This window comes from Streptomyces sp. NPDC004610 (assembly GCF_040609715.1).
Lineage (GTDB): Bacteria > Actinomycetota > Actinomycetes > Streptomycetales > Streptomycetaceae > Streptomyces.
The window spans coordinates 267,486-375,122 of record NZ_JBEXLA010000003.1 but is presented as its reverse complement, the minus strand read 5'-3'; the positions used below and the strand labels follow the sequence as shown (position 1 = coordinate 375,122).

Genomic DNA, 107,637 nt, shown 5'->3' with positions numbered 1-107,637 from the left:
ACCCGCGAACCAGACACCACACCAAACCGACCCACCTGATCCACCGCCAGACTCAACGCCCCACCATGCGTCAACCCCACACCCTTCGGCACCCCAGACGACCCCGACGTATAAATCACATACGCCAGATCCGCACCCCCCAACACCACATCAGGCGCCACACCCGAGCACGCCTCAATCTCCTCCCGCACCTCGTCCCACACCACCACCTGAACGGCATCACCGACCCGGCCGGTGAGTTCCCCGCCCATCACCGCATCCGTCAGCACCACCGATACGCCGCTGTCCTCCACCATGAAGCCGACCCGCTCCACCGGCAACCGCACATCCATCGGCAAAAACGCCGCCCCCGCCCGCCACACACCCAACATCCCCACCAGCACATCCACACCCCGCGGCACACACAACCCCACCACCGAACCCACCCCGACACCACGACCCCGCAGGTAGTGCGCCAGGCGATTCGCCGCCGCATCCAGCTCACCCCGCGACACCACCACCCCATCCCCCACCACAACCACCGCACCCGCATCCACACCAACCCACCCATCGAACAACCCCAACACCGACGAACCAACACCAGAACCCGCACCCACCAACGAAGACCCACCCCACTCGACAAGTACGCGCTCGCGCTGCTGCTCGTCGAGGATCTTGATCTCGCGCAGGTCGGTGTCCGGGCCTCCGTCGAGGGTCGCGGCCAGGGCGGCGACGACGTTCTCGATGGCGGTGCACAGCATCAGGCCGACGGCACGCGGGTCGAGCACATCCAGTGTCTGGACGCTCAGGCTGAGGCCGGCCGCATCCTGGTCGTTGATGGAGACGACCAGCGGATAGTTGGTCCGCTCCTCCATGAAGACGGTCTGGATGCCCTGCACCGACTCGGGACGGTCCGGTGCGTCCTCGGTGGGGGGCCGGGTGGCACCGGCGGTGTGCCGGTAGTTGAAGAGGGAGGAGAAGAGCGGGGTGTTCCCCGCGATCCCGCTGGCCTGCTGCGCGACCGCCAGCGGCGCGTGCTCATGCTCCAGCAGGGCGGCGAGCTGGTCCCGCATGCCCTCCACGGCGGCCCGTACCCCGATCGGGCCGGTCTGTACGCGGACGGGCAGCGTGTTGATGAACGGGCCGAGCACCCGGTCGGCGCCCTCACCGGCGTTCATCCGCCCGAAGAGGACGGTCCCGAAGACCACGTCGTCCCGCCCTGCGAGCGACGCGAGCACCCGCGCCCACACCACATGCAGGACGGTCGCCGCACTGACCCCCAACTGCCTTGCTACCGAAAGCAGTTCACCGGCGACCTCATCGGCGACGGGCAGCATCTGGGCCCGCAGCCCACTGCCGTCACCCCGCACATCCAGCAGCCCGTACGGTGCCGTCGGCTCGGTCACATCGCCCAGCAGCCCGGCGAAGAACCGCTCGTGCTCGGCACGCGGCACCGACCGCGTCTGCGCGACGAAGTTGCGGAACGGCAGGGCGGGGGCGAGCCGGTCCACCTGGCCGTTCAGCACCGCCCGCATCTCCTGGAGCACCACGTCCATGCCCATGTGGTCCTCGATCATGTGGTGCATCCGCAGCAGTCCGAGCAGCCGGTCCTCGCCGACCGTGGCCACATGCAGATCCATCAGCGGGGCGCGGCGCAGATCCATCGCCGATCCGACGGCACGCACCAGTGCGTCCACCCGCTCCGCGGGGTCGGTGACCTCCGCGTCCAGGGCGTGCTCGACCACCGGCAGCACGACCCGCCGCCACACCACCTGGACCGGCTCGCGCAAGCCCTCCCACACCACACCCGTGCGGTAGACGTCATGCCGGTCCACGACCTGCTGCAAGGCCCCCGCGAACTCCTCCATCCGGGCCCGCGACTCGAACTCCACGACCCGCACGGTCACATAGGCGTCCTGGCCGCCACCTGCCATGAGGTGGTGGAAGAGCATGCCTTCCTGGAGCGGTGCCAGCGGGTACACATCGGCCACGTTCGCGGCGCCGCCGTCGACCGAGGCGACGACCTGGGCGATCTCGGCCTGGTCCAATTCCACCAGCGGGAGCATCTCGGGGGTGAGGTGCTGGGCATCGGCCGGGATCAGGTTCTCCGGCACCACCACCGCCTCGGCACCCGCCGCCCGCGCCAGCCCGGCCGGGGTCGGCGACTCGAACAGCGTCCGCACCGACACCGACACCCCGCGCGTACGCAGCTGCTCGACCAGTGACACGGCCAGCAGTGAGTGACCGCCGAGCTGGAAGAAGTTGTCCTCCACCCCGACCGACTCCAGCCCCAGCACCTCCGCGAACACCGCGCACAGGATCTCTTCCTGCACGGTCGCCGGGGCCCGGCCGGTACCGGTGGCGTACTCGGGCGCGGGCAGGGCCCTGCGGTCCAGCTTCCCGTTGGCGGTCAGCGGCAGCTCGTCCAGGGCCACGAAGGCGGACGGGACCATGTACTCCGGCACCCGGGCGGCGACCAGCTCCCGCAGGGCGTCCACGTCCTGGACCGAGGGCACGACATACGCCACCAGCACATCGTCTCGGGCCACCACAGCGGCCTGGGCGACATCGGCGTGCGTCAGCAGGACGGCCTCGATCTCACCGGGCTCGATCCGGAACCCACGCACCTTGACCTGCTGGTCGGCCCGCCCACCGAAGACCAGTTCCCCGTCCGCCGACCAGCGGGCCAGGTCGCCCGTGCGGTACATCCGCCGTCCGGCGTCGAAGGGGGACGCGACGAACCGCTCACCGGTCAGCCCGGGGCGATTGACATACCCGCGCGCCAGACCGGCACCGGCCACATACAGCTCACCCGTCACACCGACCGGCACCGGCTCCAGCGCGTCATCCAGCACATACACCTGCGTGTTGGCGATCGGCCGCCCGAACGGCACCGGCCCCGAGCGCTCACCATCCACCTCACTGATGGCCGCGATCACCGTGCTCTCGGTCGGCCCGTAGGCGTGCACCAGCCGGCGACCCACCGACCAGTCCCGCGCGACCGCCTCACTGATCGCCTCGGAACCCACCACCATCGGACCCACATGCGCGAGGTCTGCGGGCTCCAGCACCCCGAGCAGCGACGGCACCACACTCGCGGCCGTGACACCCTCCAGCTCCGCCAGCCGCTGCGGCTGCTCCCGCTGCTCATCGCTCGCGATCCACAACGCCGAACCCGACGACAGCGCCACAGCCACGTCCAGCACCGACGCGTCGAAGCTGAAGGACGCGAACTGCAACAAGCCCACACCCGGGCCCGCGCCCATCACCGGCCCGAACACCGACACCAGATTCGCCAGACCGGCATGCGAGACAGCAACGCCCTTCGGCGTCCCCGTCGAACCCGACGTGTAGATCACATACGCCAGATCACCGGCAACACCCGGAGCCTGCCCCGACTCCCCCGGCTGCTCCAGACCATCGGGGTCCAGGACAAGGGACACACCCGCGTCCGCGAGCATGAACTCCACCCGCTCAGCCGGAAGCTGCCCGTCGATCGGCAGATACGCCGCCCCCGCCTTCCACACACCCAGAATCCCGACAACCACCTCCGGCCCACGCGGCAACCTCAGCCCCACCACCGACTCCGGACCAACCCCCCGACCCCGCAGATAATGCGCCACCCGATTCGCCGCCGCATCCAAATCGGCGTACGACAGCTCCACACCCTCACTCACAACCGCCGGGGCCTCCGGAGTGGACGTGGCCCAGCGCTCGAACAGTTCCACCACCGACGCGTCCGGCACCTCCGTCACCGTGTCGTTCCAGTCCACGAGGACCCGTCGGCGCTCCTGCTCATCGAGGATGAGCACCTCGCGCAGGGCGGTGTCCGGGCCGTCGTCCAGGGCGATGGTGAGCGCGGTGACGGTGTTCTCGACGGCGGTGGCCAGCAGCCGGCCCACGGCCTGCGGGTCGAGGAGGTCCACTGTCTGCACACCCAGGCTCAGCCCGCCCGCGCCACGGTCGTTCACGGACACGACCAGCGGATAGTTGGTCCGCTCCTCCATGAAGACGGTCTGGATGCCGTGCACCGAGTCCGGACGGTCCTCGGTGTCGCCGGTCTGGTCGCGGGTCGTGGCGGTGTCGGTGATGTGCCGGTAGTTGAAGAGCGAGGTGAACAGGGGGGTGTTCCCGGCGATCCCGCTGGCCTGCTGGGCGACCGCCAGGGGGGCGTGCTCGTGCTCCAGCAGACCGGCGAGGTCGTCCCGCATCCGTTCCACGGCGGCCCGTACGCCGACCTCTCCGGTCCGTACCCGCACGGGCAGCGTGTTGATGAACGGGCCGAGCACCCGGTCGGCGCCCTCACCGGCGTTCATCCGCCCGAAGAGCACGGTGCCGAAGACCACGTCGTCGCGGCCCGCCAAGGTGCCGAGCACGCGCGCCCAGGCCACATGCAGCACCGTGGCGGTGCTGACTCCGAGCCGCCGCGACGCCTCCCGCAACCCCTCGACCACCTCACCGTCCATGGTCACCACACCCGACACCACACCACTGCCCTCACCGCGCACATCCAGCAGCCCGTACGGTGCCGTCGGCTCGGTCACATCGCCCAGCAGCCCGGCGAAGAACCGCTCGTGCTCGGCACGCGGAACCGACCGCGTCTGCGCGACGAAGTTCCGGAACGGAAGGGCGGGAGCGAGACGGTCGAGCTGCCCGTTCAGGACCGCGCGCAGTTCCTCCAGCACCACATCCATGCCCAGGTGGTCCTGGACCAGGTGATGCATCCGCACCAGCCCCAGCCAGCGACCGTCCGCCACCTCCGCGACATGCAGATCCATCAGCGGCGCCCGCCGCAGATCCATCACCGAACCACCGGCCCGGGTCAGCGCGTTCACCCACTCCGCGGGCTCGGTCGCCCCGACCTCCACATCGAGTACATGCTCGACCACCGGCAGCACGACCCGCCGCCACACCACCTGCACCGGCTCCCGCACACCCTCCCAGACCACACCGGTCCGATAGATGTCATGCCGGTCCACCACCTGCTGCAACGCACCCGCGAACTCATCCAGCCGCGCCCGCGACTCGAACTCCACCACCCGCACGGTGAGGTAGATATCGGCGCCATCGCCGGACATGAGGTGATGGAAGAGCATGCCTTCCTGGAGCGGGGCCAGCGGGTACACGTCCGCGATGTTCGCCGCGCCACCGTCGACGGTCCCGACCACCCGGTCGATCTCATCCTGCGCCAGCTCCACCAGCGGCAGCATCTCGGGCGTGATCCGCTCGGCGTCCGCCGGGATCAGATTCTCCGGCACCTCCACCGACCCGACCGCCGCCGCCCGCGCCAGCCCTGCCGGGGTCGGCGCCTCGAACAGCGCCCGCACCGACACCGACACACCCCGGCCGCGCAACCGCTCCACCAACGACACCGCGAGCAGCGAATGCCCGCCCAGCCGGAAGAAGTCGTCCTCGACACCGACCGACTCCAGGCCCAGTACCTCGGCGAACACCGCGCAGACAACTTCCTCCTGCACACTGACCGGAGCCCGGCCTGCCCCCATGCCGCCGTACTCCGGCTCCGGAAGCGCCCGCCGGTCCAGCTTCCCGTTCGCGGTCAGCGGCAACTCGTCCAGCGCCACGAAGGCGGCCGGGACCATGTACTCCGGCAGCCGCGACGCCAGCAGTTCCCGCAGTACGGCGGTGTCCGGGGCCGATGAGACGACGTACGCCACCAGGGCACCCTCACGGGCCACCACGGCGGCCTGGGCCACCTCCGGGTGCGACAGCAGCACGGTCTCGATCTCACCCGGCTCGATACGGAACCCACGCACCTTCACCTGATCGTCCGCACGACCACCGAACACCAACTGCCCATCGGCCGTCCAGCGCGCCAGGTCACCGGTCCGATACATCCGCTCGCCAGCCTCGAACGGCGACGCCACGAACCGCTCACCGGTCAGCCCGGGACGATTGACATACCCGCGCGCCAGACCCGCACCCGACACATACAACTCACCCATGACCCCGACCGGAACCGGCTCAAGCGCCTCATCCAGCACATACACCCGCGTATTGGCGATCGGCCGCCCGAACGGCACAGGACCCGGCCGCCCACCATCCACCTCCCCGACCGCCACAATCACCGTGCTCTCGGTCGGCCCATACGCATGCACCAGCCGCCGACCCACCGACCACGTCCGCGCCACCGCCTCAGTGACCGTCTCCGCACCCACCACAATCGGACCCACATGCGCCAGATCCGCCGGCTCCAGCACGCCCAGCAGCGACGGCACCACACTCGCCGCGCGGACCCCCTCCAACTCCGCCAAACGACGGGGCTCCTCCCGCTGCTCCTCACTCGCGATCCACAACGCCGAACCCGACGACAACGCCACACCCACATCCAGCACCGACGCATCGAAACTGAACGACGCGAACTGCAACACACCCACACCCGGGCCCGCACCCATCACAGGCCCGAACACCGACACCAGATTCGCCAGCGAGCCATGCGAGACCGCAACACCCTTCGGCATCCCCGTCGAACCCGACGTGTAGATCACATACGCCAAATCGCCAGCGACACCCGGCCTGACAGCCGACTTCCCCGGCTGATCCAGATCCCCCACACCGAGAACAACCCCCACCCCCGCATCCCCGAGCATGAACTCAACCCGCTCAGCCGGAAGCTGCCCATCAACCGGCAGATACGCCGCCCCCGCCTTCCACACACCCAAAATCCCCACAACCATCTCCGGACCACGCGGCAACCTCAACCCCACCACCGACTCCGGCCCAACCCCCCGACCCCGCAGATAGTGCGCCACCCGATTCGCCGCCGCATCCAAATCGGCGTACGACAGCTCCACACCCTCACTCACCACCGCAACCGCACCCGGAGCCGAAGCAACCCACCCCTCGAACAGCTCCACCACCGACGCCTCGTTCGCGGGAGCCTCGGTGTCGTTCCACCCCACCACCAACCGCTCCCGCTCCCCCGCCCCAAGGATCTCCACAGCCCCGACCCGCGTCTCCGGCCTCGCCGTGACCGCCGCCAGCACGCGCGCCCAGCGTTCCGCGATCACCTCGACCGACCCGGCGTCGAAGAGATCCGCCGATCCCAGCAGCGCGCCCTGCAACCCGGTCGGCCGGCCCTCGGCGTCGAACTGCTCGCCGACGACCACCTCAAGGTCGAACTTGGCCGGAACCAGCAAGGGCCCACTCAGCCCCGGCCGCTCCTCCTCACCCTGAGCCGCCCGCACCCCGGTCAGGCCCCCATGCCCGGCCTGCCCCGCCTGGCCCGTCTGCCCCGCCTGCTCGGCGTTCTGGAGTGTGAACATGACCTGGAACAGCGGATGCCGGGCCAGCGAGCGTCCCGGAGCCAGTTCCTCGACCAGGCGCTCGAAGGGCACGTCCTGGTGGGCCAGTGCCCCGAGGCTCGCCTCCCGTACCCGCCCCAGGACCTCACGGAACTCCGGATCCCCGGACAGATCCGTCCGGATGACGAGGGTGTTGACGAAGAACCCGACCAGATCGTCCAGCGCCTCATCCATCCGGCCCGCCACCGCCGAGCCGACCGGGACGTCGGTTCCGGCACCGAGCCGGGACAGGGTCACCGCGAGCGCGGCCTGCAACACCATGAACACCGTCACGCCTTCGGCGCGCGCCAGCTCCACGACTCCCTGGTGCAGTTCGGCCGGGGTCGTGATCGCCACCCGGTGTCCCAGGTGACCGGCGACCGCCGGTCGGGCGCGGTCCACGGGCAGCGTGAGTTCCTCCGGCGCCCCGGCGAGGGCGTCCCGCCAGTACTCGACCTGCGTGGACAGCAGACTCGCCGGGTCGGACTCCTCGCCCAGCACCTCCCGCTGCCACTGCGCGTAGTCGGCGTACTGCACCGGCAGCGGCTGCCAGTCGGGGGCGTGCCCGGCGAGTCGTGCCGCGTAGGCCGTGGAGAGGTCCCGGACCAGGGGGCCCAGGGACCAGCCGTCACCGGCGATGTGGTGCATGACCACGAGCAGGATCTGCTCGTCCGGGGATGACTCGAACAGCGAGGCCCGGAACGGCAGTTCCGACGCCAGATCGAAGGCGTACGCGGACGCGTCCGCCACGGCCCGGTCCAGATCACCGGCCGCGGCGACGACCTGAAGCTCCCAGTCCAGGTCACCGGGGGCGAGGACCCGCTGGTACGGCTCGCCCTGCACCGCCCCGAAGACCGTCCGCAGCGACTCGTGCCGCCCGATGACGTCCCGCAGCGCCTCGTCCAGTACGGCGGTGTCGGCACCGCTGAGCCGGATCGGGAGGGAGAGGTTGTAGGTGGGGCTGGGCCCCTCCAACTGGCCGAGGAACCACAGCCGTCGCTGGGCGAACGACAGCGGCACCCGCTCCGGCCGCTCCACCGCGGCGCGCAGTGCCGTACGGGCCCGGCCGCCGCCCTCGGCGAGAGCTGCCGCCAGCCCCGCCACCGTCGGTGCCTGGAACAGTGTCCGGACCTCGACCTCCACGTCCAGCACGGCACGGATCCGGGAGACCAGGCGGATCGCCAGCAGGGAGTGGCCGCCGAGCCGGAAGAAGCTGTCGTCGACCCCGACCGTCTCCAGTCCGAGCACCTCGGCGAAGACCGCGCACAGGATCTCCTCCTGCACGGTGACCGGGCGCCGCCCCTCCCCGGCCCGGTACTCCGGGGCGGGGAGCGCCTTGCGGTCCAGTTTGCCGTTGACCGTCAGCGGCAGTTCGTCCAGGGGCACGAAGGCGGACGGGACCATGTACTCGGGCAGCCTTGATGCCACCAGGTCCCGCAGCCGGTCGACCTCCTGCTCGGCCGGGACGACATACGCCACCAGGACGCCCTCACGGGCCACCACCGCGGCCTGGGTCACCTCGGGGTGGGACAGCAGTGCCGTCTCGATCTCACCGGGCTCGATACGGAAGCCGCGCACCTTGACCTGGTCGTCGGCACGGCCACCGAAGACGAGTCGACCCTCCGCCGTCCAGCGCGCGAGGTCGCCGGTGCGGTACATCCGCTGACCTGCCTCGAACGGGGACGCCACGAACCGTTCGCCGGTCAGCGCGGCACGGCTCACATAGCCTCGCGCCAGCCCCGCGCCCGATACATACAGCTCACCCGTCACACCGACCGGGACCGGCCGGAGTCCCTCGTCCAGGACGTACGCCCGCGTGTTGGCCATCGGGGCGCCGATGGTCGGTTCGTCGCCGGGGGCGAGTGGCTCGGACATGGAGGCACACACCGTCACCTCGGTCGGGCCGTACGCGTTCACCAGGCGGCGACCCGGTGCCCAGCGTTCCACCAGGCCCGCGTCCAGTGCCTCGCCGGCGGAGATCAGCGTCCTCACCGTTGCCAGGTCATCGGCGCCCAAGGCGCCCAGTACCGCCGGGGGCAGGGTCACATGGGTCACCCCATGACGGGCGACCACACCCGCGACACCCGCGCCCGAGTCCAGTTCCTCGGCCGAACCCGCGACCAGTACCCCGCCCGCGCACAGGGTCACCCACACCTCGGACACCGCCGCGTCGAAGCCCACCGACGCGAACTGGAGCACCCGGGCGGCCTCATCGACGGCGAACCGCTCGCCCTGGGCCGTCACCAGGTTCGCCAGTCCGGCGTGCGAGACCGCGACTCCCTTCGGGGTCCCCGTCGAGCCGGAGGTGTAGATCACATACGCCAGGTCGCCGGTGACGCCAGGAGCGTCCGGCGACTCACCGGGCTGGTGCAGATCCTCCACGCCGAGGACAACGGACACACCCGCGTCCGCGAGCATGAACTCCACCCGCTCGGCCGGAAGCTGCCCGTCGATCGGGAGATACGCCGCCCCCGCCTTCCACACGCCCAGCATCGCGGTGACCAGCTCCGGGCCACGCGGCAGCCGCAGGCCCACGACCGTCTCCGGGCCGACACCCTGGCCCCGCAGATGGTTGGCCAGTCGGTTCGCCGCCGCGTTCAGCTCGCCGTACGACAGTTCGGTGCCCTCGCCGGTCACCGCCACCGCGTCCGGGGCAGCCGTGGCCCGCCGCTCGAACAGGTCCACCACCGACGCGTCCGGCAGCTCCGTGGTGTTCCAGGTGCCGAGGATGCGGTCGCGTTCGGCGGGGGTGAGCAGGTCGACCGCGGTGAGGTGGGTCTCGGGGGTGGTGGTCGTGGTGTCCAGGACCCGGGTGAACCAGTCGGCGAACCGGGTGGCGGAGGGCTCGTCGAAGAGGTCCGCCGACACCGTCAGCATGCCGCGCAGGCCCGCCGGGCGGCCGTCCCGGTCGAAGAGTTCGCCGACCATCACATCGACGTCACCCTTGATGGAGGTGACGACGGCGGCCTCGGTCGCCGGGAGCGAGCCGGTGCGGACGCCGGGCAGGTCCAGTTCGGCGCGTTCGATGTTCTGGAGGGTGAGGACCACCTGGAAGAGGGGGTGGCGGGACATGGAGCGTTCGGGGGCGAGTTCCTCGACCAGGCGCTCGAAGGGGACGTCCTGGTGGGCGAACGCGCCGAGGCTGGCCTCCCTGACCCGGGCCAGTACCTGCCGGAACTCGGGGTCGCCGGACAGGTCGGTGCGGATGACGAGGGTGTTGACGAAGAAGCCGACCAGGTCGTCCAGGGCCTCGTCGGTGCGGCCCGCGACGCCGCAGCCGATGGGGACGTCGGTGCCCGCGCCCAGCCTCGACAGGGTGGTCGCCAGGGCGGCCTGGAGGACCATGAACGGGGTCGCGCCCTCGGCGCGGGCCAGCTCCACCAGCCGCCGGTGCACCTCGGCCGGGATCTGGAGGGGTACCCGGTATCCCAGATGACTGGCGACGGCGGGGCGGGGGCGGACCGTGGGGAGGGGGAGTTCCTCCGGGGCTCCGGCGAGTGCGTTCCGCCAGTACTCGACCTGGGTGGAGAGCAGGCTCGCCGGGTCGGAGTCCTCGCCCAGCAGGTCGCGCTGCCAGAGGGCGTAGTCCGCGTACTGGACCGGCAGCGGCTGGAAGACCGGGGCCCGGCCGCGCAGGCGTGCCGCGTAGGCGGTGGAGAGGTCGCGGCCCAGGGGGCCCATGGACCAGCCGTCACCGGCGATGTGGTGCATGACCACGAGCAGGATCTGCTCGTCCGGGGATGACTCGAACAGGCAGGCGCGGAGGGGGAGTTCGGCGGAGAGGTCGAAGGGGTGCCGGGACGCCCGGTCCACCGCTTCGGCCAGGTTCTCGCGCGCGACCTCGGTGACCTCCAGCCGCCAGTCCAGCTCGGCCATGCCCAGGACGCGCTGGTACGGCTCGCCGTCCACCGCCGCGAACACCGTCCGCAGCGACTCATGGCGTCCGATCACATCCCGCAGGGCCACGCCCAGCGCTCCCGCGTCGACCCCGCTCACCCGGACCGGCACGGCGATGTTGTAGGCGGCGCTGGGTCCCTCCATCTGGGCGAGGAACCAGAGCCGTCGCTGCGCGAAGGACAGGGGTACCCGCTCCGGGCGGGCGGTGGCGGCCCGCAGTGCCGTACGGGCCGGGCCGCCGCTCTCGGTGAGGCGGGCCGCGAGACCGGCGACCGTCGGCGCCTCGAACAGCGCCCGCACCTCGATCTCCACGCCGAGGACCACCCGGACCCGGGAGATCAGCCGGACGGCCAGCAGGGAGTGCCCGCCGAGCTGGAAGAAGCTGTCGTCGACGCCCACGGAGTCGACGCCGAGCACGTCGGCGAAGATCGCGCAGAGCATCTCTTCCTGGAGGGTGGCGGGGCCGCGCCCGCCGCCGGAGGTGTACTCGGGCGCGGGCAGGGCCCGGCGGTCCAGTTTGCCATTGGCGGTCAGCGGCAGTTCGGCGACGGTGACGACGGCCGCCGGGACCATGTAGCCCGGGACGCGTCCGGCGACGAAGGCCCGCAGGGCGTCGGGGTCGGCCAGGGGGCGGGCGGGGTCGGCGGGCACGACGTACGCCACCAGCCGTTTGTCGCCGGGGGTGTCCTCGCGGGCCAGGACGGCGGTGCGGGCCACGTCGGGGTGGGCGAGGAGGGCGGCCTCGATCTCGCCGGGTTCGATGCGGAAGCCGCGGATCTTGATCTGTTCGTCGGCGCGTCCGATGTAGAGGAGTTGCCCGTCGGGGGTCCACTTGGCGAGGTCGCCGGACCGGTACATGCGCGCGCCGGCCGATCCGAAGGGGCAGGCGACGAAGCGTTCGGCGGTCAGCTCGGGTCGGCCCACATAGCCGCGGGCGACCTGGTCACCGGCCACATACAGTTCGCCGATCACTCCGACCGGCGCCGGGTCGAGGGAGTCGTCCAGGACATAGGTCGACAGTCCGGGCAGCCCGCGGCCGACGACGCTGCCGGTCTCGTCGTCACCGGGGCCGAGCCGCCAGTGGGTGGCGTGGACGGTGGTCTCGGTGATCCCGTACATGTTGACAAGTCGGACGCGGGGGGCGTCGTCGTCGCGCGGCCACCAGCCGCGCAGCCGGGCGTGGTCGAGGGCCTCCCCGCCGAACACCATGAGCCGCAGGTCCCGGGGCCGGAACTCGTCCACGGCGAGGAGTTGGTAGAGCGCCGAGGGGGTCTGGCTGAGGACGGTGACCTGTTCGTCGGCCAGGAGCCGGGCGAACTGCTGCGGCGACCGCGACACATCGAAGGGGACGACGACCACGCGGGCCCCGTGGACGAGCGCTCCCCACAGTTCCCAGACGGAGAAGTCGAACGCGAAGGAGTGGAAGCAGCTCCAGACGTCGGACGGGCCGAGTTCGAAGAGCCCCTGGGTGGAGGCGAACATGCCGACGACATTGCGGTGGCTGACGGCGACGCCCTTGGGGCGGCCGGTCGAACCGGAGGTGTAGATCACATAGGCGCGGTTGTCGGGGGTGACCGACCGGGCGAGCGGTGCCGCGTCCAGCGCGGCGAGCCGGGCCCGAGTCTCCGGGTCGTCCAGGACGGTGAGGTGGACGGTGGGCGGTACGTAGTCCGCGAGCTGCGGGAGGCATGCCGTGGAGGTGACGACGGCCACCGCTCCGGCGTCGGCCAGGACATAGCTCACCCGTTCCGCCGGGTGGCGCGGGTCGACGGGGAGGTAGGCGGCACCGGTCTTGAGGACGCCGAGCAGCGCGACGACGGTCTCCGCGCCCCGGTCCAGCATGACGGCGACCGTGGATTCCGTACCGGCGCCGAGTCCGCGCAGATGGCGGGCGAGGCGGTTGGCACGGGCGTCCAGCTCGGCGTAGGTGAGCCGGGTCCCGCCGGCCACCACGGCGACGGCGTCCGGGACCGCCGCGACCTGGCGTTCGACGAGGTCGGCGAGGGTGGCGTCGACGGCCGGCGGAACCTGGTCGTTCCAGGCGTGCAGCAGCCGGGCCCGCTCCTCGCCGCCGAGGACGTCGATGGCCCGCAGATCGGTGTCCGGGCCGTCGTCCAGGGCGACGGTGAGTGCGGTGACGGTGTTCTCGACGGCGATGGCCAGCAGCCGGCCCACGGCCTGCGGGTCGAGCACGTCGACGGTCTGCACACCCAGGCTCAGCCCGCCCGCGCCACGGTCGTTGACCGACACCACCAGCGGATAGTTGGTCCGCTCCTCGGCGAAGACCGTACGGATCCCCTCGACCGGCCGCTCCTCGCCGCCCTCCCCGGCGTCCGGGGTGCGGCCACCGCTGCCGGTGACATGCCGGTAGTTGAACAGCGAGGTGAACAGCGGCATATCGGCCGCGACCCCGCTGACCTGCTGCGCGACCGCCAGCGGAGCGTGCTCGTGCTCCAGCAGTGCGGCGAGCTGATCCCGCATGCCCTCCACGGCGGCCCGCACCCCGACCGGGCCGGTCCGGACGCGGACGGGGAGCGTGTTGATGAACGGGCCCAGCACCCGGTCGGCGCCCTCACCGGCGTTCATCCGCCCGAACAGCACGGTGCCGAAGACCACGTCGTCCCGCCCGGACAGCACCGCCAGCACCCTCGACCACACCACATGCAGCACCGTCGCCGGACTGACCCCCAGCCGCCGCGACACCTCCCGCAGCCCGGCGACCACCTCGTCCGTCACGGACACCACACCCGACACCACACCACTGCCGTCACCGCGCACATCCAGCAGCCCGTACGGTGCCGTCGGCTCGGTCACATCGCCCAGCAGCCCGGCGAAGAACCGCTCGTGCTCGGCACGCGGCACTGCCCGCGTCTGCGCGACGAAGTTCCGGAACGGCAGCGCGGGAGCGAGCCGCTCCACCTGTCCCGTCAGAACCGCCCGCAGCTCCTGGAGCACCACATCCATGCCCAGGTGGTCCTGGACCAGGTGATGCATCCGCACCAGCCCCAGCCACCGACCGTCCACCACCTCCGCCACATGCAGATCCATCAGCGGAGCCCGCCGCAGATCCATCACCGAACCACCGGCGGCCACGAGGGCGTCCGCCCACCGCGCGGGCTCGGTGGACGGGACATCGAGGACGTGCTCGACGACGGGCAGCACGACCCGCCGCCACACCACCTGCACCGGCTCCCGCAGACCCTCCCAGACCACACCGGTCCGGTAGATGTCATGCCGGTCCACCACCTGCTGCAACGCACCCGCGAACTCATCCAGCCGCGCCCGCGACTCGAACTCCACCAGCCGTACCGTCACATAGGCGTCGGCTCCGCCCCCGGCCATCAGATGGTGGAAGAACAGTCCCTCCTGGAGGGGCGCCAGCGGATACACGTCCGCGATGTTCGCCGCGCCGCCGTCGACCGCAGCGGCGACCCGGTCGATCTCGTCCTGGTCCAGCTCCACCAGCGGCAGCATCTCGGGCGTGATGTGCTCGGCGTCCGCCGGGATCAGGTTCTCCGGCACCTCCACCGACCCGACCGCCGCCGCCCGCGCCAGCCCCGCCGGACTCGGCGACTCGAACAGCGCCCGCACCGACACCGACACACCCCGGCCGCGCAACCGCTCCACCAACGACACGGCGAGCAGGGAATGCCCGCCGAGCTGGAAGAAGTTGTCCTCCACCCCGACCGACTCCAGGCCCAGCACCTCGGCGAAGACCGCGCACACGATCTCTTCCCGCACGGTGGCCGGGCCCCGGCCCACACCGGTGGCGTACTCGGGCGCGGGCAGGACGTTGCGGTCCAGCTTGCCGTTGACCGTCAGCGGCAGCTCGTCCAGGGGCATGAAGGCCGCCGGGACCATGTACTCGGGCAGTCGCGACGCGACCAGCTCCCGCAGCCGGTCGACCTCCTGCTCGGCCGGGACGACATAGGCCACCAAGGCACCCTCACGGGCGACCACGGCGGCCTGGGTCACCTCCGGGTGCGACAGCAGCACGGTCTCGATCTCACCCGGCTCGATCCGGAACCCGCGCACCTTCACCTGGTCATCCGCACGGCCGCCGAACACCAACTGCCCATCGGCCGTCCAGCGCGCCAGGTCACCGGTCCGATACATCCGCCGTCCGGCGTCGAAGGGGGACGCCACGAATCGCTCACCGGTCAGCCCGGGGCGATTGACATACCCGCGCGCCAGCCCCGCACCCGACACATACAACTCACCCGTCACACCCACCGGCACCGGCTCAAGCGCCTCATCCAGCACATAGAGACGGGTGTTGGCGATCGGCCGCCCGAAGGGGACGGGCCCGGAGCGCTCGCCGTCCACCTCCCCGATCGCCACGATGACCGTGCTCTCGGTCGGCCCATACGCATGCACCAGTCGACGACCCACAGACCAGGTCCGCGCCACCGCCTCGGTGACCGTCTCCGCGCCCACCACGATCGGACCCACATGCGCGAGAGCGGCAGGCTCCAGCACACCGAGCAGCGACGGCACGACGCTGGCCGCCCGCACGCCCTCCAGCTCCGCCAGCCGCTGCGGCTGCTCGCGCTGCTCATCGCTGGCGATCCACAGCGCCGAGCCGGATGAGAGCGCCACGGCCACATCCAGCACCGACGCGTCGAAACTGAAGGAAGCGAACTGCAACAGACCCACACCCGGGCCCGCGCCCATCACGGGCCCGAACACCGACACCAGGTTCGTCAGTGAGCCATGGGAAACGGCCACGCCCTTCGGCGTCCCCGTCGAACCTGACGTGTAGATCACATACGCCAAGTCGCCGGCGATACCCGGCGTGACGTCCGACTCCCCCGGCTGGTCCAGATCCTCCACACCGAGGACGACTGAGACACCCGCGTCCCCGAGCATGAACTCGACTCGCTCAGGGGGGAGTTGGGCATCGATGGGCAGATAGGCCGCCCCCGCCTTCCACACACCCAGGATCCCGATGAGCGTCTCCGGGCCGCGCGGCAGCCGCAGCCCCACCACCGACTCCGGACCCACACCTCGGCCTCGCAGATGATGCGCGAGCCGGTTCGCCGCCGCGTCCAGGTCGCCGTACGACAGCTCGGTGCCCTCGCTGACCACCGCGATCGCGTCCGGGGTCGACGCGGCCCAGTGCTCGAACGACTCGACCACCGACGCGCCCAGTGCGCCCGGTGCGTCCGGCGCGTCCGGGGTCGTCGTGTCGTTCCACTCCACCAGGAGGCGGTCCCGTTCGCCCGTGTCGAGGACGTCCACGGCGCCGAGCCGTATGTCGGGGCGGGCGGTGACGGCCGTCAGGACGCGCGCCCAGCGTTGCGCGATCCTCTCCACGGAGGCGGCGTCGAAGAGGTCCGCGGACGCGGTCAGGGAGCCGCGCAGTCCGGCGGGGCGGCCCTGGGCGTCGAACTGCTCGCCGACGACGATCTCCAGGTCGAACTTGGCCGGTACGATCACCGGCGCGCCCAGGGTCTGGCCGCCGCGCGCGGCCCGTACGTCGGCCAGGTCCAGGGACGAGCGGCGGGTGTTCTGGACGGTGAGCATGACCTGGAACAGCGGGTTGCGGCTCAGGGAGCGGGAGGGGGCGAGTTCCTCGACCAGGCGCTCGAAGGGGACGTCCTGGTAGTCAAGGGCGTCCAGGCTGGCGTCCCGCACCCGGCGCAGGGCCTGCCGGAACTCGGGGTCGCCGGACAGGTCGGTGCGGATGACGAGGGTGTTGACGAAGAAGCCGACCAGGTCGTTGAGGGCCTCGTCGGTGCGGCCCGCGACGGCCGAGCCGATGGGGATGTCGGTGCCCGCGCCGAGCCGGGAGAGCAGGACCGCGAGGGCGGCCTGGACGACCATGAAGAGGGTGGCGCCCTCTTCGCGGGCCAGGTCGGTCAGGCGCTGGTGGACATCGGCGGGAACGTGCAGGGGGACGCGGTGGCCCCGGTGACCGGGGGCGGCCGGGCGGGGCCGGTCCACGGGCAGGGGCAGTTCCTCGGGTGCACCCGCCAGGGTCCGCCGCCAGTAGTCGACCTGCCCGGCGAGCAGGCTGTCCGGGTTGTCGCCGTCGCCGAGCAGTTCGCGCTGCCAGAGGGTGTAGTCGGCGTACTGCACCGGCAGCGGCTCCCAGCCGGGGGCCTCGCCGCGCAGCCGGGCCGCGTAGGCCGTCGACACATCTCGGGCCAGGGGTGCCATCGACCAGCCGTCGCCGGCGATGTGATGGACCGAGAGGACGAGCAGACCGCCGCCCTCCGTGTCCGGTGCGGCCTCGGCGTCGGTGGTGTCCGTGAGCAGGAGCCAGGCGCGGATGGGGATCTCGGTCGACAGGTCGAAGCCGGTCCAGGCCACCTCTTCGGCCGCCGACGCCAGTTCGGCGGGGGCGACCCGGCGCACCTGAAGGTCCCAGTCCAGGTCGTCCGGGGCCAGGATGTGCTGGTAGGGCTCACCGCCGTCGGCGACCTTGAAGAGGGTGCGCAGCGATTCATGGCGGACGATCACGTCCCGCAGCGCGGCGTCGAGTGCCTCGACGTCCAGGTCCCCGGTGAGGGTGACGACCAGCGGGAGGTTGTAGGTGGGAGTCGGGCCTTCCAGCCGGCTCAGGAACCACAGCCGCCGCTGCGCATACGACAACGGAATCATCGCTCGTTCTCCTTACGCATGGGACGCAATGCCGGCCGAGCCGACTTCTGGGTGCCCAACTTCGCCGCCAGCGCCGCCGGGGTCGGCGCCTCGAAGAGGGTTCGGATCTTCACGTCCACGCCCAGCCTGGCGCGGATGCGGGACAGCAGCCGGATGGCGAGCAGGGAGTGTCCGCCGAGGTCGAAGAAGCTGTCGTCGACCCCGACCGAGTCCTGTTCGAGGACTTCGGCGAACACTTCGCTGAGGACCGCTTCCTTCTCGTTGGCGGGCTCGCGTCGGGTCGGGCCGGTCGCCGCCGAGTGGTGGCCGGGGGCGGGGAGCGCCTTGCGGTCGAGCTTTCCGCTGGCCGTCAGGGGGAGTTCGGGCAGCGGGACGATGGCCGCGGGGATCATGTGGTCGGGCAGGAGGCGGGTGAGGTGGCGGCGGAGGGCGGCGATGGCCTGGTCGGTGCCGGGTGGGGTGACTTGGTCGGTGCCGGGTGCGGTGACCTGGTCGGTGCCGGGTGCGGTGCCGATCGCGGTGCCGGGGGCGGCGCCCTGGTCGGTGCCGGGTGCGGTGCCGATCGCGGTGCCGGGTGCGGTGCCCTGGTCGGTGCCGGGTGCGGTGCCGATCGCGGTGCCGGGTGCGGTGCCCTGGTCGGTGCCGGGTGCTGGGGGTGTGGGTGTGGCCGCTTCAGCGGGCGGCTGGGGTTCGCCGGGGGCGGCGGTGTGCTGCTCCGGGGCCTCGGGTCCCTCGGGGGTTTCCGGTGTCTCGGGGACGACGTAGGCGATCAGGCGGGTGTCTCCGGGGGTGTCGGTGCGGGCGATCACCGCGGCGTGGGCGACCGCGAAGTGGCTGAGCAGGGCGGCCTCGACCTCGGCGGGTTCGATGCGGAAGCCGCGGACCTTCACCTGGGTGTCGGCGCGTCCGGCGAACACCAGCCGCCCGTCCGAGGTGCGCTTGGCCAGGTCCCCGGTGCGGTACATCCGCGCTCCGGCGGAGCCGTACGGGCTGGCCACGAACCGTTCGCCGGTCGCGGCGGGGCTGCCGACATAGCCGCGGGCCAACTGGCCGCCCGCCGCGTACAGCTCGCCGACCGCGCCGATCGGGACCGGGGCGAGGGCGTCGTCCAGGACGTAGAGGTGGTTGCCGTCGAGCGGGGTGCCGATGGGTACCACGCCCGCGTCGGCCGTGTCGGCGGTCAGGGGGGTGGTGGTGATGCCGATGGTGGTCTCGGTCGGCCCGTAGTGGTTGTGGATCGGGCGGCCTCCGGCCTCTCGTACGAGTTCACCGACCCAGGCGGCCGGGGCGGCTTCGCCGCCGAGGACCAGGGAGCGGGCGGGCAGGATCCGCTGGACGCCGGTCGCGGCGGAGAGCGCGGTCAGATGGGAAGGCACCGCCTTGAGGTGGTCGATACGGTGTTCGCTCAGATAGCGGGCGACGGCTTCGGCGTCCATGACCATGGCTTCGTCCAGGATGTGGAGTTCGCCGCCGCTGATGAGGCTGAGGAACAGGACGGTGTTGCCGAGGTCGGTGAACTGCGGCTGGAGCAGCGCGTACCGTGCTCCGGGCGCCGTCCAGTCGAGGCGGGCCGACGCGGCTGCCGTGTAGTCGGCCAGTCCGCCCTGGGTGACGGCGACGCCCTTGGGGGTGCCGGTCGATCCCGAGGTGTAGATGACATAGGCGAGCTGGGCGGGGGCGGAGGTGGGGGCGGAGGCAGCGGTCCGGGGGGCCGTGGGCCGGTCGTCCGGGGTACCGGCCGCCGGGTCGAGGGACATCACCGGTACGCCGCCCAGGGTGTCCGCGCGCTCACCCGTTTCCGGGGTGAGGACCAGCCGGGCGCCGCTGTCGGCCAGCATGAAGGCGATCCGGTCGGGTGGGAGATGGGGGTCGATCGGCAGATAGGCGGCCCCGGCCTTCCAGGTCGCGAGGATCGCGGTGATCGTCGGCAGACCGCGCGGCAGGCACAGGCCCACCACGTGCTCCGGGCCGATCCCCTGGCCGCGCAGTCGCCCGGCGAGCCGGTCGGCCGCCGCGTCCAGGCCGGCGTAGGACACCCGGGTGCCGTCCGCGACCAGGGCGAGGGCGTCGGGGTCGGCCGCGGCCCGCTCCTGGAACCGTTCGAGGACGGTCGGCCGGTGCGTCGGTGCCAGCGGGGTGCCGCCCCCGGCGAGGAGCAGTTCGCGTTCCTGGTCGCCGAGGATGTCGACCTCGTGGAGCCGCAGGTCGGGGGTGGTGGTGACGGCGTCCAGGACGCGCAGGAACCGCCCGGCCATCCGGTCCGCGGCCGGGGCGTCGAACAGGTCGGCGGTGACGGTCACGGCGCCGCGCAGTCCGGCGGGACGGCCGTCGGCGTCGAAGGTCTCGCCGACGGACACGAAGAAGTCGTAGCGGCCCGGCGCCATCGCGGCGGCGTCGGGGGCGGCGGGAGCGGCGGAGGCGGCGGGGGTGTCGGAGGCGGCGGGGGCGGCCCCTTCGCCGCCGCTGCGCGCCCCGGTCAGGGTGAGTGCCGCGCGCTCGTTGTTCTGGAGGGTCAGCATCACCTGGAACAGCGGGTGGCGTCCCAGGGCCCTGGAGGGGGCCAGTTCCTCGACCAGCCGCTCGAAGGGGACGTCCTGGTGGGCGAGCGCGCCGAGGCTCGCTTCCCGGACCCGGCCGAGGAGCTGCCGGAAGTGCGGGTCGCCGGTCAGGTCGGTGCGGATGACGAGGGTGTTGAGGAAGAAGCCGACCAGGTCGTCAAGGGCCTCGTCGGTGCGGCCGGCGATCGGGGAGCCGATGGGGATGTCGTGGCCCGCTCCGAGACGGGACAGGGTCACCGCCAGGGTGGCCTGGAGGACCATGAAGGGGGTGACCCCTTCGGCGCGGGCGAGTGCGACGAGCCGCTGGTGGACGGTGTCCGGCACCTCCAGGGGTACCCGGTGGGCCTGCCGGCTCGCCACGGCGGGGCGGGGGCGGTCGATGGGGAGGGTGAGTTCCTCGGGTGCCCCGGCCAGGGTGCGGCGCCAGTAGTCGACCTGGGCGGCGAGCAGGCTGTCCGGGTCGGACTCGTCGCCGAGCAGGTTCCGCTGCCAGAGGGTGTAGTCGGCGTACTGCACCGGCAGGGGCTCCCAGCCGGGGGCCTCGCCGCGCAGCCGGGCGGCGTAGGCGGTGGAGAGGTCGCGGCCCATGGGGCCCATGGACCAGCCGTCGGTGGCGATGTGGTGCACGACGACCATGAGGAGGTGGGTGGTGATACCGGTGTCGGTGCCGGTGCCGGTATCCGTACGGGGGCCGGGGCCGGGGTCGCCCTCGCCCTCGTCCTCGTCCTCGGCGTGGAACAGCCAGGCGCGGATGGGGAGTTCGGCCGCGAGGTCGAAGGTGTGTCCGGCGGCTCGGGCGACCTCGGCGGCGAGGTCGCCGGGCCCGGTCCGGGTCACCTGTAGCTCCCAGTCCAGGTCGTCGGGGTCGATGATGTGCTGGTAGGGCTCGCCTTCGACGGCCGGGAAGACGGTGCGCAGCGACTCGTGGCGGGCGATGACATCGCGCAGGGCCGCCGCCAGCGCCGGGATGTCGATGTCACCGCTGAGCCGGACGGGGACCGGGATGTTGTAGGTGGGTCCGGCTCCTTCGAGCTGGTCGAGGAACCACAGGCGGCGCTGCGCGAACGACAGCGGCACCCGCTCGGGGCGTTCGGCCGCCGCCCGCAGGGGCGTACGGGCCTGGGTGTCACCCTGGTCCGCGAGACGCGCGGCGAGCGCGGCGACGGTCGGTGCCTCGAACAGGGTCCGCAGCGGCACCTCGACGCCGAGGACGGCCCGGATCCGGGACAGCAGGCGGACGGCGAGGAGGGAGTGGCCGCCGAGCTGGAAGAAGTCGTCGTCGACTCCGGTCGAGTCCAGGCCGAGCACCTGGGCGAAGGCCGTGCACAGCAGTTCCTCCTGGACGGTGGCCGGTGCCCGGCCGGTGCCGGTGCCGGTGGCGTACTCGGGCGCGGGGAGCGCCCTGCGGTCGAGTTTGCCGTTGACGGTCAGCGGCAGCTCGGGGAGCGTGACGAACGCGGCGGGCACCATGTAATCCGGCAGCCGGGAGGCCACCAGGTCCCGCAACCCGGTCGGGTCCCCGCCCGCCGTGGGCACGACATAGGCGACCAGGGTGTCGTCACGGGCGATCACGGCGGCCTGGTCGATGTCCGGGTGGGTGACCAGCACGGCCTGGATCTCGCCGGGCTCGACCCGGAAGCCGCGCACCTTGACCTGGTCGTCGGCGCGTCCGACGAAGAGCAACTGCCCGTCGTACGTCCATTTCGCCAGGTCGCCGGTGCGGTACATCCGCTGCCCCGGGCCGCTGTGGGGGCCGGCCACGAAACGCTCGCCGGTGAGTGCCGGGCGGTTGGCGTAGCCGCGCGCCAACTGAGCGCCCGCCAGGTAGAGTTCGCCGGTCACTCCGGGGGCCACCGGCTCCAGATGGTCGTCCAGGACGTACACCTGGGTGCGGGCGACGGGGGCGCCGATGGGGACCTGGCCGTCGTCCCGGTCCGGGTCGCAGGCCCAGGCGGTGACATCGACGGCGGCCTCGGTGGGACCGTACAGATTGTGCAGGGCGACCCCGGTGAACGCGGTGTGGAAGCGGGCCTGGGTCTCCGGGGAGAGTGCCTCGCCGCTGCACACCACATGCCGCAGGCTGGGCAGCCGGGCGGCGCTCTCCCCGGAGTGCAGCAGGAAGGCGTCCAGCATGGACGGCACGAAGTGCAGCACGGTGATCCGCCGGTCGCGGATGAGGTCGGCGACATATCCCGGGTCGCGGTGTCCGCCGGGGCGGGCCAGGACCAGGGTCGCGCCGGAGATCAGCGGGCAGAACAGCTCCCACACCGATACGTCGAAGACGACGGGCGTCTTCTGCATCACCCGGTCACCGGCGCCGATGCGGTAGTGGTCGCGCATCCACACCAGCCGGTTGACGATGCTGTCGTGCGCGATCAGCGCGCCCTTGGGGCGGCCGGTCGATCCGGAGGTGTAGAGCAGGTAGGCCGGGTGGCGGGGGTCGAGGGGGGTGGAGGCGGAGGCGGAGCCCGCATGCAGGTGAGGGAGGTCATCGCCCGGGTCGGGGAGGGCATCGCCCGGGTCAGGGAGGTCATCCCCCGTCGACAGCCGCGCGATCGTCTCCGCGTCGTCGAGGACGGCGACCGGTGCCCCGTCCTCCAGGAGCAGGGCGACGCGCTCGGCCGGGTACGACGGGTCGACCGGCAGATAGGCGGCACCCGACTTCAGTACGCCCCACAGCGCGACCATCAGCTCGATGCCGCGCTCCAGGACGACCGCGACCACCGTCTCCGGCCCCGCGCCCAGCGCCCGCAGCCGACGGGCGACGCGCTCCGCGCGGCGGTCCAGTTCCGCGTACGTCAGCTCGGTGTCCTCGAACACCACGGCGACCGCGTCCGGGGTCAGACGGGCCTGGGCCTCGAAGAGTTCGGGCAGGGTCGCCGACGGCATGGGCACGTCCGTGTCGTTCCAGTCGGCGAGAACGCGCTGCCGCTCGGGGGCGTCGAGGATCTCGACGGCGTGCAGCCGGACCTCCGGCGCGGCGGTCAGCCGGTCCAGCATCCGCAGGAGCAGGGCGGCCATCCTGGTGACGGTCGGCGGCGCGAACAGGTCCGTCGAGCCGGTGACGAAGCCGTGCACCCCGGCCGGACGCCCCTGGGCGTCGAAGACCTCGGACAGCGCGATGTCCAGATCGAACCTCGCGGCGGTGGCCGAGACGGACCCCGCCGGTTCCTGCGGATCGTCGCCCTGCCCGGTGGAGGCGGCCAGCGGGGAGGCGGTCCCCTCGGTGTTCTGGAGCGTCAGCATGACCTGGAAGAGCGGATGCCGGGCGAGGGAGCGCTCGGGGGCCAGCTCCTCCACCAGCCGCTCGAAGGGCACGTCCTGATGCGCCAGCGCCCCGAGACTCGCCTCCCGCACCCGCCCCAGGACCTCACGGAACTCCGGGTCGCCGGACAGGTCAGTGCGAATGACGAGGGTGTTGACGAAGAAGCCGACCAGATCGTCCAGCGCCTCATCCGTACGGCCCGCGATCGGCGACCCGATCGAGATGTCGGTACCCGCCCCGAGCCGGGACATCAGCATCGCCAGGGCGGCCTGCACGACCATGAACACCGTGACGCCCTCGGACCGGGCGACCTCCGCCAGCCGCTGATGCACCTCCGCCGGGACCCGTACCGGCACCCGGTGGCCGCGATGGCTGCTGACCGCCGGACGCGGCCGGTCCGTCGGCAGGTCCAGCTCCTCCGGTGCACCGGCCAGCGTGTGCCGCCAGTACTCCACCTGCGTGTGGAGCAGGCTGTCCGGGTCGGACTCCTCCCCCAGCAGCTCCCGCTGCCACAGCGCGTAGTCGGCGTACTGCACCGGCAGCGGCTCCCAACCGGGGGCCTCGCCGCGCAGCCGGGCCGCGTACGCGGTCGCCAGATCCCGGCTCAGCGGACCGCGCGACCAGCCGTCGGTGGCGATGTGATGGACGACGACCACCAGCACCCGCACATCCGGGGCGGCCTCGAACAGCCAAGCACGGATGGGCAGTTCAGCGGAGAGATCGAAGGCGTACGCGGATGCCTCGGCCACGGCCCGGTCCAAATCATCGGCCCCGGCCGGGGCCACGACCTGAAGCTCCCAGTCCAGGTGACCGGGGCCGAGGACCCGCTGATACGGCTCCCCCTCAACCTCCGGGAACACCGTCCGCAGCGACTCGTGCCGCCCGATCACATCTCGCAGCGCGGTGTTCAGTACGGCGGCGTCGACATCCTCGCTCAGCCGGATCACCGTCGGCAGGTTGTAGGTGGGACTCGGCCCTTCGAGCTGGGCGAGGAACCACAGCCGCCGCTGCGCGAACGACAACGGCACCCGCTCCGGCCGCTCCACCGCCGCCCGCAGCGGCGTACGGGCCCGGGTGTCACCCTGGTCCGCCAAGCGTGCCGCGAGCGCGGCCACGGTCGGTGCCTCGAACAGGGTCCGCAGCGATACCTCGACACCGAGGACAGCCCGGATCCGGGACACCAGCCGCACCGCGAGCAGTGAGTGCCCGCCCAGCTCGAAGAACCCTTCGTCGGCCCCGACCGAGTCCAGCCCCAGTACATGGGCGAAGGCGGAGCTGAGGAGTTCCTCGGTCACACCACCCCCGCTGCGCGCAGCGCTGGTGCCGGTGCCGTAGTCGGGGGCGGGCAGGGCCTTGCGGTCGAGCTTGCCGTTGGGGGTGAGCGGGAGGGCGGGGAGGGTGATGACGGCGGCGGGGATCAGGTGGGTGGGCAGCCGCGCTGCCACGAAGTCCCGCACCCCGGCCGTGTCGGCATCGGCGACGATGTAGGCGACGAGGCGTTTGTCGCCGGGGGTGTCCTCGCGGGCGATCACGGCGGCCTGCTGGATTTCCGGGTGCGTGAGCAGGACGGTCTCGATCTCGCCGGGTTCGATGCGGAAGCCCCGGATCTTGACCTGCGCGTCCGCCCGGCCCAGGTAGACGAGCTGGCCCTCGGTCGTCCACTTGACCAGGTCGCCGGTGCGGTACATCCGCCGGCCGGTGTCGAACGGGGAGGCCACGAAGCGTTCACCGGTCAGCGCCGGGCGGGCGATGTACCCGCGGGCCAGTGCGGCGCCGGAGACGTACAGCTCGCCGGTGACACCGACCGGGACGGGGCTCAGCAGGTCGTCCAGGACGTAGAAGCGGGTGTTGGCGATCGGCGCACCGATCGGGACCGCGCTCATGCCCGGTGTCAGTTCGGCGGTGGCGACACCGATGGTCGTCTCGGTGGGGCCGTAGTGGTTGAAGACCCGGCGGCCCTCGGCAGCGGCGGACGTCACCAGCTCCCGCACCCAGCCCGCCGAGGCGGCCTCACCGCCGAGTACCACCGACCGGGCCGGGAGGAGCCGCTCGATGCCCGCCGCGCCGGTCAGCGCGGCCAGGTGCGACGGCACCACCTTGTACGAGTCCACCGACTGCTCCGCCAGGTAGCCCGCGACCGCCTCGGGATCAGTGGCCGCCTCCGCGTCCAGCACATGCAGTTGACCACCGGAGACGAGGCTCGCGAAGACGACCGTGTTGCCGAGGTCGGTCACCTGCGCCTGGAGCAGCCCGTACCGGGCACCCGGCTCCGACCACCCCAACCGGGCAGAAGCCGATGCCACGTAGTTCGCCAGCGACCCCTGCGTAACTCCGACGCCCTTCGGCGTCCCGGTCGAACCCGACGTGTAGATCACATACGCCAGGTCCAGCGGACCCGCCGCAGGCGCGGGCACAGGTCGTCCCTCCGGCAACTCGTCCAGCCACAGCACCGGAACACCGAAGGTGCCCTCCACCTCACGGTCCAGTACGACCACCCGCGCGCCACTGTCCGCGAGCATGAAGGAGAGGCGTTCGGTGGGCATCGCCGGGTCGATCGGCAGATAGGCGGCCCCCGCCCGCCACACACCCAGGATCGCCGCGATCATCCGCGCACCCCGGGGCAGGCACAGCCCCACCACCGACTCACGGCCCACGCCCGCCGCCAGCAGACCCGCCGCCACCCGGTCCACCTCCGCCGCGAGCTGGGCGTAGGTCAGCTCCACGCCCTCGGCGACCAGCGCCACCGCGTCCGGGCACTCCACTGCCCGCCGCAGGAACCGATCCAGGACACCGACATCCGTCCCGGTCGTCTCCGTGGCGTTCCACCGGTGGAGGACCAGGTCCCGTTCCTGGTCCTCAAGGACCTCGACCGCGCTCAGTGCGGTGTCGGGGGCTGCGGTCAGTGTCTCGACCACCGTGGTGAACCACTCCGCGATCCGCGTGGCGCTCGACGGGTCGAACAGATCCGCCGCCACCGTCAGCGACCCCCGGAACCCGGCCGGACCGCCGTCCGCGTCGAACTCCTCCGACACCGACAGCCCGAGGTCGAACCGTGCCGACGCCGTCCCCGCGCCGCCCGCCGACGCGCTACCGGCGGCGCTGGCGGCGGCGTCGGTGAGGTCCAGCGCTCCCCGGTCGGTGTTCTGGACGGTGAGCATGACCTGGAAGAGGGGGTGCCGGGCGAGGGAGCGCTCGGGGGCGAGTTCCTCCACGAGGCGTTCGAAGGGCACGTCCTGGTGGGCCAGTGCCCCGAGGCTCGCCTCCCGTACCCGGCCGAGCACCTCGCGGAACTCCGGGTCGCCGGACAGGTCGGTGCGGATGACGAGGGTGTTGACGAAGAAGCCGACCAGATCGTCCAGGGCCTCATCCGTACGGCCCGCGATCGGCGACCCGATGGGAATGTCCCGGCCGCCGCCGATCCGCGACAGCGTGACCGCGAGGGCGGCCTGCAACACCATGAACGCGGTCACGCCCTCCGACCGGGCCAGGTCCGCGAGCCGGTGATGTGCGGCGGCCGAGACCCGTAGCGGTACGACATGGCCGCGGTGACTACTGACGGCTGGACGCGGGCGGTCCGTCGGCAACGCGAGCTCCTCCGGCACTCCGGCCAGGGTCCGCCGCCAGTACTCCACATGGGCCGACAGCAGGCTCTCCGGGTCGGACTCCTCGCCCAGCAGGTCGCGCTGCCAGAGGGCGTAGTCGGCGTACTGCACCGGCAGGGGCTGCCAGTCGGGGGCCTCGCCGCGCAGCCGGGCCGCGTACGCGGTGGAGAGGTCGCGGCTCAGAGGCGCCATCGACCAGCCGTCGCTCGCGATGTGATGCATCAGCACCAGCAGCAGATGCTCGTCCGGCCCCGCCGGGAACAGCCACGCCCTGATCGGCAGCTCCGCCGAGAGTTCGAAGGCGTACCGCGAGGCCCGGTCCACGGCTTCGGCGAGTTCGGCGGGTTCCAGTGGGGTGACCTGGAGTTCCCAGTCCAGGTCGGCGGGGTCGAGGATCCGCTGATACGGCTCCCCGTCGACGGCCGGAAACACCGTCCGCAGCGACTCGTGCCGCCCGATCACATCCCGCAGCGCAGTGTTCAGCACGGCGGTGTCGACACCGGTCAGCCGGATCGGCACGGGGAGGTTGTAGGTGGGACTCGGCCCTTCGAGCTGGCCCAGGAACCACAGGCGCCGCTGAGCGAATGAGAGGGGGATGCGCTCGGGTCGCTCCGCAGCCGCCCGCAGGGCTGTACGGGCCTGGTCGGTACTGCCTAGCGCGATGCGGGCCGCCAGCCCGGCGACCGTCGGCGCCTCGAACAACGCCCGGACCTCGACCTCTACGCCCAGCACCGCCCGGATCCGCGAGATCAGACGAACCGCGAGCAGAGAGTGACCACCGAGCTGGAAGAAGCTGTCGTGCACGCCGACAGCCTCGACTCCGAGCACCTCGGCGAACAGCGTGGAGAGGATCTCCTCGTGGACGGTCGCCGGGGCGCGGCCACCGCCCGTCGCGTACTCGGGTGCGGGGAGGGCTTGGCGGTTCAGCTTTCCGTTGGCGGTGAGGGGCAGTTCGTCCAGTCCGATGAAGGCGGCCGGGACCATGTACTCCGGCAGGCGGGATGCCACGAGGTCGCGTAGTCCGTCCACGTCCGCGACGGACGGGACGATGTAGGCCACGAGGGCTTCGTCTCGGGCGATCACGGCGGCCTGGTCAATGTCCGGGTGGGTCAGCAGGACGGTCTCGATTTCGCCGGGCTCGATCCGGAAACCGCGCACCTTGACCTGCTGGTCAGCGCGCCCGGCGAACACCAGCTGACCGTCCGGAGTCCAGCGGGCCAGGTCACCCGTGCGGTACATCCGCCGGCCAGCGTCGAAGGGCGACGCCACGAAACGCTCACCGGTCAGCGCCGGACGATTCACATACCCACGCGCCAGCCCTGCACCCGAAACGTACAGCTCACCAGCGACACCGGCCGGGACCGGCTCAAGAGCATCGTCCAGGACATACAGCCGGGTGTTCGCGATCGGGCGGCCAAAGGGCACGGGGCCCGGACGGTCGGCGTCCACCGTCTCCGCCGCGACCATCACCGTCGCCTCGGTCGGACCGTACGTGTTCACCAGCCGCCGACCGGCAGACCACTCCCGCGCCACCGCCTCACTGATCGCCTCAGCACCCACGAGAAGGGTCTCTACGCGTTCGAGATCCCCCGGCTCCAACACCCCCAGCAACGACGGCACCACACTCGCCGCCCGCACACCCTCCAACTCCGCGAGCCTCTGCGGGTGCTCCCGCTGCTCATCGCTGGCGATCCACAACGCCGAGCCGGACGACAACGCCACGGCCACATCCAGCACCGAGGCGTCGAAGCTGAACGAGGCAAATTGCAGGATGCCTACGCCGGGACCAGCACCCATGACCGGCCCGAACACCGACACCAGATTCGCCAGCGAGCCATGCGAGACCGCAACACCCTTCGGCGTCCCCGTCGAACCGGAGGTGTAGATCACATACGCCAGATCGCCAGTGACACCGGGAGCCTGCTCCGGCTGACCCGGCTGGTCCAGATCCTCCGGAGCAAGGACAAGGGCAACCCCCGCGTCCGCGAGCATGAACTCAACGCGCTCAGTCGGCAGTTGCACATCGATGGGCAGATACGTCGCCCCCGCCTTCCACACACCCAGGATCCCGGTGATCATCTCCGGGCCGCGCGGCAACCGCAGCCCCACCACCGACTCCGGCCCAACCCCCCGACCCCGCAAGTAGTGCGCGAGGCGGTTGGCCGCCGCGTCGAGGTCGCCGTACGACGTCTCGACGCCCTCGCTCACCACCGCGACCGCACCCGGAGCCGAGGCCGCCCACCCCTCGAACTGCTCGACCACCGTCAGGTCGGGACGCTCGGCGGCCGTGTCGTTCCACTCCAGCAGCAACCGGTCCCGCTCACCCGCGTCCAGGACCGGCACGCGGTCGAGGGGCAGCGCGGAGTCGTTGTTCAGGGCGTCGAGCAGATTGCGGGTCGTCGTCGCGAGCAGCCGTCCGACCACCTTCGCGTCGATCGGGGCCACGGCCTCCACGGTGAAGCTGATGATGTCCGGGCCGAGGTCGTTGACCGCGATGGTCAGTGGGTAGTTGGTGCCGTCCCGGCGGGAGACCTGCTGGATGCCGGGGAGTGATTCCTGTTGGGCGCCGGCTGTGGCGTGGTCGGCGTGACGGTAGTTGAAGAGGGCGGTGAAGAGCGGGGTGTTGCCCGCGATGCCGCTGGCCTGCTGGGCGACGGCCAGTGGAGCGTGCTCGTGCTCCAGCAGGCCGGCGAGGTCGTCCCGCATCCGCTCCACGGCGGCCCGTACGCCGACCCGGCTGGTCCGGGCCCGTACCGGCAGGGTGTTGATGAACGGGCCGAGTACTCGGTCGGCGCCCTCACCGGCGTTCATCCGCCCGAAGAGGACGGTCCCGAAGACCACGTCGTCCCGCCCGGACAGCACCGCCAGCACCCGCGACCACACCACATGCAGGACCGTCGCCGGGCTCACGCCCAATGCCCGTCCTGTTGCGCGGAGTTGGGCGACCTGGTCGCGGGGCAGCTCGACCAGTTCGGTGGCCATACCGCTGCCGTCGCCGCGTACGTCCAGGACGCCGAAGGGTGCGGTCGGCTCGGTCACATCGCCCAGCAGCCCGGCGAAGAAGCGCTCATGGTCGGCCCGCGAGACCCGGCGGGTCTGGGCGACGAAGTTACGGAACGGCAGCGCAGGCGCCAGCTCATCCACCCGGCCCGTCAGCACCGCCCGCAACTCCCGCAGCAGCACATCCATGCCCAAGTGATCCTGCAACATGTGATGCATCCGCACCGCGGCCAGCCACCGCCCATCACCATCACCATCACCCGGCACCTCCGCCACATGCAGATCCATCAGCGGAGCCCGACCCAAGTCCATCGCCGAGCCCACCACGGCCAGCAGCGCATCCGCGGGGTCGGTGTGTTGTGCGGTGTCGATCCGGTGTTCCTGGACTGCGAGGGCCGCCCTCCGCCAGACCACCTGGACCGGCTCCCGCAGGCCCTCCCAGACCACGCCGGTGCGGTAGATGTCGTGCCGGTCCACCACCTGCTGGAGTGCCCTTGCGAACTCGTCCAGCCTGGGCCGGGACGCGAACTCGACCACCCGGACGGTGACATAGACATCGGCGCCGTCGGCCGCCATGAGGTGGTGGAAGAGCAGGCCCTCCTGCAAGGGCGCCAGCGGATACACATCGGCGATGTTCGCGGCGCCGCCCTCGACGGAGGCCACGACCTGGTCGATCTCGGCCTGGTCCAGCTCCACCAACGGGAGCATCTCGGGGGTGAGGTGCTGCGCGTCGGCCGGGATCAGGTTGTCCGGCACCTCCGCCGACCCGGCCCCCGCCGCCCGCGCCAGCCCGGCCGGGGTCGGTGACTCGAAGAGCGCCCGCACCGGCACCGACACACCCCGGGCGCGCAAGCGCTCCACCAGCGACACCGTCAGCAGTGAGTGGCCACCCAGGCGGAAGAAGTTGTCCTCCACCCCGACCGACTCCAGGCCCAGCACCTCGGCGAACACCGCGCACAGGATCTCCTCCTGCACGCTCGCCGGGGCACGGCCGACACCGGAGGTGTACTCCGGTGCGGGGAGGGCTCGGCGATCGAGCTTGCCGTTGGCGGTCAGGGGCAGCTCGTCCAGCGGCACGAAGGCGGCCGGGACCATGTACTCCGGCAGCCGCGACGCCACCAGCTCCCGCAGCCCGTCCACGTCCTGGACCGAGGGCACGACATACGCCACCAGCACATCGCCACGGGCCACCACAGCGGCCCGGGTGACATCCTCATGGGTCAGCAGGGCCGCCTCGATCTCACCCGGCTCGATACGGAAGCCGCGCACCTTGACCTGGTCGTCGGCACGGCCACCGAAGACGAGTCGACCCTCCGCCGTCCAGCGCGCCAGGTCGCCGGTCCGGTACATCCGCTGACCTGCCTCGAACGGCGATGCCACGAACCGCTCACCCGTCAGCCCGGCACGGCCCACATAGCCTCGCGCCAGCCCCGCCCCCGATACATACAGCTCACCCGTCACACCGACCGGAACCGGCTGAAGGCCCTCGTCCAGGACGTACACCCGGGTATTGGCCATCGGGGCGCCGATGGTCGGTTCGTCGCCGGGGGCGAGCGGCTCGGACATCGAGGCACACACCGTCACCTCGGTCGGACCGTACGCGTTCACCAGACGGCGACCCGGTGCCCAGCGCTCCACCAACCCCGCGTCCAGCGCTTCACCGGCCGACACCAGCGTCGTGACCGTCCCCAGATCACCGGTGCCCAGAGCGCCCAGCACCGCCGGGGGCAGCGTCACATGGGTCACCCCATGACGCGCCACCAACTCCGCCAACCCCGCACCCGGAACCACCTCGTCCCGGGACCCCACCACCAACACCCCACCGGCGCACAGCGTCACCCACACCTCGGACACGGCCGCGTCAAAGCCCACCGACGCGAACTGGAGCACCCGGGCGGCGTCATCGACGGCGAAACGCTCACCCTGGGCCGTCACCAGGTTCGTCAGCCCGGCATGCGTGACCGCGACGCCCTTCGGTGTCCCCGTCGAGCCGGAAGTGTAGATCACATACGCCAGATCACCGGTGACACCAGGAGTCTCACTGGGCTGACCCTGCTGGTCCAGGTCGTCCGACCCGAGGACGAGGGCGACACCCGCGTCCGCGAGCATGAACTCGACGCGCTCTGCGGGCAGTTGTGCATCGATGGGGAGATAGGCGGCGCCCGCCTTCCACACGCCCAGCATCCCGGTGACCAGCTCCGGGCCGCGCGGCAGCCTCAGCCCCACGACCGACTCCGGGCCGACACCCCGGCCCCGCAGAGAGTGCGCCAGCCGGTTCGCCGCCGCGTCCAGCTCCCTGTACGACAGCTCCGTACCGTCACCGACGACCGCCACCGCGTCCGGTGCAGCCGCGGCCCGCCGCTCGAACAGTTCCACCACCGACGCGTCCGGCACCTCCGTGGCGTTCCACGTGGCGAGGATGCGGTCGCGTTCGGCGGCATCCACGACGGCCACGGCACGGAGGGGGATCTCCGGGGTCTCGGTCACTGTCGCCAGCACCCGGGTGAACCAGTCCGTGAGCCGTTCGGCGGTGGCCCGCTCGAAGAGGTCCGTGGAGGCGACCAGTACTCCGCGCAGCCCGCCCGGACGGCCCTCGGCGTCGAAGCTCTCCGCCAGCGAGACATCGAGGTCGAACCTCACCACCGACGACGAGCTGTCCAGCGGCAGGCTTCCGGCCTCCACCTCGGGCAGTTCCAGCGCCGCGCGGTCGACGTTCTGGACCGCCAGCATGACCTGGAAGAGGGGATGCCGGGCGAGGGAGCGCTCGGGGGCCAACTCCTCCACCAGCCGCTCGAAGGGCACGTCCTGATGCGCCAGCGCCCCGAGGCTCGCCTCCCGCACCCGCCCCAGGACCTCACGGAACTCCGGGTCGCCGGACAGGTCGGTGCGGATGACGAGGGTGTTGACGAAGAACCCGACCAGATCGTCCAGCGCCTCATCCGTACGGCCCGCCACCGCCGAGCCGACCGGGATATCGGTGCCGGCACCGAGCCGGGACAGGGTCACCGCGAGCGCGGCCTGCAACACCATGAACGCCGTCACGCCCTCGGCCCGTGCCAGCTCCACCAGCCGCTGGTGCACCTCGGCGGGAACCCGCACCGGCACGACATGGCCCCGATGGCTCACCACCGCGGGACGCGAGCGGTCCGTCGGCAGGACGAGTTCCTCGGGAACCCCGGCCAGCGTGCGCCGCCAGTACTCCACCTGCGTGTGGAGCAGGCTGTCCGGGTCGGACTCCTCGCCCAGCAGTTCCCGCTGCCACAGCGCGTAGTCGGCGTACTGCACCGGCAGCGGCTCGAACACCGGCGCCTCACCGCGCAAGCGCGCGGCATACGCGGTGGACAGATCACGCCCCAGCGGCGCCGTCGACCAACCGTCACCGGCGATGTGGTGCACCACCAGCACCAGCACCTGTTCACCCGAGTCGGCCTGGAACAGGGACGCCCGGATCGGAATCTCCGAGGCCAGATCGAACGCGTACCGCGAGGCCGCCAGGGCCGCACCCGCGAGTTCGGCGGGTTCCAGTGGAGTGACCTGGAGTTCCCAGTCCAGGTCGGCGGGTTCGAGAATCCGCTGATACGGCTCCCCGTCGACGGCCGGAAACACCGTCCGCAACGACTCGTGCCGCCCGATCACATCCCGCAGCGCGGTGTTCAGCACGGCGGCGTCGACACCGGTCAGCCGGATCGGTACCGGGAGGTTGTAGGTGGGGCTCGGCCCTTCGAGCTGGCCCAGGAACCACAGGCGCCGCTGAGCGAATGACAGGGGGATGCGCTCCGGGCGTTCCGCAGCCGCTCGCAGGGCCGTACGGGCCTGGCCCGTGCCCTGGGCGATACGGGCCGCCAGCCCCGCCACCGTCGGCGCCTCGAACAACGCCCGGACCTCGACCTCTACGCCCAGCACCGCCCGAATCCGCGAGATCAAGCGGACCGCGAGCAGAGAGTGACCACCGAGCTGGAAGAAGCTGTCGTGCACCCCGACGGCTGCCACTCCGAGCACCTCGGCGAAGACCGCGCACAGGATCTCCTCCTGCACGGTCGCCGGGGCCCGTCCCGCACCGGTCGCGTACTCCGGCTCCGGAAGCGCCTGCCGGTCCAGCTTTCCGTTGGCGGTCAGGGGTAGTTCGTCCAGTCCCATGAAGGCGGCCGGGACCATGTACTCCGGCAGACGGGATGCCACCAGCTCCCGCAGCCCATCCACGTCCTGCAACGGCGGGACGACGTAAGCCACGAGGGCTTCGTCTCGGGCGATCACGGCGGCCTGGTCGATGTCCGGGTGGGTGAGCAGGACGGTCTCGATCTCGCCGGGCTCGATACGGAAACCGCGCACCTTGACCTGCTGGTCTGCGCGCCCGGCGAACACCAGCTGCCCGTCCGGAGTCCAGCGGGCCAGGTCCCCGGTCCGATACATCCGCCGCCCGGCGTCGAACGGAGACGCCACGAAACGCTCACCGGTCAGCGCCGGGCGGTTCACATACCCGCGCGCCAGTCCGGCACCCGAAACGTACAGCTCACCAGCGACACCGGCCGGGACCGGCTCAAGGGCATCGTCCAGGACATAGAGGCGGGTGTTCGCGATCGGGCGGCCGAACGGGACAGGGCCCGGACGGTCGGCGTCCACCGTCTCCGCCGCCACCATCACCGTCGCCTCGGTCGGACCATACGTGTTCACCAACCGCCGACCCACAGACCACTCCCGCGCCACCACCTCACTGATCGCCTCAGCACCCACGAGCAGGGTCTCCACGCCTGCGAGATCCTCCGGCTCCAACACCCCAAGCAGCGACGGCACCACACTCGCCGCCCGCACACCCGTCAGCTCCGCCAAACGACGGGGCTCCTCCCGCTGCTCCTCACTCGCAATCCAGAGCGCCGAACCGGACGACAACGCCACCGCCACATCCAGCACCGAGGCATCGAAGCTGAAGGACGCGAACTGCAACACACCCACACCCGGACCAGCACCCATCACCGGCCCGAACACCGACACCAGATTCGCCAGCGAACCATGCGAGACCGCAACACCCTTCGGCGTCCCCGTCGAACCCGAGGTGTAGATCACATACGCCAGATCACCGGCAACACCCAGAGCCTCCGCAGACTCCCCCGGCTGATCCAGATCCTCCACACCAAGGACGACAGAAACACCCGCGTCCGCCAGCATGAACTCAATGCGCTCCAGCGGCAGTTGGGAATCAATCGGCAGATACGCGGCCCCCGCCTTCCACACACCCAGAATCCCGACAACCATCTCCGGCCCACGCGGCAACCTCAACCCCACCACCGACTCCGGCCCAACCCCCCGACCCCGCAGATAGTGCGCCACCCGATTCGCCGCCGCATCCAACTCCCCATACGACACCTCCACACCCCCACTCACGACCGCCACCGCACCCGGAGCCGCAGCAGCCCACCCCTCGAACAGCTCCACCACCGACGCCTCGTTCGCGGGAGCCTCGGTGTCGTTCCACCCCACCACCAACCGGTCCCGCTCGCCGGAGTCCAGCACCGGCACCCCGCCGAGCGTCACATCGGACTCGGCGTCCAGGGCGTCCAGCAGATTCCGGGTCGTCGTCGAAAGCAGCCGTCCGACCGCCGTCGCATCGATCGGCGCCACGGCCTCCACCGTGAAGCTGACGGTGTCCGGGCCCAGGTCGTTGACCGCGACCGTCAGCGGGTAGTTGGTCCGCTCCCGGACATGGACGCGCCGGATTCCATCAATCGGCTGCTGTTCCCGCTCCGTGCTCGCGCCCTGGTCGGCGTGGCGGTAGTTGAAGAGGGCGGTGAAGAGGGGCGTGTTGCCCGCGATGCCGCTGGCCTGCTGGGCGACCGCCAGTGGAGCGTGCTCATGCTCCAGCAGCGCCGCCAGCTGGTCCCGCATGGCCTCCACCGCGGCCCGCACCCCGACCTGACCCGTCCGGGCCCGTACCGGCAGGGTGTTGATGAACGGGCCCAGCACCCGGTCGGCGCCCTCACCGGCGTTCATCCGCCCGAAGAGGACGGTCCCGAAGACCACGTCGTCCCGCCCAGACAGCACCGCCAGCACCCGCGACCACACCACATGCAGCACCGTCGCCGGACTGACCTCCAGCGCCCGAGCCGTGTCCCGCAGCCGCAACGCCAGGTCGCCCGGCAGCGGCACCAGTTCGGTGACGACCTCCGAACCGTCCCCCCGCACATCAAGGACGCCGAAGGGTGCGGTCGGCTCGGTCACATCACCCAGCAACCCGGCGAAGAACCGCTCATGGTCGGCCCGCGAGACCCGGCGGGTCTGGGCGACGAAGTTACGGAACGGCAGCGCAGGCGCCAGCTCATCCGCCCGGCCCGTCAGCACCGCCCGCAACTCCCGCAGCAGCACATCCATGCCCAAGTGATCCTGCAACATGTGATGCATCCGCACCGCGGCCAACCACCGGCCACCACCATCACCATCACCCGGCACCTCCGCCACATGCAGATCCATCAGCGGAGCCCGACCCAAGTCCATCGCCGAGCCGACGGCCTCCACCAGACCCGCGGGATCATCGATCCCGGGACCGGCCGCATGCTCGACCACCGGCAGCACGGCCCGCCGCCACACCACCTGCACCGGCTCCCGCGGTCCCTCCCAGACCACGGCCGTCCGGTAGATGTCGTGCCGGTCCACCACCTGCTGGAGCGCCCGCGCGAACTCGTCCAACCGGGCCCGTGAGTCGAACTCCATCACCCGCGCGGTGACATAGACATCCGCCGCGCCTTCGCCGGCCACGAGGTGGTGGAAGAGCATGCCTTCCTGGAGCGGCGCCAGCGGATACACATCCGCCACGTTCGCCGCGCCGCCCTCAACCGTGGCCACCACCTGGTCGATCTCGTCCTGGTCCAGCTCTACCAGCGGCAGCATCTCGGGGGTGATCCGCTCGGCGTCCGCCGGGATCAGGTTCTCCGGCACCTCCACCGACCCGGCCCCCGCAGCGCGCGCCAACCCGGCCGGGCTCGGCGCCTCGAACAGCGCCCGCACCGACACCGACACGCCCCGGTCACGCAACCGCTCCACCAGCGACACCGCCAGCAGCGAATGCCCACCGAGCTGGAAGAAGTTGTCCTCCACCCCGACCGACTCCAGCCCCAGCACCTCGGCGAACACCGCGCACAGGATCTCCTCCTGCACACTCGCCGGAGCCCGACCCGCACCGGATGCGAACTCCGGCTCCGGAAGCGCCCGCCGGTCCAGCTTCCCGTTCGCCGTCAGCGGCAACTCGTCCAGCGCCATGAACGCGGCCGGGACCATGTACTCCGGCAACCGCGCCGCCACCAGCTCCCGCAGCCCGTCCACGCCGGGCCCGTCCGACACCACGTACGCCACCAGGGCGCCCTCGTGAACCACCACCGCGGCCTGGGTCACATCGTCGTCCGACAGCAGCACGGCCTCGATCTCACCGGGCTCGATCCGGAACCCGCGCACCTTGACCTGCTGGTCCGCCCGCCCGGCGAACACCAACTGACCGTCCGGAGTCCACCGCGCCAGGTCCCCGGTCCGATACATCCGCCGCCCGGCGTCGAACGGAGACGCGATGAACCGCTCCCCCGTCAGCCCCGGACGATTCACATACCCCCGCGCCAGCCCGGCACCCGACACATACAGCTCACCCGTCACACCCACCGGCACCGGCTCAAGGCCCTCATCCAGCACATACAGCCGGGTGTTCGCGATCGGGCGCCCGAACGGCACCGGACCGGGGCGCTCAGCGTCCACTGTCTCCGCCGCCACCATCACCGTCGCCTCGGTCGGCCCGTACGTGTTCACCAACCGCCGACCCACAGACCACTCCCGCGCCACCGCCTCACTGATCGCCTCAGCACCCACGAGAAGGGTCTCCACGCCTGCGAGATCGCCCGGCTCCAGCACCCCCAGCAGCGACGGCACCACACTCGCCGCCCGCACACCCTCCAACTCCGCCAAACGACGGGGCTCCTCCCGCTGCTCCTCACTCGCGATCCACAACGCCGAACCCGACGACAACGCCACACCCACATCCAGCACCGACGCATCGAAACTGAACGAAGCGAACTGCAACACACCCACACCCGGACCAGCACCCATCACCGGCCCGAACACCGACACCAGATTCGCCAGACCGGCATGCGAGACCGCAACACCCTTTGGCGTCCCCGTCGACCCCGACGTATAGATCACATACGCCAAATCGCCGGCGATACCCGGCCTGACAGCCGACTCCCCCGGCTGCTCCAGATCCCCCACACCAAGGACAACCCCCACCCCCGCATCCCCGAGCATGAACTCCACCCGCTCAGCCGGAAGCTGCCCATCAACCGGCAGATACGCCGCCCCCGCCTTCCACACACCCAAAATCCCCACAACCATCTCCGGACCACGCGGCAACCTCAACCCCACCACCGACTCCGGCCCAACCCCCCGACCCCGCAAATAGTGCGCCACCCGATTCGCCGCCGCATCCAACTCCCCATACGACAGCTCCACACCCCCACTCACCACCGCAACCCCACCCGGAGCCGAAGCAACCCACCCCTCGAACGACTCCACCACACCCGGCGTCTGCGCAGCCGTCGTGTCGTTCCAGCGGTTCAGGATCAGGTCGCGTTCCGTGGTGTCCAGGACGTTCACCGTGCGGAGCCGGATGTCCGGCGTCGTGGTGACCGTGTCCAGTACGCGGGCGAACCACTCCGTCAGCCGTTCCGCCGTGGTCGTCTCGAAGAGGTCCGCGGAGGCGATCAGCGCGCCGCGCAGGCCGGTCGGGTGGCCGTCGGTGTCGAAGGTCTCCGTGAGGGAGATGTCGAGGTCGAAGCGGGCGGCCCTCGCTGTGGGGGCGTCCAGGGGGGAGCCGTCGGTGTGGATCTGGGGCAGGTCCAGGACCGCGCGGTCGGTGTTCTGGACGGTGAGGGTGACCTGGAAGAGGGGGTGCCGGGCGAGGGAGCGCTCGGGGGCGAGTTCCTCCACGAGGCGTTCGAAGGGCACGTCCTGGTGGGCCAGGGCGGCGAGGCTCGCCTCACGGACCCGGCGCAGTACCTCGCGGAATTCCGGGTCGCCGGACAGGTCGGTGCGGATGACGAGGGTGTTGACGAAGAAGCCGACCAGATCGTCCAGGGCCTCGTCCGTGCGCCCGGCCACCGCCGAGCCGATGGGGATGTCCGTGCCTGCGCCGAGCCGGGACAGGGTGACCGCCAGGGCGGCCTGGAGGACCATGAACGCGGTGACGCCCTCGGCGCGGGCCAGGTCGACCAGACGCTCATGGATGTCGGCCGGCAGGTGCATCGGGACGACATGGCCCCGGTGAGTGGCCAGGGCGGGGCGGGGGTGGTCGACCGGCAGGACGAGTTCCTCGGGGGCGCCGGTGAGGGTGCGGCGCCAGTGGTCGACCTGGGCGGAGAGGAGGCTCTCGGGGTCGGACTCGTCGCCGAGCAGGTCGCGCTGCCAGAGGGCGTAGTCGGCGTACTGCACCGGCAGGGGCCGCCAGTCGGGGGTTTCGCCTCGGGTCCGGGCCGTGTAGGCGGTGGAGAGGTCACGGCCCAGGGGGCCCAGGGACCAGCCGTCTCCGGCGATGTGGTGCATGACCACGACCAGGACATGGGTGCCGGGGTCGTCGTCGGGCTGGAAGAGCGTGGCGCGGAGGGGGAGTTCGGTGGCTAGGTCGAAGGTGTGGCGGGAGGCGGCGGTGGTGGCGTCGGCGAGTTCGGCGGAGGTGACCCGGGTGACCTGGAGGTCCCAGTGGACGTCCTGCGGGGCGATGATCTGCTGGTAGGGCTCGCCGTCGAGGAGGGTGAAGACGGTCCGCAGGGACTCGTGGCGGGTGATCACATCGCGCAGTGCCTCGGCCAGTGCGGGGATGTCGAGGTCTCCGGTGAGTCCGAGGACGGCGGGGATGTTGTAGCTGGGTCCGTGCAGCTGGGCCAGGAACCAGAGGCGGCGCTGCGCGAAGGAGAGGGGCAGCCGCTCGGGGCGCTCGGCGGCGGTGAGGGTGGTGCGGAGCCGACCGCCGCCCTCGGTGGTGAGTCGGGCGGCGAGGGAGGCGACGGTGGGGACCTCGAAGAGGGTGCGGACCTCGATCTCGACGCCGAGCGCGGCGCGGATGGCGGACACCAGGCGGACGGCGAGGAGGGAGTGGCCGCCGAGGTCGAAGAAGCTGTCGTCGACGCCGACCGTGCCGACGCCGAGGACCTGGGCGAACAGACCGCACAGGATCTCTTCCTGGGCCGTGGCCGGGCCGCGTCCGGCTCCGGTGGCGCCCGCGTACTCGGGGGCGGGGAGGGCCTTGCGGTCGAGTTTGCCGTGCACCGTCAGCGGCAGCGCGGGGAGGGTGGTCATGGCGGCCGGGACCATGTGGTCGGGCAGCCGCTGGGCGAGGGACTCCCGCAGTCCTTCGAGGTCGAGGTCGAGGGTGATGTTGCTGTCCAGGTCTTGGTCGGTGTGGGTGTGGGTGTCGGAGGGGACGAGGTAGGCCACCAGGCGCCGGTCCCCGGGGGTGTCCTCCCGGGCGACCACGGCGGCCTGGGCGATGTGCGGGTGGGCGGTGAGGGCGGCCTCGATCTCGCCGGGCTCGATGCGGAAGCCCCGGATCTTGACCTGGTCGTCGGCGCGTCCGGCGAACATCAGGCGTCCGTCGGGCGTCCAGCGGGCGAGGTCGCCGGTGCGGTACATCCGCTGCCCGGCGTCGAAGGGGGACGCCACGAAGCGTTCGCCGGTGAGCGCGGGGCGGCCCACATATCCGCGGGCCACTCCGGCGCCGGTCACATACAGCTCGCCCGGCACTCCGGCGGGGACGAGCTCAAGGGTGTCGTCCAGGATGTAGAGGCGGGCGTTGGCGATGGGCGTCCCGATGGAGGGTTCGGTGTCGGGGGTGAGGGGCTGGGACATCGACGCGCAGACGGTGGTCTCGGTCGGGCCGTAGGCGTTGACCATGCGGCGGCCGGGTGCCCAGCGCCCGACGAGGGCCGGGTCCAGCGCCTCACCGGCCGACACCAGGGTCCGTACGGTGGCCAGGTCGGCGGTGTCCAGGACGGCGAGGACGGCCGGTGGGAGCGTCACATGGGTGACGGCGTGGCGGGTGAGGAGCGCGGCGAGGCCGCCGCCCGGGGTGAGTTCGTCGGCCGGGGCGACGACGAGCGCGGCGCCGGAGCACAGGGCCATCAGGATCTCGGAGGTGGCGGCGTCGAATCCGATGGACGCGAACTGGAGGACGCGGGCGTCCGGGTCCACCGCGAACCGTTCGATCTGGGCGGTGGCCAGATTGACCGCGCCGCGGTGCTGGACGGCGACGCCCTTGGGGGTGCCGGTCGACCCGGAGGTGTAGATGACGTAGGCCAGGGCGTCCGGCGCGATGGGCGGCCGGGGCGGGCTGTCCGGGCAGGCGGCGAGCTGGGCCTGGACGTACGGGTCGTCCAGGGCGACCGGGAGGACACCGCGCAGGGGCAGTTCGTCCAGCACGTCCTCGACGCCGAGGACGACGGGGGTGCGGCTGTCGGCGAGCAGGAAGGCGATCCGTTCGGCCGGGTACTGCACATCGACCGGCAGATAGGCCGCCCCGGCCTTCAGGACGCCCAGGATGGTGGTGATGAGCCGGGTGCCGCGGGGCAGGCAGACCCCGACCACCGACTCGGGGCCGACACCGACACCGCGCAAGTAGTGCGCAAGCCGGTTGGCCTCGGCGTCGAGTTCCCGGTAGGTCAGCACGGTGTCGTCGCTGATCAGCGCGGTGGCCCCGGGCCTGGCCGCCACCTGGCGTTCGAACGCCTCGACGACGGTGCTGTCCGGTGGGGTGGTGGCGGTGTCGTTCCAGTCGGTGAGGACGCGCCGACGGGCGGCCGGGGCGAGCAGGGTCACGGTGTGCAGGGGGATGTCCGGGGCGCCGCGCAGGGTGGCGGCGAGGGCGGCGAGGACGTTCTCCATCGCTGTGCACAGCAGGTGGGCGACGGTCTCCGGGTCGATGGGGTCGACGGCGAGGACGGTGACGCTCATCCGGGTGGGGCTGTGGTCGTTGACGGCCGCGGCGAGCGGATAGTTGGTCTTGTCGCGGGCGAAGACGCTCTGGACGCCTTCGACGGTGTGGGTGTCGGCGGGGCCGGTCGTCCCATGGTCGTCGTGGCGGTAGTTGAGGAGCGTGGTGAACAGGGGGGCGCTGCCCGCGATGCCGCTGGCCTGCTGGGCGAGGGCCAGCGGGGCGTGCTCGTGCTCCAGCAGCGCGGCCAGCTGGTCCCGCATGCCCTCGACGGCGGCCCGTACCCCGATTCCGGAGGTCCGCACCCGTACCGGCAGGGTGTTGATGAACGGGCCCATGACCCGGTCGGCGCCCTCACCGGCGTTCAGCCGCCCGAACAGCACCGTCCCGAACACCACGTCGTCGCGGGCGGCCAGCGTGGCGAGCACCCGGGCCCACACCACATGGGACACCGTCGCCGGGCTCACCCCCAGCTCCCGGGTGACCCGCCGCAGCTCCGCCGTGACATGGTCGGGCAGCGGCACCTCCCGGCCCACCACATCGGAGCCGTCGCCCTGGACATCGAGCAGCCCGTACGGCGCGGTCGACTCGGTGACATCGCCCAGCAGCCCGGCGAAGAACCGCTCGTGCTCGGCCCTGGGGACCGCGCGGGTCTGCGCCACGAAGTTACGGAACGGCAGCGCGGGCCGCATGGCGTCGGTCCGCCCGGCCAGCACCGCCCGCAGCTCGCGCAGCAGCATGTCCATACCGGTGTGGTCCTGCACCATGTGATGCATCCGTACGGCGCCCAGCCACCGGCCCCCGCTGGCCTCGGCCACCTGCACATCCAGCAGCGGCGCGCGGCGCAGCTCCATCACGGACCCGGCGAGCGCCAGCAGCGCCCGGGTCGGCTCCGGGTGCGCGGCGTCGAGGGTGTGCTCCACGACGGGCAGTGCGGCATGCCGCCACACCACCTGGACGGGTTCCGGCAGCCCCTCCCAGACGACACCGGTCCGATACACGTCATGCCGGTCGACCACGTATTGCAGGGCGCGCAGGAATTCATCCAGCCGCGCCCGGCCGTCGAACTCGATCACCCGCACGGTGAGATAGACATCCTCGCCGCCACCGGCCATGAGGTGGTGGAAGAGCATGCCCTCCTGGAGAGGGGCCAGCGGGTAGATGTCGGCGACGTTCGGCGCCCCGCCGTCGACCGTGGCGACCACCGCGTCGGCCTCGGCCTGCGACAGCCGCACCAGCGGCAGCATCTCCGGTGTGATCCGCTCGGCGTCCGCCGGGATCAGATTCTCCGGCACCGCCACCGACCCGGCCCCCACCGCCCGCGCCAGCCCCGCCGGGGTCGGCGACGCGAACAGCGCCCGCACCGACACCGACACACCCCGCGCCCGCAACCGCTCCACCAACGACACCGCCAGCAGCGAATGCCCGCCCAGCCGGAAGAAGTCGTCGTCCACCCCGGCCGACTCCAGCCCCAGCACCTCCGCGAACACCTCGCAGAGGATCTCCTCCCGCACGGTCGCCGGCGCCCGACCACCACCGGTCGCGAACTCCGGCTCCGGAAGCGCCTGCCGGTCCAGCTTTCCGTTGGCAGTGAGCGGCAACTCGTCCAGCCCCATGAAGGCGGCCGGGACCATGTACTCCGGCAGACGGGATGCCACCAGCTCCCGCAGCCCGTCCACGTCCTGCAACGGCGGGACGACGTAAGCGACGAGGGCTTCGTCTCGGGCGATCACGGTGGCCTGGTCGATGTCCGGGTGGGTGAGGAGGACGGTCTCGATCTCGCCGGGCTCGATACGGAAACCGCGCACCTTGACCTGCTGGTCCGCGCGTCCGGCGAAGACGAGCTGTCCGTCCGGGGTCCAGCGGGCCAGGTCCCCGGTCCGATACATCCGCCGCCCGGCGTCGAACGGCGACGCCACGAAACGCTCACCCGTCAGCCCCGGACGATTCACATACCCGCGCGCCAGCCCAGCACCGGACACATACAGCTCACCAGCGACACCAGCAGGGACCGGCTCAAGGGCATCGTCCAGGACGTAGAGCCGGGTGTTGGCGATCGGGCGGCCGAAGGGCACCGGGCCCGGACGGTCGGCGTCCACCGTCTCCGCCGCCACCATCACCGTCGCCTCGGTCGGACCATACGTGTTCACCAACCGCCGACCCACAGACCACTCCCGCGCCACCACCTCACTGATCGCCTCAGCACCCACGAGAAGGGTCTCCACGCCTGCGAGATCGCCCGGCTCCAACACCCCCAGCAGCGACGGCACCACACTCGCCGCCCGCACACCCGACAGCTCCGCCAACCGCCGAGGCTCCTCCCGCTGCTCCTCACTCGCGATCCACAGCGCCGAACCCGACGACAACGCCACACCCACATCCAGCACCGACGCATCGAAACTGAACGACGCGAACTGCAACACACCCACACCCGGACCAGCACCCATCACCGGCCCGAACACCGACACCAGATTCGCCAGCGAGCCATGCGAGACCGCAACACCCTTCGGCGTCCCCGTCGACCCCGACGTATAGATCACATACGCCAAATCGCCAGCGACACCCGGCCTGACAGCCGACTCCCCCGGCTGATCCAGATCCTCCGTACCAAGGACGACCGAGACACCCGCGTCCGCGAGCATGAACTCGACGCGCTCCGGCGGCAGTTGGGAATCAATCGGCAGATACGCGGCCCCCGCCTTCCACACACCCAGAATCCCGACAATCACCTCCGGACCACGCGGCAACCTCAGCCCCACCACCGACTCCGGGCCAACCCCCCGACCCCGCAGATAGTTGGCCACCCGATTCGCCGCCGCGTCCAAATCGCCGTACGACAGCTCCACACCCCCACTCACCACCGCAACCCCACCCGGAGCCGAAGCCGCCCACCCCTCGAACAGCTCCACCACCGATGCCTCGGTCGCGGGTGCCTCGGTGTCGTTCCACTCGCTGAGGAGGCGGGTGCGTTCGCTCGGGGCGAGGACGGGGACGGCGTCGAGGGGGGTGTCCGGGGTGTCGGTGAGGGCGTTGAGGAGGTTCTCGGTCGTGGTCCGGAGGAGTCGGCCGACCTCGGCCGGGTCGATGGGCGCGGCGGCCTCGATGTTGAAGGTGACGCCGTCCGAGCCGAGGTCGCTGACGGCGACGGTCAGCGGGTAGTTGGTGCGGTCCCGCGCGGAGACGGTCTGGACGCCCTCCAACTGCTGGGGCCGACCGCTGTCGGTGCCGGTGCGGCTGCCGTGGTGCCAGTAGTTGAAGAGGGAGGTGAAGAGCGGGGTGTTCCCGGCGACTCCGCTGGCCTGCTGGGCGACCGCCAGGGGCGCGTGCTCATGTTCCAGCAGGGCCGCCAGTTGGTCCCGCATCGCGTTCACCGCGGCGCGCACCCCGACTCCGCCGGTCCGGACGCGTACCGGCAGGGTGTTGATGAAGGGGCCCAGGACGCGGTCGGCCCCGGCACCGGCGTTCATCCGGCCGAACAGCACGGTCCCGAAGACCACGTCGTCCCGCCCGGAGAGGGCCGCCACCACGCGGGCCCACACCACATGGAGGACCGTCGCCGGGCTGACGCCCAGATGCCGGGCCACTTCCTGGAGCCGCTCGACGGCTTCCCCGGAGAGGGGGAACGACCCGGTGGCCACTCCGCTGCCGTCCCGACGCACGTCGAGCAGCCCGTAGGGGGCGGTCGGCTCGGTGACATCGCCCAGGAGCCCGGCGAAGAACCGCTCGTGCTCGGCGCGCGGGACCCGCCGGGTCTGCGCCACGAAGTTGCGGAACGGCAGGGCCGGTGTCAGGTCCTCGGTCTCGCCGGTGAGGACCGCTCGCAGTTCGCGCAGCAGCACATCCTTGCCCAGGTGGTCCTGGAGCATGTGGTGCATGCGGATCAGGGCCAGCCAGCGGCCTTGCGGCAGCTCGGTTACGTGGAGGTCCATCAGTGGGGCGCGGCCCAGCTCCATCGCCAGTCCCGCCGCGTTCAGCAGGGCGTCCGACGCCGTCGCCGCGTCATGGTCGTCAAGGTCGAGGGTGTGGACGGTGGTCGTCAGTTCCGCGTGGCGCCAGACGACCTGGACCGGTTCGCGCAGGCCCTCCCAGACCACACCTGTGCGGTAGATGTCGTGCCGGGCCACGACCTGCTGGAGCGCCTGGGTGAACTCGTCCAGGCGGGCCCGTGAGTCGAACTCCATGGTGCGCGCGGTGACATAGACGTCCGAGCCCTCGTCCGCCATGAGGTGGTGGAAGAGCATGCCCTCCTGGAGCGGCGCCAGCGGGTACACATCCGCCACGTTCGCCGCGCCACCCTCGACCGCCGCCACCACCACGTCGATCTCGGCCTGGTCCAGTTCCACCAGCGGCAGCATCTCGGGGGTGATGTGCTGGGCATCGGCCGGGATCAGGTTCTCCGGCACCTCCGCAGACCCAGCCCCCACCGCGCGCGCCAGCCCCGCCGGGGTCGGCGCCTCGAACAGCGCCCGCACCGGCACCGACACACCCCGGGCGCGCAACCGCTCCACCAGCGACACCGCGACCAGTGAGTGCCCGCCGAGCCGGAAGAAGTCGTCCTCGACCCCGACCGACTCCAGCCCCAGCACCTCCGCGAACACCGCGCAGACGATCTCCTCCTGCACGGTCGCCGGCGCCCGGCCCGCACTCGTGGCGTACTCGGGCTCCGGGAGGGCCCGGCGGTCCAGCTTGCCGTTGGCGGTCAGGGGCAGCTCGTCCAGGGTGACGAAGGCGGCCGGGACCATGTACTCGGGCAGCCGCGACGCCACCAGCTCCCGCAGGCCGTCCACGTCCTGGACCGAGGGCACGACATACGCCACCAGCACATCGTCTCGGGCCACCACAGCGGCCTGGGCGACATCGGTGTGCGTCAGCAGGACGGTCTCGATCTCACCGGGCTCGATCCGGAACCCACGTACCTTGACCTGCTGGTCGGCCCGCCCGTCGAACATCAACTGCCCGTCCGGCGTCCAGCGGGCCAGGTCCCCGGTGCGGTACATCCGCCGCCCGGCGTCGAACGGGGACGCGACGAACCGCTCCCCGGTCAGCCCGGGGCGATTGACATACCCGCGCGCCAGACCGGCACCGGCCACATACAGCTCACCCGTCACACCGACCGGCACCGGCTCCAGCGCGTCATCCAGCACATACACCTGCGTGTTGGCGATCGGGCGGCCGAACGGCACCGGCCCCGAGCGCTCACCATCCACGTCCCCGATCGCCGCGATCACCGTGCTCTCGGTCGGCCCGTAAGCGTGCACCAGCCGACGACCCACAGACCAGTCCCGCGCGACCGCCTCACTGATCGCCTCGGAACCCACCACCATCGGACCAACATGCGCGAGAGCGGAAGGCTCCAGCACCCCCAGCAGCGACGGCACCACACTCGCCGCCCCGACACCCTCCAGCTCCGCCAGCCGCTGCGGCTGCTCCCGCTGCTCATCGCTCGCGATCCACAACGCCGAACCCGACGACAGCGCCACACCCACATCCAGCACCGACGCGTCGAAACTGAACGAAGCGAACTGCAACACACCCACACCCGGGCCCGCACCCATCACCGGCCCGAACACCGACACCAGATTCGCCAGCCCGGCATGCGAGACCGCAACACCCTTCGGCATCCCCGTCGAACCCGACGTGTAGATCACATACGCCAGGTCGCCGACGACACCCGGAGCCTGCCCCGACTCCCCCGGCTGATCCAGATCCTCCACACCGAGGACAACCCCCACACCCGCGTCCGCGAGCATGAACTCCACCCGCTCAGCCGGAAGCTGCCCATCAACCGGCAGATACGCCGCCCCCGCCTTCCACACACCCAGAATCCCGACGATCACCTCCGGCCCACGCGGCAACCTCAGCCCCACCACCGACTCCGGACCAACCCCCCGACCCCGCAGATAGTGCGCCACCCGATTCGCCGCCGCATCCAAATCGGCGTACGACAGCTCCGCACCCTGGCTCACAACCGCCGGGGCGTCCGGCGTGGTCGCAGCCCAGCGCTCGAACAGCTCCACCACCGACGCGTCCGGCACCTCCGTCGCCGTGTCGTTCCAGTCCACGAGGAGGCGGTTGCGTTCGCGGGGGTCCAGGACGTGGATGTGGGCGAGTGCGGTGTCGGGGCCGGTGTCGAGGGCTCGCAGGACGTTCTCGGTGGTCGTGGCGAGGAGGCGGCCCACCTCGGTGGCGTCGATGGGGGCGACGGCTTCGACGGTGAAGCTGAAGCTGTCGGGTCCGAGGTCGTTGACGGCGACGGACAGGGGGTAGTTGGTGCGCTGCCGGACGAGGACGCTGCGGACCCCCTCCATGGCCTGCGGTTCGCCGCCGGACTCGGTGCCGTGTTCGGTCGTCTCCGGGCCGCCCAGGCCGCGGTCCGCGTAGCGGTAGTTGAAGAGGGAGGTGAACAGGGGGGTGTTGCCGGTGATGCCGCTGGCCTGCTGGGCGAGGGCCAGGGGGGCGTGCTCGTGTTCCAGGAGGGCGGCGAGTTGCTCCCGCATGGCCTGTACGGCGGCCCGTACGCCGGTTCCGGTGGTGCGGACGCGGACCGGGAGGGTGTTGATGAAGGGGCCGAGGGCCCGGTCGGCGCCGACACCGGCGTTCATCCGGCCGAAGAGGAGGGTGCCGAAGACCACGTCGTCGCGGCCGGAGAGGACGGCGAGGACGCGGGCCCACACCACATGCAGGACGGTCGCCGCGCCGACGCCGAGTTCGCGGGCGGTCTCGCGCAGGCGTACGGCCACCTCGGGCGGGAGGGGGACGACCTTGCGGACCACTCCGGTGCCGTCGCCCCGGACGTCGAGGACGCCGAGGGGTGCGGTGGGTTCGGTGATGTCGCCGAGCAGGGCGGCGAAGAAGCGCTCCTGGTCGGTGCGGGAGACACCGCGGGTCTGGGCGACGAAGGTGCGGAACGGGAGGGCCGGTGCGAGGTGTTCGGCCCGGCCGTCGAGGACCGCGCGGAGTTCGCGCAGCAGCATATGGGTGCCCAGGTGGTCCTGGAGCATGTGGTGCATGCGCAGCAGGCCCAGGCACCGGCCGTCGCCGGTCTCCGCCACATGGAGGTCCATGAGGGGGGCGCGTCCGAGGTTCATGGCGGAGCCGCCTGCGTCCACCAGGGCGTCGACCCAGCGGGCGGGGTCGTCGGAGTCGATGTCGATGTCGAGGGCGTGCTCGATGACGGGGAGGTCGATGTGGCGCCAGACGACCTGGACGGGTTGCGGGAGGCCCTCCCAGACGACGGCGGTGCGGTAGATGTCGTGCCGGTCGATGACATGCCGCAGGGCCTGGGCGAAGGCGTCCAGGCGGGCGCGGGAGGCGAACTCCACGACACGGACGGTGAGATAGACATCGGTGCCCGAGCCGGCCATGAGGTGGTGGAAGAGCATGCCCTCCTGGAGCGGCGCGAGGGGGTAGACATCGGCGATATTGGCGGCGCCGCCCTCGACGGTGGCGGCGATGCGGTCGATGTCGGCCTGGGTGAGGTCGACCAGGGGGAGCATGCCGGGGGTGAGGTGGTCGGCGTCGGCGGGGATGAGGTTGTCAGGGACCTCGACGGAGGTGACCGCCGCCGCTCGGGCCAGTCCGGCGGGGGTGGGTGACTCGAAGAGGGCCCGTACCGAGACCGGGACGCCCCGGCCGCGCAGGCGCTCGACCAGGGACACGGCGAGCAGGGAGTGGCCGCCGAGGCGGAAGAAGTCGTCGTCCACGCCGACCGATCGCAGGCCGAGGATCTCGGCGAAGGCGGCGCAGAGCATCTCTTCCTGGACGCTGGCGGGGCCGCGGCCCGCTCCGGCGGCGTACTCCGGGGCGGGGAGGGCCTTGCGGTCGAGTTTGCCGTTGGCGGTGAGCGGCAGTTCGGGCAGGACGATGACCGCGGCCGGGATCATATGGTCGGGGAGGCGTCCGCGCAGATGGTCGCGGAGGGCTTCCGGGTCGACGTCGTCCCTGGCCGGGACGGCGTAGGCGACGAGGCGTTTGTCACCGGGGGCGTCCTCGCGGACGATGATCGCGGCCTGGGCGAGGTCGGGGTGGGTGAGGAGCGCGGTCTCGATCTCGCCGGGTTCGATCCGGAAGCCGCGGACCTTGATCTGGTCGTCTGCGCGGCCGTGGAAGACGAGTTGGCCGTCGGGGGTCCACTTGACGAGGTCGCCGGTGCGATACATGCGCTGGCCGGTGTCGAAGGGGGACGCCACGAAGCGTTCGCCGGTCAGCGCGGGGCGGCCGACATACCCGCGGGCCACTCCGGCGCCCGCCACGTACAGCTCGCCGGTGACGCCGACGGGGACGGGCTGGAGGGCCTGGTCGAGGGCGTACATCCGGGTGTTGGCGAGGGGGGTGCCGATGGGGAGGGCGCTGCCGGTGAGGGAGGTGGCCGTCAGTTCGGTGGTGGCGACGCCGACGGTGGTCTCGGTGGGCCCGTAGTGGTTGTGGACGCGGCGGCCGGTGGCGTGGGCGGTGGTGATGAGGTCGCGTACCCAGCCCGGGGCGGCGGCTTCGCCGCCGAGGACGAGGGAGCGGGTGGGCAGCAGGGGTTCATGGCCGACGGCGGCGGTGAGGGCGGCGAGATGGGAGGGGACGACCTTGTAGGCGTCGATGGCCTGTGCGGCGAGGGAGTCGGCGACGGCCGCCGGGTCGGTCACGGTGTCGGCGTCCAGGACGTGGATCCGGCCGCCGGTGGCGAGGGCGGCGAAGACCACGGTGTTGCCGAGGTCGGTGACCTGGGCCTGGAGGAGGGCGTAGCGGGCGTCCGGGTCGGTCCAGCCGAGCCGGGCGGAGACGGAGGCCACATAGTTGGCCAGTGATCCCTGGGTGACGCCGACGCCCTTGGGCAGGCCGGTGGAGCCGGAGGTGTAGATGACGTAGGCGAGGGCGGCCGGGTCGGTTGAGGGGGTGGGCGGGGTGCCCGGGTTTCCCGGTACGTCCAGGCCCGCGAAGTCTGCGAGGTCCTTCCGGTCCTCCAAGTCCGCCCTGTCTTCGAGGTCTTCGAGGTCTTCCAGGGCGACCGTGGGGATGGGCAGGTCGGTGGGGGTGTGGCGGGTGCCGAGGAGGAGGCGGGCGCCGCTGTCGGTGAGCAGGAACGCGGTGCGCTCCGGGGGGAGTTCGGGGTCGATGGGGAGGTAGGCGGCGCCGGATTTCCAGACGGCGAGGGTCGCGGTGATCATCTGGGCGCCGCGGGGCAGGGCGAGGGCGACGATGGTCTCGGGGCCGACGCCCTGGGCGCGGAGGTGGCGGGCGAGGCGGTCGGCCGCGGTGTCGAGGGTGCCGTAGGTGGTCTCGGTGCCGTCGGCGTGGAGTGCGGTGGTGTGGGGGTGGGTGGCCGCGTGCTGCTCGAAGCGGGCGAGGACGGCGGGGGCCCGGGTGTCGGTCGCCGTGTCGTTCCAGGTGTGCAGGACGAGGTGGCGTTCGTCGGCGTCGAGGACGTCGACTTCGGACAGGGGGGTGTCCGGGGTGGTGGTGACGGTGTCGAGGACGCGGGTGAACCAGTCGGCGAGGCGGGCGGCGGTGGCGGCGTCGAAGAGGTCGGCGGCGGCGTTGACGGTGCCGTGGAGTCCGGCCGGGTGACCGTCGGTGTCGTAGGTCTCGCGGAGGTGGATGTCCAGGTCGAAGCGGGCGGCGGTGGCGGAGCCGTCGAGGGGGTCGGCCTGGATGCCGGGGAGGGCGAGGATGCCGGGTTCCTGGTTGCGCAGGGTCAGCATGATCTGGAACAGGGGGTGCCTGACCAGGGAGCGTTCGGGGGCGAGGGCCTCCACCAGGCGCTCGAAGGGGACGTCCTGGTGGGCGAACGCGCCGAGGCTGGCCTCCCTGACCCGGGCCAGTACCTGCCGGAACTCGGGGTCGCCGGACAGGTCGGTACGGAGGACGAGGGTGTTGACGAAGAAGCCGACGAGGTTGTCGAGGGCTTCGTCGGTGCGGCCGGCGACGGCGGTGCCGACGGGGATGTCCTGTCCGGCGCCGAGGCGGGAGAGGGTCACGGCCAGCGCGGCCTGGACGACCATGAAGGCGGTGGCGCCCTCGGCCCTGGCCAGCTCCGCGATCCGGCGGTGCGTCGCGGCGGGGACGCGGACGGGCACCAGGTGCCCGGTGTGGCTCGGGGCGGCGGGGCGGGAGCGGTCGGCGGGCAGGGTGAGTTCCTCGGGGGCGCCGGTGAGGGTGCGGCGCCAGTAGTCCACCTGGGAGGACAGGGGGCTGGCCGGGTCGTTCTCGTCGCCGAGCAGATCGCGCTGCCAGAGGGCGTAGTCGGCGTACTGGACCGGGAGCGGCGCGAAGACGGGCTGTTCGCCCCGGGTGCGGGCGGTGTAGGCGGTGGAGAGGTCGCGGCCGAGGGGGGCGTGGGACCAGCCGTCGTTGGCGATGTGGTGGAGGACGAGGACGAGGGCGTGGTCGTCCGGGCCGAGGTGGAACAGCGAGGCGCGGACGGGTACGTCGGCCGACAGGTCGAAGGCGTGGCGGGTGGCGCGGGCGACGGCGGCGGGGAGTTCTCCGGGGGTCACCGGGGACACGGTGAGGTCCCAGTCGAGGGTGTCGGCGTCGAGGATGTGCTGGTAGGGGTGGCCGTCGGCGGTGCGGTAGACGGTGCGCAGGGGTTCGTGGCGGGCGAGGACGTCCCGCAGGGCGGCGGTGAGGGCGGGGATGTCCAGGGCGCCGGTCAGCCGCAGGGCGACGGGCATGTTGTAGGTGGGGCTGGGGCCTTCCATCTGGCCGAGGAACCAGAGGCGTTGCTGGGCGAAGGAGAGCGGGGGGAGTTCGGGGCGGGTGGTGGCGCGCAGCGGGAGGCGGGTCTCCTCGGGGGTTTCGCCGGGGCCGGTGAGGCGGGTGGCGAGTCCGGCCGGGGTGGGGGCCTCGAAGAGGGTCCGGATGCGGACCTCGGCGCCGAGCCGGCCCCGGATGCGGGACAGCAGCCGGATGGCGAGGAGGGAGTGGCCGCCTTGGTCGAAGAAGCTGTCGTCGACGCCGAAGGTGTCCAGGCCGAGGACCTGGGCGAAGATCTCGCAGAGGGCGGTCTCGGTGGGTCCGGCGGGGGCGCGGCGCGCGCCGGTGGTGGGGTCGTCGGGGTCGGGGAGGGCCTTGCGGTCGAGTTTGCCGTTGGGGGTGAGCGGCAGTTCGGGCAGGACGACGACGGTGGCGGGCACCATGTGGGCGGGGAGGCGGCGGGCGGTGAAGTCGCGCAGGTCGGTGTCCGTGGCGTCGCCGGGCGCGGTGAGGACGGCGTAGGCGAGGAGCCGGGTGTCGTCCGCGGTGGTGCCGGGGCGGGCGATGACGGCGGCGCGGGCGACGGCGGGGTGGTCCAGCAGGGCCGCCTCGACCTCGCCGGGTTCGACGCGGTAGCCGCGGATCTTGACCTGGGTGTCGGCGCGGCCGAGGAAGACGAGTTGTCCGTCGGGGGTCCACTTCACCAGGTCGCCGGTGCGGTACATCCGTTCGCCGCCGGGGCCGTAGGGGCAGGCCACGAAGCGTTCGCCGGTCAGGGCGCGCTGTCCCGCGTAGCCGCGGGCGAGGCCGGTGCCGGAGACGTAGAGTTCGCCGGTCACCCCGGTGGGGACGGCGGTGAGGGCGTCGTCGAGGACGTAGAGGCGGGTGTTGGCGAGGGGTCTGCCGATCGGGACGGCTCCGGTGGCGAGGACCGCCGGGGTGAGTTCGGCGGTGGTCACGCCGATGGTGGTCTCGGTGGGCCCGTAGTGGTTGTGGACGCGGCGGCCGGTGGTGTGGGCGGTGGTGACGAGGTCGCGCAGCCAGGCCACGGGTGCGGCCTCGCCGCCGAGGACGAGGGAGCGGGCGGGCAGGACGGCGTCCGCTCCGGTGTCGGCGGAGAGGGCGGCGAGGTGGGAGGGGACGGCCTTGACGTGGTCGATGGCGTGGTCGCGGAGGTGCCCGGTCACGGCGGCGGGGTCGGTGACGGCGTCGGCGTCCAGGACGTGGAGCTGTCCGCCGGTGGCGAGGCTGATGAAGACGACGGTGTTGCCGAGGTCGGTCATCTGGGGCTGGAGCAGGGCGTAGCGGGCGCCCGCGCCGGTCCAGCCGAGGCGCTCCGACGCCGAGGCCACATAGTCGGCGAGGGCCCCGTGGGTGACCATCACGCCCTTGGGGGTGCCGGTGGAGCCGGAGGTGTACAGCACGTAGGCCAGGCAGCCGGGGGCGGTGTCGGCGGGCGGGGCGGAGTCGGGGGCGGTGCGGGAGTCGGTGCCGGGGTCGGGGTCCGTGGTGAGGGCCTCGTCGATCCAGGCGACGGGGACGCCGGGTGAGTGACCGGCGACGGCGGGGCCACTGGCACGGTCGGTGAGCAGGGCGCGGGCGCCGCTGTCGGCGAGCATATGGGCGACCCGGTCGGGCGGGAGGTCGCGGTCGAGGGGCAGATAGGCGGCGCCGGTCCGCCAGACCCCGAGGATCGCGGTGATCATCTCGGCGCCGCGGGGCAGGCACAGTCCGACGACGGATTCGGCGCCGACCCCGAGGGCGCGCAGCTGACCGGCGATACGGGCGGCGGACGCGTCGAGGGCACGGTAGGTGACCTCGGTGCCGTCGGCGACGAGGGCGGTGGCGTCGGGGGTGGCGGTGACCTGGTCGTGGAAGCGGTGGACGATCGCGCGGGGGACGCCGGGGACGGCGGTGTCGTTCCAGCGGTGGAGGACCCGGTCGCGTTCGGCGGGGTCGAGGAGGTCGACGGCGCTGAGGCGGATGCCGGCGGTCGCGGTGACGGTGTCGAGGACGCGCAGGAACCAGGCGGCCATCCGGTCGGCGGTCCCGGCGCGGAACAGGTCGGCGGAGAGGGTGACCTGGGCGCGGAGTCCCGCCGGTTCGCCCTGGTCGTCGAAGGTCTCGCCGAGGGTGAAGTGCAGGTCGTAGCGGGAGGGGGGTGCGGCGGCGGCGAGGTCGGGGCCGGTGGCCGGGTGGGCGCCGGGCAGGGTGAGTTCGGCGCGTTCGACGTTCTGCACGGTCAGCATGGTCTGGAACAGCGGGTGCCGGGCCAGGGTGCGGGTGCCGACGAGTTCTTCCACGAGCCGTTCGAAGGGGACGTCCTGGTGGGCGAGGGCGCCGAGGCCGGCCTCCTTGACCTGGGCGAGGATCTCCCGGAAGGCGGGGTCGTGGGCGAGGTCGGCGCGGATGACCAGGGTGTTGACGAAGGAGCCGACGAGGTCGTCGAGGGCGGCGTCGGAGCGTCCGGCGACGGGGATGCCGAGGGTGATGTCGGTGCCCGCGCCGAGCCGGGACAGCAGGACCGCCAGGGCGGCCTGGAGGGCCATGGACGGGGTGACGTTCTCGGCGCGGGCGAGGCGCAGCAGCCGGCGGTGGATGTCGGCGGGGACATGGAAGGGGACGCGGTGTCCTCGGTGGCTCGGTTCGGCGGGCCTGGGCAGGTCGGCGGGGAGCGCCAGTTCCTCCGGCGCTCCGGCGAGGGTGCGGCGCCAGTGGTCGACCTGGGTGGAGAGCAGGCTGTCCGGGTCGTCGGTGTCGCCGAGGAGGTCGCGCTGCCAGAGGGCGTAGTCGGTGTACTGCACGGGCAGCGGGGTGAACGCGGGCTCCTCGCCCCGCGACCGGGCGGTGTAGGCGGCCGACAGGTCCCGGCTCAGGGGGCCCATGGACCAGCCGTCGGAGGCGATGTGGTGCAGCACGACGACGAGGAGGCGCTCGCCGTCCCCGGCGTCGAACAGCCAGGCGCGGAGCGGGAGTTCGGCGGCGAGGTCGAAGGTGTGCCGCATGGCCCGGCCCGCCGCCCCGGCCAGCCCGCCGGGCGCGACCGGGACGACGGGAAGGTCCCAGTCGAGATCCTGCGGGTCCAGGATCAGCTGGTACGGCTCTCCGTCGACGGCCGGGAAGAGGGTGCGCAGCGATTCGTGCCGGGCGATCACATCGCGGAACGCGTCGGCGAGGAGCGCGGCGTCGGTGTCGGCGCCGAGACGGATCGGGGCGGCGATGTTGTAGGTGGAGCCGGTGCCTTCGAGCTGGGCGAGGAACCACAGCCGGCGCTGCGCGAACGACAGCGGGACCCGCTCGGGCCGCTGGACGGGGCGCACGGCGGTACGGGTGCGTCCGGCGGCGTCGGTGGTGAGCCGGGCGGCGAGCGTGGCGACCGTCGGGGCCTCGAAGAGGAGCCGCAGCGGGAGTTCGGTGCCGAGGTCGGCGCGGATGCGGGAGATCAGCCGGACGGCGAGGAGGGAGTGACCGCCGAGGGCGAAGAAGCTGTCGTCGACGCCGACGGAGTCCACGCCGAGGATGTCGGCGAAGGCGGCGCAGAGGAGTTCCTCCTCGGCGGTGGCGGGGGCGCGGCCCGCTCCGGTGGTGTACTCGGGCGCGGGGAGCGCCGTGCGGTCGAGCTTGCCGTTGACGGTGAGCGGCAGGGCGTCGAGGGCGACGAAGGCTGCCGGGACCATGTGCTGGGGCAGCCGTTCGGCGGTGAAGGCGCGCAGGGCGTCGGGGTCGATAGCGGGGCGGCTCTCGGTGCCGGGGTCTGCGTCGGCGTCGGGGTTTGCGGCGGGGACGAGGTAGGCGACCAGTCGCCGGTCGCCCGGGGTGTCCTCGCGGGCGATGACGGCGGTGGCCGTGATGCCGGGGTGGGTGAGGAGGGCGGCCTCGATCTCGCCGGGCTCGATACGGAAGCCGCGGACCTTGACCTGGTCGTCGGCGCGGCCGAGGTAGGTGAGCTGTCCGCCGGTCGTCCACTTCACCAGGTCGCCGGTGCGGTACATGCGTTCGCCGCCGGTGCCGTAGGGGTTGGCGACGAAGCGTTCCCCGGTGAGCGCGGGGCGGCCGAGGTAGCCGCGGGCGAGTTGGACCCCGGCCAGATACAGTTCGCCGCCCACTCCGGGCGGTACGGGGGTGAGGTGTGCGTCGAGGACGAAGACCCGGGTGTTGGCGACGGGCGTCCCGATGGGGACCGGTCCGGTGTCCTGGGCGGGGTCGCAGGCCCAGGCGGTGACATCGACGGCGGCCTCGGTCGGCCCGTACAGATTGTGCAGCTCGGTGCCGGGGAAGGCGGCGAGGAAGCGGGTCTGGGTGGCGAGGGAGAGCGCCTCGCCGCTGCACACCACCCGCCGCAGCCCGGGCAGCGGGCCCACGTCGGCCTGGAGGAAGGCGTCCAGCATGGAGGGCACGAAGTGCGCCGTGCCGATGTCCTGGGCGCGGATCACCTCGGCCACGTAGCCGGGGTCGCGGTGGCCGCCGGGCCGGGCCACCACCAGCGTCGCGCCCCACACCAGGGTGCCGAGCAGCTCCCACACCGAGACATCGAAGACGGTGGGTGTCTTGTGCAGGACCCGGTCCCCGGGACCGAGCCCGTAGTGGTCGCGCATCCACACCAGGCGGTTGACGATGCCGCGGTGCGACACCAGCACGCCCTTGGGGCGTCCCGTCGAGCCGGAGGTATAGATCACATAGGCGGCGCTGTCGGGGTGGGGCGCGGGCAGTGGTCCGGTGCCGTGGGGGTCGTGGGTGTCGTGGGTGTTGTCGGCGGCGACGCGTGCCACGGTCGCCGGGTCGTCCAGCACCACGGCGGGGGCGGCGTCCGCGAGGAGCAGTGCCACCCGCTCCGCCGGGTACTCGGGGTCGACCGGCAGATAGGCGGCCCCCGCCTTGAGCACGCCCCACAGGGCGACGAGCAGTTCGACGCCGCGCTCCAGGACGACGGCGACGGTCGTGCCCTCGCCCGCGCCGCGTCCGGCGAGGTACCGGGCGACCCGCCCGGCGCGCGCGTCCAGTTCGCCGTAGGTCAGCTCCGTCCCCTCGTACACCACCGCGACCGCGTCCGGGGTGTGGCGGGTCCGGGCCTCGAAGAGGGAGGGGAGGGTGAGTGCCTCCGCGTCGGGCCGGGCGGGGGTCGCCGTGTCGTTCCAGTCGGTGAGCAGCCGGTGCCGTTCGTCGGCGTCCAGGACGTCGACGGTGTGCAGCCGCAGATCGGGGTCGGCGGCGACGGCCTCCAGGACCCGTTCGAACCGGCGGGCGATCATCTCGGTCGTCGGGATGTCGAAGAGGGCGTCGGCGGCGATGAGATGGCCGGTGAGCCCGGCGGGGCGGCCCCGGCCGTCGTGGCGTTCCTCGATCATCGCTTCGAGGTCGAAGCGGGCCGCCGGAAGGGCCGACGGCAGGGCCTCGACGGTGACGCCGGGCAGTTCCAGGGTGGCCTGGGCCGCGTTCTGCACGGTCAGCATGGTCTGGAACAGCGGGTGCCGGTCCAGGGAGCGTTCGACGGTCAGGTCCTCCACCAGCCGCTCGAACGGCACGTCCTGATGGGCGAACGCGCCGAGGCTGGTCTCCCGCACCCGGGCCAGCACCTCCCGGAACGCCGGGTCGCCGGACAGGTCGGTGCGCAGGACGAGGGTGTTCACGAAGAAGCCGATGAGGTCGTCCAGGGCCTCATCCGTACGGCCCGCGACGGCCGACCCGATCGGGATGTCCGTCCCGGCGCCGAGCCGGGACAGGGTCACGGCCAGCGCCGCCTGGAGCACCATGAACGGGGTGACGCCCTCGGCGCGGGCCAGCTTCGCCAGGCGCCGGTGGGTGCGCGCCGGCACCCGTAGCGGCACGCGGTGCCCGGTGCGGTCGGCGGCGGTGCCGCACGGCCGGTCGGCGGGCAGGGTCAACTCCTGCGGGAGGCCCGCCAACTGCCTTCGCCAGTAGTCGAGTTGGGTGGCCAGGCGGCTGGCCGGGTCGGACTCGTCGCCGAGCAGTTCCCGCTGCCAGAGGGTGTAGTCGGCGTACTGCACCGGCAGCGGCTCCCAGCCGGGGGCCTCGCCGCGCAGCCGGGCCGCGTACGCCCGGGACAGGTCGCGGCCCAGCGGGCGGTGCGAGGAGGCGTCGGTGGCGATGTGGTGCAGCACCAGCAGCAGGACGTGCTCGTCCGGCGCCTGGGTGAGCAGCACCGCGCGGAACGGTATGTCGCGGGCGAGGTCGAAGGGGGCGCGGGCCGCGGTCAGCGCGGCGGCGGCCACCTCCTCGGGGGCGGTGGGGCGCACCGCCAATTCCCAGTCGAGTTCCGCCGGATCGAGAATTCGCTGATACGGCTCACCGGCTTCGGCGGGAAATACGGTCCGCAGGGATTCATGGCGTTCCAGTACGTCCCGCAGGGCCGCGGCCAATGCCGTGGAGTTCACCGGTCCGTGCAACGCCAGGGTGATGACGTTGTTGTAGGCGAGGCCCGAATTCTCCAGCTGAGAAAGGAACCAGAGCCGGCGTTGGGCGAACGACAGCGGGATCATCAATGCCTCTCCTTTGTGCGTCGAACTCCACGCCAAGGCTCCGCATGGGCACCGATGTGCGCATTTCCGCGCTCCCCCGGCCCAGTCGGCCCGGTCATTTCAACGCATCTCCGGGCGGCGAACAAGGCTGAACAGGGGTGGTGGCCGCGGTTGCGGCGGAGAAGGGAGGCACTGCGGGTGCAGGCTGTTCAACTGGGCGAATGCGGCGGTTGAACGGGCCGGGTGGGGTTGCGTCCGGCGGGGGTGTCAGGTCTGTCGTCCGGTGCGGCGGGAGGGCGGGCCGGGGGGCGTGACGCCGGGGAGTTGTGTCGGAGAGGTTCGGAGCGGGGACGGGGCCGGCCGCCGCCTCACCGGAGGGATCCGGGAGGGCGGCGGCCGGGAGCCGTGCCGGGCAGGGTCCTCAGCGGGCCCCGCATCGCTGTCAGCCCCCCTGGTTGCTCGGGTACTTCTCGTTGCAGGTGGAGTAGGCGGCGACCAGGTCCTCCTGGCTGTCGGCGCCCTCCTCCAGGGTGATGCGGGTGGTGCCGGGCTCCGGGTCCTTGGCGCTGATGCCCTCCTGGCGCAGGCACTCGGCCTTCTTCACGGCGGTGTCGTACGCGTCCTCGTCGACCTCCTCCGCGCCCTGCGGAGGGGCGAACTGGGCGCAGGCGGCCTGGGCGGCGTCGACCACGGCGGCGGAGCCCTGGGCGGCCTCGAACTGGGGTGCGCCGCCCTCCTGGTCCTCGGGGGCGTCGGGCACGTCCATGCCGTGCTCCCGGAGGCACTCGATGAACTTCTGCTGGCGCTCCACGTCCTGGGGTGACGTGGGGGAGGCGTTGGTGGGCGAGTCCTCACCGCCGCACGCGGTCATCCCGAAGATGGCGGCGGCGACGAGGGCGGCGGAGGCGAGAGCGTGTGTCTTCATGTCCACCAGAGTGGCTGTCGGGAGGTTTCCCCTCGGTGACCGTGGGCGTTAACCGGCCTCTTACACGGTGGGGAGGGGAGGGGGTGGGGGGTTCTGCCGGGGGGTGGCGTTCGGTGGGTGGGGGTGCTCGCGCAGTTCGCCGCGCCCCTGAGGGGGTGACGGTGCCGTCGGCTGAGAGGGGCGGGTCGGGGGCTGCCGGGGGGTGGCTTTCCGTAGGTGGGGGGTGCTCGCGCAGTTCCCCGCGCCCCTGAGGGGGTGGCAGTCCCGTCGGCTGAGAGGGGCGGGTCGGGGGCTGCCGGGGGGTGGCTTTCCGTGAGTGGGGGGTGCTCGCGCAGTTCCCCGCGCCCCTGAGGGGGTGGCAGTCCCGTCGGCTGAGAGGGGCGGGTCGGGGGCTGTCAGGGAGTGGCTTTCCGTGAGTGGGGGGTGCTCGCGCAGTTCCCCGCGCCCCTGAAGGGGTGGCAGTCCCGTCGGCCGAGAGGGGCGGGCCGGGGTGGGGTGGGGCCCCACCAGGTTCACCCGTGTGCCGGGCGTCTCCCCGGCGCCCCACCCGCCCCGGTCCCGTGGGACACGCACGGCGGGGTGCCCCCGCGTCCGCTCGGCCGGACGTGAGGGCACCCCTGGGTGACCGGTCTGGGGGAAGACCGGTCAGCTGGTGGCGAGAGCCTCCGTGGGAGTGAGGTTCGCGGCGCGGCGGGCCGGATACACCCCCGCGAGGGCCCCGATGGCGAACGCGGCCAGCGCGCCGCCGACGATCGCCGATACGGGCAGGACCAGTGGCCAGTCCCGGTAGAAGGCGTAGCCGAGGCAGGTCGCCAGGCCGATGCCGACGCCGGAGATCCCGCCGAGCGCGGAGAGGGTCACGGACTCGGTGAGGAACTGGAGCCTGATCTGCCCGCGGGTCGCGCCCAGCGAGCGGCGCAGGCCGATCTCCTGGCGGCGCTCCAGTACCGAGATCACCATGATGTTGGCGATGCCGACGCCTCCGGCGAGCAGCGCGATGGCGCCCAGGCCGAAGAACAGGGAGTTGAAGGTGCGCTCCGCGGCGGCCTGCGCGGTCAGCGCGTCGGAGGGCCGGGAGACCATCACCTCCTCCGGGTGCTCCGGATTGACGGTGTAGGAGAGCACCGCGCGGACCGCTTCCACCGAGCTCTCGGTGGAGCGTTCGTAGAGCGTGGTGACCCGGCCGTCGAAGCCCATCCGGGTGGCGTAGTCCCAGCCGATCAGGGCGGAGCGGTCGATCTCGGGGGCGAGCGCGACATCGTCGAGGACGCCGACGACCAGGAACCACTGGCCGTCGATGTAGATGTGCCCGCCGGCGCGGTCGATACCGAGCCGCTCGGAGGCGGTGGAGCCGAGGACCACCGCCGGGTACTGGCCGGTCGCGGAGTTGAGGAAGGCGCCGGAGGCCACCGTGCCGTTGAGGGTGCCGAGGAGGTTGGTGCGGGCGGCCTGCACCGCGACGCCGCTGGTCGTCTTGGAGTCGATCTTGTCGGTGCGGCGGGCGGTGGCGTCCTCGACGAGTCCGGTGGCGGAGACCCCGGTGACACCGGGGACGCGGGAGACCATGCCCTCGGCGCCGGTGGGCAGCTTGGACTGCTTGCCGGTGAGGGTCGTGCCGGGTTCGACGGTCAGCAGATTGGTGCCGAGCGCCTCGATCTCGGCCATCAGCGCGGCCCGGCTGACCGTGCTGATGCCCACGAGGCCGATCATGGCGGCGACGCCGATGGCGATACCGAGTGCCGACAGCACCGCGCGCAGCGGTCGGCCGCGCAGACCGTCGAGGCCGACGGCGGCCAGGTCGCCGGCCCGCAGGCGGGCCGGTTCCGGTAGGGGCTTCATGCCGGTACTCCCGTATCGGCCTGGATCCGGCCATCGCGGATCTCCAGGCGGCGCGGCAGTGCTGCCGCGACATCGAGGTCATGGGTGATCACCACGATGGCGGTGCCGTCGCGGTTGAGTTCGCGGAGCAGTTTCAGCACCCCGGCGCCGGAGGCGGTGTCGAGGTTGCCGGTGGGTTCGTCGGCGAGCAGCAGGGGTGGGTTGCCGACCACCGCGCGGGCGATGGCGACGCGCTGCTTCTCGCCGCCGGAGAGCTGGTGCGGGCGGTGGTCGAGGCGGTGCCCGAGGCCGACCCTGCGCAGCGCCGCGCGGGCCCTGCGGCGGCGCTCGCGCGGGGCGATGCCGTGGTAGAGGAGGCCGGTGGCGACATTGTCCATGGCGGACAGATGCGGGGTGAGGAAGAACTGCTGGAAGACGAAGCCGATCCAGTGGGAGCGGACCGTGGCGAGGGTGCGGTCGGGGAGTTTCGCGGCGTCGTGGCCCTCGATGAGGACCCGGCCGGTGCTGGGCCGGTCGAGCGTTCCCATCATGTTCAGCAGGGTCGACTTGCCGGAGCCGGACGGGCCGAGGATCGCGACGAGTTCGCCCGCGCGGACGGTGAGGGAGGCGCCGTGCAGGGCCTTGACCCCGCCCGCGTACTCCTTGCTGACGTTGTCGACCTCGATGACGGGGCTCTCGGCCGGGGCGAGGCCCCTGGGGACGGCCCGGTTGTCGGTGGTGGGCTCGACGGCGGTGCCGGTGCGGTCGGTCATGACTCGGGCACCTGCACCTTCATGCCGGCCTTCAGGTTGCCCTTGACCTCGACCTTCTCGCCTTCGAAGATGCCCAGCTCGACGGGGACCGAACGCACCGTGCCGTCGGCGTCGACGACCTTGACCTCGTACTTTCCCTCGGAGGAGGCCAGCAGGGCGTTGATCGGTACCGCCAGCACGTCCTTGTGCTCCTCGCTGGTGAATCCGACGGTGGCCGGGGCGCCGTCGAGGTTGCCCGCGCCGCCCTTCTTGTCGAGGGTGATGTAGACCGGGACCGTGGCGTTCTCCGTGCCCTCGCCGGTCTGGGACTCGGAGTTGGTGTCACCGGCGGTGGCGACGGAGCCGATGGAGTCGACCGTGCCGGTGGTCTTCTCGTCGCCGGGCAGGGTCACCTCGACCTTGGCGCCCTTCTCGGCGAGGCTCTGGTCGGTGACGGGCAGGTCGACGGTGATCCGGCGGGCGGTGCCGCTGGCGGTGAGGACCGGGCCGGACGCCCGGCCGCCGAGGGTGGCCTCGACCTTCGTCACCCGGATCTCGTTGGACTGGATCACCACATCGCCCGGCTTGACGATGCCGGTCTCGGAGACGCCGAGGTCCTCCTGCCACTCCTCGACGGCGTCGGCGGTCGCGGAGGTGAACTCCTCGTTCAGGGTGAAGGAGCCGCCGTAGCCCAGCTCGGTGAGGTTGCGCTCCAGCACCTCCACGTCCTCGCCGTCGTCCATGCCGTATTCGAGGTTCCGCCAGAACGGCGTCGACCCGTAGAACAGCGGCACATCGTGTCCGTCGACGCCGTAGACGCGGTCGCCGCGCTGGATGACATCACCGGTGCCGGGGAGGGCGGTGATGCGTCCGGTGCTCTCGGCGACGATGGAGCGGCTGGCGGAGTAGCCCAGCTCGCCGTCCACCTGGGTGGTGTTGACCATGTCGGTGGTGACGACCTCGGCGGTGGGCAGCGTCGAGGTGTCGGTGTCGCTGCCGCCGCCGTCGTCCCGCGCCACATAGAGGGCGCCGGCCGCGCCGACGACCAGGACCGTCGCCCCGGCGACCCAGGCCACCCAGCGGCGGCGGCGCCGGGGCGGCGGCTCGTCGTCATCGTCGGGGTCCGCGCGCTTCTCCAGGCCCCGTACGACCTCGGCCACCTCGCGCTCCTCGCGCTTGGCCAGGGCCCGGCCGGCCTCGGACTCCTCCCCGGGCCGCAGCTCCTGCGCGTGCCCCTGATCCGGCTCCTGACCGGACTGCGCGTCCCGCTGCCGCACCGGGGGCGTGGCCTCAGACTCGATCATGGCTAAGCCTCCGATTGTTTCCCCCGGCGTCCCCGCGGGCCGGACCGGAAAGGAGGTCTACGGTCGCCGGAGCCGTGGGAGTTGACAAAATCTGCATGTGTTCAGACTGGACCGTCACAGGTTTCCCTGCGGTTACCGTGTCCCTTAACCCTCGCCTTATGAGGCGGATTAGGTCCCCGTTCAACTGCGCCGACGCCGGGGTTGAACAGCGCGCGGCGGGCCCCGCCAGGGCATCGTGGCACCGTTACGGCTTATGGCCGCTGTGCACGCCCTGTGCACGCTTTCACTGCTTTCTACTTCGCGGGTACGGTCGCTGACCGCAGTCCCGGCCGGAAAGGAAGATTTCGTGGCCATGATGGGGGGCCCGCGCATGGGCCCGACGCCACTGGGCGTCGACAGCTCGATCACCAAACAGAGAATCAAGCCCGGCACCGTGCGCCGCATCGTTCCGTATGCCCTGCGCTACCGCTGGTCGTTGGCGGTGATCATGCTGACGACGGCCCTGAGCGCGACCATCACGGCATCCAGCCCGCTGCTGCTCAAGGTGATCATCGACGACGGCATCGCCCAGCGCCGCGAGGGGCTGGTGATCGCGCTGGCGCTGACCATCGCCGGGCTCGCGCTGGTCGATGTGACCCTGGTCTTCGTGCAGACCTGGTTCTCCGGACGGGTCGGTCAGGGCATCGTCTACGACCTGCGCTGCCGGGTGTTCGGGCATGTCCAGCGGCAGCCGCTGGCGTTCTTCACCCGGGCGCAGACCGGTGCCCTGGTCAGCAGGCTCAACACCGATGTGGTGGGCGCCCAGCAGGCGATCACCACCCTGCTGTCGCAGGCGGTGTCGATGCTGCTGACGCTGGTTCTCGTCCTCGGCATGATGTTCTATCTGTCGTGGCAGATCACCCTCGCCGCGCTGGTGATGGTGCCGTTCTTCCTGCTGCCCGCGAAGCTGGTGGGCCGCAGGCTCCAGCGGCTCACCCGGCAGGGCATGGGCCTGAACGCCGACATGGGCTCGATGATGAACGAGCGGTTCAATGTGTCCGGCGCGATGCTGGCGAAGCTGTACGGCCGCCCGGAGGACGAGGCGGACCGGTTCTCCGGCAAGGCGGCGCAGGTGCGGGACGTGGCGATCACCACGGCCGTGTGGGGCCGCATGCTGTTCATCATCATGACGCTGATCACCGGCGTGACCACCGCCATGGTCTACGGTCTCGGCGGTCTGCTCACCATCGACGGCACCGTGCAGATCGGCACCCTGGTGGCCATGGTGACCCTGCTGATGCGGCTGTACGGGCCGCTGAACCAGCTGTCGAACATGCAGGTCAATGTGATGATCGCGCTGGTCAGCTTCGACCGGGTCTTCGAGGTCCTGGACCTCAAGCCGCTGGTCGACGAGAAGCCCACCGCGCGGCCGCTGCCCACCGCCCCCGACCGCCCCACCCCGGACATCGAGTTCGACTCGGTGACGTTCCGCTACCCGTCCGGCGACGAGGTGTCGCTGGCCTCCCTGGAGACGATCGCGCTGCCCAGCCCCGAGCGGCGGGACAACGCCGTCGTCCTGGACGAGGTGAGCTTCCTCGCGCCGTCCGGGAAACTGACGGCGCTGGTCGGCCCGTCGGGCGCCGGGAAGACCACGGTCACCCAGCTCGTGCCACGGCTGTACGACCCCACCTCCGGGACGGTCCGCATCAGCGGCCAGGACGTCCGGGACCTGACCATGCGGTCCCTGAACGACACCGTCGGCATCGTCACCCAGGACGCGTATCTCTTCCACGACACGATCCGGGCGAATCTGCTGTACGCGCGGCCGGGCGCCGAGGAGGCCGAGCTGATCGAGGCGTGCGAGGCGGCCCGGATCTGGCCGACGATCTCCTCGCTCCCCAACGGCCTCGACACCATCGTCGGCGACCGGGGCTACCGGCTGTCCGGGGGTGAGAAACAGCGGGTGGCGCTCGCCCGGCTGCTGCTGAAGTCACCGCCCGTGGTGATCCTGGACGAGGCGACCGCGCATCTGGACTCCGAGTCGGAGGCGGCGATCCAGCGGGCCCTGAAGACCGCCCTGTCGGGCCGTACGTCGCTGGTCATCGCGCACCGGCTGTCCACGATCCTGGAGGCCGACCAGATCCTGGTCCTGGACAACGGCCGCATCAGTGAGCGCGGCACCCACGGCGAACTCCTCGCCGCCGAGGGTCTCTACTCCGAGCTGTACCGCACCCAGTTCGCCGTGCAGGGCGTCGGCGCCGGGGCCGGGGCCGTGTCGGGCCCCGTCCCGGGCGCGCGGAACGGCGGACGCCCGAAGCGCCCCGAACACCACCACCGTCCCCGACCGAGAACCCCCGAGAGCGAAGGACTCTGACGTGCCGAATCCTTTCGAAGACCCGGAAGCGAACTATCTCGTCCTGGTCAATGACGAGGGCCAGCACTCGCTGTGGCCCGTGTTCGTGGCCGTGCCCGACGGCTGGACCGCCGTGTTCGGTGAGGCCGGGCGGCAGGACTGCCTCGACTACATCGAGAAGTCCTGGACCGACATGCGGCCCAAGAGCCTGATCGAGGCCATGAAGGAGAAATGACCGTGGACACCGCGGAGTCGGAAGCGGAAGCGGAAGCGGGCGCGGCAGCGGGCGTGGGAGCCGACGCCTGGCGGCCGTACGAGATCGGTCCGGACACGGCCGGTACCACCGACCTGACCGGCTGGCTCGACCGGACGGGCCCCCGGGCGCTGACCGAGTTGCTCACCGAGCGCAAGGCGCTCGTCTTCAGGGACTTCGGTGTCGCACCGGACGCCGTGGACCCGCTGTTCGCCCGGCTGGTGCCGGACCGGCTGCCCTATGTGCACGGCAACTCGCCGCGCACCAAGGTCGGCGGCAATCTCTACACCTCGACGGAGTACCCCCAGCAGTACACGATCTCCATGCACAACGAACTCAGCTACGCCCACCGCTGGCCCACCCGGATCGCGTTCTACTGCGAGCGGGCCCCGGAGAGCGGCGGCGCGACCCCGGTGCTGGACGGGGAGCTGTGGCTCGGCTCACTGGACGCGGAGGTCCGCGACGCGTTCGCGGGCGGTGTCCGCTACGTCCAGAACCTGCACGACGGGCTGGGCTTCGGGAAGAGCTGGCAGGACACCTTCGAGACCGACGACCGGGCGGCGGTGGAGGCGTTCCTGCGGGACGCGCGCGCCGAGTGGGAGTGGACGGAGGACGGCCTGCGGGTCGTCCAGCTCCGCCCGGCGACCGCCGAGCACCCGGTGACCGGCGCCGAGGTGTGGTTCAACCAGGCCGACCAGTGGCATCCGGCGGGCCTCGGCGACCAGGCGTCGGCGGAGCTGTACGACATCCTGGCGCCGGAGGAGTTCCCGCAGTACGTGACCTACGCCGACGGCACGGCGATCCCCGACGCGCACATCGAGCAGATCCTCCACCGGGGCCTGGCCGGCGCGGTGGACGTCGACTGGCGGGCCGGTGACGTCCTCCTCATCGACAACGTCCTCCTGGCCCACGGCCGCCGCCCGTTCACCGGGAACAGGCGGGTACTGGTGGCGATGTCGGACGTATAGCCCGACCGGCTCCGGATGTCCGGGCGCGCCCCCTCTGACGGGGCCGCGCCCGGCCTTTTTGCGCGCCCGGGGGGGACTGGCCCAGTGTGGGGCCGGGGGCGGCGCCTGGTCTTCTGCGGGCCCCGGGGGGGCAGGTGCGGCTCTCTGCGCGCCCCGGGGGCGCCTGGCCCTCTGTGGGCCCCGGGGGCAGCGCCCGGCCTTCTTACACCGAGGGAGCCGCGCTTGGTCTTCGGCGCGTCCGGAGGGCCACACCCGGCCTTCTGCGCGCCTGCGAGGGCCGAACCGGGTCGTGGCGGCGCCCGGTCCGCTACCCGCCCCGGAGGCCGCGCCCGGCTTCTCTGCCGCACCTGGAGGGCCACGCCCGGCCCTTGAGCGCTCGCGGAGAACCGCGCCCCGGCACCGGCGTGCGCCGAACAGGACTGCGCGCAGAGCGCCACTTGAGTCATCGGGCGGTCAGCCGAAAGTCGGCCGGGCCCCTCAAGCCGGGCAGCGCCGCTGCAAGTCGGGCCAGATAGGCGCAGGCCCGGCAAGGAAGCCACGAGCCAGCCCCGCAGCCGGAAGCCCGGCAGGTCGGATGTCAAACCCAAGCCCCGCAGCGCCGCCTCAAGCCCCGCAAGACAACCGCACTGTCAGCAACGCAACCGATAGCCGGCCGGAGTATCCCGGCCGGCTATCGAAGCCGCAGCCTCAACCGCGTCCGCCCCCGCCCCCGCGCGGAGCGCCAAGCGCTCACCCACGCATCGGCCGCAACCGCGGACGCGCCTCAACCCCGTTCGCCGCATCCGTCCCGTCCGCGATACCCGCGTTGTCCGCCATCCAGGTCGCCAGGTCGGCCGGGGTGGGGCGGTCGAAGAGGATCTGGATGGGGAGTTCCTCGCCGAGGGTCACCCGGACGCGGCTGACGAGTTTGGTGGCCAGCAGGGAGTGGCCGCCGAGGACGAAGAAGTCGTCGTGGACGCCGACCGCGGGCAGGGCGAGGATCTCGGCGAAGGCGGCGCACAGGGCCTCTTCGCGGGCGTCCGCCGGACGGCGGCCCGCGCCCGCGGCGGCGGCCCGGTCGGGGGCCGGGAGGGCGGCCCGGTCCAGCTTGCCGTTGGCGGTCAGGGGCAGCGCGTCCAGGACGACGACGGCGGACGGCACCATGTGCGGCGGCAGTTCCTGCCGGGCCCGGCGGCGTACCGCCTCGGCGAGGGCGGTGCCGTCGGTGCGGTCGGCGGGGGTGACGTAGGCGACGAGGTGGCGGTCGCCGGGGACGTCCTCGCGGACGACGACCGCGGCGGCGGCCACGTCGGGATGGGCGGCGAGCACCGTGCGCACCTCCCCCGGCTCGACCCGGAAGCCGCGGATCTTGACCTGGTCGTCGGCGCGGCCGAGGTACTCCAGGACGCCGTCGGGGCGCCGCAGGCCCCGGTCGCCGGTGCGGTACATGCGGGTGCCGTCGCCGAAGGGGCTGGCGACGAACCGTTCGGCTGTGGTGCCGGGGCGGCCGACGTAGCCGCGGGCGAGTTGTTCGCCCGCCACGTACAGCTCCCCGGGGGCGCCCGCCGGGACCGGCTGGAGGGCGTCGTCGAGGACGTGGAGGGCGGTGTTGGCGACGGGGGTGCCGAGGGGGACGCCGGTGGGGGTGACGGTGGTGGTGTCCAGGGGGCCGGTGGTGACACCGATGGTGGTCTCGGTGGGGCCGTAGTGGTTGAACACCGCCCGGCCGTCGGCCGCCTGGAGGAGCTGGGTGACCCAGTCGGGGGGCGCGGCCTCGCCGCCGAGGACCAGGGTGCGGTGCGGGAGGAGCCAGCGCAGATCGCCGGTGGCGCCGAGCGCGGCGAGGTGGGAGGGGACCATCTTGACGTGGTCGATGCGGTGCCGGGCCAGATAGCCGGTGACGGCGAGCGGGTCGGCGACGTCGGCCGCGTCCAGGAGGTGGAGTTCGCCGCCGGTGGTGAGGGCGGCGAACAGGACGGTGTTGCCGAGGTCGGTGGTGAGGGGCTGGAGGAGGGCGTAGCGGGCGCCGGGGTCGCCGAGGCCGATGCGGGGCGGGACGTGGGTGACGTAGTTGGCGAGGGCGGCGTGGGTGACGGCGACGCCCTTGGGGCGTCCGGTGGAGCCGGAGGTGTAGATGACGTAGGCGAGGGCGCCGGGGTGGGTGGCGGGTTCGGGCGGGGTGTCGGGCTGGGCGGCGAGGGTGGCGGCCACGGTGGGGTCGTCGAGGGCGATGGTGGTCAGGCCGCCCATGACGGGCATGTCGTCGAGGAGGTCGGTGGTGCCGATCAGGGCGACGGCGCGGCTGTCGGTGAGCATGTGGCCGAGCCGGGGCGCGGGGTAGGCGGGGTCGAGCGGGAGGTAGGCCGCTCCGGCCTGCCAGACGCCGAGGATCGCGGCGATCGCGTCGGCGCCGCGCGGCAGGCACAGGGCGACGACGCTCTCGGGGCCGACACCGAGGCCGCGCAGTTGGTGGGCCAGGCGCCGGGCGCGCAGCTCCAGTTCGCGGTAGGAGGTGGCGGTGGAGCCGTGGACGACGGCGGTGGCGTCGGGGGTGCGGGCGGCCTGGGCGGCGAGGAGTTGCGGGACGGTCAGTGCGGCGGTCGGCGCCTCGGTGCGGTTGCCCTCGGCGGCGAGGCGCAGCCGCTCGGCCGGGTCGAGGACGGCGACGGCGGTGAACGGGGTGTGCGGGGCGTCGGTGAGGACGGTGACGAGACGGTCCAGGCAGATGTGGAGGAGGTCCTGGATGCGGGCGGGTTCGGCGGGGGCGACGGCGTCGACGGTCACGGAGAACCCGGCGGCGGTGTCCCGGACGATCAGGGTGACGGGGTAGTTGGTGCGTTCCTCGGAGTGGCGCACGGTGACGCCGTCGAGGCCGGTGCCGGTCTCGGTGAGGGGCAGGCCGTGCTGGTAGTTGAGGATGGAGGTGAACAGGGGTCCGCCGGGCGGTACGGCGCTGGCCCGCTGGGCGAGGGCGAGCGGGGCGTGCTCGTGCTCCAGGAGTTCGGCGAGGCGTCCGCGCAGCCGGGTCAGGGCGGCGGCGGTGGGGTCGGCGTCGACGCGCAGCCGCAGCGGCAGGGTGTTGAGGAACAGCCCGGCCGCCCGGTCGGCGCCGACCCCGGCGTTCATGCGGCCGGTCAGGACGGTGCCGAACACCACGTCGTCCCGGCCGGACACGGCGGCCAGCACCCGGGCCCAGGCGAGGTGGAAGAGGGTGGCGGGGCTGACGCCGAACCCTCGGGCGGTCGCGCGGAGCCGGGCGGCGAGATCCTCGTCGACGGCGCGGTCGGCGCGGGTGACGGTGGCGCCGTCGCCGCGTACGTCGAGCAGGCCGAACACGGCGGTGGGCTCGGTGACATCGCCGAGCAGGGCGGCGAAGTAGCGCTCGTGTTCCTCGGCGGGGGTGCCGAAGCGGGCCTGGGCGACGAGGTCGCGGTAGGGCAGCGGGGCGGGCAGGTGCTCGCCGCGGCCGGTGAGGAAGGCGCGGACCTCGTCGAGGAGGAGTCCGACGGTGGTGTGGTCGCCCATCATGTGGTGGACGCGCAGCAGGACGAGGCGGGGGCCGTCACCGGGGTCGGTGAGGACGTGGACGCGCAGCAGCGGGGCGCGGTCGAGTTCCATCCAGGTGCCGCCCGCGGCGAGGAGCTGCGCGACGGGGTCGCGCGCGGGGTCGCGGGTGAGGTGGGTGACGGGGACGGGGGCGCGGCGCCAGACGACCTGGACGGGCTCGCGCAGTCCGGCGGAGAGGATCGCCGTGCGGTACACGTCGTGCCGGTCCACGACCTGCTGGACCGCGGTGAGGAAGGCGTCGAGCCGTGCGGACGAGTCCAGTTCCAGGACCACGGAGCGCATATAGACGTCGGTGTCGCCGTCGGCGCGGGCGAGGTGGTGGAAGAGCATGCCTTCCTGGAGCGGCGCCAGCGGGTAGATGTCGGCCACATTGGCGGCGCCGCCGTCGACGCGGGCGCAGATCAGGTCGATCTCGTCCTGGTCGAGCGCGGTGAGCGGCAGCATGGCGGGGGTGAGCCGGGTCGCGCCGTCGGGGATGAGGTTGGGGGCGACCTCGACGGGTTCGGGTCCGGCGACGGTGGCGAGACCGGCCGGGGTCGGGGTGAGGAACAGGGCGCGGACGGACACGGACAGGCCCCGGGTGCGCAGATCCTCCACGAGGGCGACGGCCACCAGCGAGTTCCCGCCGAGCGCGAAGAAGTCCTCCTCGGGGCCCACCACATCGAGCCCGAGGACCCGCGCGTACGCCGCGCAGAGGATCTCCTCCTGTACGGTCCCGGGGGCGCGTCCGGCGGCGCCGCTCGCGGCCCGCTCGGGTTCGGGGAGGGCGGCGCGGTCGAGTTTGCCGCTGGGGGTGAGGGGGAGTTCGGGCAGGACGACGAAGGTGGCGGGGACCATGTGCTCGGGCAGCCGCTGGGACAGCTGGTGCCGGACCCGTTCGCCGAGTCCTTCGATGCCGTCGAGGTCGTCCGGGTCGTCGGGGACTAGGTAGGCGACCAGTCGTGTCCCGCCGGTGAGGTCGTCGCGGGCGGTGACGGCGGCGGCGGTGACGGCGGGGTGGACGGCGAGGGCGGTCTCGATCTCGCCGGGTTCGACCCGGAAGCCGCGGATCTTGAGCTGGTCGTCGGCCCGGCCGGCGAACTCCAGCCGTCCGTCGCCGCCCCAGCGGGCCCGGTCGCCGGTGCGGTACATGCGCTCGCCGGTACCGAAGGGGCAGGCCACGAAGCGTTCCCCGGTCGGTCCCGGCCGGTTCACATACCCGCGGGCGAGACCGGCGCCCGCGAGGTACAGCTCGCCGGGGACGCCCGCGGGCACCGGTTGCAGCCAGGTGTCCAGGACATAGGCGCGGACGCCGTCGAGGGGGGTGCCGATGGGGACGCGTCCGCTCGCGGTGTCCTGGGCGGTGAGGCGGGTGGTGGTGGCGCCGATGGTGGCCTCGGTGGGCCCGTAGTGGTTGTGGATCGCGCGGTCCCCGGCCGCCGTGAGCAGATCGGCGACCCAGGCGGGTGCGGCGGCCTCACCGCCGAGCACCAGGGAGCGGGCGGGCAGGACGGCGGCGGGCCCGGCCTGCGCGCAGAGCGCCGCCAGATGCGAGGGGACGGCCTTGAGGTGGTCGATGCGGTGGTCGGCGAGATGGGCGGCCATGGCGACCGGGTCGAGCACGGCGTCCCCGTCCAGGACGTACAGGGTGCCGCCGGTGGTGAGGGAGGCGAACAGCAGGGTGTTGCCGAGATCGGTGACCTGCGGCTGGAGCAGGGCGTGGCGGGTGCCCTCGCCGCCGAGGCCGAGCCGCCGGGGCGCGGCGGCGGCGTAGTGGGCGAGGGCGCCCTGGGTGACGGCGACGCCCTTGGGGGTGCCGGTGGAGCCGGAGGTGTAGACGACGTAGGCGAGCTGGCCGGGCCGGAGTGCCGGCCACTGTCCCGGGGCGGGGGCCGGGGCGGTCATCTCGTCCAGGGTGACGATGCGCACCTGTCCGGCCGGCTGGTCCTCGACCAGTTCCTCGGTGGTGAGGAGGATGACCGCGCGGCTGTCGCGGAGCATGAACGAGGTGCGTTCGACGGGCTGGTGGGTGTCGAGCGGCAGATAGGCGGCTCCGGCCCGCCAGACGCCGAGCAGCGCGGTGATGGTCTCGGCGCCCGGGGGCAGGCAGAGGGCGACCACCGACTCGGGGCCGATCCCGGCCGCGGTCAGCTGCCGGGCGACCGCCTCGGCCCGCTCGCGCAGCGCCGCGTACGACAGGGCGGTGCCGTCCTGGTGGACGGCGACGGCGTCGGGGGTGCGGTCGGTCTGGGCCCAGAACCGTTCCAGGACGGTCGCCGCGGGGGCCGCCGTCGCCGCCGCGCCGCCGCTCCAGTCGGTGAGGACGCGGGCGCGTTCGGTGTCGTCGAGGAGTCCGGCCTCGCTGAGGCGGAGCCGGGGGGTGTCGGTGACCGTGCGCAGCAGCCGCAGCAGCCGTTCGGCGAGGCCGTGGGCGAAGGCGGGGTCGAAGAGGTCGGCGGAGGCGGTGACGGAGCCGGTGAGTCCGGCGGGGCGGGCGTCGGCGTCGAAGTTCTCGTTGACCATGACATCGAGGTCGAACTTCACGCCGGGGCGGGCGCCCTCGACCGGCGCCACCTCGATGCCGGGCAGGTCGAGTGCCACATCGGCGGTGTTCTGCATGGTGAGGACGGTCTGGAAGAGCGGGTTGCGGGCGACGGAGCGGGCCGGGGCGAGTTCCTCCACCAGCCGCTCGAAGGGCACGTCCTGGTGGGCGAAGGCGCCCAGTGTCACCTCCCGGACCCGGTGCAGCACCTCGCGGAACTCGGGGTCGCCGGACAGGTCGGTGCGGATGACGACGGTGTTGACGAAGCAGCCGACGAGTTCGTCCAGGGCCTCGTCGGCGCGTCCGGCGACTGCCGAGCCGATGGGGATGTCGGTGCCCGCCCCGAGGCGGGACAGCAGCACGGCGAGCGCGGCGTGCAGCACCATGAAGACGGTCACGCCCTCGGCGCGGGCCAGTTCGGTGATCCGGGCGTGCAGGTCGGCGGGGGCGTCGAGGGGGACGTCGTGGCCGTGGTGTCCGGCGACGGCGGGGCGGGGCCGGTCGAAGGGCAGGGCGAGTTCCTCGGGGATGCCGTCCAGGGCCCGGCGCCAGTAGGCGACCTGGGTGGTCATCAGGCCGTCCGGGTCGTCGTCGGCGCCGAGGAGTTCGCGCTGCCAGAGGGTGTAGTCGGCGTACTGCACGGGCAGGGGCCGCCAGTCGGCGGGGCGGCCCTGGCTGCGGGCGGTGTACGCGGTGGACAGGTCGCGGGTGAGGGGGCCCATGGACCAGCCGTCGGCGGTGATGTGGTGGACGACGACGACCAGGACGTGGTCCTCGGCGCCGAGGGCGAACAGCCACGCCCTGATGGGTGGTTCCGTCGTCAGGTCGAAGGCGTGCCCGGCGGCGCGGGCGATGGCGTCGGGGAGGTCCTCGGGTGTGGTGAGTTCGATCGCCGGCTGTCCGCTGAGGGTGTCGGCGCCGACGAGGTGCTGGTGGTGCCGGCCGTCGGCTATGGGGAACCGGGTGCGCAGGGCCTCGTGCCGGGCGAGGACATCGCGGTACGCGGCGCTGAGGGCGTCGCGGTCCAGGGCGCCGGTCAGGCGCAGCACGATGGGGGCGTTGTAGGTGGTGCCGCGGCCTTCGAGTCGCTCCAGGAAGAGCAGTCTGCGCTGGGCGAAGGAGGGCGGGACGAGGTCGGGGCGGGTCTGCGGGACGAGGGCGGGGCGGCGCGCGGGGGTGCCGGTGGCGGTGGCGGCGGTCTCGGCGAGGTGCGCGGCGAGTCCGGCGGGGGTCGGGACCCGGAACAGGTCGCGCATCTCCAGTTCGGCGCCGAGGGCGGCGCGGACGCGGGAGATCAGCCGGGTGGCGAGGAGCGAGTGGCCGCCGAGTTCGAAGAACCCCTCGTCGGGGCCGACCGCTTCCAGGCCGAGGATCTCGGCGAAGACCCCGCAGAGGATCTCCTCCTGCGGGGTGGCGGCGCGGCCGGTGCCGGTGGTGCGGCCGGGGGCGGGGAGCGCCCGCCGGTCGATCTTCCCGCTGTGGGTGAGCGGGAACTCGGGCAGCACGACGAACGCGCCGGGCACCATGGGCGCGGGGAGGCGGCCGGTGAGGAACTCGCGGAGCCGGCCGGGCAGATCGCCGCCGGAGCCGGGCTCGTGGCCGTCGCGGGCGTCGGTGACATAGGCGACCAGCAGACGGTCACCGGAGGCGGAGCCGGAGTCCGAGTCGGTGCCGGAGTCCGAGTCCGTGCCGGGGTCGGGGTCGCGGGCCACGACCACGGCCTGGGCGACATCGGGGTGGCCGCCGAGCGCGGCCTCGATCTCGGCGGGCTCGACCCGGTACCCGCGGATCTTGAGCTGTCCGTCGGCGCGGCCCACGAACACCAGGTCCCCGCCGCCGGTCCGGCGCACCCGGTCGCCGGTGCGGTAGAGCCTGCCGCCGGTGCCGTCCGGGTCGGCGACGAACCGCTCCGCGGTCAGCGCGCTGTTGCCGGTGTAGCCGCGGGCGAGGCCGGGACCGGCGACATACAGTTCGCCGGTGGCTCCGGCGGGCACGGGCTCCAGGAAGTCGTCCAGGACCAGGACGCGGGCGCGGGCGACGGGGGTGCCGATGTCGGGCGCGGCGCCGGGCACCAGGGGGGCGGACATGGTGGCGCAGATCGTCGTCTCGGTCGGGCCGTAGGCGTTGACCAGGTCGCGTCCGGCCGCCCAGCGTTCCACCAGGTCGGGGGTGAGGGCCTCGCCCGCCGACACCAGGGTGCGCAGGGAGGGGAGGTCGCCGGGGTCGAGGGCGGCGAGGACGGCGGGCGGCAGGGTGGCATGGGTGACGCCGTGCCGGGACACCACCGAGGCGAGGCCGCCGCCGGGGAGGAGGTCGTCGGCGGGGGCGGTGACCAGGGCGGCGCCGGTGCCCAGGGACATCAGCAGTTCCCAGGTCGCCGCGTCGAAGCCGATCGACGCGAACTGGAGGACCCGGCTGCCGGGGCCGACGCCGAGCCGGGCGGCCTGGGTGGTGACCAGGGCGGCCACGCCCGCCTGGGTGAGGGCGACGCCCTTGGGGCGTCCGGTCGACCCGGAGGTGTAGATGACATAGGCGAGCTGGCCGGGACGGGGCCGGTGCGGCGGCCGGGTGGAGGGCTGGGCGTCGATCGCCGCGCGCACCCGGGGATCGTCGACGGCGAGGGCCAGCAGTCCCTGCGCGGGCAGGTCGTCGAGCAGGTCCTCGCTGGTCAGCAGGGCCACGGCACCGCTGTCGGAGAGCATGTAGGCGACGCGTTCGAGGGGTTGGCGGGGGTCGATCGGCAGATATCCGGCGCCGGTCTTCGCCACGGCGAGCAGGGTGGTGACGAGATCGACGCCCCGGTTCAGCACGACGGCGACGACGGACTCGCGGCGCACCCCGAGCCCGGTCAGCTGGTGGGCGAGCCGGTTGGCCCGCGCGTCGAGTTCGGCGTACGTGAGGAGTTGTCCGTCGGCGATCAGGGCGGGCGCGTCGGGTGCCAGGTCGGCCTGGACGTGGAACAGCTCGGGGGCGGTCAGCGCCGGGACCGGGAGGGTGTCGGCGCAGGGCGCGGGGTGCTCGCCGGTGTCGTAGAGGCGGACGCCGCCGATGGGGGCGTCGGGGGCGGCGGTGGCCAGCCAGTCGAGGACCCGGCGGAAGCGGCGCAGCAGATCGCCGGCGGCGCCGGGCTCGTGGCGCTCGCCGTTGACATCGACGTCGATACGGACGGTGGCGTCGGTGACCTGGTCGTAGACGTTGATCTGCCGGTCCTCGGTGGGGCCGTGGGTGAGGTTGTGGACGGTGGTGGCGGCGGTGCCGAAGCGGGGCGGGTAGCCGTAGCCGAGGATGTTGACATTGAGGTCGAACAGGGCCGCGGCGCCGCCGGGGTTGAGTTCGCGGGCCACGTCCTCGTAGCGGTAGCGCTGGTGGCGCAGGCCCTCGCCGATCGCGGCGGCGGTGCGGCGGACGATCTCGGCGACGGTGAGGTCGGGGGTGAGCCGCAGCCGGATTGCCATGACGTTGGAGGTCATGCCGACGACGCGCTGTTCGCGGCGCCCGATCCGGCCGAGGACGGGGACGCCGAGGACGATGTCCCGGGCGCCGCTGACGCGGTGCTGGTAGACGGCCGCGGCGGCGACGACCACGGCGGCGAACCCGGTCTTCAGCTCGCGGGCGGCGGCCCGGACCCGTTCGGCGTCGTCGGCGGGCAGGTCGGCGCTGGCGCGGACCGGGGTCCCGGCGCGCGGGGCGCCGCCCTCGGCGCGCTCCTCCACACCGGCCAGCGCCTTCGTCCAGTACGCGCGGTCGCGGGCGTGGGCGGGCGAGGCGCGGTAGGCCCGCTCGGAGTCCACCAGGACCGAGGCGGGGTCGGTCGGGTCCGGGTGGTGCTCGCGGCCCGCCAGGAGAGCGGCGTACGCCTCGGCGACCCGGGCGGTGGACAGGGACGCGCCGTGCCCGTCCGTGATGAGGTGGTGGGCGCGGTGGTACCAGAGCACCCGGCCGTCTCCGACGACGAGGACGGCGATGGCGCACAGCGGGCCGGCCAGCACATCGACCGGGCGGCTGAACTCCGCGCGCATCCACGCCTCGGCCGCGGCCCTCGGGTCGGGTTCGGTGCGGACGTCGACGAGTTGCACCGGGACCTCGGCGTCCCGGTCGACGTACTGCCGGGGTTCGCCGTCGGCCAGGACGAAGCGGAGCCGGTAGGCGTCGACCCCGGCGAGCGCCAGCCGCAGTGCCCGCACCAGCAGATCCGGGTCCACCCCGCCGTCGATGTCCAGGTACTCGGCGACATTGAGGACGACATCGTCGCGCGCGACCTGCTGCGCGTACCAGATGCCGAGCTGGGCGGCGTTCAGGTGCCACGGCGCGGTGGCCTCGGTGGAGGTCATCGTCCCTCACCCGCCGACCGGAACCGAGACCCGCTTTCCGACACGTCGATTGGAATCGGCACGGGCCGTCCTCCCGGGAAGGTGAATGCTGGCGAATGGTGCCGGGCACTGCGTGGGATTCGGCCACGGCCGTCCGCGTGCCCGGCAGGGAAGGTCGCGGCAGGTCGCTGGACTTCCCTGAACAGTCGGTCGAGGTGGAAAAGGGGGGCGTGGCCCGCCGGGTACTGAACCTTCCGCGCCATCTTCGCCAGGGCCGGTAGGGGCGTCAACAGACAGCCACTGCCTGCGCGTTCAGGTGTTCAACCGCGGCGGTGCCACGGTTAAACAGCGGTCGGCTAGGAATACGGACAGGTATGCACGCAGACTTTCCGGTCTTGGGGCCGCCGCTGCCGCCGGCGGCGGACGGAATCGACCGGGGAGTGGATTTCTGGTGATGAACGGAACCGCCGGGGAAACCGCGGAGCGTGTTCCACCGGACCGTCCGGCGCTGCCGGGGGAGATCGCGGAACTGACCGATCCCGGCCATCGCGAGGACCCGTATCCCTATCTGGAACGCCTGCGTGAGCGCTCCCCCTACAAGCCGTTCGACGGGCTGGTCATCGTGGGGCGGCACACCCAGGTCTCGACGCTGCTGCGCGATCCGACGATGAGTTCGGCCCGGGACCGTGCCACGCTGGCACCGACCCCACGGGGGCCGCGCACCCTCAACTTCATCCATCTCGACCCGCCGGACCACACCCGCTACCGCCGACTGGTGGCGGGCGCCTTCGCGCGCCGGCAGATCGCCGGGCTCGAACCCCGGATCCGCGAGATAGCCGGCGAACTCATCGAGGCGGGCGCGGAGTCCGGGTCGTTCGACGTGGTGGGGGGCCTCGCCTATCCCCTGCCGCTCCAGGTGATCTGCGAACTGCTGGGCGTCCCCTTCGAGGACCGGCAGCAGCTCCAGGACTGGACGGGCATCCTGTCCGAGGAACTGGAACCGCCGCTCGGCGGGGCCCCGCAGCGGCCCGCGCGGGAGGCGACCCGGGCACGGGCCGGGTTCGTGGTGTACTTCCGCGCGCTGATCGAGGAGCGGCGCTCCCACCCCCGCGACGATCTGATCTCGCATCTCCTCCAGGTCGAGGAGCACGGCGAGCGGCTGGACGACGCCGATGTGCTGGCGACCTGTGTGCTGCTGCTCAACGCGGGCTACGAGACCACCGTCAACCTGATCGGCAACGCGGTGCTCGCGCTGCTGCGCCACCCCGACCAGTACGCCCGGCTGCGCGCCGACCCGGTGGGAACCGCCCCGGCGGTCGTCGAGGAGGTCCTGCGCTACGACGCCCCGGTGCAGATGACCACCCGGGTCGCCCGCGAGGCCGGAAGCATCGGTGGGACGGAACTGCGGCCCGGGGACACCGTGCTGCTGTTGCTGGGGGCCGCCAACCGGGACCCCGAGGTCTATCCGGACCCGGCCGTCTTCGACATCGGCCGCACCCCCGCCGCACCCCATCTGACGTTCTCGGCGGGCCCGCACTTCTGCCTCGGGGCGGGACTGGCCCGGCTGGAGGCGGCCATCGCCCTGGAACTCTTCGCCACCCGGCTGGACGCGCCACGGCTGCGCCCCGGCGAACTCGTCTACCGGCCCAATCTCAATCTGCGGGGACCGGCCCGGCTCCCGATCGACCTGGACGCCGTCCGCCCCGGCCGGGTGCCCGGCGCCCGGACGGCCGCCCCCGCCGAAGGACGTTCCCATGACGTATGACCTGACCGACGCCCCGGACATGGTGACACTGTTCCGCCAGCAGGTGGCGGCCCAACCCGACGCCGAGGCCCTCGCGTATCTCGCCGACCCCTCCGACCTCGACGGCGGGGTACGGCGCTGGTCGTACGCCCGGCTCGACCGGGAGGCCCGGCTCCGCGCCGTCTGGCTGCACGACCGGCTGCCCCCCGGCTCCCGGGTGCTGCTGCTGCACCCGACCGGGCTGGAGTTCGCGGCGGCCCTGTTCGGCTGTCTGTACGCCGGGATGATCGCGGTACCGGCACCGCTGCCGGGCGGCCACCGCCATCACCGCAGACGCCTCGCGGCCATCGCCCGGGACTCGGGAGCGGCGGCCGTGCTGACCACGGCGGACCAGCTCACCGAGGTGGGCGAGTGGGCGGCGGAGCTGCCGGGCGAGCCGGTGCGGGTGATCGCCGGGGATCTGCTGGAGACCGACGCCGGGGACCTTCTCGCCGCCGCCGAGCCCGGGGCGTGGCAGCCGGTGCCGGTGGACCGGTCGACGATCGCCGTGCTCCAGTACACCTCGGGGTCGACCGGCGACCCCAAGGGCGTGGTGCTCCAGCACGAGCACATTCTCTTCAACGCCGCCGTCGGCTCACCCCCGCTGGACTTCAGCGGGCAGGTCGGCGGCTGGCTGCCGCTCTACCACGACATGGGGCTGTTCACCCAGATCGTCTGGCCGCTGCTGCTGGGCGGCCGGTCGGTGCTGATGGCGCCCACGGCGTTCATCCGGCGCCCGGCGCAGTGGCTGCGGATGATCGATGTCTTCGGCGTCGAGCTGTCCTTCGCGCCGAACTTCGCGTTCGACCTGTGCACCCGCAAGGTCCGGGACCGGGATCTCGCCGGGCTGGACCTGTCCCGCTGGCGGGTGGCCGGCTGCGGCTCGGAACCCATCGACGCGCGGGTCCTGACCGCGTTCGCCGAACGGTTCGCCCCCGCCGGGCTCAACCCGCACGCGGTGACGGCCTGCTATGGCATGGCGGAGACCTCGGTGTATGTGTCGGTGGACTACCCGGGGCCGCTCCGGACCCTCCAGGTGGACCTGGAGGCGCTGGCCCAGGGCGAGTTCACCCCGGCTGCCGAGGGCCGGGCCACCCGGGAGATCGTCGCCTGCGGTCGCCCGGACGCCTCGTACGACACCCTGATCGTCGATCCGGAGAGCCGGGAGGTCCTGCCGGACGGGCGGCTGGGGGAGATCTGGCTGCGGGGGCGGAGCGTGTCGTGCGGCTACTGGGGGCGCGACGACAACGCGGACCTCTTCGACGCGGCGACGGCGGACGGCGGGCGCGGCTTTCTGCGCACCGGGGACCTCGGGGTGTTCAGCGGCGGGGAGCTGTATGTCCACGGGCGGCTCAAGGACCTGATCATCGTGCACGGCCGCAATGTGTACCCGCAGGACATCGAGTACGAACTGCGCGCCCAGCACCCGGAGCTGGGCCGCACCGGGGTGGTCTTCGCCGGTGCGGGCACCGACCCCGGCGACCATGACTCGTCCGTGGTCGTCACCCACGAGGTGGTCGGCATCCCGGCCGACCGGCTGCCCGCGCTCGCCGCCGAGATCCGGCACACGGTGGGCCGCGAGTTCGGCATCGCCGTCGCCACCGTCGCCCTGGTGAAGCCCGGCACGGTCCTGCGGACCACCAGCGGCAAGGTCCGCCGCTCCGCGATGCGCGACCTGTTCCGCGAGGGCCGTCTGGTCTCCCTGCACCAGGACCCGCGCTGACGCCCGCCCCTCCAGCCAGCCAGCCACGAGGAGACATCCGCATGCACCCTCCGACCACCGACGACGGCACCGAGGCCGAGCTGCGCACCTGGCTCCGCGTCTACCTCGCCGAGGAACTGAAACTCACGCCCGACGAGATCGACCCCGAACAGCCCATGTCCGTCTACGGACTGGACTCGGTCCGGGCCATCACCCTCATCACGGAGGCCGAGGACCACATCGGCTGCGAACTCGACCCCAACGCCCTGTGGGAGTACCCCACCGTGGCCGCCTTCGCCGGTCTGCTCGCCGAGCACGCGACCCGGCTGCGTACGGCGGCGTCGTAGACCTCAGGAAGCGGTGCGGCCGGTCGCCGCGTCCGCGCAGTACAGCCGGTGCCGTCCGCCGCCCGACGCGAGGAAGAGCACCCGGTCGGCACCGAGCGGCACCGGCGCGCCCACCTCCCCGTCGCCCCCGCGCCACACCACCCGGCCGTCACGGACCGCGGCGATCTCCCGCCCGTCACCGGCGAACAGATACTCCGCCCCGGCGGCGAGGTCCCAGGGCATGAGGGACCGGCCGTCCGGCCCCCGCACGGTCTGCCGCGGCGGACGCCCCCGCGCCCCGGCCCGGACGGCGTGCAGCACGGGATGCCCGAGGACCCGCCTCCCCGGCGGCCGGGACCGGGTGACGGCGTACACCCAGCCGTCCGCGCCGACCGCGGTGCGCTGGAGAAGGACCCGCCGCCACGGGGAGAGCGACACATCGAGCAGCGGCCCGGCCGCCCGGCCGGACCCGTCCCGGGCGAAGAGCCGGATCCGGGCCCGGAGCACGTCCTCGAACAGGATCCCGCCGCCGTCCACCAGCTCGGGGCTGCCGTGGACGCGCCTCAGCGCCCCCTCGGGGAACCGGACCCTGGACAGCTCCTCCCCCGTGTCCGAGGCCCGCACCGACAGCTCCCCCTGCTCCCACACATGGAAGACGGCTTGGTCGACGGGCCCCTCCGGGTCGAGGAGTTGGCCGTACGCACCCCGCCAGAGTCCGTCGCCGGTACGGGTGTCCAGCGCGCGGGGGGCATCGGCGCCGACGATCACCCGGTCCCCGCGCACCAGGACACCCCAGAGATGGCGGAAGGCCCGCTCCCACAACCGCTCCCCCGACCTCGCGTCCACAGCGGCGAGGACGCTCCCCGCCTTGGCGGAGTGGCTCCACAGCAGCACGACCGCCCCGGCGCCGAGCACAGCGGTCCGCGGGTCCCGGTCCCGCAGCGTCCACCGCACCGATCCACTCGCCCGGTCCAGCGCCGTGAACCCACCGGGCGGCCCCGCCTCCCGCAGCGGGATCACGACCACCCCGTCCGCCCCCACCGCCTCTGCCGGCACCGGCCCGCCGAGCGGATCGCTGCACCACAGGATCCGGCCGCCCCCGGCGTCGACGGCGGCGACCCGGCCGCCCTCCACCGGCACGTACACCCCGGACCCCACCACCCCCGGCGGCCCCACCTCCCCCGCCCTCAGGGTCCACAGCCGCCCGTCGTCCACGTCGACCGTCAGGGGCAGGCTGTCATCGGGCATGGCGGGAAGGGCTCCTCGGGCGGGACGGTCGGGGGGCGGGAAACAGTTGGGCTGCTGGGGGCGGCGGCAGGGTGAGGCGGTCGCGTCACGGCCCCGTCAGCGGGGCCAGCCAGGGATGTCCCGGATGGATACGTTCCAGCCACACGCCGAGCGTGTCGCGCCGGGCCCGGCCCAGCAGGGGCAGGATCCCGTCGAAGTCCGCCTGGTCCTTGGGCCGGTGCGCCTTCGCCTTGAACAGCAGCACCAGTTCCGGGATCAGATAGGGGATGCCGTCGGCGGTCCGCTCGATGATCGTGCCGTACGGCAGCCGCAGGCTCTCGTCCCGTCGGCAGATCCAGGTGCCGCCCTCGTGGGGCTCGCGGAAGACATCGAAGAGGTACCGGCCGCTCGACGAGTCCCGCAGCCAGGTCTGGTACGTGGCCGCGAGTTCCCCGGCCCCCGCCCCCGCCCAGACCCGCCCCGAGCCCACGGCGTCCCACACATACCCGGGGAACCGGTCCCGGATCTCCGCGAACCCGGACGCCGGTACCGCGATCTCCAGATCCCCGTGCGGGCGCGACTCCTCGCCGCGGAACAGGTCCAGCGCCCACCCGGCGGCGACGTACCAGGGCACCCCGGTCCCGCCCAGCCGTTCGGCGACCTGCTCCGGCCGCCAGGCGTCCGCCCACCGGGCGTCGAGTTCATCGGCGTCGGGGACGGTGCCGCCGGGCGGCAGGGGATCGGTCATCGGGACAATGTAGGCGCGGGGCGGAGGCGCGGGGGCAAGGGGGTCGGACTTCCCGGCGCCCGCACAGTGAGACGGGTCGGTCTCCCCGGCACCCCCGCACGGTGAGAGCGGTCAGTATCCCCGGCGCCCCCCGCACAGTGAGCGGGGCCGGTCTCCCGGCGCCCCCTACGTGAGCGCCGCCGTCACATACCTCTTGCCGTCGGCGTTCTCCACCAGGATCTCCTTGACCCGGTCCGCAGGGACGGCCGCCGAGCCGTCCAGGTTGGCGCCCTTCTCGGCGCTGCCGACGTGCCAGCTTCCGGCGACCTCGCGGGTGCCGTCGTCGGAGACGACGATCAGGCGGCACAGTTCCCCGGCGGGGATGCCGCTGACGGCGGCGTTGACCCGGACCCAGTCGCTGGCCGGGGTCACCCGGACCGCCATCCGGGCGCCGGTCCCCGGGTCGGTGACGGAGGCGACCCTCACCCCGGGGACGGGGGCGCTGGCGGTGACGGTGGGGCGGGGGAGCGGATCGCCGGCCTCGTTCGTCCCGCCGGCGCCGCCGAGGAGGAAGCCCGCGCCGAGCAGGGACGCCGCCGTGACCACCGCCGCGGCCACGAGAACGCTCCGGCGCCGGATGTCCGAGCGGGTGCGCTCCTCGTTCACCGCGCGCAGGGTCCGCTGGAGCATCAGATCACCGCCCTCCGGCGGCCCGTCGAGAAACGCCTCGGGCGGGACCTCGCCCAGCGCCCCTTTCAGCTCCTTCAGTGCTTCCAGTTCCACCCGGCACTCCTCGCACTCGGCGACATGGCCGTCGACCTCGCGGATCTCCCCCTCGTCCAGGGCGCCGAGTACATAAGCGCCGAGCAACGCGCCGTCATGCTGGCTGTCATGCTGCTGGGTGCTCATGCCGCCGCCTCCTTCAACACCATCAGCCGGGCTCCCCCGGGACTGTCTCCCCCGTACAGCTCTCTCAGTTGTTTCAACGCATAGTGTGACCGGGATTTGACCGTACCGGCCGGTATTCCGAGGACCTCGGCGGCCTCGCTGACGGTGCGGCCCTGGAAGTAGATCTCCATCAGGACGTCCCGGTGGTCCGGGCTGAGCCGGTCGAGGGCCTCCATGACCACCATCGAGTCGACCACGGTCTCGGCGAGGTCGTGCTCCTCGGGGACCTGCGTGGCGGTCTCGGGGACCTCGGGCGGGCGGGCCGCCCTGGCGCGGATGCGGTCGGTGATGATGTTGCGGGCCACGGTGAGCAGCCAGCCCCGTACCGATCCCTTGCCGTTGGTCAGTTTCTCCTGGTTGCGCCAGGCGCGGATCAGGGTCTCCTGGACGATGTCCTCCGCGGCGGCCCGGTCGCCGGTGAGGCGTTGGGCGTAGGCCAGCAGGGCTCTGCCGTGTTCCTCGTAGAGCGCCCGGACCACCACCTCGTCACTCGTCTTCTGCCGGGCGCGCGACCACAGTGCCGCCATCCACTCACTCCGTCCTTGGCCGGTCCGATGTGCTGCACACGGACGGGAGGCCCCGGCGGTTCAACGGAGCCCGCGCGGGCCGCCGTTCAGCAGGATCCGCCGTCGTTGAGGCACTGGGCGATCCGCTCCCGGCGGGCGTCCGTCATGACATTGATGAACATGGCGTGATCGGTCTTCGGATGCCGTTTCTGCTCCGGGAAGGAGTCCACCGCGTAGGGGACCCCGGGGGGTACGTCGTAGGCGAGGGTGAGGCGCAGGCGGGGGACGGGGAAGGTGGCCGGGGGGCAGACGCCGTTCGCGGCGGGGAAGACGATGTGGGTGCGGTGGTTGTCGCTGTCGGGGGTCAGTCCGTTCCAGCAGCTGGGGAACTCCAGGGTGCGGGTGGTCCGTTCGCCGTCCGGGCAGCGGGGGTAGAGCGTGGTGTGGCGGCCGGGGCTGCCCGAACAGCCCCACTGGGCGCGGACCTCGGCGTCGGTGGTGGTGGCGGCGACCGGGTCGCCGGTGATCATGCGCAGCCCGGCGGGCTGGGGGACGACCTTGCCGACCGGGTTGCCCAGGAACTCGACGCGTGCCTCGGTGGCGGTGATGATCCGGCCGGTGTTGCCGTGGAGTCCGCCGCCGTGGGCGTCGGCGTCGGCGCCGGGGGCGTCCAGGCGGCGCAGCACCGGCCAGTAGTAGGCGGAGCGGTCGCCGTCGGCGCAGGTGGTGCCGGCGGCGGCGAGGGAGGCGTCGGTGGAGCGGGCGTCGGTGCTGGTGTTGCCGATGTAGTCATGGGTGTGGTGGGCGCCGCCGACCAGGCCGGGGGAGATCACCACGTTGTCGGTGTTGCGGTGGCCGCGTTCGTTGCGCCCGCAGTCGACGGTGACCCGGCCGGTGGACGCGTCGGGGCCGAGGGCGGGCCCGGGGACGGCCGGGGGCAGTTCGGCGGCGGCGATGTACTGGTCGCCGGGTGGTGTGCCGGAGGCGTCCGCCGGACGGCCGGCGACGATCGCCACGGCGACGATCGCCAGGACGACGAGGGGCACGGCCGCCGCGAAGGCGACCGCGCTCCTCGTCGGCTTCTTCCGCTGACCGGGATGACTGGTACGGCTCTGGAACCCCACCCGTACAGGGTTCCAGCTTCTGAACGGCGGTTCAACAACCTCTGAACAGCGTGCCAATCATTGCCCGTTGAACCCTTCCGCCGTCCGGGCCGTGTGCGGCGTACGCCGAACACCACACAGCGGATCGGCACGACAGGGCGGGAGGAACCGTGGCCGAGATCTTCGTACCCGGTGAGGAGGTGGAGCGGGTGGGGACGCTGCTGGGCCGGGTGATGGGCCTGATCGACACCCAGAACTCCGGCTTCGACGCCCGTGCGGTGGGTGCCCCGATGGTCAATGCGGGGCTGGAGTTCGACCGCTCCTGGGACGACGGGCGGGTGCGGCTGAAGAAGAACTGCACGGCCCTCAAGGACGCCTGCGATGTGGTGCTGAGGTCGTTCAAGGAGCTGGACACCGATATGGGCAACCAGCTCACCGCCGCGCAGAACGGTGGCGGCGGGAACACTCCCGGGGCCCCGGCCCCGCCCCCGGAGGAGACCTTCTCCGCCGAGGCGACCGCCGCGTCGGTGATCGCATGACGGCGACCGCCGCCCGGGAGGACGGCGGCCCGCGCGCCGGGCGCGGCGAACCCGACTCGTTCACCCTGTCCGTGCCGGACACCTGGACCCTGTACGACCTGCACGGCGACGGGCTCGCCGAGGCGCGGGTCCGGGTGCTGCGCGAGGCCCGCGACCAGGGCGAACGGGACCGGATCAGCCGGATGTTCCGCACCGCCCGGCGGATCATGGTGTCGGCACGGCAGCGCGGCGCGCTGTACGCGGCGGGCACGACGACCCTGTACGAGGACGGGCTGCTGATGGCCGGGGTGATGATCTTCCGGGTGACTCCGCCGCCGGGGCAGGACTTCTCGGCGCGGGAGCTGGCCGCGCAGTACTCCGCCGCCGGGGGGCGCGGGCGCGGCACGAACCGCCGGTTCACCGTGCACGAGCTGCCGCACGCGGGCCCGGCGGGGCGGCTGACCGGCCTGGAGACGGCCGGCCCGACCGGTGACCTCTCGTACCGGCTGCTGGCGGTGAACACGGTGGTGCCGGTGCCCGATTCGCGCAGTTCGGTCGTCATCAGCTGCTTCAGCCCGAATCTGCCGCTGGCCGGGGAGCTGTACCGGGTCTTCGACGCGATCACCTCGACGTTCCGGTTCACCTGGGTGCGGGAGGGGCCGGTGTCCTAGGGGGCGGTGTCGTCCCGGGGGTGGCCTGGGGGCCGGTGTCCGGCCGTGCAGGAATGGCTGCACCTACGGGCCGGTCCAGGACGCCTCGCCTCCGGACTCTTTACGCCGGTCCTACCTTCGGAGAACTTCGTCATTCAGATGACGCTCCGGATTCAGCCAGAGTTCATCTGACGACTTCTTGGGTGATTTCTTTGGCGACTTCTGGAGTCACTCCTTGAGCGGCTCCGGGCCTGCCTCAAGGAGTGACTCAAGGCGGGACTCCGGGGGTGACTCAAGGCGGGACTCCGGGGGTGACTCCGGGAGTGAGTGACTCCTTGGTGCGGATGTGGCGCGCGAGCGCCGGGAAGGCAGGGCGGGATGACCAGTGACACACGGACCCCACCCGCGCTCCCGGAACCCGCGGCGCCGACGGAGCCGACGGAGCCGACGAGGCTACGGGAGCCGGAGGAGCCACGGAGGCAGGCGGAGCCGCGCGAGCAGACGGAGCCGCGAGGGCCGCTCCAGCCCCTGGACCCGTCCGTCATCCGCGCCGCCGTCGGCCCGGCCGTGCTGCGCGGCGCCCGGCACGCCTGGCAGCCGGAGGATCTCGACTGGGACCGGCTGGAGCCGGACCGGCTCACCGCACTGGACCGGTCGGCCGTCCGGTTCATCACCTTCGTCGAGGATCACATCCCCGGGTATCTCGACTGGCTGCTGACCCGGTTCCCCGCGACGGGCGCCGAGCGGGACATCGTCGCCTTCCGCGCGCACCGCGAGTACTTCCGCTTCTTCGTGACCTGGGCCCACGAGGAGGAGCGGCACGCCTCCGCGCTCACCCGCTACCAGGTGGCCTCCGGTATCGCCGCCCATGAGGACGACCTGCTCGCCGAACTCGCCCACGAGTGCGCGAAGCCCTTCGAACTGCCCTACGACCACCCGCTTCAGGCGTTCACCTACACCCTCATCCAGGAGAAGGCCACCCAGCTTTTCTACCAGCGGTTCCTGGCCACGGTCCGGGAACCGGTGCTGCGGGAACTGCTGCGGCTGATGGCCCGCGACGAGGCCCGGCATTTCGCCCTCTACAGCAAGCTCGTCACCGGGTACATCGCGCGCGACGGCGCGGGGACGGCGCCGTACCTCAAGGATGTCGTCGCCACCTTCCGGATGCCGCTGGCGACGACACTCACCGGATACCGGCGCTGGTCGTACCGACTGGCGCACACCCTGGACTACGACCACCGGGAGGCGTACGCCGCTCTCGCCCGGCTCATCGGCGACTTCGTGGACCGGCCGGGAGCGGCCGAGGGCGATGACGTGCTGGAGCTGATCGACGCGCTCGGGCGGCTGCCGTGAGGGCGGCTGCCGTGAGGGCGGCTGCCGTGAGGGCGGCTGCCGTGAGCGCCGGGGCGGCGGGCACCGCCGTGACACCCCCGGCGGACGCGCCCGTGCTGCTGATGCTGGCGGACTGGGCCGGGCTCGATCCGGAACCCGCGCACGCCGCTCCCGCCGAACGCGCCCTGACGACCGGCCTCCCGCCCTGGCGGCGCCGGGAACTGCTCATCGGGCGGCTCACCGCCCGCGCCGCGCTGACCCTGGGCCACGGCGACCGCGCCGCCCGCGCGGAGCTGATGCGGGACAGCGCCTCCAGGGCACCCCGGCTGCGCGGGCTGCCCCGCACCACCGTCTCCCTCTCCCACACCGGCGACCGGGTCGCCGTCGCCGTCGCCCCGGCGAGCCACCGGATCGGGGTGGACGTGGAACGCTCCGGCCGCTGCGATCCCGCGCTGCTCCGCCGGGTCCTCGCCCCCGGCGAGACGCTGACCCCGGGCCAGGACCCCACCGTCCACTGGGCGCTCAAGGAGGCCGCGTACAAGGCCGTCCTCGGCCGGTGGGCCGGACTGCGCGCCTACCGGGTGCGCTGGTCGCCGCCGCACAGCCCGCGCATCGCCCTGCCGACCGGCCCTCCACTGACGGGACGGGTGTGGTGCTGGGGCGGGACGGTGGTGGCGGTGGTGGTGGGACCCGGCCCGTGCGCCGGTGACGCCGGTGACGCCGGTGACGCCCGGCATACCGGGGCGCCGACCGAGGGCCCGGCGCCCCCGCCGAAGCCGGTGGTCGCCCCCACGCTCCTCGACCCCCGCCCCTGGAGCACCCGAGCGCCCACCCCTGCCGACCTCACCCCTCTCACCCCATTCACCCCTCTCACCCTCTCCACCCCACCGATCGGACACCCCGCATGAGTCCTGCCGCCCCCTCCCCCGCCCTGACCTCCGCCCTCACCGCCGTCCGCACCTGCCTCGCCGACGAGTTGGACATCCCCGCCGCCCGTATCGCCCCGTCCGACCAGCTCGACCTGCTCGAACGCGCCGACTCCGTACGGCTGATGGAGGTCGTCGCGCGGCTGGAGAACCAGTACGACGTGGAGTTCGACGACGACCGGGTGCGCGCCGCGGACACCGTGGCCGACCTCGCCGCCCTGGTCGTCGACACGCTGGAGACGGAGGGCCGGTGACCGCTCCGGTGACCAACCGGCACTACGACCGGCCGCCCGAACTGTTCGAGCTGTTCCTCGACCGCCGGATGAAGTACACCAGCGGCCTCTACACCGAGGGGGTCGAGACGCTGGACGAGGCCCAGGAGGCCAAGCTGGGCTTCATCGCCCGGCTGCTCGGGCTGCGCGGCGGCGAACGGGTGCTGGACATCGGCTCCGGCTGGGGCAGCATGGTGCTGTTCCTCGCCGCCGACCTGGGGTGCCAGGTGACCGCGGTGACCCCCTCGCCCCGCCAGGCGGCGTTCATCCGGGGGCGTGCCGAGGCCGCCGGGGTGGCCGGGCGGGTCACGGTCGAAGTGACACCGTTCCAGCGGGCCGTGCTGCCGGAGGGGGTCTTCGACGCGGTGACCGCCGTCGGTGTGCTGGAACACCTCCCCGACCACACCCAGGCCCTCACCAGCATCCGCCGGCTGCTGAAGCACCGGGGCCGGCTCTACGCGTCCTCGTCCTGCTACCGCAGCGCCGCCGACAAGGCGGAGTACGAGCCGCGCCCGGCGAGCGAGCACGCCGTCGAGGTGTTCGGATACACGGTGATGCCCACCCTGTCGGGGCTCGTCGCGTCCTTCGAGGACGCCCGGTTGACGCTCTCCTCCGTCACCGACCTGACCGCCGACTACCGCCGGACCATCACCGCCTGGCAGCAGCGGATCGCCGCCCGGCGGGAGCGGATGGAGCTGATCGAGCCGGGCTTCGCGGACGAGATCAGCCGCTACCTCACCACCGCGAACGCCAGCTGGGGCTACACCGCCAAGCACTACGCCCTGAGCGCGGTCAAGGGACGCCGGGGTGAACTGCTGCTCCCCGAGGAGCCGGAGACGGGTGAACCGGCCGACGCGGGGGCGGTCGGCGGGGTGGCCGAAGGGCCCCCGGGATGACCTCGCAGACCGGCGGAGGGCACAAGCTCGCCCCTGCCACCGTCGCCGTCATCGGCTCCGGCATCGCCGGACTCACCGCCGCCCATGTGCTGGCCGGGGAGCGCCGGGTCACCCTGTACGAGGCCGACGACCGGCTGGGCGGACACGCCCACACCCATCTGGTGGGGGCGGCGGACACCCCCGTCGACTCCGGTTTCCTCGTGCACAACCCGGCCGCCTATCCCCTCCTCGTCCGCCTGTTCACCGAGCTGGGTGTCCGTACCCGTCCCTGCGAGATGTCCCTCTCGGTCGGCTGCGCGGGCTGCGGGCTGCGCTATGTCAGCGGCAGCACCCTGCGGACCGTCCCGGAGCGTCCCACCGGTCTCGACCGGGTCACCTGGCACCGGACCCTGACCGAGAAGGCCCGGTTCACCGCGGCGGCCCACCGGGCGCTCGCGGAGCCGGTGACGACGCTCACCCTCGGCGAGTTCATCGAGAAGGAGGGCCACGGCGACCACTTCGTACGGCATCTGGTCCTTCCCCTGGTCTGCGCCGTCTGGTCGTGCGGGCCGCGCGCCGCGCTGCGCTACCCGGCGGTCTATCTGTTCCGGTTCCTGGCCCAGCACGGTCTGCTCGACGGCGGCCCGGCGACGCGCTGGCGCACGGTGGTGGGCGGCTCCGCCGACTATGTGCGCCGGATCGCCGCCCGGATCCCCGAGATCCGCACCGGGAGCGCGGTCACCGCGCTGACCCGGACCGCCCGGGGCGTGGAGGTGACCGACGCCCACGGCCGCGGCGCGCGCTTCGATCAGGCCGTGCTCGCCACCCACCCCGCCCAGGCGCTGGCCCTGCTCACCGACGCGACCGGCCCGGAGCGGGAGGTGCTGGGGGCCATCGGCTATGTCTCCAGCGAGGTACTGCTGCACACCGACGGCCGGCTGCTGCCGGACGACGAGCGCGACCGGGCCTCCTGGAACCACCACCAACTCCGCTGCGCCGCCGACGACGACGAGGTGAGCACCAGCTACCACCTCAACCGGCTCCACGGGCTCCCCGCCGACCCCGACTACGTGGTGACCCTCAACGCGGCCGTCCCCCCGGCACCCGGGCGCGTACTGGCCCGGATGCGCTATGAACACCCCCTCTACACCCCCGGCATGCTCGACGCCCAGCGACGGCTTCCCGCGCTGTCCACGCCCGTCCTCGCCTACGCGGGCGCCTACCACGGCTGGGGGTTCCACGAGGACGGCTGCCACTCGGGCGTCGCCGCGGCCCGGACGCTGGGGGTGGACTGGTGAGATACCGCTGCACGGTGGTCCACCACCGGCTCGAAGGCGGCCGGTACTCCTTCCGGTACCGGCTGCGGATGTGGCTCACCGACCTCGACGCACCGGACCGGCGCGGACGCCCGGCCCGGCTGCTGCGCGGCGTGCGTGCGGCGGACCACCTCGGCGACCCGGCGGGCACCCTGCGCGGCAACATCGACCGGTTCCTGCGCCACCACGGCATCGATCTCGCGGGGGGCCGTGTCCTGATGCTCTCCCAGGCCAGCGGGCTCGGGTACGTGTTCGACCCGGTGACCGTGTACTGGTGCCACGACCCCGGCGGCCGGGTGGTGTGCGTGGTCCTGGAGGTCCGCAACACCTTCGGCGACCGGCACTGCTATCTCGTCCGGCCGGACGAGCCCGGCGGCCGGGCCGGGGCGCGCTTGCGCAAGGAGTTGTACGTGTCCCCGTTCTTCCCCCGGGACGGCCACTACGCCGCGCTCGCGCACCTGGGCGAGAGCACCGTACGGCTGCGGCTGAGCCTGTACCGGGGGGCGGACCGGCCCGCCCTGGTCGCCACCCTGACCGGGGTACGGGAGCCGGCCGGTGTCTGGCGGGACGCGCTGGCCACCCTCACCAATCCGGCGGCGGCCCGCTGGACGACCGTACGCGTCCACTACCAGGCGCTGCGGCTGCGCCGCCGGGGCCTGCCCCTGCACCGGCGCCGCACCCACCCCCCGCAGCCCGGGGTCCGGCCACCCGGTCCCCCGTCCCGCGCACCCGAACCCGGACACGGACCCGGACATGGAGGTGGCGCCCGATGAGCGCCGAACCCGCGGCATCCGCCCTGACCGCCGCGACCCTCACCGAGGCACTGCGGCACACCGCCCGGCGGCACCCGGCCGCGGCCACTCACTACCCCGGCACCGGCACCGGCACCTCCCTGACCGCCGCCCGGCTCGACACCCGCGCCGACCGGTACGCGGCCGACCTGCGCCGCGACGGGATCGGCCCCGGCGATCTGGTGGGCCTGGTGCACGGCACGGGCCCCGAGTTCCTGGTCTGCCTGTTCGGCGTGCTGCGCACGGGCGCGGCGGCGACGGTCCTTCCGGTGCCGAACCGCTCCTCGGACACCGCGCGGGTGGTGGAGCGGATCGGGCGGATCGTGGCGGCGTCCGGAATCCGGCAGCTGATCGTGGACAGCGCGTCGCAGGACCTGGCGACCGCGCTGGCGTCGGCGCGGCCGGGCCCGACCGTACTGCGCCCCCGCCCGGAGGAGCCGCACCCGCCCGCCGCCGAGCCGCCCGGGGCGGGGCCCGGCCCCGACGACCTCGCCATCGTGCAGTTCACCTCCGGCACGACCGGCCGCCCCCGAGGGGTGATGCTCAGCCACCGGGCCGTTCTCGCGGGTCTGCGGGCCATCGTCGGCTCCGCGGAGATGACCCCCGACGACATCCTCGTGCAGTGGATTCCGACCTACCACGACATGGGACTGTTCGGCCTGCTCAGCCAGCTCCTGAACGGGGCCACCTCGTACGTCCTCGACCCGCTGGCGTTCCTGCGCGACCCGCTGGGGCTGCTGAGGCTGCTCAGCGAACACGGCGGCACCCTCACCACCGGGCCGGACTTCGGGTACGCGATGCTCGCCGGGGTGGCCGCGCGGCGCGGCACCGAGGGTCTCGCCCTCGGCCGGATGCGGCTGGCGTTCAACGGGTCCGAACCGATCCGGGCGGGCGGTCTGAGGCGGTTCCAGGAGAGCCTGGGTCCGGCCGGGTTCCGGCCGCAGGCCATGTTCCCGGTGTACGGCCTGGCCGAGGCCACGCTGGCGGTCGCCTTCCCGGCCCCCGGCACGACACCCCGCGTCGTCCACGCCGACCGGGACGCCCTCGCGGAGGGCGCGACGGTACGCCCGCTGCCGCCGGAGCATCCCCGCGCGAAGGCCCTGGTGTCGGTCGGACGGGCGGTGCGGGGCATGGAGATACGGATCGCTGGGGTGGGGGGCGACGACGGTGCCGAGGGTGGGGTCGGCTCGGGGGGTGGGCTCGGCTCGGGAGGTGGTCCCGGCTCGGGAGGTGGTCCCGGCTCGGAGGGTGGGCTCGGCCCGGAGGGTGGTCCCGGCTCGGGAGGTGGTCCCGGCCCGGAGGACGGCCCCGGCCCGGGAGGTGGGCTCGGCTCGGAGGGTGGGCTCGGCCCGGAGGGCGGGCTCGACCCGAGGGGTGGTCCCGGCTCGGGAGGTGGTCCCGGCCCGGAGGACGGCCCCGGCCCGGGGGGCGGTCCCGGCTCGGGGGGTGGTCCCGGCTCGGGGGGTGGTCCCGGCTCGGGGGGTGGGCTCGGCCCGGAGGGCGGGCTCGACCCGGGGGGCGGTCCCGGCTCGGGAGGTGGTCCCGGCCCGGAGGACGGCCCCGGCCCGGGGGGTGGTCCCGGCCCAGACGGCGGGCTCGGCCCGGAGGGCGGGCTCGACCCGGGGGGCGGTCCCGGCTCGGGAGGTGGTCCCGGCCCGGAGGACGGCCCCGGCCCGGGAGGCGGTCCCGGCCCAGACGGCGGGCTCGGCCCGCAGGCGACCGTCGGTGAGATTCAGCTCCGCGGTGTCGCCGTGACCAGCGGCTACTACCGCGACCCGGAGGCCACCGACGCCCTCTTCCAGGGGGACTGGCTGCGCACCGGAGATCTCGGGTTCGTCCTCGACGGTGAACTCTTCATCACCGGGCGCCGCACCGAGATGGTGATCGTCCATGGCCGCAACTACTTCCCGGAGGACGCCGAGGACGCCGCCGCGGACGCCCCCGGCGTGCACCGCCGCCGCTGCGCCGCCTTCCGCCGGGAACGGGACGACTCCGAGTCCATGGGGATCGCCGTGGAGACCGCGCTGCCCGCCGAGCGCCATCCCGAGCTGCGCCGGGAGGTGTACCGGCGGGTGCGCGAGGCGCTGGGCCTCACCGCGATCGACGTGCACCCCGTACCGCCCGGCTGGATCACCCGCACCACCAGCGGCAAACCACAGCGGCTGCTGGCCCGCAGACGCCTCGAAGACACTCCCCCTCCTTCCCCCGCCCCCTCCCTGCCCGGCTCTGTGAGGACCTGATGGCCACGCCCCCCGACAGCCCGCCCACCAATGTGCACTACGACCAGCCCCCGGAGATCTTCGAGGCGTTCCTCGACCGCCGGATGAAGTACACCAGCGGCATCTTCACGCGGGGCGACGAGTCGCTCGACACCGCTCAGTTGACCAAACTCCGCACGGTCACCGGCCTGCTCGGGCTGACCGGCGGCGAACGGGTCCTCGACATCGGCTCCGGCTGGGGCAGCATGGTCTGCCATCTCGCGGGCCTGGGCTGCCAGGTCACCGGGGTCACCCCGGCCCCCGCCCAGGCCGCCTACATCAGGGCGCGGGCGGCGCGGGAAGGCGTGGCGGACCGGGTGACCATCGCCGAGTCCTCCATCTATGACGCGGACCTGGGTGACGCCCGCTTCGACGCGGTGACCGTCGTCGGGGTGGCCGAGGCGCTGCCCGACCTGGACGGGGTGCTGCGCATCATCGCCCGGCGGCTGCGGCCGGGCGGCCGGGTCTATCTGTCCGCCGCGTGCTTCCGCAGCCGGGAGGTCTTCACCGAGTACACGGACCGTCCGGCGAGCCGCCATGTCGCCGAGACCATCTTCGGCTGGGGGATCCTGCGCCCGCTGTCGGAACTCGTCGCCGGATGCGAAGAGGCCCGGCTCAGTGTCATCGGCTGCCACGATCTCACCGAGCACTACCGGCGCACGATCGACCACTGGATCGGCCGGGTGGCGGCGGCCCGGGACAGGATCGACGCCCTGCGGCCCGGCTACAGCGACGAACTGCTGCGCTATCTCCGCACCTCGAACGCCGGGTGGGGCCACACCACCCGCTACTACGGCCTGGTGGCGGCCCGCTCGCGCGACGGGCTGGCGGTCCAGGTGGGCTGAGCGGGCCGACTCCGGCGGGCGGCTCTTCGGCCGGGCGGGGTTCAGTCCCGGCGACAGCCCCTCCGCCGGGCAGGGGTCAGTCCCGGGCGGGGACGCGCAGGGTGATCCAGCGGCTGTCGCCGAGGTGGGCGTGGGCGCGGCCGGGTTCGGTGTCGGTGTTGAGGAGGCCGACCGGGACGCGCTCGCCGAGGAGGTCGCCGTCGCCCCATTTGCGGGGGGCGAGCAGGGCGCCGCAGCGGTTGCGGCGGACGTGGGTGTGCCAGCCGGGCAGCACGCTGGACAGGCCCTCGTGGTCGCCCGCGACGAGCAGGCCCCAGCCGTCCCCGGCGGTGCCCCGGGAGAGGGCGCCGAAGTCGCCGTCGAGGTCGCTGTCGAGGAGGAGTTCGGCGTCGTCCACGACGACCGCCCCGGCGGGGCTGTCCACCTCGCCGAGCGCGGCCCGGAACGCGGCCACCGGGACCTGCGCGTCGGTGAACACCCGCACGACCCCCGGCGTTCCGGCGAGGTCGCGCAGGGGTGAGGAGCGCGGGGCGATCACCACGATCCGGGTGCCCTGGGCGAGCAGGGAGCGGGCGCCGGTCAGCAGGACCGTGCTGCGTCCCGAGCGGGGCGGCCCGGCGATCAGACAGGATGGGACGCGGGACAGGTCGGGGCCGACGGCGGCCATGTCGTCGCCGCCGACGCCGAGCATCGTCCACAGCGGGGAGACCCCGGCGGGTCGGCGGGCCCAGGCGTCCGCGAAGGTGAGGGTGTCGGGCAGGTCGTCGACCCGGAACGGGCGCAGGGCCTCGGGGACATCGGCGTCGCGCGGCCCGGTGCGGTCGGCGAGGGCGCGCAGTGCGGCGGCCTGGGCGGCGCCGGAGGGGTCGGGGCCGATCAGGGCGATCTGGGCGGTGTGCCCGCCGCCGGTCTCGATGACCCGGCCGGGCGGCATGTGCTCGGGGACGGTACGGGGGTTGAGGCCGAGCAGGGAGTAGTCGCCCCGGTCGTTGAGGCGGGTGACGAGTTTGTGCTCGGTGCTGCTCGCGAACCGGGTCTGGGTGAGCAGCCGGTCGCCGGACGCCACCACATGGACGCCCGCGCCGGGGCCCTCGCGCAGCAGCAGGGTCAGTTTCTCCATCACGCTGCCCTGGTCGTAGTTGTTGTAGTCGCGTTCGAACGCCTCGAAGCGGTCGATGAACAGGACGAGATGGGCGGGGCGCTGCCCGGCGGGGAGGCGGCGGCGCAGTTCGGTGAGGTCGGCGGCGCCCTCGCGGCCGATGAGGGTGCGGCGGCGGCCGGTCTCGGTGGCGAGCCGGGACAGCAGCCGCACCACCCGGTCGGTCTGGGTGCGGTCCACGACGGCGCCGGTGTGGGGCAGCGGGGCGAGTGCCTGGAGGGCGCCGGTGCCGCAGTCCAGGCCGTAGAGGTGGACATCGGCGGTGCTGTGCGCGGTGGCGAGGGCGGCGCCGAGGGTGCGCAGGGTCTGGGAGCGTCCGGCGCGGGGGGCGCCGATGAGGAAGAGGTGGCCCTGGGTGTCGAGGTCGAGGAGGAGGGGGCGGCGGAGCTGTTCCTCGGGGAGGTCGATCAGGCCGTAGGCCACGGGGGGCAGGGGCGCGGACTCGGGGGCGGGCTCGGGCTCGGGGGCGGGGAGGTCGGCCAGGGTGAGCTGGTCGGGCAGGGGCGGCAGCCAGGGGCGGCGCGGGGCGGTGAGGCCGGGCAGGGTGGCGGCGGCCTCGCGGACGGCGGTGACCAGGACCGACAGATCGGTGACGGGCTGCACGGTCCGTTCGGTGCCGGGCTCGCGCGGGGGCGGCGGCGGATCGCCGAGGGCGTCCCAGTGGATCTCGGTGAACAGCGGTTCCCGGCGCTCCTGTTGCGGTGCGGCCTCCTCGGTGCGCCGCCCGCCGATACGGCCGGTCTGGAACGGCAGCAGCGCGGCATGGCCGAGGCGGGCGTAGGCGCGGCCGGGGGTGCGGGGGGAGAGGGTGCCGGCGTCGGGGGCGTCGATGATGTCGCGGCTCTCCCCGGTGTCGGTGGTGCGCAGCGCGATCCGCAGATTGGTGTTGGCGCGGATGTCGGCGGTGACGGCGCCCGAGGGCCGCTGGGTGGCGAGGATCAGATGCAGTCCGAGGGAGCGGCCCCGCTGGGCGATGTTCACCAGCCCCTTCACGAAGTCGGGCAGGTCCCGGACCATCGACGCGAACTCGTCGATGACCAGCACCAGCCGGGGCAGTGGGGCCAGGTCCGGATCGCGGGTGCGGCGGTCGGCGTGGTCGTCGATGTCCTTGGCCCCGGCGGCGGCCAGCAGATGTTCGCGGCGCTTGAGTTCGGCGCCGAGGGAGACCAGGGCGCGTTCCACGAGATGGGTGTCGAGGTCGGTGACCAGGCCCACGGTGTGCGGCAGGTCGGCGCACTCGGCGAAGGCACTGCCGCCCTTGTAGTCGACCAGGACGAAGGTGAGTTCGTCGGGCCGGTTGGCGACGGCGAGGGAGGCCACCAGGGTCTGGAGCAGTTCGGACTTGCCGGAGCCGGTGGTGCCCGCGATCAGGGCGTGCGGTCCGTCGGCGGCGAGATCGACGGCGAACGGCCCGTCCACGCCCTCCCCGATGACGGCCCGGGTGGTGCGTCCGCCCCCGGCCCAGCCCGCCGCCACGGCCCCGGCGCTGGGCGGTTCCAGGGCGAGGACGTCCAGCAGCCGGGCGGAGCCGGGCAGCAGGGTCTCCTCGCTGTCGTCGCCGACATCGCGGACCGGGGCCATGGCACGGGCCACCCCGAGCGCCCAGGCGGCGCCGGGGGCGTCGGTGAGGGCCTCCTCCACGGGGTCGGCGGCGTCCTGTTCGAGGCGGAGCAGGCCGTGCGGTCCGGCGATGGCGACGGCCCGGCACTCCTCGGGCAGCAGCCGGGCCTCGTCGTCCACGCAGACGAAGTACACGCCCACGGCGGGGCCCTCGCGCAGCAGCGGGATCACCCCGGGCAGGGCGCGCAGCCGCCGGGCGCCGTCCAGGACCACCAGGATGTCGGGTTCCCCGGCCGCGCCGCCGCGCGCGGACCGGTTCCCGCCCTCGGTACGGGCCTGGACGAGCGCGGCGAGTTCGGCGATCCGGCGGCCGGTGGACTCGGCGGTGGTGCCGAGGCCGAGGCGCCCGTCGCACGGGGCGGTGTGCGGCAGCCAGTGCACCCAGGCCCAGCGGTCGGCGTCGCGGGTCTTGTCACGGCTGCCGGACAGCACGCAGATCCGCAGGTCGGCGGGGCTGTGCAGGGCGGCGCACTGGGCGACGATCCACCGGGTCAGCGGTACGGCCGGGGCTCCCCCGGCGATCCCGAGGACCCCGGCGGTGCGCAGCGGCACGGTGACGGGGACGGCGTGGGTGGTGCGGGTGATGCGCTGGCGGTGCTCGGGTTCGGCGGGGTCCTGGAGTTCCAGGAACGCGGGCCGGTCCCCGGCGCCGAGGCGCAGCGTCAGGAAGTCGCCGTCGCGCCAGCGGCGTTCCCACAGTCGCTGGCGCGGGCCGGTGGTGATGAGGGTGACGGCGGCGGGGTCGGGGCAGGAGGTGCGGCGCAGCCGCTGTTCGGCGAGGACGGCGGCGGCGACATCCTCGTCCAGTTCCGCCTTGCGCCGCTCGTACTCCTCCAGTTGCTCCTGGTGGTCGTCCTTGCCGCGCCGTTTGTAGGAGAGCTGGCCGACCAGGGCGATGACCGGGGAGAGCAGTCCGAAGACCAGATAGCGGGCGTTGTTGAAGACCAGCACTCCGGTGAAGGACATCAGCAGCGGGGCGAAGATGATGGCGAGCTGGAGGGGGTGCCGGGGCGGCTTTCCGGGGGGCTGGGGCAGCCGGAAGCGGTTGTCGACGGGCGGCGGGAGCAGCCGGGGCGGGCGGTTGTAGTCGAGGGTGCCGTCCTCGGCGGGCTGGACGGCGGCGTCGGGGCGGGTGGGCACGGCGAGTTCCAGCAGCACGGGTCCGGCGGTGAGGACGCCGCCGACCGGGAGGGGGGTCCAGTCGGCGGCGGGTCGGGCGTCCAGCAGAACGCCGTCCGGGGCGAGCGCGCGGGCCTCGGCGGTGCCGTCCGCGGCGATCCGCAGTCCGGCGGCGACGGACGGCATACCGGCGGCGGTGAGGCGTACGGCGCAGGACTCGGCGGCGCCCACGGTGTACTCGCCGGGCGGCAGCCGGAACACGGCACCGGCGCCCTCCCCGCCCACGGCCCGCAGTTCGAGCACGCCCTCGGGTTCCACGGGCGGCAGCGCGAGGGGGACGCCCAGACTGAGCAACTCCCCTGCCCGCAGGCCCAGTTGCCCCACGGGCCGGTCGGCGGGGAGGGCGTCGGGGCCCAGGTAGAGGGCGAGGGCTGGGGCGGGGGCGCGGGTGCCGAGGCGGTCGCCGAGCGCGGAGGCGATCTCACCGGTGGGGGTGGCGGGGTCGGCGTCGATCAGGAAGTCCGCGCTCTCGCCCTGCGAGGGGTCGATCGCGGTGACGGTGAGACGCATGGCGCTCCTCGGGCGTACGGGGTGGACGGTGCCAGGTGCTTCGGCGGGTGGTCTCCCGGGGACAGCGGGGGAGGTACCGCCCCCGGGAGACATTCAGGGGGCGGGTCAGCCCGCGGTGAGGTTGTTGCCCATGGTGCGGTCGAGTTCGCCGAAGCCGTCGCCCACGCCCTTGACGTACTGGGCGATGCCCCGCAGGCCCTCCATGGTCTGCTCACAGCTCGTGTTGAACTGCTGGTAGAAGGGGATGAACTTCTGCTCCGAGGTCTCGGTGCGGTAGCCGGTGGCGACCAGGTTGTCCAGTTCGCGGTTGATCTCCTCCAGCAGGGCCAGCGCCTGCTGGTACTGGTTCATGTTCTTCTGGGAGGTCTGCGCGGTGATCAGGTCGTCGACGAAGTACTGGGCCATGGGGGATCTCCTCCGTGCGAGGTGGGTGGCGGGTGATGGGTGGCGGGTGATGGCGCGCGTGCGCACCTGGAACACGTAGGTGCCGGGGAAGCGGTTCACACGGGCGCGGAATCCGGCTGCGGCTCCGGTTCGGTGGGCGGGGCCGGGGGCGGGGGCGGGTTGAGGTTCGCGGTGTCGGCGTTGTTGTTGAGGCTGCCGAGGACCTTGGTGGGGATGGCCGCGAGGGGGGTCTCCAGGCCGTTCGTCTTGAAGCCGTACTGGTTCTCCAGCTTCTTGCCGTACAGGCCGGTGCCGAGGCCGTTGAACAGCCGGACGAGGGCGTTCTCCAGGGCGTCCGGGGAGTTCGCGTTCTGCTGTTCGACCTGGTAGAGGACCGTGAACATATTGCTGACGGTGCCCTTGAGGAGGCTCGTCACGGCCTCGTAGCTGTAGTCCCGCCATTCACTGACCGGCAGCGGGCCGTTGGCGTAGGCGTCGTAGGCGTGGGACGGCGAGTGCTGTTCGTTGAAGGAGCCGCCGGGGTCGAGTTCGGTGGTGGTGCCGTTGCCGTCCTTGACCTTGATGGCGCCGCTGTCACCGACCTCCACGGTGAAGGTGTCGCCGTCCGGTCCATGGGTGGTCACGGTGCCCTTCACTCCGTCGCTGCCGAGGGTGAGGGTGGTGGTCTGCTGGTCGTTGGTGCTCTGGAAGGTGGCGCCGCCGTCCGGGGTGTGGGTGACGGTGACTCCGCCCGCCGGGTCGGCGACGGTGGCGGTGCCGCTGTTGTTGCCGAAGGTGACCGTGGTGCCGTTACCGCCGGGTGGCGGGGTGAAGACGGCGGGGGTGCCGGGGTCGACGGTGACACCGCCCGGAGCACCGCCGGTCAGGGTGGCGGCGGGCGGGCTGCCGGAGGTCACCCCGGCGCCGTTGCTGAAGGTGCCGAACGGGGGCGGGAGGGCGCCACCGGGTCCGGCGGGCCCCTCCGGCTGGAGGACACCGGGGCCGGTGAGGGTGCCGTCCTGATGGACGGTGACCGTGTCCTGGGGGTCGAGCGAGCCGGGCACCGACAGCTCGAACGAGCCGTCCCCGTTGGCCTTGACGACGATGCCGTCCGCCGTGGTCGTGGCCCCGCCGCCGCCCAGGGGGATCTCCACGGTGGGCGCGCCACCGGGGTTGTGGGTGGGACCCACCGTGAACACCGGAGGCACCTTGGGCGCGCCCGCGTTGCCCGGATGGGCGGGGCCGTCCAGGACCGTGGACTTCTGACCTGGCGTCAGGGCGCTGTCCACGTACGGGTCCTGGGTCTTGCCGATGGTGATGTCACCGGTGTCGACGGTGGAGGGCCCGCCGAAGGCGTTGCTGTGCCCGATGCTCCCGGCGCCGCCGAAGGCCGGGACGCTCACGGCGCCCTTGCCGTCGCCGGTGACCGTGCTGACCACGGTGTCGCCGGGGGCGGTGCCGACCGGGTTGCCGCCGGTGTCCACGGTCTGCCCGTTCACCGTGTTCCCGGACGGCCCCAGTCCGACGGGACCGCCGGGGGCGAAAGTACCGGCGGCGGGCCCGTGCTGGACGTCGAAGACACCGTCCAGGCCGCCCCGGGGGCCGGGGTGGTGGGTGACGGTGGAGCCGGGGTCGGCGACGGGGTCGCTGCCGGGGCTGGTGATGGTGATGCCGTCCGCGCCGTTGGAGAGGGTGTTGCCGCCGCCGGTGAGGGTGGGGAAGCCGAGGGGGCCGGTCTGCGGCGGGGTGGTGACCTGGCCGCCGGTGTGGTCGGCGGTGATGGTGGCTCCGTGCGGCAGATTGGTCACGGTGACCGTGCTGTCGCCGCCGGCCACGGTGTGGGTGATGCCGGTGGGCTGGTGGACGGTCGTGGTGGTGGTGCCGTCCGGGCCGGTGGTGAAGGTGGTGACGGTGCCGTGCCCGGCGAAGGTGGTGACATCACCGTCCGTGGTGATCGTGCCGCCCCCGCCATTGGTGACGGTGTACGGGCCGGAGGTGGTGCCGCCGCCCTCGGGGTGACCGAGGGGGCCGACGGTTGCGGAGTTCCCGCCGGGGCCCTGCACGGTCAGGGTGCCGTCCGGCGCGGACTTCACGGCGGTGGGGGTCACCCCCTCCTCCACCTTGGGCACGAACACCGCGCCGCCGTCGCCGGGTGTGCTCAGCACGATGTCGGGGGTGATGACCCCCTTGGGCGCTACGGAGGTCGGCTCCCCGGTGCCGGGGGTGAGGGTGACGGCCGGGATGCCGCCGGGGATGGTGCCGGGGGCGATGACCGTGTCGTTGCTCTGCACGCTGCCGTCCTGGCCGACCCCGAAGTTCCCGTCGTTGCCGTGGACGACGGTGCCCTCCGGGGTGTGCACGACCGTGGTGTTCGGTCCGGCCGGGGCCTCGGTGACGAGGTCGGGGCCCTCGGCGGTGGCGGAGGCGGCCGGATTGCCGCCCACGGCGGTGTCGGCGCCCGTGCCGGACAGGGTGGAGGTGGTGCCGTCCGAGGTGGTGACCGTGGCGGGGGTGTCGGCGCCGGGCGGGGAGACGGTCAGGACCGGGTTCCCGGCCTGGGCGCCGACCGGGGTGACGGTGGCGGGTGCCCCGGGCCCGGTGGTGGCCTGGGTGGGACCCTGGACGACGGTGCTGCCGCCCTGCGGCACGGTGGTGACGGTGCCGCCGCCGGGGCCGGTGACGGTGGTGGTGACGCCGGTGGTGGTCTGGGTGCTGGTGAAGGGGCCGTTGACGAGGGTCGTCGTCCCGGCCGGGCCCAGGGTGACGGTGGTGTGCTGGCCGCCGACGGTGAGGATGTGGCCGCCGCCCGCGCCGACCCCGATGTCCACCGGCCCGAAGGTCACCGGGAATCCGGCGGTCGGCTGGGCCGGGTAGGGGACGTCCTGGTTCTCGTGGTTCTTCACGGTGAGCGGCCCGTTCGGGGGCACGGTGATGTCCAGCCCGTCATGGGTCACCACCGTGCCGCCGTCCGGCCCCGGGGCGTGCACCACGGCCGGGTCGGCGGGCGGACCGGCGGTGACCGCGCCGTCGCCGCCCCGGATGATGTCCCCGGCGTCGAAGGTGCCGTCCGTGCCGAGGGTGACGGGGGGTCCGGCGCCGGGCCCGGGGCGCACCACCTGGCCCTCCGGTCCGAAACCGACGGTCCCGGCCGGGCCGCTCAGGGTGCCGGTGCCGCCGCCGGTCGTGGTGATGCCGGAGACGGTGACCGTACCCGTGGGATCGACGGTCACGGGGGTCGCGGTGCCCGGGGTGACGGTCAGGGTGGTGGCGGCGCCGTTGAACTGGACGGTCGTCGGGTTGACCGTCTGGGTGTCCACCGTGAACCCGGTGCCGTCCAGGGTGACCGACGGCCCGCCCGGGGTGGACACCTTGGCGGTGCCGTCGCCGGTGAGGACGGTGGTGGTCGTGGTGTCCTGGACGGTGGCGGCGACCGGCGGTTCGACGGCGCCGGGGGCCTTACCGGGCGGCGGGAGGATCACCTGCTGGCCGTTGCCGCCGTCGGTGAAGGTGACCGTGCCCGTCCCGTCGACGGCGATCTGATTGCCGTCGAAGGTGACCTGGCCCGGCGCGTTGGCATCGGCGCTCAGGGTGTGACCGGGGCCCGCGTCCAGGGTGATCTGGCCGGTCGCCGGGTCGTGGGTGGCCAGCGGTGGGCCGTCCGGCCCGCCCTGCTGCGGGTCGAACAGGGTGGTCACCTCGTTCTGGTTGCTGACGACGACGGTGTCGGTGGTGACGGTGTTGGACACCCCGTCCCCGGCCGCGTTGAGCCCCCCGTCGCCGGTCGTGACGCCGTTGCCTTCGAGGGTGAACTCGGTGGGACCGGGGGTGGGGGTGCCGTCCGGCGGGGCGGGGTTGGGAGCCTGGGCGGGCTGGTCGGGGACGGGGTTCGGCGGGGGGACGAGGTCGAGGTCGGCGGGGTGGATGTCGATGGCGTCGGGGTCGTTGACGGGGGTGGGGGGTGCCGGGGCGGGGGTGTTGTCGCCGTCGGCGTCGCCGGGGTTGATGTTCCCGGCGTTGATGTTTCCGGCATCTGGGTTCCCGGCGTTGATGTTTCCGCCGTCGGCGTTCCCGGCGTTGACGTCCCCTGGATTCCCGTCACCCCCCTCCCCCACAACCGGCTGCGGCGCGGGCCGTGGCCCCGTGATGACGGCCGAGTCACCCGTCGCGATGATCTCCCCGAAAGGACCGGACGTGGTGAAGCCGCCGTCCGGGGTGAGGGTGGTGCTCAGCTCGTTCTGGACACTGACCGGGGTGGTGACGGTGGTCGTCGTACCGTCCGAGACCACCGTGTCGCCCTGCGGGGAGGAGATGGTGTTGATCCCGCCCGTGGTCGTGGAGGTGAAGCCGTCCGGGGTGGTGGTGGTCGTGGTGGTGACGACCGGTGGGGCCTCCGCCGGGTCCGCGGGCGGCTTGGGCGCCCCCGGGTCGGTCTTGCTCTCCGTGGACAGCCCGTCGGGGGTCGTCACCACGGTGTTCACCTCCCCGGTGGCGGGGGTGGCGCTGGTGCTGCTCCCCAGCCCGTGGAAGGAGACCTTCTGGGGCAGGCCGGGGCCGTTGACGAAGAAGAAGTTGGTCAGTCCGAAGGAGCCGTCCGGGGCGAAGCCGAAGCTGCCCTTGGAGAAGACCTTGTCGATGTTGCTCTTGAACTTGCCTTCGACGGTGAAGGCGTTCTTGATGTTGTTGGCCAGGGCGGTGCTGCCGAACCCGGCGATGCCGCCGCCGATCGCGCCGCCGATGGCCCCGCCGATCGCGGCCCCCTTCATATCGAACGGTTTCTTCTCGATCGCGGCGGTGATGGCGGCGGCCACGAACCCCAGGGTGAACTCGGTGGCCGTCTCGATGGCGATCTTGACGGAGGTCGCGCCCAGCGGGCTGACCTTCAGCCCGGCGATGCCCTTGCCGAGGGGCCCGAAGAACTTCCGGAACGCCGTACTGCCCTGGAGGATCAGCGCGACGGCCTTGCCGATCAGCCCATTGCCCTTGCCCAGCTTGGACAGGAACGCGGCAGCCGCGGCCAGCTTCGCGGCACCGGCGCCGAACTTGCCCAGCGCGCCCAGGAACGCGGCACCGGGCAGCAGGGTGAAGATGCCGATGAGGAGTTCCCCGATGTCGATCTTCCCGGTGCCCAGCATCCGGATCAGACTCACCGCGAGCAGCACCGCGCCCAGCAGCAGCCCCAGCGCCGGGATGAACACCGCGATGATGCCGACGACGATCCCGGCGATGATCTCGATCAACGGGTTGTCGGACAGAAACTCACCGAGCTGTTCCAGCACGTCCCGGGCGGGGATGGCCGCCTCGGCGGCGTCCAGCAGGATCCCCGAGGCGTCGGTGGACGCCGTCTCCCGTACATCGCGGGCGTCCTGCGCGAGCCGGGTGGCCGCCGCCAGTTCCTGCTGGGCGGCGTCGACGCGGGCCCGCTCCTCGTCATTGGCGGTGACCTGCTCCGGGGTGGCCTCCGCCGGGAGCGCCCCGACCCGGCTCCTGGCCAGCGCCTCCACCGCGAGCCCCCGGTCGATGGCCTCGTCCAGCATGGACTGGGCCCGCTCCAGCTCCCGCGCGTAGTGGTTGTAGGCGTCGGCGGCCATGGTGAAGGAGACCTGGGCGTGCTGGAGCATCACCGGGACCTCCCGCACCCGCTCCTTGAGCGCGGTCATGGACTCACCGGTGCCCTGGGCGATGGCGCCGTCCCCGCGCAGCAGGTCCAGCCCTTCGGCGGCCTGCTCGCCGATGTGCCGGTAGGTCCCGGACAGCGTCAGGATGCTGTCCGGGTCGCCGGGGGTGGGGTCCTCCCCGAAGCCCAGGATCTCCCAGCCCGTGGTGTGTCGTCGCGGCATCTGTACGGCCTCCCGGTGTCCGATCTGCTCACCGCGCCAGGCACGTACGGGCACCGGCTTCCGGTTCAGCGGGACACCGGACGACCCGTGGTTGAACCGCTGCGGCGGTCCCGTCCGTGTGCTCCCCGACGCGCGCCGACGGCGCGCGGGCGCGGCGGGCCGGTGCGGGCCGCGCGGCCGTACGGAATCCCATGGCGTACGGCCGCACGGAACCGGCCCGCCGCGCGCAGGACGTGCGGAGGAGGCACAGAACAGATGCGCGACGACCCGAGACGGACGACGCACCTGACGAGGACCTGGGGCGGAACGGGGACAGGGCGACCCGCCCGGTCCGGGCTGATGCTGCTGGCCGCCGCCACCGTGGTCCTGCTGCTGCCGGCGGAGCGCGCCGCCGCGGCGAGCGCCCCACCGGAACGGGCGGGCGGCGAGCTGCGGATGGGCAGTCCGCTGCGGACGGGCGCTGAGCTGCGGGCGGACGGTGTTCTGCGGACGGACGGCGTGCTTCGGACGGTCGGCGTGCTGCGGGCAGACGGTGTTCTGCGGACGGTCGGCGTGCCGGGAGCAGACGGTGTCCTGCGGACGGACAGTGAGCTGCGGACGGCCGACGTGCTGCGGGCAGACGGTGTTCTGCGGACGGTCGGCGTGCCGGGAGCAGACGGTGTCCTGCGGACGGACAGTGAGCTGCGGACGGACGGCGTGCTGCGGGCAGACGGTGTTCTGCGGACGGTCGGCGTGCCGGGAGCAGACGGTGTCCTGCGGACGGACAGTGAGCTGCGGACGGACGGCGTGCTGCG

Annotated in this window: 32 protein-coding genes; 17 read left to right on the top strand and 15 right to left on the bottom strand. The window is 72.7% G+C overall.

Annotated features, from left to right (window positions below; all coding sequences use genetic code 11):
- From ABZX40_RS05410 to ABZX40_RS05385, 6 genes are all read right to left on the bottom strand, one after another.
- The coding region (locus ABZX40_RS05410) for an amino acid adenylation domain-containing protein (protein WP_355741750.1) at positions 1 to 17,783 on the bottom strand (17,783 nt) is incomplete at its 3' end.
- Positions 17,780 to 59,341, bottom strand: a complete 41,562-nt coding sequence (locus ABZX40_RS05405; protein WP_355741752.1) for a non-ribosomal peptide synthase/polyketide synthase — start codon at positions 59,339 to 59,341, stop codon at positions 17,780 to 17,782. The genes ABZX40_RS05410 and ABZX40_RS05405, both read right to left, overlap by 4 nt.
- Before the next feature lie 421 nt (positions 59,342 to 59,762).
- Positions 59,763 to 60,245: a hypothetical protein gene (locus tag ABZX40_RS05400; RefSeq protein WP_355741755.1), complete on the bottom strand. Its 483-nt coding sequence runs from the start codon at positions 60,243 to 60,245 to the stop codon at positions 59,763 to 59,765.
- A gap of 645 nt (positions 60,246 to 60,890) precedes the next feature.
- Positions 60,891 to 62,084 carry an ABC transporter permease gene (locus ABZX40_RS05395; RefSeq protein WP_355741757.1) on the bottom strand — a complete coding sequence of 398 codons (1,194 nt, stop codon included), beginning with the start codon at positions 62,082 to 62,084 and terminating at the stop codon, positions 60,891 to 60,893.
- Positions 62,081 to 62,836 carry an ABC transporter ATP-binding protein gene (locus tag ABZX40_RS05390; protein ID WP_355741760.1) on the bottom strand — a complete coding sequence of 252 codons (756 nt, stop codon included), beginning with the start codon at positions 62,834 to 62,836 and terminating at the stop codon, positions 62,081 to 62,083. Before ABZX40_RS05390 ends, ABZX40_RS05395 begins: the two co-directional genes overlap by 4 nt.
- Entirely contained in the window at positions 62,833 to 64,119 is a 1,287-nt protein-coding gene (locus ABZX40_RS05385) for a peptidoglycan-binding protein (protein WP_355741763.1), read from the bottom strand. The genes ABZX40_RS05390 and ABZX40_RS05385 overlap by 4 nt, the downstream gene beginning before the upstream one ends.
- A gap of 352 nt (positions 64,120 to 64,471) precedes the next feature.
- Here ABZX40_RS05385 and ABZX40_RS05380 point away from each other — a divergent pair, with 352 nt between their 5' ends.
- The 3 genes from ABZX40_RS05380 to ABZX40_RS05370 are packed head-to-tail and all read left to right on the top strand — an operon-like array spanning position 64,472 to position 67,672.
- A complete protein-coding gene (locus tag ABZX40_RS05380; protein ID WP_355741941.1) occupies positions 64,472 to 66,472 on the top strand; it encodes an ABC transporter ATP-binding protein in 2,001 nt (666 codons plus the stop codon).
- Between the two features lies 1 nt (position 66,473).
- Complete coding sequence (locus ABZX40_RS05375) at positions 66,474 to 66,686, top strand: MbtH family protein (RefSeq protein WP_355741766.1); 213 nt, start codon at positions 66,474 to 66,476, stop codon at positions 66,684 to 66,686.
- Positions 66,683 to 67,672, top strand: coding sequence for a TauD/TfdA family dioxygenase (locus ABZX40_RS05370; protein WP_355741769.1), 990 nt, complete (start codon positions 66,683 to 66,685; stop codon positions 67,670 to 67,672). Before ABZX40_RS05375 ends, ABZX40_RS05370 begins: the two co-directional genes overlap by 4 nt.
- A 729-nt stretch (positions 67,673 to 68,401) precedes the next feature.
- On the opposite strand, the gene ABZX40_RS05365 is transcribed toward ABZX40_RS05370, so the two are convergent.
- The gene (locus ABZX40_RS05365) at positions 68,402 to 78,070 is read right to left on the bottom strand and encodes an amino acid adenylation domain-containing protein (protein WP_355741772.1); all 9,669 of its coding nucleotides are present in this window, start codon (positions 78,068 to 78,070) and stop codon (positions 68,402 to 68,404) included.
- Between the two features lie 433 nt (positions 78,071 to 78,503).
- Between ABZX40_RS05365 and ABZX40_RS05360 the strand changes: the two genes are divergently transcribed.
- From ABZX40_RS05360 to ABZX40_RS05350, 3 genes are read left to right on the top strand one after another with little or no spacing between them, the layout of a single operon-like run.
- On the top strand, positions 78,504 to 79,814 hold the full coding sequence (locus ABZX40_RS05360) for a cytochrome P450 (protein ID WP_355741775.1): 1,311 nt from the start codon (positions 78,504 to 78,506) through the stop codon (positions 79,812 to 79,814).
- Positions 79,804 to 81,555: a fatty acyl-AMP ligase gene (locus ABZX40_RS05355; protein WP_355741778.1), complete on the top strand. Its 1,752-nt coding sequence runs from the start codon at positions 79,804 to 79,806 to the stop codon at positions 81,553 to 81,555. Before ABZX40_RS05360 ends, ABZX40_RS05355 begins: the two co-directional genes overlap by 11 nt.
- A 41-nt stretch (positions 81,556 to 81,596) precedes the next feature.
- Positions 81,597 to 81,881, top strand: coding sequence for an acyl carrier protein (locus ABZX40_RS05350; protein ID WP_355741781.1), 285 nt, complete (start codon positions 81,597 to 81,599; stop codon positions 81,879 to 81,881).
- Positions 81,882 to 81,884: 3 nt separating this feature from the next.
- Here ABZX40_RS05350 and ABZX40_RS05345 read toward each other — a convergent pair whose 3' ends face one another.
- The 5 genes from ABZX40_RS05345 to ABZX40_RS05325 form a co-directional block, all read right to left on the bottom strand.
- On the bottom strand, positions 81,885 to 83,108 hold the full coding sequence (locus ABZX40_RS05345) for a PQQ-binding-like beta-propeller repeat protein (RefSeq protein ID WP_355741784.1): 1,224 nt from the start codon (positions 83,106 to 83,108) through the stop codon (positions 81,885 to 81,887).
- Between the two features lie 85 nt (positions 83,109 to 83,193).
- Positions 83,194 to 83,835, bottom strand: a complete 642-nt coding sequence (locus ABZX40_RS05340) for a hypothetical protein (RefSeq protein WP_355741785.1) — start codon at positions 83,833 to 83,835, stop codon at positions 83,194 to 83,196.
- A 165-nt stretch (positions 83,836 to 84,000) separates the two neighbouring features.
- Positions 84,001 to 84,723, bottom strand: a complete 723-nt coding sequence (locus tag ABZX40_RS05335) for a zf-HC2 domain-containing protein (RefSeq protein ID WP_355741788.1) — start codon at positions 84,721 to 84,723, stop codon at positions 84,001 to 84,003.
- A complete protein-coding gene (locus ABZX40_RS05330) occupies positions 84,720 to 85,289 on the bottom strand; it encodes a sigma-70 family RNA polymerase sigma factor (protein ID WP_355741791.1) in 570 nt (189 codons plus the stop codon). Before ABZX40_RS05330 ends, ABZX40_RS05335 begins: the two co-directional genes overlap by 4 nt.
- An 86-nt stretch (positions 85,290 to 85,375) precedes the next feature.
- Positions 85,376 to 86,392 (bottom strand): DUF1996 domain-containing protein, encoded by a 1,017-nt coding sequence (locus tag ABZX40_RS05325; RefSeq protein WP_355741794.1) that lies wholly within the window; start codon positions 86,390 to 86,392, stop codon positions 85,376 to 85,378.
- Between the two features lie 149 nt (positions 86,393 to 86,541).
- On the opposite strand from ABZX40_RS05325, the gene ABZX40_RS05320 reads away from it, so the two are divergent.
- The 10 genes from ABZX40_RS05320 to ABZX40_RS05275 all read left to right on the top strand — a co-directional run bounded on the left by ABZX40_RS05320 (position 86,542) and on the right by ABZX40_RS05275 (position 96,154).
- Entirely contained in the window at positions 86,542 to 86,910 is a 369-nt protein-coding gene (locus ABZX40_RS05320) for a hypothetical protein (protein WP_355741797.1), read from the top strand.
- Positions 86,907 to 87,560 (top strand): hypothetical protein, encoded by a 654-nt coding sequence (locus ABZX40_RS05315; RefSeq protein ID WP_355741800.1) that lies wholly within the window; start codon positions 86,907 to 86,909, stop codon positions 87,558 to 87,560. The genes ABZX40_RS05320 and ABZX40_RS05315 overlap by 4 nt, the downstream gene beginning before the upstream one ends.
- Before the next feature lie 357 nt (positions 87,561 to 87,917).
- A complete protein-coding gene (locus ABZX40_RS05310; RefSeq protein ID WP_355741803.1) occupies positions 87,918 to 88,892 on the top strand; it encodes an acyl-ACP desaturase in 975 nt (324 codons plus the stop codon).
- A gap of 41 nt (positions 88,893 to 88,933) precedes the next feature.
- Positions 88,934 to 89,779, top strand: coding sequence for a 4'-phosphopantetheinyl transferase superfamily protein (locus ABZX40_RS05305; RefSeq protein ID WP_355741806.1), 846 nt, complete (start codon positions 88,934 to 88,936; stop codon positions 89,777 to 89,779).
- Complete coding sequence (locus ABZX40_RS05300) at positions 89,776 to 90,051, top strand: acyl carrier protein (protein ID WP_355741808.1); 276 nt, start codon at positions 89,776 to 89,778, stop codon at positions 90,049 to 90,051. Before ABZX40_RS05305 ends, ABZX40_RS05300 begins: the two co-directional genes overlap by 4 nt.
- The gene (locus tag ABZX40_RS05295) at positions 90,048 to 90,965 is read left to right on the top strand and encodes a class I SAM-dependent methyltransferase (RefSeq protein WP_355741811.1); all 918 of its coding nucleotides are present in this window, start codon (positions 90,048 to 90,050) and stop codon (positions 90,963 to 90,965) included. The genes ABZX40_RS05300 and ABZX40_RS05295 overlap by 4 nt, the downstream gene beginning before the upstream one ends.
- Positions 90,962 to 92,242: an FAD-dependent oxidoreductase gene (locus tag ABZX40_RS05290; protein ID WP_355741814.1), complete on the top strand. Its 1,281-nt coding sequence runs from the start codon at positions 90,962 to 90,964 to the stop codon at positions 92,240 to 92,242. Before ABZX40_RS05295 ends, ABZX40_RS05290 begins: the two co-directional genes overlap by 4 nt.
- Positions 92,239 to 93,033, top strand: a complete 795-nt coding sequence (locus tag ABZX40_RS05285; RefSeq protein WP_355741817.1) for a DUF1365 domain-containing protein — start codon at positions 92,239 to 92,241, stop codon at positions 93,031 to 93,033. Before ABZX40_RS05290 ends, ABZX40_RS05285 begins: the two co-directional genes overlap by 4 nt.
- Positions 93,030 to 95,291, top strand: coding sequence for an AMP-binding protein (locus ABZX40_RS05280; RefSeq protein WP_355741820.1), 2,262 nt, complete (start codon positions 93,030 to 93,032; stop codon positions 95,289 to 95,291). The genes ABZX40_RS05285 and ABZX40_RS05280 overlap by 4 nt, the downstream gene beginning before the upstream one ends.
- Positions 95,291 to 96,154 (top strand): class I SAM-dependent methyltransferase, encoded by an 864-nt coding sequence (locus ABZX40_RS05275; protein WP_355741823.1) that lies wholly within the window; start codon positions 95,291 to 95,293, stop codon positions 96,152 to 96,154. The genes ABZX40_RS05280 and ABZX40_RS05275 overlap by 1 nt, the downstream gene beginning before the upstream one ends.
- A 76-nt stretch (positions 96,155 to 96,230) precedes the next feature.
- On the opposite strand, the gene ABZX40_RS05270 is transcribed toward ABZX40_RS05275, so the two are convergent.
- The 3 genes from ABZX40_RS05270 to ABZX40_RS05260 all read right to left on the bottom strand — a co-directional run bounded on the left by ABZX40_RS05270 (position 96,231) and on the right by ABZX40_RS05260 (position 106,843).
- Positions 96,231 to 100,622 carry an FtsK/SpoIIIE domain-containing protein gene (locus tag ABZX40_RS05270; protein ID WP_355741826.1) on the bottom strand — a complete coding sequence of 1,464 codons (4,392 nt, stop codon included), beginning with the start codon at positions 100,620 to 100,622 and terminating at the stop codon, positions 96,231 to 96,233.
- A gap of 105 nt (positions 100,623 to 100,727) precedes the next feature.
- Complete coding sequence (locus tag ABZX40_RS05265; RefSeq protein ID WP_355741829.1) at positions 100,728 to 101,027, bottom strand: TIGR04197 family type VII secretion effector; 300 nt, start codon at positions 101,025 to 101,027, stop codon at positions 100,728 to 100,730.
- Between the two features lie 95 nt (positions 101,028 to 101,122).
- Positions 101,123 to 106,843: a hypothetical protein gene (locus ABZX40_RS05260; protein ID WP_355741832.1), complete on the bottom strand. Its 5,721-nt coding sequence runs from the start codon at positions 106,841 to 106,843 to the stop codon at positions 101,123 to 101,125.
- A 255-nt stretch (positions 106,844 to 107,098) separates the two neighbouring features.
- On the opposite strand from ABZX40_RS05260, the gene ABZX40_RS05255 reads away from it, so the two are divergent.
- Positions 107,099 to 107,637 (top strand): hypothetical protein (locus ABZX40_RS05255; protein WP_356162439.1); only part of this gene is annotated, 539 nt, incomplete at its 3' end.

Coding starts and splice junctions, on each gene's coding strand:
- ABZX40_RS05405 (WP_355741752.1), bottom strand. CDS start 59,341: ATGATCCCGCTGTCGTTCGCCCAACGCCGGCTCTGGTTCCTTTCTCAG.
- ABZX40_RS05400 (WP_355741755.1), bottom strand. CDS start 60,245: ATGAAGACACACGCTCTCGCCTCCGCCGCCCTCGTCGCCGCCGCCATC.
- ABZX40_RS05395 (WP_355741757.1), bottom strand. CDS start 62,084: ATGAAGCCCCTACCGGAACCGGCCCGCCTGCGGGCCGGCGACCTGGCC.
- ABZX40_RS05390 (WP_355741760.1), bottom strand. CDS start 62,836: ATGACCGACCGCACCGGCACCGCCGTCGAGCCCACCACCGACAACCGG.
- ABZX40_RS05385 (WP_355741763.1), bottom strand. CDS start 64,119: ATGATCGAGTCTGAGGCCACGCCCCCGGTGCGGCAGCGGGACGCGCAG.
- ABZX40_RS05380 (WP_355741941.1), top strand. CDS start 64,472: ATGATGGGGGGCCCGCGCATGGGCCCGACGCCACTGGGCGTCGACAGC.
- ABZX40_RS05370 (WP_355741769.1), top strand. CDS start 66,683: ATGACCGTGGACACCGCGGAGTCGGAAGCGGAAGCGGAAGCGGGCGCG.
- ABZX40_RS05365 (WP_355741772.1), bottom strand. CDS start 78,070: ATGACCTCCACCGAGGCCACCGCGCCGTGGCACCTGAACGCCGCCCAG.
- ABZX40_RS05360 (WP_355741775.1), top strand. CDS start 78,504: ATGAACGGAACCGCCGGGGAAACCGCGGAGCGTGTTCCACCGGACCGT.
- ABZX40_RS05355 (WP_355741778.1), top strand. CDS start 79,804: ATGACGTATGACCTGACCGACGCCCCGGACATGGTGACACTGTTCCGC.
- ABZX40_RS05350 (WP_355741781.1), top strand. CDS start 81,597: ATGCACCCTCCGACCACCGACGACGGCACCGAGGCCGAGCTGCGCACC.
- ABZX40_RS05345 (WP_355741784.1), bottom strand. CDS start 83,108: ATGCCCGATGACAGCCTGCCCCTGACGGTCGACGTGGACGACGGGCGG.
- ABZX40_RS05340 (WP_355741785.1), bottom strand. CDS start 83,835: ATGACCGATCCCCTGCCGCCCGGCGGCACCGTCCCCGACGCCGATGAA.
- ABZX40_RS05335 (WP_355741788.1), bottom strand. CDS start 84,723: ATGAGCACCCAGCAGCATGACAGCCAGCATGACGGCGCGTTGCTCGGC.
- ABZX40_RS05330 (WP_355741791.1), bottom strand. CDS start 85,289: ATGGCGGCACTGTGGTCGCGCGCCCGGCAGAAGACGAGTGACGAGGTG.
- ABZX40_RS05315 (WP_355741800.1), top strand. CDS start 86,907: ATGACGGCGACCGCCGCCCGGGAGGACGGCGGCCCGCGCGCCGGGCGC.
- ABZX40_RS05310 (WP_355741803.1), top strand. CDS start 87,918: ATGACCAGTGACACACGGACCCCACCCGCGCTCCCGGAACCCGCGGCG.
- ABZX40_RS05300 (WP_355741808.1), top strand. CDS start 89,776: ATGAGTCCTGCCGCCCCCTCCCCCGCCCTGACCTCCGCCCTCACCGCC.
- ABZX40_RS05290 (WP_355741814.1), top strand. CDS start 90,962: ATGACCTCGCAGACCGGCGGAGGGCACAAGCTCGCCCCTGCCACCGTC.
- ABZX40_RS05280 (WP_355741820.1), top strand. CDS start 93,030: ATGAGCGCCGAACCCGCGGCATCCGCCCTGACCGCCGCGACCCTCACC.
- ABZX40_RS05275 (WP_355741823.1), top strand. CDS start 95,291: ATGGCCACGCCCCCCGACAGCCCGCCCACCAATGTGCACTACGACCAG.
- ABZX40_RS05270 (WP_355741826.1), bottom strand. CDS start 100,622: ATGCGTCTCACCGTCACCGCGATCGACCCCTCGCAGGGCGAGAGCGCG.
- ABZX40_RS05265 (WP_355741829.1), bottom strand. CDS start 101,027: ATGGCCCAGTACTTCGTCGACGACCTGATCACCGCGCAGACCTCCCAG.
- ABZX40_RS05260 (WP_355741832.1), bottom strand. CDS start 106,843: ATGCCGCGACGACACACCACGGGCTGGGAGATCCTGGGCTTCGGGGAG.